Origin of the sequence: Corynebacterium antarcticum (assembly GCF_016595285.2) — a bacterium.
Classification (GTDB): Bacteria; Actinomycetota; Actinomycetes; order Mycobacteriales; family Mycobacteriaceae; genus Corynebacterium; species Corynebacterium antarcticum.
The window spans coordinates 575003-690345 of the sequence record NZ_JAENIP020000002.1 but is presented as its reverse complement, the minus strand read 5'-3'; the positions used below and the strand labels follow the sequence as shown (position 1 = coordinate 690345).

Annotated in this window: 101 protein-coding genes, 1 tRNA gene and 2 pseudogenes (2 of these 104 running past the window's edge); 46 read left to right on the top strand and 58 right to left on the bottom strand. The window is 68.3% G+C overall.

What is annotated here, in order from left to right; genetic code table 11:
* The 3 genes from JIM95_RS11385 to JIM95_RS07240 all read left to right on the top strand — a co-directional run.
* Positions 1–110: the 3' portion of a hypothetical protein gene (locus JIM95_RS11385; protein WP_267169455.1), read on the top strand. Its footprint begins 22 nt before the window's first position; only the last 110 of its 132 coding nucleotides appear in the window; its start codon lies beyond the left edge, outside the window; its stop codon occupies positions 108–110.
* Between the two features lie 120 nt (positions 111–230).
* Complete coding sequence (locus JIM95_RS07245) at positions 231–371, top strand: hypothetical protein (RefSeq protein WP_200256037.1); 141 nt, start codon at positions 231–233, stop codon at positions 369–371.
* Between the two features lie 455 nt (positions 372–826).
* Positions 827–1600, top strand: a complete 774-nt coding sequence (locus tag JIM95_RS07240) for a 2-phosphosulfolactate phosphatase (protein WP_200256036.1) — start codon at positions 827–829, stop codon at positions 1598–1600.
* Here the strand turns inward: JIM95_RS07240 and JIM95_RS07235 are convergent.
* From JIM95_RS07235 to JIM95_RS07220, 4 genes and pseudogenes are all read right to left on the bottom strand, one after another.
* Positions 1578–2858, bottom strand: coding sequence for an MFS transporter (locus JIM95_RS07235; RefSeq protein ID WP_200256035.1), 1281 nt, complete (start codon positions 2856–2858; stop codon positions 1578–1580). The two genes, JIM95_RS07240 and JIM95_RS07235, sit on opposite strands and share 23 nt — an antisense overlap.
* A gap of 11 nt (positions 2859–2869) precedes the next feature.
* Positions 2870–6505: an ABC transporter ATP-binding protein gene (locus JIM95_RS07230; protein WP_200256034.1), complete on the bottom strand. Its 3636-nt coding sequence runs from the start codon at positions 6503–6505 to the stop codon at positions 2870–2872.
* Positions 6506–7063: 558 nt separating this feature from the next.
* Positions 7064–7140, bottom strand: a tRNA-Met gene (locus JIM95_RS07225).
* Between the two features lie 242 nt (positions 7141–7382).
* Positions 7383–10388, bottom strand: a pseudogene (locus JIM95_RS07220) (UPF0182 family protein); the annotation flags it as partial.
* A gap of 91 nt (positions 10389–10479) precedes the next feature.
* On the opposite strand from JIM95_RS07220, the gene JIM95_RS07215 reads away from it, so the two are divergent.
* A complete protein-coding gene (locus JIM95_RS07215; RefSeq protein ID WP_200256026.1) occupies positions 10480–11052 on the top strand; it encodes a PPA1309 family protein in 573 nt (190 codons plus the stop codon).
* Between the two features lie 67 nt (positions 11053–11119).
* A complete protein-coding gene (locus tag JIM95_RS07210; protein WP_200256024.1) occupies positions 11120–11863 on the top strand; it encodes a hypothetical protein in 744 nt (247 codons plus the stop codon).
* On the opposite strand, the gene JIM95_RS07205 is transcribed toward JIM95_RS07210, so the two are convergent.
* Positions 11860–12927 (bottom strand): PDZ domain-containing protein, encoded by a 1068-nt coding sequence (locus JIM95_RS07205; RefSeq protein ID WP_200256022.1) that lies wholly within the window; start codon positions 12925–12927, stop codon positions 11860–11862. The genes JIM95_RS07210 and JIM95_RS07205 overlap by 4 nt on opposite strands.
* A gap of 149 nt (positions 12928–13076) precedes the next feature.
* Between JIM95_RS07205 and JIM95_RS07200 the strand changes: the two genes are divergently transcribed.
* Complete coding sequence (locus tag JIM95_RS07200) at positions 13077–14528, top strand: zinc-dependent metalloprotease (protein WP_200256021.1); 1452 nt, start codon at positions 13077–13079, stop codon at positions 14526–14528.
* A 42-nt stretch (positions 14529–14570) separates the two neighbouring features.
* Here JIM95_RS07200 and JIM95_RS07195 read toward each other — a convergent pair whose 3' ends face one another.
* Entirely contained in the window at positions 14571–15089 is a 519-nt protein-coding gene (locus tag JIM95_RS07195) for a M48 metallopeptidase family protein (protein WP_200256020.1), read from the bottom strand.
* An 83-nt stretch (positions 15090–15172) separates the two neighbouring features.
* Between JIM95_RS07195 and JIM95_RS07190 the strand changes: the two genes are divergently transcribed.
* Positions 15173–16102 carry a TOMM precursor leader peptide-binding protein gene (locus tag JIM95_RS07190; RefSeq protein WP_200256018.1) on the top strand — a complete coding sequence of 310 codons (930 nt, stop codon included), beginning with the start codon at positions 15173–15175 and terminating at the stop codon, positions 16100–16102.
* Here JIM95_RS07190 and JIM95_RS07185 read toward each other — a convergent pair.
* The 9 genes from JIM95_RS07185 to JIM95_RS07145 all read right to left on the bottom strand — a co-directional run bounded on the left by JIM95_RS07185 (position 16083) and on the right by JIM95_RS07145 (position 30152).
* Positions 16083–18149 carry an ATP-dependent DNA helicase UvrD2 gene (locus tag JIM95_RS07185; RefSeq protein ID WP_200256017.1) on the bottom strand — a complete coding sequence of 689 codons (2067 nt, stop codon included), beginning with the start codon at positions 18147–18149 and terminating at the stop codon, positions 16083–16085. The two genes, JIM95_RS07190 and JIM95_RS07185, sit on opposite strands and share 20 nt — an antisense overlap.
* A gap of 16 nt (positions 18150–18165) precedes the next feature.
* Positions 18166–19038, bottom strand: a complete 873-nt coding sequence (locus JIM95_RS07180) for an NUDIX domain-containing protein (protein WP_200256016.1) — start codon at positions 19036–19038, stop codon at positions 18166–18168.
* Entirely contained in the window at positions 19035–20111 is a 1077-nt protein-coding gene (locus JIM95_RS07175) for a potassium channel family protein (RefSeq protein ID WP_200256015.1), read from the bottom strand. The genes JIM95_RS07180 and JIM95_RS07175 overlap by 4 nt, the downstream gene beginning before the upstream one ends.
* A 78-nt stretch (positions 20112–20189) precedes the next feature.
* Positions 20190–23603: a UvrD-helicase domain-containing protein gene (locus tag JIM95_RS07170; RefSeq protein WP_200256014.1), complete on the bottom strand. Its 3414-nt coding sequence runs from the start codon at positions 23601–23603 to the stop codon at positions 20190–20192.
* Positions 23593–26865, bottom strand: a complete 3273-nt coding sequence (locus tag JIM95_RS07165; protein ID WP_200256013.1) for an ATP-dependent DNA helicase — start codon at positions 26863–26865, stop codon at positions 23593–23595. Before JIM95_RS07165 ends, JIM95_RS07170 begins: the two co-directional genes overlap by 11 nt.
* A 3-nt stretch (positions 26866–26868) precedes the next feature.
* Positions 26869–27744: a TIGR02569 family protein gene (locus JIM95_RS07160; protein ID WP_200256012.1), complete on the bottom strand. Its 876-nt coding sequence runs from the start codon at positions 27742–27744 to the stop codon at positions 26869–26871.
* Positions 27745–27806: 62 nt separating this feature from the next.
* Complete coding sequence (locus tag JIM95_RS07155) at positions 27807–28946, bottom strand: ThiF family adenylyltransferase (protein ID WP_200256010.1); 1140 nt, start codon at positions 28944–28946, stop codon at positions 27807–27809.
* Positions 28939–29847 (bottom strand): DUF3152 domain-containing protein, encoded by a 909-nt coding sequence (locus tag JIM95_RS07150; protein ID WP_200256008.1) that lies wholly within the window; start codon positions 29845–29847, stop codon positions 28939–28941. The genes JIM95_RS07155 and JIM95_RS07150 overlap by 8 nt, the downstream gene beginning before the upstream one ends.
* 80 nt (positions 29848–29927) lie before the next feature.
* A complete protein-coding gene (locus JIM95_RS07145) occupies positions 29928–30152 on the bottom strand; it encodes a DUF3107 domain-containing protein (protein WP_200256006.1) in 225 nt (74 codons plus the stop codon).
* 242 nt (positions 30153–30394) lie between these two features.
* Here JIM95_RS07145 and JIM95_RS07140 point away from each other — a divergent pair, with 242 nt between their 5' ends.
* Both JIM95_RS07140 and JIM95_RS07135 read left to right on the top strand, forming a co-directional pair.
* A complete protein-coding gene (locus JIM95_RS07140; protein ID WP_200256004.1) occupies positions 30395–31771 on the top strand; it encodes a DEAD/DEAH box helicase in 1377 nt (458 codons plus the stop codon).
* Entirely contained in the window at positions 31768–33054 is a 1287-nt protein-coding gene (locus JIM95_RS07135) for an Rv3212 family protein (RefSeq protein WP_200256002.1), read from the top strand. The genes JIM95_RS07140 and JIM95_RS07135 overlap by 4 nt, the downstream gene beginning before the upstream one ends.
* On the opposite strand, the gene JIM95_RS07130 is transcribed toward JIM95_RS07135, so the two are convergent.
* Positions 33047–33529 (bottom strand): hypothetical protein, encoded by a 483-nt coding sequence (locus JIM95_RS07130; protein ID WP_200256000.1) that lies wholly within the window; start codon positions 33527–33529, stop codon positions 33047–33049. The genes JIM95_RS07135 and JIM95_RS07130 overlap by 8 nt on opposite strands.
* Positions 33530–33588: 59 nt before the next feature.
* Here JIM95_RS07130 and JIM95_RS07125 point away from each other — a divergent pair, with 59 nt between their 5' ends.
* From JIM95_RS07125 to JIM95_RS11575, 3 genes are all read left to right on the top strand, one after another.
* Complete coding sequence (locus tag JIM95_RS07125) at positions 33589–34569, top strand: diacylglycerol/lipid kinase family protein (RefSeq protein ID WP_200255998.1); 981 nt, start codon at positions 33589–33591, stop codon at positions 34567–34569.
* Between the two features lie 293 nt (positions 34570–34862).
* Positions 34863–35126 (top strand): WhiB family transcriptional regulator, encoded by a 264-nt coding sequence (locus JIM95_RS07120; RefSeq protein ID WP_200255996.1) that lies wholly within the window; start codon positions 34863–34865, stop codon positions 35124–35126.
* Between the two features lie 234 nt (positions 35127–35360).
* A complete protein-coding gene (locus tag JIM95_RS11575) occupies positions 35361–35435 on the top strand; it encodes a 50S ribosomal protein bL37 (RefSeq protein ID WP_014300525.1) in 75 nt (24 codons plus the stop codon).
* 100 nt (positions 35436–35535) lie between these two features.
* Here the strand turns inward: JIM95_RS11575 and rsrA are convergent, their stop codons facing one another.
* Complete coding sequence (rsrA, locus tag JIM95_RS07115; RefSeq protein WP_234034357.1) at positions 35536–35802, bottom strand: mycothiol system anti-sigma-R factor; 267 nt, start codon at positions 35800–35802, stop codon at positions 35536–35538.
* Complete coding sequence (locus JIM95_RS07110) at positions 35799–36446, bottom strand: sigma-70 family RNA polymerase sigma factor (protein ID WP_200255994.1); 648 nt, start codon at positions 36444–36446, stop codon at positions 35799–35801. The genes rsrA and JIM95_RS07110 overlap by 4 nt, the downstream gene beginning before the upstream one ends.
* A 148-nt stretch (positions 36447–36594) precedes the next feature.
* Here JIM95_RS07110 and JIM95_RS07105 point away from each other — a divergent pair, with 148 nt between their 5' ends.
* Together JIM95_RS07105 and JIM95_RS07100 are read left to right on the top strand one after the other, a co-directional pair.
* Positions 36595–37128 (top strand): aminoacyl-tRNA deacylase, encoded by a 534-nt coding sequence (locus tag JIM95_RS07105; protein ID WP_200255992.1) that lies wholly within the window; start codon positions 36595–36597, stop codon positions 37126–37128.
* A gap of 63 nt (positions 37129–37191) precedes the next feature.
* Positions 37192–38280: a hypothetical protein gene (locus JIM95_RS07100; RefSeq protein WP_200255990.1), complete on the top strand. Its 1089-nt coding sequence runs from the start codon at positions 37192–37194 to the stop codon at positions 38278–38280.
* A gap of 8 nt (positions 38281–38288) precedes the next feature.
* On the opposite strand, the gene JIM95_RS07095 is transcribed toward JIM95_RS07100, so the two are convergent.
* Positions 38289–38876 (bottom strand): helix-turn-helix domain-containing protein, encoded by a 588-nt coding sequence (locus JIM95_RS07095; RefSeq protein WP_200255988.1) that lies wholly within the window; start codon positions 38874–38876, stop codon positions 38289–38291.
* A gap of 77 nt (positions 38877–38953) precedes the next feature.
* Here JIM95_RS07095 and JIM95_RS07090 point away from each other — a divergent pair.
* Positions 38954–40168: pseudogene (locus JIM95_RS07090) on the top strand (MFS transporter); the annotation flags it as partial.
* Between the two features lie 176 nt (positions 40169–40344).
* Here the strand turns inward: JIM95_RS07090 and JIM95_RS07085 are convergent.
* Positions 40345–41043, bottom strand: coding sequence for an SOS response-associated peptidase (locus JIM95_RS07085; protein WP_200255986.1), 699 nt, complete (start codon positions 41041–41043; stop codon positions 40345–40347).
* Positions 41044–41061: 18 nt separating this feature from the next.
* On the opposite strand from JIM95_RS07085, the gene aroA reads away from it, so the two are divergent.
* The 3 genes from aroA (at position 41062) to JIM95_RS07070 (ending at position 44851) form a co-directional block, all read left to right on the top strand.
* Positions 41062–42405: a 3-phosphoshikimate 1-carboxyvinyltransferase gene (gene aroA / locus JIM95_RS07080; protein ID WP_200255984.1), complete on the top strand. Its 1344-nt coding sequence runs from the start codon at positions 41062–41064 to the stop codon at positions 42403–42405.
* Positions 42398–43414: a ribosome small subunit-dependent GTPase A gene (gene rsgA / locus JIM95_RS07075; protein WP_200255982.1), complete on the top strand. Its 1017-nt coding sequence runs from the start codon at positions 42398–42400 to the stop codon at positions 43412–43414. The genes aroA and rsgA overlap by 8 nt, the downstream gene beginning before the upstream one ends.
* 153 nt (positions 43415–43567) lie before the next feature.
* Positions 43568–44851: a chloride channel protein gene (locus JIM95_RS07070; RefSeq protein ID WP_200256130.1), complete on the top strand. Its 1284-nt coding sequence runs from the start codon at positions 43568–43570 to the stop codon at positions 44849–44851.
* Positions 44852–44932: 81 nt separating this feature from the next.
* Here JIM95_RS07070 and JIM95_RS07065 read toward each other — a convergent pair whose 3' ends face one another.
* The 4 genes from JIM95_RS07065 to JIM95_RS07050 form a co-directional block, all read right to left on the bottom strand.
* The gene (locus JIM95_RS07065; protein WP_200255980.1) at positions 44933–46237 is read right to left on the bottom strand and encodes a fatty acid desaturase family protein; all 1305 of its coding nucleotides are present in this window, start codon (positions 46235–46237) and stop codon (positions 44933–44935) included.
* Between the two features lie 62 nt (positions 46238–46299).
* Complete coding sequence (locus JIM95_RS07060) at positions 46300–47403, bottom strand: ferredoxin reductase (protein ID WP_200255978.1); 1104 nt, start codon at positions 47401–47403, stop codon at positions 46300–46302.
* Between the two features lie 167 nt (positions 47404–47570).
* Positions 47571–48077: a DUF6912 family protein gene (locus JIM95_RS07055; protein ID WP_200255976.1), complete on the bottom strand. Its 507-nt coding sequence runs from the start codon at positions 48075–48077 to the stop codon at positions 47571–47573.
* Positions 48078–48080: 3 nt separating this feature from the next.
* A complete protein-coding gene (locus JIM95_RS07050; RefSeq protein ID WP_200255974.1) occupies positions 48081–48491 on the bottom strand; it encodes an HAD family hydrolase in 411 nt (136 codons plus the stop codon).
* A 293-nt stretch (positions 48492–48784) separates the two neighbouring features.
* Here JIM95_RS07050 and JIM95_RS07045 point away from each other — a divergent pair, with 293 nt between their 5' ends.
* Positions 48785–49267 (top strand): Rv3235 family protein, encoded by a 483-nt coding sequence (locus tag JIM95_RS07045; protein ID WP_200255972.1) that lies wholly within the window; start codon positions 48785–48787, stop codon positions 49265–49267.
* A gap of 120 nt (positions 49268–49387) precedes the next feature.
* Here JIM95_RS07045 and secA read toward each other — a convergent pair whose 3' ends face one another.
* From secA to JIM95_RS06980, 13 genes are all read right to left on the bottom strand, one after another.
* Positions 49388–52030: a preprotein translocase subunit SecA gene (gene secA / locus JIM95_RS07040; protein ID WP_200255970.1), complete on the bottom strand. Its 2643-nt coding sequence runs from the start codon at positions 52028–52030 to the stop codon at positions 49388–49390.
* Between the two features lie 198 nt (positions 52031–52228).
* Positions 52229–52900 (bottom strand): ribosome hibernation-promoting factor, HPF/YfiA family, encoded by a 672-nt coding sequence (gene hpf / locus JIM95_RS07035; protein WP_200255966.1) that lies wholly within the window; start codon positions 52898–52900, stop codon positions 52229–52231.
* 132 nt (positions 52901–53032) lie between these two features.
* The gene (locus JIM95_RS07030; RefSeq protein WP_234034356.1) at positions 53033–53479 is read right to left on the bottom strand and encodes a ComF family protein; all 447 of its coding nucleotides are present in this window, start codon (positions 53477–53479) and stop codon (positions 53033–53035) included.
* 207 nt (positions 53480–53686) lie between these two features.
* Complete coding sequence (gene lpqB / locus JIM95_RS07025) at positions 53687–55462, bottom strand: MtrAB system accessory lipoprotein LpqB (protein ID WP_200255963.1); 1776 nt, start codon at positions 55460–55462, stop codon at positions 53687–53689.
* A complete protein-coding gene (gene mtrB / locus JIM95_RS07020) occupies positions 55462–57105 on the bottom strand; it encodes an MtrAB system histidine kinase MtrB (RefSeq protein ID WP_200255962.1) in 1644 nt (547 codons plus the stop codon). The genes lpqB and mtrB overlap by 1 nt, the downstream gene beginning before the upstream one ends.
* Positions 57106–57173: 68 nt before the next feature.
* Positions 57174–57854 carry an MtrAB system response regulator MtrA gene (gene mtrA / locus JIM95_RS07015; RefSeq protein WP_200255961.1) on the bottom strand — a complete coding sequence of 227 codons (681 nt, stop codon included), beginning with the start codon at positions 57852–57854 and terminating at the stop codon, positions 57174–57176.
* A gap of 131 nt (positions 57855–57985) precedes the next feature.
* Entirely contained in the window at positions 57986–58630 is a 645-nt protein-coding gene (locus JIM95_RS07010) for a dTMP kinase (RefSeq protein ID WP_200255960.1), read from the bottom strand.
* A 36-nt stretch (positions 58631–58666) separates the two neighbouring features.
* Positions 58667–59029, bottom strand: coding sequence for a hypothetical protein (locus JIM95_RS07005; protein ID WP_200255959.1), 363 nt, complete (start codon positions 59027–59029; stop codon positions 58667–58669).
* 81 nt (positions 59030–59110) lie between these two features.
* Positions 59111–59902: a hypothetical protein gene (locus JIM95_RS07000; RefSeq protein ID WP_200255958.1), complete on the bottom strand. Its 792-nt coding sequence runs from the start codon at positions 59900–59902 to the stop codon at positions 59111–59113.
* 167 nt (positions 59903–60069) lie between these two features.
* Positions 60070–61275 (bottom strand): mannose-6-phosphate isomerase, class I, encoded by a 1206-nt coding sequence (manA, locus tag JIM95_RS06995; protein WP_200255957.1) that lies wholly within the window; start codon positions 61273–61275, stop codon positions 60070–60072.
* Positions 61276–61293: 18 nt separating this feature from the next.
* On the bottom strand, positions 61294–62289 hold the full coding sequence (locus JIM95_RS06990) for a hypothetical protein (RefSeq protein WP_200255956.1): 996 nt from the start codon (positions 62287–62289) through the stop codon (positions 61294–61296).
* Positions 62290–62447: 158 nt separating this feature from the next.
* Positions 62448–63824, bottom strand: coding sequence for a phosphomannomutase/phosphoglucomutase (locus JIM95_RS06985; protein ID WP_200255955.1), 1377 nt, complete (start codon positions 63822–63824; stop codon positions 62448–62450).
* Positions 63825–64064: 240 nt separating this feature from the next.
* Positions 64065–64511: a DUF3499 domain-containing protein gene (locus JIM95_RS06980; RefSeq protein ID WP_200255954.1), complete on the bottom strand. Its 447-nt coding sequence runs from the start codon at positions 64509–64511 to the stop codon at positions 64065–64067.
* A gap of 95 nt (positions 64512–64606) precedes the next feature.
* On the opposite strand from JIM95_RS06980, the gene JIM95_RS06975 reads away from it, so the two are divergent.
* Positions 64607–65062, top strand: coding sequence for a metallopeptidase family protein (locus tag JIM95_RS06975; RefSeq protein ID WP_200255953.1), 456 nt, complete (start codon positions 64607–64609; stop codon positions 65060–65062).
* A gap of 58 nt (positions 65063–65120) precedes the next feature.
* Here the strand turns inward: JIM95_RS06975 and JIM95_RS06970 are convergent, their stop codons facing one another.
* The 4 genes from JIM95_RS06970 to rfbD form a co-directional block, all read right to left on the bottom strand.
* Positions 65121–65468, bottom strand: a complete 348-nt coding sequence (locus tag JIM95_RS06970; protein WP_234034355.1) for a WhiB family transcriptional regulator — start codon at positions 65466–65468, stop codon at positions 65121–65123.
* Positions 65469–65849: 381 nt separating this feature from the next.
* Positions 65850–66941 carry a mannose-1-phosphate guanylyltransferase gene (gene manB / locus JIM95_RS06965; protein WP_200255952.1) on the bottom strand — a complete coding sequence of 364 codons (1092 nt, stop codon included), beginning with the start codon at positions 66939–66941 and terminating at the stop codon, positions 65850–65852.
* Between the two features lie 63 nt (positions 66942–67004).
* Positions 67005–67901, bottom strand: a complete 897-nt coding sequence (locus JIM95_RS06960) for a glycosyltransferase family 2 protein (RefSeq protein ID WP_200255950.1) — start codon at positions 67899–67901, stop codon at positions 67005–67007.
* Positions 67902–67905: 4 nt separating this feature from the next.
* Positions 67906–68790, bottom strand: a complete 885-nt coding sequence (gene rfbD, locus JIM95_RS06955) for a dTDP-4-dehydrorhamnose reductase (protein ID WP_200255948.1) — start codon at positions 68788–68790, stop codon at positions 67906–67908.
* 121 nt (positions 68791–68911) lie between these two features.
* On the opposite strand from rfbD, the gene JIM95_RS06950 reads away from it, so the two are divergent.
* The 7 genes from JIM95_RS06950 (at position 68912) to JIM95_RS06920 (ending at position 76248) form a co-directional block, all read left to right on the top strand.
* Positions 68912–70498, top strand: coding sequence for an LCP family protein (locus JIM95_RS06950; protein ID WP_200255946.1), 1587 nt, complete (start codon positions 68912–68914; stop codon positions 70496–70498).
* A gap of 34 nt (positions 70499–70532) precedes the next feature.
* Positions 70533–71189, top strand: a complete 657-nt coding sequence (locus tag JIM95_RS06945) for a TIGR03089 family protein (RefSeq protein WP_200255944.1) — start codon at positions 70533–70535, stop codon at positions 71187–71189.
* 29 nt (positions 71190–71218) lie between these two features.
* The gene (locus JIM95_RS06940; RefSeq protein ID WP_200255942.1) at positions 71219–72250 is read left to right on the top strand and encodes an ABC transporter ATP-binding protein; all 1032 of its coding nucleotides are present in this window, start codon (positions 71219–71221) and stop codon (positions 72248–72250) included.
* A 273-nt stretch (positions 72251–72523) separates the two neighbouring features.
* Positions 72524–73843, top strand: coding sequence for an ABC transporter substrate-binding protein (locus JIM95_RS06935; protein WP_200255933.1), 1320 nt, complete (start codon positions 72524–72526; stop codon positions 73841–73843).
* A gap of 260 nt (positions 73844–74103) precedes the next feature.
* Positions 74104–75174 carry a carbohydrate ABC transporter permease gene (locus JIM95_RS06930; RefSeq protein WP_200255932.1) on the top strand — a complete coding sequence of 357 codons (1071 nt, stop codon included), beginning with the start codon at positions 74104–74106 and terminating at the stop codon, positions 75172–75174.
* A complete protein-coding gene (locus tag JIM95_RS06925; protein ID WP_200256123.1) occupies positions 75174–75995 on the top strand; it encodes a carbohydrate ABC transporter permease in 822 nt (273 codons plus the stop codon). Before JIM95_RS06930 ends, JIM95_RS06925 begins: the two co-directional genes overlap by 1 nt.
* A 34-nt stretch (positions 75996–76029) precedes the next feature.
* Positions 76030–76248, top strand: a complete 219-nt coding sequence (locus JIM95_RS06920) for a hypothetical protein (RefSeq protein WP_200255930.1) — start codon at positions 76030–76032, stop codon at positions 76246–76248.
* Between the two features lie 20 nt (positions 76249–76268).
* Here the strand turns inward: JIM95_RS06920 and JIM95_RS06915 are convergent, their stop codons facing one another.
* Genes JIM95_RS06915 through JIM95_RS06895 form a run of 5 tightly spaced genes read right to left on the bottom strand, consistent with a single transcriptional unit; the run spans position 76269 to position 79946 of the window.
* Positions 76269–76748, bottom strand: a complete 480-nt coding sequence (locus JIM95_RS06915) for a YdcF family protein (protein ID WP_200255928.1) — start codon at positions 76746–76748, stop codon at positions 76269–76271.
* Positions 76745–77281: a 5-(carboxyamino)imidazole ribonucleotide mutase gene (gene purE / locus JIM95_RS06910; protein WP_200255926.1), complete on the bottom strand. Its 537-nt coding sequence runs from the start codon at positions 77279–77281 to the stop codon at positions 76745–76747. The genes JIM95_RS06915 and purE overlap by 4 nt, the downstream gene beginning before the upstream one ends.
* Before the next feature lie 45 nt (positions 77282–77326).
* Positions 77327–78589, bottom strand: coding sequence for a 5-(carboxyamino)imidazole ribonucleotide synthase (locus tag JIM95_RS06905; protein ID WP_418904042.1), 1263 nt, complete (start codon positions 78587–78589; stop codon positions 77327–77329).
* Between the two features lie 32 nt (positions 78590–78621).
* Complete coding sequence (locus tag JIM95_RS06900) at positions 78622–79101, bottom strand: hypothetical protein (protein ID WP_200255924.1); 480 nt, start codon at positions 79099–79101, stop codon at positions 78622–78624.
* A complete protein-coding gene (locus tag JIM95_RS06895) occupies positions 79098–79946 on the bottom strand; it encodes a biotin--[acetyl-CoA-carboxylase] ligase (protein WP_410170761.1) in 849 nt (282 codons plus the stop codon). Before JIM95_RS06895 ends, JIM95_RS06900 begins: the two co-directional genes overlap by 4 nt.
* Before the next feature lie 160 nt (positions 79947–80106).
* Here JIM95_RS06895 and JIM95_RS06890 point away from each other — a divergent pair, with 160 nt between their 5' ends.
* From JIM95_RS06890 to JIM95_RS06880, 3 genes are all read left to right on the top strand, one after another.
* Positions 80107–81738 carry an acyl-CoA carboxylase subunit beta gene (locus JIM95_RS06890; protein WP_200255920.1) on the top strand — a complete coding sequence of 544 codons (1632 nt, stop codon included), beginning with the start codon at positions 80107–80109 and terminating at the stop codon, positions 81736–81738.
* A 306-nt stretch (positions 81739–82044) separates the two neighbouring features.
* Positions 82045–83658 carry an acyl-CoA carboxylase subunit beta gene (locus JIM95_RS06885; protein WP_200255918.1) on the top strand — a complete coding sequence of 538 codons (1614 nt, stop codon included), beginning with the start codon at positions 82045–82047 and terminating at the stop codon, positions 83656–83658.
* A gap of 51 nt (positions 83659–83709) precedes the next feature.
* On the top strand, positions 83710–83979 hold the full coding sequence (locus tag JIM95_RS06880) for an acyl-CoA carboxylase subunit epsilon (protein WP_200255916.1): 270 nt from the start codon (positions 83710–83712) through the stop codon (positions 83977–83979).
* A 68-nt stretch (positions 83980–84047) separates the two neighbouring features.
* Here the strand turns inward: JIM95_RS06880 and JIM95_RS06875 are convergent, their stop codons facing one another.
* The gene (locus JIM95_RS06875; protein ID WP_200255915.1) at positions 84048–84677 is read right to left on the bottom strand and encodes a TetR/AcrR family transcriptional regulator; all 630 of its coding nucleotides are present in this window, start codon (positions 84675–84677) and stop codon (positions 84048–84050) included.
* A gap of 168 nt (positions 84678–84845) precedes the next feature.
* Between JIM95_RS06875 and JIM95_RS06870 the strand changes: the two genes are divergently transcribed.
* Both JIM95_RS06870 and JIM95_RS06865 read left to right on the top strand, forming a co-directional pair.
* The gene (locus JIM95_RS06870; RefSeq protein WP_200255914.1) at positions 84846–85625 is read left to right on the top strand and encodes an NAD-dependent epimerase/dehydratase family protein; all 780 of its coding nucleotides are present in this window, start codon (positions 84846–84848) and stop codon (positions 85623–85625) included.
* A complete protein-coding gene (locus JIM95_RS06865) occupies positions 85606–85761 on the top strand; it encodes a hypothetical protein (protein ID WP_200255913.1) in 156 nt (51 codons plus the stop codon). Before JIM95_RS06870 ends, JIM95_RS06865 begins: the two co-directional genes overlap by 20 nt.
* A gap of 8 nt (positions 85762–85769) precedes the next feature.
* Here JIM95_RS06865 and cls read toward each other — a convergent pair whose 3' ends face one another.
* On the bottom strand, positions 85770–87203 hold the full coding sequence (cls, locus tag JIM95_RS06860; protein ID WP_200255912.1) for a cardiolipin synthase: 1434 nt from the start codon (positions 87201–87203) through the stop codon (positions 85770–85772).
* Positions 87204–87302: 99 nt separating this feature from the next.
* Positions 87303–87593, bottom strand: a complete 291-nt coding sequence (locus JIM95_RS06855; RefSeq protein WP_234034353.1) for a YrhK family protein — start codon at positions 87591–87593, stop codon at positions 87303–87305.
* A 93-nt stretch (positions 87594–87686) separates the two neighbouring features.
* On the opposite strand from JIM95_RS06855, the gene JIM95_RS06850 reads away from it, so the two are divergent.
* The 4 genes from JIM95_RS06850 to JIM95_RS06835 all read left to right on the top strand — a co-directional run bounded on the left by JIM95_RS06850 (position 87687) and on the right by JIM95_RS06835 (position 90200).
* Entirely contained in the window at positions 87687–88304 is a 618-nt protein-coding gene (locus JIM95_RS06850; RefSeq protein WP_200255911.1) for a Maf family protein, read from the top strand.
* A gap of 50 nt (positions 88305–88354) precedes the next feature.
* Positions 88355–89020: a peptidylprolyl isomerase gene (locus JIM95_RS06845; RefSeq protein WP_200255910.1), complete on the top strand. Its 666-nt coding sequence runs from the start codon at positions 88355–88357 to the stop codon at positions 89018–89020.
* 73 nt (positions 89021–89093) lie between these two features.
* Entirely contained in the window at positions 89094–89693 is a 600-nt protein-coding gene (locus JIM95_RS06840; RefSeq protein ID WP_200255909.1) for a hypothetical protein, read from the top strand.
* Positions 89694–89750: 57 nt separating this feature from the next.
* On the top strand, positions 89751–90200 hold the full coding sequence (locus tag JIM95_RS06835; RefSeq protein ID WP_200255907.1) for a DUF3151 domain-containing protein: 450 nt from the start codon (positions 89751–89753) through the stop codon (positions 90198–90200).
* 72 nt (positions 90201–90272) lie between these two features.
* Here JIM95_RS06835 and JIM95_RS06830 read toward each other — a convergent pair whose 3' ends face one another.
* Positions 90273–91337, bottom strand: a complete 1065-nt coding sequence (locus tag JIM95_RS06830) for a Cj0069 family protein (RefSeq protein ID WP_200255906.1) — start codon at positions 91335–91337, stop codon at positions 90273–90275.
* A 305-nt stretch (positions 91338–91642) separates the two neighbouring features.
* Here JIM95_RS06830 and JIM95_RS06825 point away from each other — a divergent pair, with 305 nt between their 5' ends.
* The 5 genes from JIM95_RS06825 (at position 91643) to glpK (ending at position 97223) form a co-directional block, all read left to right on the top strand.
* Entirely contained in the window at positions 91643–92584 is a 942-nt protein-coding gene (locus JIM95_RS06825) for a sulfurtransferase (protein ID WP_200255904.1), read from the top strand.
* Positions 92585–92845: 261 nt separating this feature from the next.
* The gene (locus JIM95_RS06820; RefSeq protein WP_200255902.1) at positions 92846–94618 is read left to right on the top strand and encodes an acetyl/propionyl/methylcrotonyl-CoA carboxylase subunit alpha; all 1773 of its coding nucleotides are present in this window, start codon (positions 92846–92848) and stop codon (positions 94616–94618) included.
* 90 nt (positions 94619–94708) lie between these two features.
* Positions 94709–95206 carry a DUF1707 SHOCT-like domain-containing protein gene (locus tag JIM95_RS06815; RefSeq protein ID WP_200255900.1) on the top strand — a complete coding sequence of 166 codons (498 nt, stop codon included), beginning with the start codon at positions 94709–94711 and terminating at the stop codon, positions 95204–95206.
* Positions 95207–95265: 59 nt separating this feature from the next.
* Positions 95266–95655, top strand: a complete 390-nt coding sequence (locus JIM95_RS06810) for a hypothetical protein (RefSeq protein ID WP_200255898.1) — start codon at positions 95266–95268, stop codon at positions 95653–95655.
* Positions 95656–95690: 35 nt separating this feature from the next.
* Positions 95691–97223 (top strand): glycerol kinase GlpK, encoded by a 1533-nt coding sequence (glpK, locus tag JIM95_RS06805; protein WP_200256117.1) that lies wholly within the window; start codon positions 95691–95693, stop codon positions 97221–97223.
* A 203-nt stretch (positions 97224–97426) separates the two neighbouring features.
* On the opposite strand, the gene JIM95_RS06800 is transcribed toward glpK, so the two are convergent.
* The 5 genes from JIM95_RS06800 to prpD all read right to left on the bottom strand — a co-directional run bounded on the left by JIM95_RS06800 (position 97427) and on the right by prpD (position 106025).
* The gene (locus JIM95_RS06800; protein ID WP_200255896.1) at positions 97427–98032 is read right to left on the bottom strand and encodes a Fic family protein; all 606 of its coding nucleotides are present in this window, start codon (positions 98030–98032) and stop codon (positions 97427–97429) included.
* Between the two features lie 603 nt (positions 98033–98635).
* A complete protein-coding gene (locus tag JIM95_RS06795) occupies positions 98636–102034 on the bottom strand; it encodes a pyruvate carboxylase (RefSeq protein WP_200255894.1) in 3399 nt (1132 codons plus the stop codon).
* A gap of 256 nt (positions 102035–102290) precedes the next feature.
* A complete protein-coding gene (locus JIM95_RS06790; RefSeq protein WP_200255892.1) occupies positions 102291–103442 on the bottom strand; it encodes a bifunctional 2-methylcitrate synthase/citrate synthase in 1152 nt (383 codons plus the stop codon).
* Between the two features lie 162 nt (positions 103443–103604).
* Positions 103605–104519 carry a methylisocitrate lyase gene (gene prpB / locus JIM95_RS06785; protein ID WP_200255890.1) on the bottom strand — a complete coding sequence of 305 codons (915 nt, stop codon included), beginning with the start codon at positions 104517–104519 and terminating at the stop codon, positions 103605–103607.
* Positions 104520–106025: a 2-methylcitrate dehydratase PrpD gene (gene prpD, locus JIM95_RS06780; protein ID WP_200255889.1), complete on the bottom strand. Its 1506-nt coding sequence runs from the start codon at positions 106023–106025 to the stop codon at positions 104520–104522.
* 228 nt (positions 106026–106253) lie between these two features.
* Between prpD and JIM95_RS06775 the strand changes: the two genes are divergently transcribed.
* Positions 106254–107693, top strand: a complete 1440-nt coding sequence (locus tag JIM95_RS06775; protein ID WP_200255888.1) for a short-chain fatty acyl-CoA regulator family protein — start codon at positions 106254–106256, stop codon at positions 107691–107693.
* Between the two features lie 47 nt (positions 107694–107740).
* Here the strand turns inward: JIM95_RS06775 and JIM95_RS06770 are convergent, their stop codons facing one another.
* Together JIM95_RS06770 and JIM95_RS06765 are read right to left on the bottom strand one after the other, a co-directional pair.
* Positions 107741–109153, bottom strand: coding sequence for an NAD(P)H-quinone dehydrogenase (locus tag JIM95_RS06770; RefSeq protein WP_200255887.1), 1413 nt, complete (start codon positions 109151–109153; stop codon positions 107741–107743).
* A 155-nt stretch (positions 109154–109308) separates the two neighbouring features.
* On the bottom strand, positions 109309–110526 hold the full coding sequence (locus JIM95_RS06765; protein WP_200255886.1) for an amidohydrolase: 1218 nt from the start codon (positions 110524–110526) through the stop codon (positions 109309–109311).
* A gap of 240 nt (positions 110527–110766) precedes the next feature.
* Between JIM95_RS06765 and JIM95_RS06760 the strand changes: the two genes are divergently transcribed.
* A complete protein-coding gene (locus JIM95_RS06760; protein ID WP_234034351.1) occupies positions 110767–112380 on the top strand; it encodes a phospho-sugar mutase in 1614 nt (537 codons plus the stop codon).
* 5 nt (positions 112381–112385) lie between these two features.
* On the opposite strand, the gene upp is transcribed toward JIM95_RS06760, so the two are convergent.
* Positions 112386–113021 carry a uracil phosphoribosyltransferase gene (upp, locus tag JIM95_RS06755; RefSeq protein ID WP_200255884.1) on the bottom strand — a complete coding sequence of 212 codons (636 nt, stop codon included), beginning with the start codon at positions 113019–113021 and terminating at the stop codon, positions 112386–112388.
* 69 nt (positions 113022–113090) lie between these two features.
* On the opposite strand from upp, the gene JIM95_RS06750 reads away from it, so the two are divergent.
* The 3 genes in view from JIM95_RS06750 to JIM95_RS06740 are tightly spaced (at most 57 nt apart) and all read left to right on the top strand, a layout consistent with a single transcriptional unit that may run on beyond the window.
* Positions 113091–113375, top strand: coding sequence for a hypothetical protein (locus tag JIM95_RS06750; RefSeq protein ID WP_200255882.1), 285 nt, complete (start codon positions 113091–113093; stop codon positions 113373–113375).
* On the top strand, positions 113372–114280 hold the full coding sequence (locus tag JIM95_RS06745; protein ID WP_234034350.1) for a C40 family peptidase: 909 nt from the start codon (positions 113372–113374) through the stop codon (positions 114278–114280). The genes JIM95_RS06750 and JIM95_RS06745 overlap by 4 nt, the downstream gene beginning before the upstream one ends.
* Positions 114281–114337: 57 nt before the next feature.
* A protein-coding gene (locus JIM95_RS06740) for a hypothetical protein (RefSeq protein ID WP_200255880.1) crosses the window boundary here: on the top strand, positions 114338–115343 show its 5' portion. Its footprint extends 218 nt past the window's final position; only the first 1006 of its 1224 coding nucleotides appear in the window; it begins with the start codon at positions 114338–114340; the stop codon falls past the right edge of the window.

The window sequence follows — 115343 nt, the reverse complement described above, 5'->3', positions numbered from 1 at the left end:
TCGACGCTCTCGTCACGAAACTTGAGTCAACGGAGCACCAGATCCACGAGGAACTGATGTGGACGGACGACGAACGCTCCGATCGTTCGAGGTTCGTGGAGCTGGTGTAGAGACAGCGGGAACGCTTCCGGCCATCCGACTGGATCGGCCAGTGGTACAAGGATCCTGACCCGGTCCCGTTCCCGCCGCCACCGTTCCTGACGGATCAGCCTGATCACCAGTACCTCCCGGTGACCGGGAAAAGACTCTTCGAACTCGGGGAGAACATCGGCGACGCCACCGAGACGGACGAGGCGAACTTCTATGCCGCCGACTACGCCCGGGGGCGGCGCAGTACGACCTGCAGGAGTACCGGGGAGTTCAACCGCTGAGGGACCCGCGGACACCCGGGCGGCTCCTCGCGGGGCTGCAGGCCGGCAGGGAATCGGCCGAGGCCGGTTACCGGGCATTCAATACCTGAGGCGCGGCGAAGATCCACAAACTCGGCCCGGCATTCTTCACCACGCTCCTCCACTTCGCCGCGGTCGTCCCGACCCGTCCCCGACGCGTGTCGCCCGCTCATTCTCGGCGGCAGGGTCGCGGGCGCTCCCGGCCGGAAGACCTCGGACGGCGGGATCGCCGCCCGGTATTCCCGGTATCCGGACACCGTGCGGGCTGTCCGGGAACACCGGGGACGGGAAGACCTGCCCACGGATGTCACCGGGTACCTGTCGTTCCGGACGGATCGCTCCCCGTACGCGCCGAGCATCTGATCGCATCGGGGCCGCCTCCTCCGGCGGACGGGCACCGCGGCAATCGGTCGACCGGTGCCGTTACGCTTGACCCCATGAGTGACTACTTCGGGCAGGCCGACTACGCGATCCGCATGGACTGGGGTCCGGAGGGCGCGCGGCGGTGTGCCGCGGACGTGAACATCATCGTGGACGTACTGAGTTTCTCGACGTCCGTGACGGTAGCCGCGGAGCGGGGAATGACCGTGTACCCCTGCCGGTGGAAGGATGCCCGGGCGGCGGAGTTCGCCGCGGAACATGATGCGACGCTCGCGGTCGGTCGACTCGAGGCGGGTACCGCACCGGGAGCCCACGGGGTCTCGCTCTCACCGGCCGGGCTGCTCACCGACACCCGGGTCCCGCGGATCGTGCTCCCCTCCCCCAACGGCTCGACGATCTCGGCGGTCCTCGCGGAGCACGGCGCGGGAGTCGTCGCCGGCTGTCTGCGAAACGCCACGGCCGTCGGTAGGTGGGCGGTGCAGCAGGTGGATGTGGGACGGAGTGTCTCGGTCATCGCCGCCGGGGAACGCTGGTGTGGGGACGGGTCCCTGCGCCCCGCGCTGGAGGATCATCTCGGTGCCGGGGCGATCCTCAGTGCGCTCGTCACGCCACGCCACATCGGGGTGTGCAGCCCGGAGGCTCTCGCGGCGGCCGGACTGTTCTCCGGAGCGCAGGAGTATCTCGCGTCGCTTCTGGCCGACTGCGTCGGCGGGCGCGAGCTCACCGCGATGGGCTTCGAGGAGGATGTCACCGTCGCCGCGGATCTCGATGCCTCCGCTGTCGTCCCCATCCTCACCGACGGGGCATTCAGTTCGCTCCGGGTTGTCTGACGGCAGCCGCCTCCAGCACCGGCCCGCACCCGCGGATGACCACACCGACCCCGATGAAGGCCAGAACCACGGCGACCACGGAGACGGGCAGGAAGCCGATCAGACCGGACAGTGCCATGCCGCCTCCGGCCGACAGGACCATCACGAGCGCCGCGAGGGTGCTGAATACGGTGAAGTCGGTCCCGGCCGATTCGTAGCGGGTGAGGTCCATCGCCACCGTGTACACCACGGTCATCGTGGCGGCCACGCCTCCGTAGAGGATCCCGATGATGAGGGTCGCGGCCCACGTGCCGGTCATGCCGAGCGCGAGCAGGACCACCCCGACGGTCGTCATCGCCTGGATCAGCCCCAGGGTCCGTATCGCGTGGTGGCGGGACCATTTCCGGGTCAGGATTCCGGCGCCTATCCCGGCGACGATCCCGAACAGGCTTCCGCAGATCACAAAGAGGATCCCGATGCGGGTGGCCGACCAGTCGGCGGCGACGAGGATGGGGCGCACCTGGTTGTACGCCACGGCGACCCCGGCGAAGTAGAGCGGCATGTGGACCAGTGCCCACTGCCGCCGGGCGCGGTCCGCGAAGAAGGAGCGGATCACGTTCCCGTTCACACCGGGCTCGGGGAGCCGGGCGGTGCTCTGCCGTTCGCGCCACAGGAGGACGAACGGAAGCGGGACCGCACTCCAGAAGGCGAGGCTGAGTGCGGCGGCCTGCCATCCGGCGGTGTCGTAGATGACGAGGACGAGCCCGCCACCGACGACCTGGGAGAATGCGCTTCCCGCCGACTGGAAGCCGTTGCCCAGTCCGCGATCGCCGGCGGACAGGAGCCGGGTCGCCGTCGCATCGGCCGCGATGTCCTGGGTGCCCGCAACGATGAACAGGAACCCGAACACGACGAGTGCAACGGAGAACTGTCCGACGGGATCGATGAAGCTCAACAGCGCGCAACCGGCGACCAGGGTGATCTGCATGGCCATGAGCCAGCTCCGGTAGTGCCCGAACCTGTCGGACCCGAACCTGTCCACGACCGGTGCCCACAGGAACTTCAGGACGAGGAGGGTCGCCAGCCCGCTGGCCCCACCGATCCTGGTGAGAGGTACCCCGCCGGCCTGGGCGATGGTCAGGAACGCGTAGGCGAACATGGCGAGGCTGAGATTCTGGGTGCTGTACAGCGAGGCTATCAGCGCCATGTGGAACGTCCGGCCGCGCACCGGGGGACGCGTGTCCTCGGGCGGAGCGGTTTCACTGCCGGTCACGGTCATTCTGTGGCTCCTCACGTGGTCGTCGGTTGGTCCGGGAGACCGAGCAGTTCCCGGTAGACGGGACTCGTCCCGATGATCTCGTCGTGCGTTCCGGCGCCGTCGACCCGGCCGTCGGCGAGGACGACGATCTGGTCCACGTTGCGGATCGTGTTCAGCCGGTGGGCTATGACGAGCACGGTCCTGCCGTGGATCAGCCTGTTCACCGCCGCCTGGATACGCCGTTCGGTACCCGGGTCGACGGCGGCGACCGCCTCGTCGAGGAGCAGCACCGGGGCGTCCTTGAGCAGGGCGCGCGCGATCGACAACCGTTGACGCTGCCCTCCGGACAGGTTCGTGCCGCCGTCGGTCAGGACCGTGTCCAGTCCGTCCGGCAGAGCGGCGACGAAGTCGCTCGCCTCCGCCTGCGCGAGTGTCGCCCACACCTTCTCATCGGTGATACCGGGGGAACCGATGGTGAGGTTGTCCCGGATGGAGACCGGGAAGAGGTAGACATCCTGGTAGACGGTGGAGATGGTCTCCCGGCGCGTCGCGGCGTCCATGTCCCGCAGATCGACATCGCCGATCCGGATCGCCCCACTGCCGGGGTCGAAGAACCTCGCGACGAGGTTGACCACGGTGGATTTGCCCGCGCCGGACGGCCCGATGACGGCGGTGACCGTCCCGGACCCGGCGGTGAACGACACGTCGTGGAGGATGTCCCGGTCGCTGTACCCGAAGGTGACGCCGTCGACCTCGACGGTGGAGTCGGCGGGTGCGCGGGGGACTTCCGGTTCCGGCAGTTCCCCGGTGTCCCAGACCTCGGCGAGGCTCCGGGCGATGCGCTCCTGCTGGTGCCGGTACGCGGACAGTTCCAGCAGCTCCTGGAAGGGCCGGTACATGTTGAGTGCCAGGATGAGGAACAGCAGCAGAGTGGTCGCGCTGACCGATCCGCCGGTGAACAGGCCGGATCCGAGCCACAGCATCGCGACGAACCCGGCCTCCAGGACGATGGTGCCGAGCGTGGTCATGGGGCTCGTGCGCACCGCCATGCGGACGCTGGCACGGCGCAGGGCCTCCACCCGGGCGCGGTAGACCTGCGCCTGCGGGGCGTCGGGGAAGGCGCGGAAGACCGCGGTGCCGCGGCAGAACTCGAGGAGCGCGGAATTGGCCTCCCGCCTGGCGGCGGTGACATCGGTGAAGGTGGCCTCGTGCGCCCGATCGGTCATCTTCAGGGTGAGCAGGAAGAACGGGACACCGATCAGTGCCGCGGCCGCGAGCCGCCAGTCCAGGGAGAACAGCACGACGGTGATGAGGACGGGCTGGACCACCGCGATGATGAGCTTCGCGGGGAGGTTGATGAAGTCGACGAGGGCGAGCTCGGAGACGAGGAGTGTCGTCGTCCGGCCCGCGTCCATCCGGTCGAACACCCCGAGCGGTGCCCGGGTCAGCCGGCGGAGCACCGAGCGGCGGAGATCCGAGATCGCCCGGAACGCGACCGGCCACCAGTGCTTCGCCACGCCGATTCCGACGGTCAACCGGGCGATGAAGATGAGCAGGAGCGCGCCGGACAACAGGTGGACGTCCCGGGTGGTCAGTGTGTCGTCGAGAACAGCCAGGAGGCTGAAGAAGACCACGACCATCGGTGCCGAGGTGAAGAATCCCTCGAGCAGCAGGCGCCAGAGTCCCACCCGCCACAGTTGCTCCCGGTGGGATCCCAGCATCGCGAACCACTGGCCGACGGGGCCGAGACCGGTCAGGTTCCGGACCGGTGGAGTGTGTTCGGCGAATCCGCCGTCGGACGCGGGTTCCGCGGCGGACGTCACCCTTGCCGGCGACAGGGCTGCGGTCGGGCACCCGTCGCCGGCTTCCATCCCCCACTTGTCCACGGCGACGAAATCCCGCCAGAGACGGCGGTACGTCCCGGAGGTCGCGGACAGCTCCTCGTGGTCGCCCTCGGCGACGATCCGGCCGTCGTCCATGACGAGGATGCGGTCGTAGCCGGTCAGGGACCCGAGTCGGTGGGCGACGGTGATGACGGTGCGACCCTGCTGCAGTTCCGCCAGCGCCGCCACCACCGACCGCTCGTTGGTGGCGTCGAGTGATGCGGTGACCTCATCGAGCATCACCACCGGGGAATCGGCCAGCAGCGCACGGGCGATGGAGATCCGCTGCCGCTGCCCACCCGACAGATTCGCCCCCGCAGCACCGAGCACGGTGTCCCATCCCCGGTCCAGTTCGTCGATGAACTCGGTGACCCGTGCCCGCCGGCCGGCCGACCGGATCTCCTCGTCCGTGGCGTCCGGCCGGGCGAGGCGGATGTTCTCCAGCACCGAGTCGTTGAAGATGTAGTCGTCCTGCTGAACGAAGGCGATCGCCCCGGAGAGTTCCGCCGGGTCCAGCTCGCGGACGTCGGTTCCACCGAACGTGACCTTTCCGGCGCTGACGTCGATGAACCGGGCGATGACACGGAGCAGGGTTGATTTCCCCGCCCCGGACCCGCCGATCACCGCGACCCGTTCGCCGGGTTCGATGACGAGGTCGATGTCCTTGACGACGTCCGTGTCCCCGTAGGTGACGCACGCGCCACGGAGCTCGATGCGCGAGCCGTCCCGGGTGGCGGGGGTCGGTGGCACCGGTAGGTCTGGTTCCGCCAGGAACCCGGAGATGTTCTTCAGCCCCGCCTCGATCTGGTACTGGAGAACAGCCGCGGAGAGCGTCAGTGTCATCAACGGCTGGGCGAAACCGACGCCGACGAGGATGAAGAACACGAAGTCCTGTGGCTCCAGCGAACCCGAGCGGTAGAGCCACAGGCCCAGCGGCAGGATGGCGATGATGCTGATCGCGACGAGTGTGGCCGCACCCGCTGCGCCCACCCGGCCGCGCTCGGTCTTGTCCAGCTCGATGTCCTCGCTGGCGACGATCGCGTCCCGGATACCGTCGAAGAGGAACGTCGAACCGACGAAGCCGCGGATCACCCGGATACCCCGGACGAAGGAGACCGCCTCGACGTTGAGCTGCTTCTTCACGTCGGATTCCCGCTCCATCAGGTCCTTCGACGCGGTGACCGCGGCGGCGACGCATCCGACGATGCCGAGGACGACGACGAGGGCGGCGAGGGCCATGCGCCAGTCGATGATGAACATGATGATCAGCGTGGTGACCGGGACGGTCACCGATGCCGCGATGTCGGGGATCGCGTGGGAGAGCCCGAGTTCCAGCTGCTCGACGTCGTCCTGGAACACCTTCTTCACCTCGCCGCTGCTGCGCGCCTGGGCCCGGGCCAGTGGCATCCGGGCGAGGCGCTCCGCCAGCGCGAGACGGATGTCGGCGAGCGCCCGGTAGGCGGCGATGTGTGCGACGTTGTTCGCCGCCATACGCAGCAGGGCCTTGCCCGCCACCCCGGCCGCCGCGACGGCCACGAGGAAGGGAATGCGACCCGTCTGCTGCTCGCCGACGAGAAGATCCCGGGCGAGGAAGTAGATGACGACGTAGGGCACGAGTCCGGCGAACGCCCCGAGCACGGAGAGCACCCCGCTGGCGATCAACCGGGGTTTCTGCCTACCGATCAGTGCGCCGACGGAAGTGCCGGGCAGTGGGTCGCACAGCGTTCCGGGCGGGCCTGCGGTGTCAGCGGTGGCCTCGGCATCGGGGTCGCACGTCTGCCTCATGAGGAAAGGTTAGCCTCAGCTGTTTTTCAGGGCAACCAACTTTCCGTTTCTTTCCCGACACAGACAGCACCACCACCGGACCAACCCGGCTCGGGCACACCACGACCGCGCTGGATCTCCCCCGAAGCAGCGCAACCGAATGGGCGCACGCGGCAACCAGTGGTGGCCAACCACTGCCGTTCCGGGCCGAGTGAAAAAACATCCACGCCCCCGAAAACGCCACGGGTCCACGGACTTCACGATCCTGGACCGCCCACCCGGTGACCCCAGCCTCGTTGTCGATCGCTGTCCGTTCGGCATCGGTCCGCGCGGCGGCCGAGCCTGCGGGATCGGTGGTGACGTCGGGTTGCGCGGTCAGGGTCGGGGTCAGAGTTGAGCCCAGCCCGTGGACCGGGACAACCGCGGGCAGCGGTCCGGGTACCGGGGACCGCGCCGCCCCCGTCGATGTCTGTAAATTCCACCTGTCACCAACCAGAATGTCAGAGATGGCACATGTTTAGCTTCCTGGAAGCGAACACGAGAAAACCCCTCTCCAGAAGGAGAGGGGTTTTCTGTACGTGGTAGCGGGGGCAGGATTTGAACCTACGACCTCTGGGTTATGAGCCCAGCGAGCTACCGAGCTGCTCCACCCCGCGTCGGGTGCTACGTACTGACACCGTGCCGGGAAACGTTCTCTCGTCTGCTCCCTGGCAACGTTGAGTTACTTTACATAGCTTCCCCGAGAACGTCCAATCGGGGCGGTGAACTGCGAAAATGAGAGAAGCGGCGAACCCTGCCGTCCGGATCCGCCGCCTCCTCACATCTGTCACACGTTGGCTTCCTCCGGGTCAGCCGGGTTCGGGACAGCGGGGTCACTGTCCGCCCCGTCTGAGGTGGCCTGGTTCTGGAGCCGCTGGTACTCGGCGACCGCACGATCCAGACGATCGAGGGCCCGACCATACTCCTCATGGGAGGCGTTCTTGGCGTCGTTCAGGCCCTTGAGTGCCTCGGAGACGCGGTCCATGGCCTCGTTGAGGTCGGCGGCCGGGACACCGCCGATGGTGGTGGAGGGCTCGGTCGCCTCCCCTCCGCCACCGGAGTCGCCGCCGGCAGGCGTCCTGCCCACGCTGTCCGGCAGATCCGTCGCCTCCTCGACATCCGCCGCGGAGCGTGGGTCGATGCCGACCTGGCTCAGCGCCTCGGCGATGGTCGGGGCGTAGCCGACCTGACCGTTGTAGTTCACGAGCACACGCAGCAGCTTCGGGAAGGCGGAGTCCTGGTCCTTGCGCTGGGTGTAGATCGGTTCGACGTAGAGGATCTCTCCCCCGCCGACGGGCAGGGTCAGGAGATTACCGTTCTTGATGTCGTTCGTGCCCTCCCACAGCGACCGGTCGCGGGCGACCTGGTCGGAGGACATCATCGTGTCCTGCGCCTGCGCCGGGCCGAGCGTCTGGGTCTGGGTGGGCAGGACCCGGACCGTGATCTTGCCGAAGTTGTCCGGGTCGGAGGACACGGACATGTGCGCGGCGAGGAACTGGCGCTCCAGACCACGGAACGGGGTGATCAGCTGGAAGCCTGCGTCCCGGGATTCGGGGTCGGCGGCGACGACGTAGTACGGGGGCTGGTTGACGCCCTCGACGCCCTTCGAGGCGTTCGGGTCGCTGGGCACGGACCAGAAGTCGTCGGAGGTGAAGAACACACGCGCGTCATCGACGTGGTACTTGGCGATGATCTCCCGCTGGACCTTGAACAGGTCCTCCGGGTAGCGGAGATGCTCGCGCAGGTCGTCGGAGATCTCCTCCTTCGGCTTCACCGTTCCGGGGAACACGCCCTCCCACGCCTTGAGCACCGGGTCGGAGTCGTCGAACTCGTAGAGCTCCACGGATCCGTCGTAGGCGTCGACGACGGCCTTGACCGAGTTGCGGATGTAGCCCACCTGGTCGGTGAGCAGGCGCTGGTTCGTGCCGTTGGCGTTCAGCGAGTCACGGGTGACCTCGCTCAGCGTGGTGCGCTGGGCGTAGGGCAGGTTGCTGAGCGTGGTGTAGCCGTCGACGATCCACTTGATCTTCCCGTCGATGACGGTGGGGTACGTCGCGGAGTCCGTGGTCAGCCAGGGCGCGACCTTCTCCACCCGGGAGCGGGGGTCGCGTTCGAAGATGATCTTGGAGTTGCCGTCGATCCGGTCACTCAGGAGCATGTTGATCTCCTGGTAGCGCAGGGCGAAGGCGGTGCGGTTGACGATGTTGCCGATGGAGACTCCACCGGAACCGGTGTAGGTGTAGCTCGATCCGTCGGTGTCGTACTCGAGGGCCTTGCCGTCGAGGGTGCCGCCGACGATGGCGTAGTCACTGTTGGTCGGGCCGGAGGCGATGACGGGACCGAAGTACACGCGGGGCTCATCGACCTCGATACCGAGTTTCTCCGCCTCCTCGTTCTCCGCGCGGCGCTGCAGGGTCTGCAGGTCACTCACGGTGTAGACGGGGTAGCCGCCACGGGTGGATCCGACGTCGCGGGCGACCTCGTCGACCTGGTTCGCGGGCGCGGCCACGAGGCCGTTGCCGTGGGTGTAGACGGTGTGCCGGTTGATCCAGTCCCGCTGGTTGTCACGCAGGGCGTTGGGGTCGATCTCACGCGCGGCGACGACGTAGTCGCGCAGCTCGCCGTCGACGGTGTAGCGGTCGATGTTGAGCTTGTCCGGAAAACCGTAGAAGTTCTTGAGCTGCTGCTGCTGGGTGAACGTGTCGGAGAGGATCTGCGGATCGAGCAGGCGGATGTTCGACAGTGTCGCCACGTCATCGGCGACGGACTCCTCCGACGCGCCTTCCGCACCCCAGTTGGAGATGTAGGTGACCTCGTCGTCCGTCACGCCGTAGGCGTATCGGGTCGCCTCGATGTTGCGGGCGATGTACTTAGACTCCTTCTCCGCGCGGTTCGGGGCGACGGAGAACTGTTCGATGGCCAGCGGCCAGGCGGTCCCGATCACCACGGCCGACAGGACCATGAGCCCGGTCGCCAGGGCGGGGATGCGGAGATCACGGAGAACCACCGCGGAGAAGAACGCCGCGGCGACGACGACGGCGATGACCATGAGGAGGATCTTGGCGGGCAGGACCGCGTTGATGTCGGTGTAGGAACCGCCGTAGAAGGAACTGCCCTGTCCACCTCCGTGCTGTGCACTCAGCAGGTCGTAGCGGTCGAGCCAGTAGCTGACGACGCGCAGCAGCATCCAGAGCCCTGCGGTGACCGCGAGCTGGATGCGCGCGGGGTTGGACATGGCACCCTTCTCCGCGAAACCGTTGGCCCCCACCCGGATTCCGCCGAGCAGGTAGTGCCCCACGAGTGCCACGAGGAAGGCCACGATCAGCAGCGACGAGAGGGATCCCACGACGAGCCGGATCAACGGGAGGGTGAAGGCGTAGAAACCGTAGTCACGGTGGAACTGCGGGTCGGAGACCCCGAAGTCGGATCCGTTGAGGAACAGGGAGACGGTGGTCCAGTTCGCCTGTCCGACGATGCCCGCGAGGATTCCGATGAAGATCGGGACGCCGAGCATGACGCGCTTGAGGGACTGTTCGATCGCGGCGCGGTACGCGCGGATCGGATTGTCCGGTTCGAAACCGAAGACGTCGTCCATGTCGTCCGGGCGGTACCTGAACGCCAGGTACCCGGCGAGCCACACGATGGCGGCCGCGATCACCCCGAACACCAGGAACAGGACGATCCGGGTGACCAGGACGCGGGTGAACACGCCGCGGAAGTCCACCTCGGAGAACCACAGCCAGTCGGTGTAGTAGCCGATGAGGATCGGCCCCACGAAGATGACGAGGGCGACGAGGAAGATGATCCCGCTGACCAACCTCGGCGGTCGTTTGAACGGCTTCTGGGGGCTAAGGCCGCTAGACAAGCCAACTCCTTTAATTAACGTGCACGTGACGGATAGAATTCAACAGTACTTTCTTTTTTACGTATCCGAGACAACCGGGAGCACCCATCCCATGCCAGCAACGCCGGAGTCCCCCCTCACCCAGCAGGCCCTCAACCGGGCCATGATGGAGGCCGTCGAACACGTCCACGCCGGAGGCTGGGACTCCTCCCCCGCTCTCTTCGCCCTCGTCGAGACCTCGATGCTCGCCGATGCGACGGGAGCTGCGGACCTGATCGAGGACGATTCCCCGCTGACGCTCGTGCAGCAGGACGACCTGCCTCCGCACATCGAGGGGGGCTCCGATGAGCTGGGTGATTTCGTCTCCCGCCTGGCGTGGCCGGAGCAGGTGTGCGGGGTCATCCTGGCCCAGGAGATCCTCTTCCGGGACACGGCGGGAACCGATCCCGACGATGCGGGGGACGGCCCGACCGGCGGGATCGAGGCGAAACCGGCACGCCTGTTCTCCGGTGTGCTGCGCAGCGGGGAGGAACTGACACTGCTGCAGCTCCGTCCCACCGAGGAGGAGCTCGCGGCGGCGGGCCCCTTCGCGGATGACGAGATCAGCCTCCGGGGCGGACCCGGTGTCGCTCCCGGTGTCATCGCCGCACTTCATTACACTCTTGAGCAGCCGGCCGTCGACTGACGCCCGGCGAGAGAGAAGACCATCCGGCGGTTCCCACCCGCCATCACCGAGGAGCTGACTGATACCAGTGCCCGACACCCCGTACCGCAGCTCCTCGCGCCGTCTCCGGTTCGCCGCAGCCCTGACCGCGACCGTCCTCCTCGCCGGGTGCGGTGGAGGCGACGGTCCGGAACCCGGACAGGACGCCGACCCGGCGGACACGACGGAAGGCATGTCGACCGCATCGGCGACCTCCACCACGGATTCGGGCGGTTCCGGGAGCCCCACCTCGACGACGTCCGGGGCCTCCGCCGGCGCCACGGACAGGAGTCCGCGGCTCCCACGGAGCGTCCAGGACGCCTACGAGCGTTTCGGGACCCTCGCGCCGCGGTCGCTGTTCGAGAAGTTCGACTCCTGCATGCCGAACGGGGTGGCTGATTCCTCCGCGTGCTCGGGAGAGGAGGTCGGGCAGTTCCAGTTCTTCGCCAACGAGGCGAAGGCGGCGTCCACCACCCAGTTGCTGACCGAACTGCGCAGCGCCCGGATCGTGCAGGACGACGGGGACGTGATCGTGGGTTGGTCGAACGTGGGCACCGTCGCGATCATCACCGTGGTCGACAACGCGAACGGCGTCGTCCTGCAGCAGATGATCTCCACCGATGAACAGGACCCACGCGAGCGGATCATGGAGCTCGGCCTCGCCCGACGGACGGCGACGACTCCGCCACGCACCGCCACGTCGACCAGACCGACGGGACAGACCACCGGAACGGGGCGCCCGACCACTCCCACCGGGACGTCGACGACACCGACGGATCGGGCGAAGAACTAGTTGGAGAGATAGTCCTCGCAGGTCAGCGCGCTCCCCGGGCGGGCGTCGTAGGCCGCCATCTGGTCGATCGCCTCAGCGAGCGTATCCACCTTCAGCACGGCCATATCCCCGTGGTCCCGGCTCACCGCCTCAGCGCAGTTCGCGCTCGGGGCGAGGAACACCTCCGCGCCGGCGTCACGCGCGGCGCGGACCTTGTGGACTATCCCGCCGATGGAACCGACGTCACCGGTCACCGAGATGGTTCCCGTTCCCGCCACGAAGCGACCGCCATTCAGCGGGCCCTCGCTGAGCTTGTCCACGACGGCGAGGCTGAACATCATGCCCGCACTCGGACCGCCGATGTCCTCCAGGTTGTAGTTGACGGTGATCCCGTCGGCGGGGGTGGCATCCATCATTACCCCGAGCAGCGGCACGTCGGGCTGTTCCGGGTGGCTTCCGAGCGTGACGTCGACGGCCCGGTCGCCGCCTTCACGGTCCACCTCCAACCGGATCCGGTCGCCGGGCTTCTTGCCCCGTACGGTCTCCTGCACCTCGATCGGGAGGGTCACCGCGGTGCCGTCGACGGAGCGGATGATGTCGCCGTCCCGGAGTTCTCCCTCGGCCGCGGAGTCCTCCGCGACACCGACGACCCTGACCTGGAGCGGTTTGTCGAGGTAGGTCATGGCGGCGATCGTGGCGGCGGACTCCGAGGAGCTGAACAGCACCTCATTGCGTTGGGAGACCTCCTCGAGGGTCTCGCCCGGGCGGATGAAGTGGTCGATGGGCACGAGGGTGTCCTCGGACAGCCACCTGCGGACCGCCTCCGCGAGGGTCATTCCCGTACGGATCTCCACGGTGGTCATGTCGAGGCTCCCCTCGGTCTCGTCGAGCTCCGCGCCACTGATGTCCACTACCCTCTCACCCCGGTACTCCCCGAGGGTGTCGAAGGTCGGACCCGGCCCCTCTGCGGCGTAGGGCACCGTCAGATCGATACCCGTCCCGGGGATGTGGTCGGCCATGGCGAGGTAGGTCAACGCGACCACGGGCAGCGCTCCGGCCAGCACAGTGCTTGTTCGACGATTCACGCCTACCAACGATACAGTCCCGGCCCGCCGATCCCCGTCCCCGGCGGAGCACCCGCCACCGGTACTGACCCCGGCCCGCCCCGACGTGTTCGCTGAGAGCGTTGTTCCCGCGATGGCGAAGCTCTCGCAGCCGCCGGTAGGTTGGAGCCATGAACAACCATGGTTTTGGCTTCCGACCCGGTGACGATGACGATGACGACCGCAACGACGGTCAGAACAACTTCGGTTTCTTCAGCTTCGGGCCGGGCATGGGCGGAGGCAACATGGGCGGCGGCCTGGGCGACATGCTCAACCAGTTCGGCCAGATGCTCTCGGGCATGGGATCGTCCATGAACTCCCCCGACGGCCAGGGCGCGGTGAACTACGCCCTCGCCGAGCGGATCGCCCGTCAGCAGATCGGTCGCGTCCAACCGGTGCCCTCGAATCAGATCACCGCCGTCACCGACGCGGTACGCCTGGCGGAGCTCTGGCTCGATGACGCCACCGAACTGCCCACCGCCTCGGGACGGGTCGAGGCGTGGAACGCGGAAACCTGGCTGGAACAGACACTCCCGGTGTGGAAGCGGATGGTCACCCCGGTCGCGGAGCGGATGAATGAGGCCCAGCTGGAGTCGCTGCCGGAGGAGGCGCGGCAGATGATCGGCCCCATGCTGCAGATGATGAACCAGATGTCGGGCATGAACTTCGGCATGCAGCTCGGAAACGCCCTCGGTGATCTCGCCCGACAGGCGCTGACCGGTTCGGACTTCGGTCTCCCGGTCGCCCCGGCGGGGGTCACCGCGGTCCTTCCGGTCCATCTGCGGGAGATGTCGAAGGGACTCGACGTCCCGGAGCAGGAGGCCCTGGTCTACCTGTGTGTCCGGGAGGTGGCCCGCCAGCGCCTGTTCAAGCACGTCCCGTGGCTGGTCGAGCGTCTCGTCTCCTCCGTCGAGGAGTACGCCGCGGGCCTCGTGATCGACACCTCCCACATCGAGGAGGCCGCCCGCGAGCTCAACCTGGAGAGCGGTGACCCGGCGCAGATCCAGGACGCGATGCAGCGCCTGCAGGGCATGGACCTCTCGCCCAGGATCTCCTCCCGGAACGCGGCTGCCGCGGCCCGGCTGGAGACGATGCTCGCGCTCGTCGAGGGCTGGGTGGAACTCGTGGTCACCGAGGCCATCGGCGACCGGATCCCCTCCACCGCGGCGATGAACGAGGCATGGCGTCGGCGTCGCGCCACCGGTGGTTCCGCGGAGCAGGCCTTCTCCAGGGTCGTCGGCATCGAGTTCGCCGCCCCCAAGGTCGCCGAGGCCATGGAGCTGTGGCGCCGGGTGGAGGTCGCCGTTGGCGTCAAGCGCCGCGACGCCGTCTGGGACCACCCCGATTTCCTGCCCGTGGCCTCCGACCTGGAGAACTCGGCCGAGTTCATCGACGGCCTGCTCGATGAGGGCGACGCCGGGGACTTCGATCCCATCGCGGAGATCGACGCCCTGGAGAAGATGCTCGCCGAGGAGGCCGACCGGAAGAGCTCGGCGGAAGACACGGACCCCGACGGTTCCGGCGATGACCCCTCCGACCCGGTGGAACCGGGTGACGACGGGGACGACAGGCGGAACTCCTGACGTCTTTCCTCCAGTGATCCCGCGGTGCCCGGCGCTGCGGGATCACTTTCCGTTACCCCCGAAACGCTGGTAGGCCTCGAGATAGCCCTTCGCCCGCTCGGCCTGCGGTGCGCGGTCCGCCCATTCCCGGAAGGACGCGTCGTGCCCCGAGTGGATGAAGGTGTGCGTGAGCTCGTGCACGAGGACCGCGTCGAGCACGTATCCGGGAACCTCGCGCAGCCGGTCGGTGATGCGGATCTCCCCGGTGTCCGGGCTGCAGGACCCCCAGCGACGCGTCTGGTTGCCCACCCACCGCACCGAGCTGAACGTCGCGCGCCCCTCCAGCAGCCGGTTGTTGAGTTCCCGGGCGCGGGCCTCGAGCTCCGCGTCCCCGGTGTGCACCGATGTGGACCGCCGCCGGACCCTCGCGACGATGTCCGCGACCGCTTCCGCCTCCTGTGCCGCGGTGAGCCGCGCGGGGATCCGGACGACGATCTTCCCGTCGACGATCCGGCCGGAGACCGTCCTGGTCCGGCGGGTGGATCGGATCACCTGGATCTCGGGGTCTGTGGACTGCGCCATGACAGTTGAGTCTATCTGTGGTGAAATGGCCGCACCGTCACTGCTGCTGGGGCCTGTGGACAACCGAGACACGAGGTATCCCCATGCCCGAAACCGGACAACCGGTCCGTCTGGCCCCCACGGTCAGCATGCATCTCCGCCGCGGCCGCAACCTACAGTTCGGCCTCGACCCGACCTGGGCCGGAATCATAGACACACTTCCCCCGGACACGACGACGCGGATCCGGGACGTCCTGGCCGGCACCCGGACGCCGGTCACCGTCGACGAACTCACCGACGCACTCGTCTCAGCCGGTGGGACACCGGCCGAGACCGCCACCCTGATCGACGAACTCATCGACTACGGGGCGCTCCTCCGCGTGCCTGTCGGGGTACCGCGCGTCGGGGTGCTCGGTGAGGACCGTGCCGCGGACGGAATCCGTGATCTGGTCGCGCAGTACGGAGCCGAGGTGTCGGGACGACTCCCCGGTGAGCGGCCCGGCGGTTTTCTGCGGACCTTCAGCCCCGGAGCGCCGGTCGTGCTCACCGGCGCACCCGATGAACTGCACGATCTGTCCACACCGATCATCCAGCGCGGCGGCGACGTCATCCCGGTCACCGTCATCGACGGCCGCGTGGTCCTGGGGCCGCTCCGTCTACGCGGTGCGGGGCCGTGCCCGTTGTGCGCGCGTCTGCACCGTTTCGACGCGGATCCGGACGCCCCCAGGGAGGCCCCACGGTTCGGGGACGGGAGCTGGCTGCCGCCGGATCCGGTCGTGCTCCGCACCGTGGTCACGACCGCGGCCGCACTTGTTCTCCGGTTCGCGGGTGTGACCGCCCCGCCGCCGGGGCCGGAGCGCGACCTTCCGTCCGCGGGGACGGTGATCACCGTCGATCCGCACCGGCTCACCTCCACCGCCACCCGGTTCGGGGTCCACCCGCACTGCCCGGACTGCTGGGCGGCCGCCCGGGGATGCGCCGATCCCGGCGCACCGTCACCGGGGGTGCCGGAGGTCAGTCGAGGGTTCCGTTGACGATGGCCAGCACCTGACCGCCGTACTTGTCCACCTTCACCGGGCCGACGCCGCTGACCCCGAGGAGTTCCCGTTCATCGGCGGGCATCGCCTCGGCGATGGCCATGAGCGTCGCGTCGGAGAACACGATGTACGCGGGAACCTGATCCTCCCGTGCGGTCTCCGCCCGCCAGGCGCGCAGCTGCTCGAAGATCCCGTCGTCAGCGCCGCCGGGGCAGTCGATGCAGCGCCGCAGGACCTTCTCCTGCGGGCTCTCCAGCGGGGAGCCGCACACCCGGCACCGCTTCGGGCGATTGCGGGAGGATCCCCGTTCCACCGGCTCCGGGTCGGTGACGATCCCGTCGAGGAACCGGGTCCGCTTCCGCGACTTCCTGCCGCCCTCCTGGCGGGCCAGCGCCCAGGAGCAGAAGAGATGGGTCCGGGCACGGGTGACTCCGACGTAGAACAGTCGGCGTTCCTCCTCGACCTGGTGCTCCCCGGCCTTGATCGCGTGGCTGATGGGCAGGGTGTTCTCGACGAGGCCGACGAGGAAGACGGCGTTCCACTCCAGCCCCTTCGCGGCGTGCAGCGACGCGAGGGTCACCCCCTGCACCGTCGGCGGGTGTTTGGCCTCGGCCCGGTTCTTCAGCTGCACGAGCAGTCCGTTCATGTCCAGGTCCGGGGTCGCGAGGCCGAGCTCGTGGACGAGCTCGACGAGGGCGTTGAGGGACTGCCACCGCTCCCTGGCCTGGGCGCCCTCCGGTTCCTCCGGGGTGAGCCCCAGGGGCGCGAGGACTGCGCGCGCGACGACGCGGAGTCCGGGGCCGACGGCCTCATCGGGTAGATCGTCGCGCTGCGCCGCACGCACGAGCTCGGAGATGGCCTTGCGGACCTCGGTCCGGTTGAAGAAGCCCTCTCCCCCGCGGACCTGGTAGACGATCCCGGCGTCGGAGAGAGCCTGTTCGAACACGGCGGACTGGGCGTTGATGCGGTAGAGCACGGCGATCTCGGACGGCGGCATCCCGGAGTCGATGAGCTCCGCGATCCTCTTCGCCACGGCGGCGGCCTCCGCGGGCTCGTCGTCGTGCACGGAGAACTCCGGCTCCGGCCCCGGATCCCGCATGCCGGTGAGTTCGAGCCGGGTGCCCGCCACGCGGCCCTTCGCCCGGCCGATCACCGCGTTCGCCAGCCGGGTGACCTGCGGGGTGGAGCGGTAGTCCCGCTCGAGTCGGGTCAGGGTGGCGTCGGGGTACTTCCGGGTGAAGTTGAGCAGGAAGTCCGGGGTGGCGCCGGTGAACGAGTAGATGGTCTGGTTCGCGTCGCCGACGACGGTGAGATCGTCGCGGTCCCCGAGCCACGCGTCGAGGACCCGCTGCTGCAACGGGGTGACGTCCTGGTACTCGTCGACGACGAAGCTGCGGTACTGCTCGTGGAACTCCTCCGCGACGGCGGGGGCGTTCTCCAGTGCGGCGGCGGTGTGCAGGAGGAGGTCGTCGAAGTCGAGGAGCACCCCCTCCTCCGAGGTCTTCGCCTGCTCGTAGCGGCGGTAGACCTCCGCGACCTTCTCCGCGTCCACGGGCGGGGTGCGCTGTGTTCCCACGATGGCCTGCGCGTAGGCGTCCGGGGTGATCAGCGAGGCCTTGGCCCACTCGATCTCGCCCAGGATGTCCCGCACGGTCTCTGTGCTCGAGTCCACCCCGACGCTGCGGGTCGCCCGCCCGACGAGCGGGAACTTGTTGTCCAGCAGACGCCACGGCAGGTCCCCGGCGACCTGCGGCCAGAAGTACCGCAGCTGACGCCGCGCCGCGGCGTGGAAGGTGCGTGCCTGGACACCACCGATGCCCATGCGGGCGAGCCGGTGCCGCATCTCACCCGCGGCCCGGGCGGTGAAGGTGACCGCGAGCACCCGGTTCGGGCCGACGAAGCCCTGGTCGATGAGGTGCGCGATGCGGTAGGTGATGGTGCGGGTCTTGCCGGTCCCGGCGCCGGCGAGGATGCAGACCGGGCCGCGGGGTGCGGTCGCCGCCACGCGCTGGTCCGGGTCGAGTTCGTCCAGGTTGATCGCCAAGGGGTGCCTCCGGGTATCAGTGTTCGGTGTTCGTCGTGGCGGAGGTCGCCCGCGCCCGGGCCCACCCGAGGATCAGACGGTGCGCGATGGAACCTGGCGGGGCGATGGGAACCACTCCGTCGAGGATGTCGGCGGGTCCGGCCCAGATGATCTCGGCCAGCTCCCCGTCGGTGCCCCACCGGGCATCGGCGTCGTCGGTGACGGCGGTGAATCCGATCATCACCGAGTCCGATATCGGCCACGGCTGGCTTCCTGCGTAGCGGATGTCCCGGCAGGTGCGCCCGGTCTCCTCCGCGACCTCGCGGGCGAAGGCGTGCTCCAGACTCTCCCCCGGCTCCACGTATCCGGCCACCAGCGAGAAGAAGTCCCGCCGGGCGTCGCGGGCGAGGAGCACCCGGTCGGTTCCGGCGAGCTCGATCAGCCCGATGACGGCCGGATCCACGCGCGGGAAGTAGTCCGCACCGGCACCGTTGACGGCCCTGCTTCCGGTTTCGTTCCAGGTCAGCACCGATCCGTCGCGGGGGTCGAAGCGTGTTCTCTCGGTGGTGCGCAGGACCGCGACGGCCCGGTCCACGGTCCGGGACCAGGCCCGGCGTTCGAGATCCCGGGGGGCGACCGCGCGGGTGGCCGACGTCCGCGACATGATGGTCGCTGCCGCTTCGTCGTCGACGCGCAGGGCGTAGTCACGGTCGACGGTTCCCCGGGTGGTGCCCACCTCGAGCAGCACCCGCCCGTCGGTGGGTACGCCGAGGGCTGTGAGCTGTGCGGTCGTGAGGTAGACGGCGGTGAGGTCCTCGGCCATCAGGGCCCTGTCGCGCGTGGTGACGCAGAGATGGTTCTCGTGGACGACGGGAACCGTGTTCACCGTGTCCGGTTCGTGGGGTGTCACTGAGAGGACACGTCCTCCCGGAACACGCGGCGCACGAACAGCAGCCGGTCCCCCGGTTCCACGGTCTCGGCCTCGGGTGAGTCGATGCGGTAGAGCTCACCGGAGCGCACGACACCGAGAACGATGTCCGCGAGGTGCCGTGGGTTCGCCCCGACCTCGTCCTCCCCGACGAGCCGTTCGGCGATGGAGAAGCCCTCGTCCGGGGACAGCAGATCCTCCATCATCTCCACGACGGACGGGGTGACGGTCGCCAGACCGAGCATGCGGCCGGCGGTCTCGGAGGAGATCACCACGGAGTCCGCGCCGGACTGCTTCAGCAGGTGGAGGTTCTCGGACTCACGCACACTGGCCACGATCGTCGCGGCCGGGGCGATCTCCCGGACGCTCAGGGTTACCAGGACCGCGGTGTCGTCCATGTTGGGGGCCACGACGACGGCCCGGGCCCGGGTCACACCCGCGAGTTTGAGGACGTCGGCCTTCGTCGCGGAGCCGTGCACGGTGACCAGTCCCTGGCTCGACGCCATGTCGAGGGAGTGCCGGTCGGTGTCTACGACGACGATCTGGCTGGGTGGCGTGCCGTCGGCCATGAGTGCGGCGACGGCGGAGCGTCCCTTGGTGCCGTAGCCGACGACGACGGTGTGGTTGCGCATGCGCTTCCTCCAACGCTGGATCTGCAGTGCCCGGCGGGTTTCCTCCGTGAGCACGGACAGAGTGGTACCGACCAGGAGGATCAGGAATGCGATCCGGATCGGGGTGATGATGATGATGTTGATCAGGCGGGCGTTCTGGGTCACCGGGGTGATGTCGCCGTAGCCGGTCGTGGACAGTGAGACCGCCGAGTAGTAGACCGCGTCGATGAAGGTGAGGTCCTCGGAGTAGCCGTCCTTGTCCGCGTAGACCATCAACGCGACGAGAGCGAGCAGGATCAGTGCGTACACCACCCGGCGCGCGATCAGCGTCCACGGGGAGAAGTAGCGCTGCCCCGGGATGCGGATGATGTTCAGCAGCGCGTGATCCGGCAGATCATCGAGTTCGGTGTCGCTGCGGAACCGGTCGCGGAAGCTCTTGCGCATCTCGTCTCCGTGTTCTGGTCGTCTCGCGGTGCCGGTGGAGCCCGGTTGTGCGGCGTGCCCACCCGACGGTGGGGAACCCTACAGCAACCGCGCCAGTTCCCCGGCGTCTGGTAGCTTACCCGGCTCGAGGGTGTGGTCGGGGCCGATGTAGTGGAAAGCGGCCCTGATCTCCGCGGGGTCTATGCTGCGCCCCAGTCGCCTGGACAGCAGCTGCGCCCACGCCAGACGGTAGACGGCCAGCTGGACCACCGCCGAATCGAGGTCGCGGCCGGTCGGCGGTCGCCCGGTCTTCCAGTCCACGACCATCCATCCCCGCGCGGGGTCGTCCCCCTCGTGGAACACCGCGTCCATCCGGCCGCGGACGACGTGTCCGCCGATGGTGATCTCGAAGGGCTGCTCCACGTGGGCGGGTGTCCGCTGCGCCCAGGCGCTGGCGAGGAAGGCCTCCTTGAGCCGTGCCAGTTCGGGCCCGCGGATGTCCTCCTCCCCGAGCCCGGGAAGCTCGTCCTCGTCCAGTAGTCCGGTGGACCCGTAGCGGTCCTCGATCCACTGGTGGAGGGCGGTTCCCCGTTTCGCGTAGGTGTTGGGTTTGAAGGGCACCGGCCTGCGGAGCCTGCGGGCGAAGGCGGTGGCGTCGCGGGACACGGCCACCAGGTCGGAGGCGGTGAGCTCGCGTCCGATCTCCACGTCGACGACGGGGGTGTCCAGGCGTCGCTGCTCCTCGATCAGCGCGGTGACCTCCTGCTCCCAGAGCTGCTCGATGTCGCCGTCGCAGCCCGGCGCGGGCGGGTCGACGGAGGCGGCCCGGACGAGCTCGGCGCCGCGGCGTACGGCGGCGGCACGCGCGCCGAGGTACTCGGGCGGGAACACGGCGTCCGGGGCACCCGCCGCCTCCCCGTCGTCCGTCGCCGGTCCGCTACCGGTGGAGGTTCCGGCATCCTGCGCCTCCGGTTCGTGCCAGTGCGCGACGGTGTCGGGCTGGTCGCGGCGGATGGCGTCGAGGTGGACGTAGGGGGCCGCGGTCGTGCCGGTGTCGCTCATCCCGGAACCGGTGACGTAGAGCAGTCGCTCGGAGCGGGTCAGGGCGACGTAGAACAGGCGGGTGTTCTCCTCCTCGAGCGCGGTGCGGAACTGCGCACGGTGCTCCTCCATCGCGGTCTCCAGGTCCTTCCGGTTCTCCACGTCGACTGTGTCCAGGACGGGGCTGCCGACGCTGTCGGCGCCGTCCTCGCGGGCGTCACCCCGCAGGGTCGCCGGGACCTTCGTGATGTCGGTGAGCCAGGTCTCGACGGTGACGCGGGGCGAGGAGGCGTCGGTGTAGGTGCGGTTGTCGGCGTGGAGGACGGCGACGGTGTCCCACTCGAGTCCCTTGGCCTTGTGCACGGTGAGGATCTGCACGCGGTCGGCGTTGACCCGCACTTCGCCGGGTTCGAGTCCCTCCTCCTGTTCGCGGGCGAGGGCGAGGTGGTCCAGGAGGCTGCGCAGAGTCGCCCCGGGGATCTGGGCGAAGGAGGCGACGTGCTCGTGGAAGCGGTCGAGGTGCACGGTTCCGGCGGCGCCGTCGGCGTACGGGTCGGTTCGGGCGAGGACCTCGGTGCGGATCCCGGTGATCCGTTCGATGTCGCCGAAGATCTCGGGCAGGTCGTGTCCCAGGGAGCGGGTGCGCAGGTGACGGAGGTGGGAGGCCAGCCGACGGAGCCGGGCCAGGCCCTCCGGGCTGTAGCGCTCGGGTTCTCCCAGATCGGCGACGGCGTCGGTGAGACCGGCGGTGGCGGTGTCGTCCCCGGCGGGCAGGGCTTCGGCGATGATGTCACGGAGCCGGGCGAGTGCCGGGTCGTCGGGGGTGTCGTCCCCCGCATCCGGGATGCGGCTCCGGTCGTCGCCACGCCCGCTGTCGGAGCCGCCGGTCGCGCGGCCGGTGAGATTGGCCGCACGGCCCGCGAGGGCGAGGACGTCGGCGGCCCCCAGACCGACGTGGGGGCCGGTGAGGATGCGGAGTGCCGCCCGGTTGTCCCCGGGGCGGACCAGCATCGTCGCGAAGGCCACGAGATCGGCGACCTCGGGGATGTCGAGGAGCCCGCCGAGCCCGACGATCTCGACGGGGACACCGCGTTCCCCGAGTTCGGCGGCGATGGCGGCGGAGTGTTTCCGCTTGCGCACGAGGACGGCACCGGTGAACGTCTCTCCCCCGGCGCGACGGTCCGCGTAGTCGGCGGCGAGCCGGTCCGCGAGCCAGGCGATCTCGGAGGCGGCGTCGGCGAACCAGCCCAGCCGGAGGGTTCCCGCGGGTGAGCCGGGGCGGGGCCGGAGCGGCTGGACGGCCCGGTCGGGGCCGTTCGCCGGGCCGAGGACGCTGCGCGAGACGGCATTGGCCGCGGTGAGGATCTCGGGTGGGTTGCGCCAGCTGGTGATGAGCTCCATCTTCGGTGCCGGCTGCGGCGGGGCGGTGGGGTCGTGCCGGTCGATGCGGGGGAAGTCGGTGACGAAGCGCGTGAGATTGGCCGCGGTCGCACCCCGCCAGCCGTAGATCGACTGCATGGGATCCCCGACGGCGGTGACCGTCAGGGAGGGGTCGGTGCCGCCGAAGAGGCTGGACAGCAGCACCCGCTGGGAGTGCGAGGTGTCCTGGTACTCGTCGAGCATGACGACGCGGAAGCGGCGGCGCTGGCTGTAGCCGACCTCGGGGTGTGTGGAGGCGAGCCGGGCGGCGAGGGACATCTGCTCGCCGAAGGTGATGACGTTGCGGCGGGTGAGTTCGGCACGCAGTTGTCCGACGAGCGGGAGGAGCGCGAGCCGCAGCAGCTGCCGCTCCCTGATCTTCGCGGTCTTCTGCGCGAGCTTCTCCTTCTGCCGTGGCCCCGGCGGCAGTTCGTCGAAGAGGCTGACGAAGGGGTCGGTCTCCTCCGTGATGCCGGCGGCGTCGACCATGTGGTTGTCCATGTCGGCGGAGAGCGCCAGCAGGGTGTCGACGATGTGGGCGCGCCCGGTCTCCATGGGCAGCTCACCGCGGTAGGAGCCGACGAGGTCCCAGGCGATCTGGAAGAGCTCGGTGCGGGTGATCAGCCGGGCGGAGGGTTCCACGGGGAGCAGCAGGCCGTATTCGCCGATGAGCCGGCCGGCGTAGGAGTCGTAGGTGGACACGGTCGGGGTGATGGCCCGGAGATTGTGCTCGAGGGTGCCGGTGGGGTCGAGGTCGCGGAGGCGCGGGATCCCGGCGAGGGTCGCCAGCCTGGCGCGGATGCGCTGGGAGAGCTGCTGGGCGGCTTTCCGGGTGAACGTGAGGCCGAGAACCTGGTCGGGGGCGGCGAGGCCGGAGGCGACGAGCCACACCACCCGGGCGGCCATCGTCTCGGTCTTGCCCGCACCGGCGCCGGCGACGACGAGGAGGGGGCCGGGATCAGCGCTGATGATGGCGGCCTGCTGGTCGGTGGGGGCGTGTTCCTGGCCGAGCCACCGGGACAGGAGTACCGGGGAGAGTTTCTCAGCGGGCATCGGTGAGCACCCGTCCTTCCTCCTGTGCGGGGCACATTCGGCGCAGGGAGCACCGTTCGCAGGATTCGTTGATCCGGGCGGCGAGCCGGGGGCCGGTCACCGAGGCGGCGAGCCGGGGCAGGGTGGCGGCGAGCTCGGCGAGTTCCTCCGGGGTCTTGGCGGCCTGGTCGCGGGTGGTGATCTTCGCGGTCGTGGTGCCCGGGTATACGAGGACGCCGCCGCCGACGGATTCGGCGGAGCCTGAGGTGTCGGCGTCAGTCACGCGGACCCGACCGGGTCCGCCACCGGCGGTGGTGTCGGGGACGACCTTCCCCCGCGACAGGGCGAGCTGGTAGGCGGCGAGCTGCGCGTGCTCCCCCATCGACTTCTGGGTGGGTGGGTGGGCGCCGGTCTTCAGGTCGACGACGACGAGGGCTCCGTCCGCGGTGCGTTCCAGGCGGTCCATCCGTCCGTTGATGACCAGGTCCCGACCGTCCCCGGTGGTGCCCACCGTCACGGACACGGGGACCTCCACCCCGACGGCGGTGAACACCGAGCGGGAGATCGTGAGCCAGTCTGCGGTGCGTCCGATGAGCCGGTCCCAGGCGGCGAGGTCGATCGGGGTCCGCCAGTCCGGGGTGCCGTTGAGTTCGAGGACACGGGTGTAGGCGTCACGCACCAGCCGTTCGGCCGCTTCCCGTTCCGCACCAGACCCCACAGCCTCGGCGAAACCGTGGGCGAGGATTCCGGCGATCAGGTGCAGCGGAATCTCCTCGTCGGCGTCCACCCGCCCGAGGACGGCCCGCAGCGGACACGCCGCGATCTGTTCGATCTGCGACGGGGACAGGGTCACGGTGTCCCGGCGCGGGCGGACCGGCCGGTCGGTGGACGGCCCGGCGAGCCCCCACCACTGATCGGGGCCGGCACCGGGCACCCCGGCCTCCGCGAGGCGGGCCAGCTGACGGGCGGCCTGGCGCCGGCGGCTGTCGGGTGCACCGGAGTCGCAGACGGCACGGCGGAGTTCGCCGACCATGGCCGGGACCGACAGCAGTCGGGTACCGAAGGGAATTCCGTCGATCTCGGCTGTGTCGCCGGGGTCCGCTCCCCCGGCGCCCCGGGGTCCGCCGCCCATCCGGTGGATCTCCACGCCGAGTTCCTCGAGGAAACGGGACGGCTCGAGGACCTCGTTGCCCTCCGGGGTGTCGAGGGCCGTTACCAGCAGGGTGTCGGTGGCACGGGTGCACGCCAGATGGAACAGGCGCCGTTCCTCGGCGAGGCGTTCCACGGCGCGGGAGATGTGGACGTCGGGGTCGATGCCGTCGTCGAGGAGGTCCACGAGTTCCTCCTGGCCGAACAGGGTCCCCGTCTCCGAGGTGGTGGGCCAGGTGCCCTCCTGGACTCCGGCGACGACGACGGTGTGCCATTCCCTGCCGCCTGCGGCGTGCGCGGTGAGCAGGTGGACTGCGTCGGGTTCGACCCCGCGCCGGTCGCGGGCGCCGGTCGGGAGCTGCTGGTCACCGATGTGCCGGACGAAGGCGGCGGTGCCCGCGGTGGGGCGCCGTTCGACGAAGTCTCCGGCGGCGTCGAACAGGGCCATCATCGCGTCGAGATCGCGGTCGGCCTGGGACCCGGCGGTGCCTCCGCGCAGAGATGCGGCGGCGAGCCGGTCCGCCAGCCCGGTGGCGTTCCACAGTTCCCACAGGACGAGCTCCACCGACCCTCCCCCACGCTGCGCCTCCGTGCCGGCGGTGAGGACGGAGCGGACCCGGTCGAGTATGTCGGTCTCCCGTTCGGTGAGGAAATCGGTGGCGCTGACCCCGCCGTCCGCGGGAGCGGGATCCGGATTCGCCACGGCGGAGCCGTGCGGGAGGACCAGCTCGGCGAGCACGTCGACGGCCCGGCGTCGCCCGCCACGCCGAAGTTCGGCCTGGCGCAGTCCGCGCAGCAGACGGCGGAGCGTGACGGGATCGGCGCCGCCGACGGGGCCGAGGACGAGCTCCTCGACCTCGGTGCGTTCCAGCGGGCCGTCGAGGGCGCGGGCGGCCAGCAGGATCGCGGAGACGAGCCGCTGCTCGGCCAGGACGGTGTCGGTGGGATCGAGCTGCACGGGTACCCCGGCGGCGAGCAGCGCCCGCCGGATCGCGCTCAGGGCCCCGGTGGAGCGGACGATCACCGCCATCCGGGGCCACGGGACCCCGTCCATGAGGTGGGCGCGGCGGAGGGTGTCGGCCACGGCCCCGTCCTGGGCGGCGGCACTGTCGCAGATCACCGCGCCGCGGTGGGCCGGCGCCCGGTGCGGGGTGTCCAGGACGAGTTCGTCCGTGCAGGGGTGCTGCGTGAGGAAGTCGGGGTCGGCGCCGCGGAAGCGGAACACCGCCTGCCCCGGATCGCCGGCGATGACGGTCAGCCGGGTGGAGGGGATGAACAGGTCCAGCAGCTCGGCGGTGCGCGGGTCGAGGTTCTGTGCGTCGTCGATGAGGAGGGTGTGCAGCGCGGCGCGCTGTCGTTCCAGCAGGCCGTCGTCGAGGGCGAGGGACTCGATGGCGACGGTGACCAGTTCGGAGGCGTTGTAGCGGCGCACTCCCCCGAGGGCCATCGTCTGCTCGTACTCGCGGAGGAAGTCGCCCGCCGCCCGCCACGCGGGACGCCCGTGCTCCATCCCGAGGCGCACGAGATCCTCCGGCCCCAGGCCACGCTCGACGGCACGGAGCAGGAAGTCGCGGAGCTGGCGGGCGAAGCCGACCAGGGTCAGGGCGGGCCGGAGTCCCGCGGGCCAGCTGCCGAGCCCGTCCTCGGCGTGACCGGCGAGGAGCTCCCGGATCACGGCGTCCTGTTCCGCACCGGTGATGAGCCGGGGTGCCTGATCGCCGGCGCGGACGGCCGCCGCCCTGAGCAGCGCGAAGGCGAACGACGGTGCGGAGCGGACGAGGGGCGCGGAACCCGCGAAGCCGGGAATCTCGCGCAGCCGGTCGGCGAGCTGTCTGCGGAGCCGGCCCGCGGCCTCCTTCGACGGGGTGACGATCATCAGGCCGTCCGGGTCAACCCCCTCACGCAACCGGGCCAGGGCGGTGTCGATCAACAGTGCGCTGACCCCGTGACCGGCGGCGCCGGTGACCCGCCACGTTCCCTCCCCGCAGTCGATCAGGCGCCGTGCGTCCGGGCCCCAGGTCCGTACCGGAGGCTGTGGTTGCGCCGTGGAACGACGCAGTCTGACGGTCGGGTTCGGTGGCGGCGCGAGGTGGTTCCACGCACCGCCACCGGCGGTGGATCGGGTTTCAGACATGGGTCACAGTGTGTCGGTGTCGCCGGACAGGAGGAGTTCGACGACCCGGGCGAGTTTCGCACTCACGTTCGGATCGGCGTCCTCCAGCAGGGCGTGGAGATAGAGCCGGTAGAGCAGCGCTCGCCGCATCAGCTGCCCGATGTCGGGCAGGTGGGAGTAGCGGGCGATGATGCCGTCATCGACCTCACCGGCGACCAGGGCGTCGACGATGACCTGCGCGGCGGTGTAGCCGTGCGGGTGCGCGACACCGACGATGTCGGTCACCACCGGCGGCAGATCCCCGGAGAACAACGTCGTCGCGTACATGTCCGCGTGACCGACCTGGCGGGCTCCGCCGACCGGTTCGATGGTCCTGGTGACCAGTGCGGCCATGGTCATCCCGGCGCGCTGGGTCTCACTGGCGGTGGCGTCGAGCCCGAGTGCCGGGGCGAGGACGGATGCCGGGTCGGAGGACCAGGCGGCGCGGTCCGCGACCGCGAACAGGTCGGTGACGCCGTCCGGGGTTCCCACGGGTGCGGTGAGGTGCTCGGGGACGGGCAGCGGCGCGAGCGCGTCCGCCAGCCGCAGTGCCGCGGCGACCGTCTCGTCGACCCTGGCGACCGGTTCACCCTCGATGAAGGTGGAGGCACGCCAGCCGGACACGACGTAGCGGCCATCGGTCGACCGTACGGGTCGGACCGGTCGGACGCCCTCCGGGTGCAGCTGTTCCCGGACCTTGGCCGACCAGCTAGCGGCGACCGGGTCGAGAACCCGGCTGATCACCGTCTGGTCCACCAGCCAACCGTTGTCCCAGGCGGGACCGAGGGGCTGCGGTGTCCGGTCGGAGGCGCGGAAGATGCCGCAGACGTAGTCAGGCAGTTCCGGAGGGGTGTTGTCCATGCCAGTCACGTTACCGCCCGGGCCCGGGGCCGCGGGAAGGGACGTGGCGGTTCACCGGCCGCTCACCGTCGGAGCCACCAGGCGTTGATGCCGCCGGACAGGGACACGACATCCGTGAATCCCGCGCGGTCGAGCAGGAGGGCCGCCGCCCGGGAACGGATCCCGGCGGCGCAGTAGACGGCCAGCGGCGTGTCCCGGGGCAGGTCGTCCAGGGAGCCGAGGGTGCCGGTCTTCAGGGTGCTCAGCGGCAACCGGAGCGGGTCACCGAGGACACCACCGGCCCATTCGTGGGGTTCCCGCACGTCGACGAGCCGGACACCGCTCCCGGTGAGCTCGGGCCACCGGGCCACCGGGGTCTCGCGGATCCCGTCCGGGGTGACGACGGGTGCGGGTGTGCAGACCTGCTCCCGCTCCGGCGGGGTCGTGTGCCGCAGCGCCACGGATCCCCGCTGGGGCTCGAAACAGACGGTGCGCATGGTCGCCTCCGCCCCGTCCCAGAGCGCGAGCCGGCCGATCAGCGGTGTCCCCGTTCCTGTGACGAGTTTGATCACCTCGGTGGCCATGATCGTGCCGATGACCCCGGGCAGCACCCCGAACACGCCACCCTCGGCGCAGGTCGGCACGGTGCCCGGTTCGGGCGGTTCGGGGTAGAGATCGCGGAGGGTGTGGCCGTCGTCGAAGACGGACACCTGACCGGAGAACCGGCTGATCGAGCCCCAGACCAGTGGGATGGCCCGGTCGGCGCACGTGTCGGCCACGAGGTACCGGGTGGCGAAGTTGTCGGAACCGTCGACGACGATGTGCGGGTCCAGTCCGTCGAGGATCTCCCCGATCGTGTCCCGGGTGAGCCTGGTGTCGAAGGTCCGTACGGTGACCAGCGGGTTGAGGTCCGCGATGAACTGCGCCGCAGAACGTACCTTGGGTGCGCCGACCGCGGAGGCGGGGTGGATGATCTGGCGCTGCAGGTTGCTCAGGTCGACGACATCGTCGTCGACGACCCCGAGTGTCCCGACGCCGGCGGCGGCGAGGTACTGGAGGATCGGGGACCCCAGGCCACCGGCACCGACGCACAGGACCCTGGCGCCGACGAGTCGCTGCTGCCCCACCAGTCCGATCCCGGGAAGGCTCAGGTGCCTCGCGTACCGCTCGGCGGCACCTTCGGGCAGTTCGACCGGCTGTACGGGAAGTGCGGTGTCAGGCATGAGGGTAGGGCCAGGGGTTGTAGCGGCACACCGCCCCATCGTCCGGGTAGACCTCGGTCGGGCTGATGCCGGTGAGGACGGAGTTGGACAGCGACAGGGTCTGCTGCATCATCACCGGGGCCAGTTCACCGTCGCCGCCGCAGGGTTCGTGCGCGGCGAAGCCGATGCCGTGCCCGACCTCGTGGTTGATGAGGTACTGGCGGTAGGAACCGAGGTCCCCGCCGAAGGGCAGGGCGCCGCGGATCCAGCGGGACTCGTTGAGCAGGACCCGGTTGCCGTCGGAGTAGAAGCAGCTGGTCTCCATCTCCAACGACTGGCCGCACAGTTCGTGGGTGGTGCCGACGGACGTCAGCTGGATCCGGAGATCCGGGGTGCGAGGGTCACTGCCGTCGATGTGCTGGAACGCGAAGCGGGGGTCGGCACTCCATCCCCGGGGGTCCGCGAGGGTCGCGTCGACCATCGCCGCTACGGCGTCGTCGCCCCCGTAGACGGATCCGTCCACGCCCTCCTCGATCTCCACGACGTACGTGAAGGTCTTCTCCCCACTGCCGAGCGGCGGACCGGCGTAGCCGACGGTGCGGAACTCCCCGGTGCCCTTCTCCGTGTAGGGGGCACCGGGCGGAAGTTCCCCGTTGGGCAGTTCGGGCCGCCGGGCATCGGCGGGATTCGGTCCACCGCCGAGCCCGGTGTCGACGACGCCGGAATCATCCGTCGGCGCCGCGGAGGTCATCCGGACACGTGCGTCCCCGGTCGTGGAGCCTGCACGCGGATCGGCCTGTGGCGCGGCCGCCTCCCGCGCATCGGTGGTGAAGATGCTGACCAGTACCCAGACGGTGATCACGATGAGCACCGGGATAGCGTAGGCGCGCCATCCGTATTCACGGGCGAAGCGTACAAGCATCGGTTCCACGTCTCTTCAGGTCTCTCCAGTTGCGGTGGGTGGCCGTTCCCGGTGGTGTCGACAGGCCCGGCGTCAGTCGGTCAGTGCAGGAATCCGACGGGGCGTGACGTCGCCGTCCCGACCTCGACGTAGGCGATGCGGCTGTTGCGCGCCAGGACGACGCGTCCCTTGTCGTCGGTGAGCCGGAGGACGCCCCCGTCATCGGCCAGGGCCTCGGTGACCTGCTCGATGATGGCGTCCTGTTCCTCATCGGTGCTGACCACTACTTCGCGGGCGGTGTCGGAAAAACCGATCTTGATGTCCACGTCGTGTCTCCTCGGGTTCGTTCAGATTTCATCGTGCCCACGGACCCGGCCGGATCGACCCGACGGGGGTCCGGCGGGAGTGCACGAAGGTGAAAGGGTGTCCATCGGGAGCCTACGCGCCCGCGGATTCGGGCGCACACGCGGGCCCGGACCGGCCGCTCGGGCCGTCCGGGCGAAGGTGGGCCCGGGGCGCGGTGGGCACCGGGGTGTATACCGGGCATCGACGTGGATACTATGAAGGGGTGTCTGAACAGAAGCAGAAGCCAACGTTCGCCGAACTCGGCGTCGCCAAGGAGATCACCGATGCCCTGGCTGACGCCGGCATGGTCCGGACCTTCGCCATCCAGGAGCTGACTCTCCCGCTCGCGCTCGCCGGGAAGGACCTCATCGGGCAGGCGCGCACGGGCATGGGCAAGACGATGGGTTTCGGTGTCCCGCTCCTCGACAGGGTCTTCGATGACGCCGACGTCGAGGAACTGGACGGGACCCCGCGTGCCCTCGTGGTCACCCCCACGCGTGAACTCGCGGTGCAGGTTGGTGAGGATCTCCGGAGCGCCGCGACGAATCTGCCCGTGCGCATCCTGACGATCTACGGTGGCCGGCCCTACGACGAGCAGATCGAGGCGCTCGACGCCGGCATCGACGTGGTGGTCGGCACGCCCGGTCGTCTGATCGACCTGTACAACCGCGGCTGCCTGAAACTCGACCACGTCGCCGTCCTCGTGCTCGATGAGGCCGACGAGATGCTTGATCTCGGATTCCTCCCCGACATCGAGAAACTGCTGAAGGCACTGACCCACAAGCACCAGACGATGTTGTTCTCGGCGACCATGCCCGGGCCCATCATCGCCCTGGCCAGGACCTTCATGGATCGCCCGGTGCACATCCGGGCGGAGGAGGTCGGGGCGGCCGCGACCCACGCCAGTACGCGCCAGGTCGTCTTCCAGGCACACCGGATGGACAAGACGGCTGTTCTGGCCCGGGTGCTCCAGAGCCGGGGCCGGGGCCGTACGATCATCTTCGCCCGGACCAAGCGCAACTGCGCCACGATCGCCGAGGATCTCGCCGCGAAGGGATTCGCGGTGGGTGCCGTCCACGGCGACATGGGTCAGCCGGCGCGGGAGAAGTCGCTCAACGCGTTCCGTGAGGGTGCCGTGGAGATCCTCGTCGCCACGGACGTCGCGGCGCGCGGAATCGACATCGACGACGTGACCCACGTGATCAACTACCAGACCCCGGACGACGAGATGACCTACGTCCACCGGATCGGCCGGACCGGCCGTGCGGGGCACACCGGGACCGCGATCACGCTCGTCGGATACGACGAGCTCGTGAAGTGGGACCTGATCAACAAGGAACTCGATCTCGGGCAGCCGGAGCCTCCGGCCTGGTTCTCCACCTCGCCGGAGCTCTACGAGGCGCTCGACATCCCCGAGGGCGCCGGAGAGAGCGTCGGGCCCGCGCGCAAGGTCTTCGGAGGCCCCTCCGTCACCCGGCCCGCGGGCGCCCGGTCGGCCGGCCGTCGGCCGCACCGTGACCGCCCCTCCGGTGGCGGCGGCGGAGGTCCCCGCCACGGCCGGGACACCGGCTCCCGCGGCGGACGGGGAGGACGGCGATGAGCGACTTCTCCACCGGAGCCCCGGAGAAAGGCACCGTCATCCTGCAGCGCAGCCGGCGGGATCTCATCGCGACCGGGGTGATCACAGCGGTGGCGCTCCTCAGTGTCGGTACCGTGTGGTTGACCTCGGAGAACCGGGCGGCGGACCTGCAGACCGCCACCGAGCCCCACGTGGCGGCGGCAGCCCCCGCCGCAGCACCCGCGCAGGTGCACGAGGCATGGCGCGCCACGGACTCCGCCGTCCCGGCACAGCCGCAGGTCCAGGCCGCGGCCGGGCTCGTCTTCACCGCGGAGGGCGGCACCCTGACCGCCACCGCCCCGGCGACCGGTGACACCGTCTGGTCCTACCACCGCGACAACCACGAGATCTGCTCCGTGAGCACAGCCTTCGACCGGGTCTACGTCACGTACCGGACGGGTGTCGGGTGCGGGGACGTCATCGGGCTCGACGCCGCCAGCGGCGAGTACCGGGCGGCACGGTCCGCCGTCACCTCGGACGAGACCGTTCCGGTCCGCTCGAACGACGCGGTGGGCATCGTTTCCCGCGACCGGGTGGAGCTCTGGCGCAACGATCTCGTGCGCACCGTCGAGTACGGCGACGTGGAGGCCAAGCAGGAACCGAACATGCAGCCGAACGAGGACTGCACCATCAGTTCGGCGCTGACCCGCAAGGATCTCCTCTCCGTGGTCGAGTACTGTCCCCCGAGCGAGGGCCAGGGGGCGGGGTACTGGCTCAGAATGCAGGATCGGGTCCCGGATGACTCCCGGAAGCCGGAGATCAAGACCCAGGTCTTCCTGGGCGGAACCCGGGCCGAGGTCGTCGCGGCGGGCGAGGCCGGCGCCGTGGTCTACCGAGATTCAGCGGGCGGGGAACAGCCGCGGATGACGGGCTTCAACCTCGACGGCAACGAGACCGGTGTCGCCGTGGTGCCCCCGTCGCCCCTGGTCGATTCATCCGGGGAGCTGTTCTCCCCCGTCGTCGCTGACCTGCCGCACCATCTGACGTGGTTCGACGGAGTTCGCCTCTACCTCTTCAAGCCCGAGGCACTGATCCTCGACCACTACTTCCAGGATGCCCTGGGCACGGGTGTCGCCGTCGGCGACCGGTTGCTCTATCCCACGGCGGAGGGGATCGCGGTGGCCAACTGGGACACGGAGGAGATCGAACGGGTCATCCCGGTGGACCGTGGCGGCTACAGCGGGCAGGTGACCCTGTCCCTCGTCGGAGACGTGCTCGTGGAGAAGCGGGGCGACGGCGGGGAGGTCGTGGCGCTCGTCAGCTGAAGACGCCGGCCGCCCAGCTGAGCGATCTCCCGTTGAAGGTGAGATAGAGACCGGTCAGCGCGCACGCCGCGACGATGACCGCGGGGACGATCAGGCCCGCGGAGGCGATGTACCAGGAGACAGGCAGCAGCAGCATCTGGAGGATGACCACCGGGCCCCGCCCCCACCGGCGTCCCCGCCGGAGAGCGAAGCCCGCGGCGGCCACGGTCCCGAACACCGCGACGAAGAACGCGGCGGTCCCGTAACCGACGAAGACGTTCTCGCTGCCGTCCGAGGTGACCGTGCCGTAGTCATGCTGCCCGGTGATCTCGCGGAAGACGAGGAACACCGCGTAGGCGAGCCCGACCAAGGACTCACAGATACCGAGTACCCCGGCCCGCCGGATGTCCGCCGGCGGCTTGCGGGATTCTGCCGTGTCGCCGGTTTCCGGGGACACGGACGGGGAAGTGGGCACGTCGCGGTGGGAATCAGTCACTCCCCAAGCGTACCGCGTGGGTGCACCCCTTCCGTGTGCGCGGGGTTACACTCGACGCCATGCGTGCCTTGATGCTCTCCAACCCCAACTCGACGGCCCTGACGTCCCAGGTAACCCGACAGGTGGTGACCCCCCTCCTGGAGGCGACGGAGCTGACCTCGGTGTTCACCCAGTACTCGGGGCACGCGGAGGACATCTGCGGGGGCCTGACGCGTGAGGACGTCGACGTCGTGGTCGTCGTCGGCGGGGACGGGACGGTCAACGAGGTGATCAACGGGCTCCTGGGACACGATCCGGAGAGTCGCCCCGGCCCCGGTGAGCTGCCGAAGATCGCGGTGGTGCCGACGGGATCCGCCAACGTGTTCGCCCGCGCACTGGGCCTGCCCAACGAACCCGCCGCGGCCGCGGCTCAGGTGCGCGACCTCATTGTCTCCGACACGTACCGGCGTCTTCCGCTCGGACGGGTCGAGGACCGCTGGTTCTGCGTGAACGCGGGATTTGGTCTGGACGCGAACGTCATCGCCCTCATGGAGGATCTGCGGGACGCCGGGAAGTCGGCGACACCGTGGCGGTACGCGATGGTGACGGCGACCGCCTGGCAGCGGCTCCGGCGCCGTCCTCCCGCCATCACCTACGCGGCGAACTCCGCCGAGGGTCTCCGCACGGGCAGCAAGGTCCCCTTCCTCATCGTGTCCAACACGAATCCCTGGACGTACGCGGGCCCGATGGCGGTGGTGACCAATCCGGAGCAGAAGCTCGACGCGGGGCTGTCCCTCTATGCGCTCCGGGACATCGAGGGGCCCGGTGGGCTGGTGGCGCTGCTGCACGGCGCAGGCATCGGGAACAGGGTCTGGCGGCCACTACGGGTGGACCTCCGGGAGATTCGGGTTGACGATATTAGTGAGCTCACACTCACCTCCCCGAGACCATTGAAGTGGCAGGTAGACGGTGAATCTGCGGGCAAAACAAAGAAGTTGCGGCTCAGTTCCCACGCCGATGTCATCGATGTTGTGTCACCTGTAGACAACGACAAGGTGTGATCTTCGCCACTTTTAGAGGCGGAACCCTAGCGGGCGCCTATGTGTACGTGTCATTATCTTGCGGTAGCACAGACACCCGGCGTTAAACCCGGGTTCATTTTCTGGCATGACGCCGGGACCATGACCGGAGTGAACCAACCACTCGCGGCCGGCCCGGTGAACCAGCACGGGGACCATCCCCGGACGGCCCACCGCCCGGCTTCCCGACACACCGAGACACCGACCGTCGGAAAGTGTCCCGCCATGCCGAATGTCTGACACAGGACACATATTCTTCTGAAGGAGATTCACCCATGGATTGGCGTCACAAGGCAGTCTGCCGCGACGAAGACCCCGAGCTTTTCTTCCCCGTCGGCAACTCCGGGCCCGCACTGGCCCAGATCGCAACCGCGAAGGTCGTCTGCAACCGGTGCCCCGTCACCTCCGAGTGCCTCACCTGGGCCCTCGAATCCGGCCAGGACGCCGGCGTCTGGGGCGGCATGAGCGAGGACGAGCGCCGTGCACTCAAGCGTCGCCGCACCCGCGGCCGCACCCGCACCCGCGCAGCCGTCAAGTAACACCCCGGCAGCACCTGAGACATCCGGTACCCGCCCCGCACAGGGCATCAGCGGTACCGGATATTTCGTGTCACCGGCCCGACTGCGTATAATCAACGACATTTGTCACTCCGGACCGCGGCCGACCGGTCGGCCGCGGTCCGGTGACGATCATGATAACCACACGGCAGGATCCCCTGACCGTCATGCTGCGGCCCCGCCGTGGCATACCCCGATACCTTCTGGAGGAACACCATGAGCAAGCGTGGACGCAAGCGTAAGGACCGTCGCAAGAACAAGGCCAACCACGGCAAGCGGCCCAACTCCTGATCCGGAGCCTGCCGATAGCTGAAGCCCCCGCACGATGTGCGGGGGCTTCAGCTATCGGCAGGTGACCGTCACCGGTTCCGCAACGGCTGCGACGGACCACTCAACCGCGGTACCGTTCGACCCGGAGCCGGAGGATGATCTTCTCCCGCAGCGTCACGGGCGCGTGCGCGCAACAGCAGCGACGCATCAGCTCCCGGATCTCCTCCTCTATACCGAGTTGCGTGAAACACCCGGGGCACGCCTCGATGTGCGCGCGCAGGACCGCACGCCGCTCGGGTGTGGCCTCACCGTCGAGAAGCTCGAACAGGGACTCGTAGACGTCTCCGCAGTCAGCCATGTGGTCGCCGGTCTCGTTCTGCTGCGTCATCTGTCCGCTCCCTTCCGTGCCTTCTTCACTTCCGCGTCTCCCCGATCACCCGCGAGATCCGGATGGTTCAGGCCGATGCCCTGTTCGCGCGCCACATCCTTCAACAACCCGCGGAGCTGTTTTCTTCCACGGTGCAGGCGGCTCATCACGGTACCGATCGGGGTGTCCATGATCCCGGCGATCTCCTTGTAGGCGAGCCCCTCCACGTCGGCGTAGAACACCACCATGCGGTAGTCCTCGGGAAGCTGGTTCAACGCATCGGTGATCTGCTCATCGGGCAGCTTCTTCAGCGCCTCGACCTCCGCCGACGCCAGGCCCGCCGAGGTGTGCGAGGACGTCTCGACCAGCTGGTGGTCGGTGATCTCCTCGGTGGGCAGCTGCGAGGGTTGCCGCTGCGCCTTGCGGTAGGAGTTGATGTAGGTGTTGGTCATGATGCGGTAGAGCCAGGCCTTGAGGTTCGTTCCCGGGGTGAAGGAACCGAATTTCTGGAAGGCCTTCATGTAGGTCTCCTGGACCAGGTCCTCAGCGTCCGCGGGGTTGCGGGTCATCCGCAGGGCACCGCCGTAGAGCTGATCGAGCAGGGGCAGTGCCTCCTTCTCGAATCTGGCCGCCTGCTCGGCGGCACCGGTCATCGTGTCCGGCATTGGCGTCGCGCCCCTTCCCTCTGCTTGTCGACGCCCTCCCACCCGCGGGTGCGGGGCGGGGTTCGGCGTCCGGCAAGCGCGCCGCACAGCGACGCGCACATCTCCTCCATTGTAGAAAAACACTGCTCCCGCGCGTAATACTGACTGTATGTCGAAGCGTAGGTCGAAATCATCCGGCGCAGGAACGGCCGCCCTCGTGGTGCTGAACGAGGCGGGTGTGAACCACACGGTGCACACCTTCGAGTCCGGCCACGACCATTTCGGCGCGCAGGCCGCGGCCGAGCTGTGCGGTCCCCTCGGGATAGACGAGGGGCAGCTGTTCAAGACCCTGGTGGTGGACCTGACCGCCGGATCAGGGCCGAAACGAAGGCTCGGGGTGGTGTGCGTCCCGGTGACCGGCCACGTCAATCTCAAAGCCGCCGCGCGCGCGTTCGATGTGCCGAAGGTCTGCATGGCCGAGCCGCGCGACGCCGAGCGGTCCTCCGGCTACGTCACCGGCGGGATCTCCCCCATCGGCCAGAAGAATGCCCTGCCAACCGTCATCGATTCCTCCGCGCTGGAGTTCGGCGAGATCCTGGTCTCCGGTGGGCGCCGGGGCCTGGACGTCCAGCTCACCCCCGGTGATCTCGCGGCGGTGACCGGCGCACGGTTCGCCGCGGTCGCGGCACCGGGAACACACTGACCCTCCCGACTCCACCGGGTCCCGGGCCCGGGAACCCCGGTCAGGGGCTGAAAGGACACCACCATGAATCCCGCCGAACAGTTCGTCTCCGGCCCTCGGGGCCGGGACCTGCTGCTGAATCTGGAGGACGACACGAGCCCGTCAGGCCCTTTTAACCTGTTTCACAGGGCGGCGAGCACTCTCGACGCCGAATCCGGGGTGGGGACCATCTACTTCCCCTCTTCCTCCCCGTCGCCGGGAAAACCGGTTTCCCACGACTGCACTGCCGGTGGCCGCCTCCCTGACGTCGTTGATGTCGGGGACATCGCCGCCGCATTCCGGGATGTGGAACCCGCGGAGATCACGTGGTCCGTGCTGCGCGACGCACTGGCCTGCTCCGTCGACAACGCCGCCTACTGGCAGGAACCGTACGGCGCCCAGATCCTCGCGGCAGCCCCGGAGATGCGCGGACCACTGCTCCGGATCGCCGGGGAACTCGCCGACTCCCCACTGATGGACGTCCTCACGGCCCCGTTCGATCCGGAGCGGCAGTGGACGCTGTCGGTGCGGGGCTCCACAGCTCTGACATCGGGGGTCGGGAAACGCCTCACCGCGGAACGTGCCGGACTGATCGCCCGGGAGGCCGCTGCGGCGGAGACATTCGATCCGGAGAAAGAGGTGTCGGGGATCTGGTGGTCTTCTCCGATGGGGGCACCGGCCACCACGGCCCCGCTCCCGGACGGTGCTCCCTCCGCTCTCTGGTTCGAGGAGGACTCCTTCGACCTCGGGCCCCGGGAGACGCGCCGGATCGTCGTCCCGGGAGACGCCAGGATCCTCGAGATCACCGGTGCCGACTCGTGGGCGGATCTCTGCCGGCGGTTCCCTGTCGAGGTCACCCGGCAGCGCTACCACGACTGGCACCGCACCACGGGGCGGCGGGGACGGTGGGTGATCCCGGACTGGGCCGCCGTCGCGGAGCACCACGACGCCGTGCACCTGACCCATCTCGGATATCTGGAGGCCGCCGGTAGAGCCATCGACGTGGACGCCGGGACAGCGTCCGTGATCGCCGGCTGGAACCCCGGCGAGACCTACTGGCTGACCGATGTGGCGGTCGGTGATCCGGTGCGCTGGTCGTGGGACGAGGACGGGAGGATCTGGGCCCGGGGCTGAGACCGCCCTCAGTCCGGCGCTCCGCCGTACCGGAGGTGCGGAGCGGATCCGAGGGGACCGAAGACGATGATGATCTCCGCACCCGAGGCCCCGTCGCCACCGAACCAGTGCGGGGTCGTCGTGTCGAAATCGGCACATTCGCCCCGTTCGAGAACGACGTCATCCTCGCCGACGATCAGGCGCAGCCGCCCGGAGAGCACGTACATCCATGCGCGGCCCGGATGTGTGCGTAGCTCAGGTACGGATTCGTCGGGCCGGACGATGATCTTCCGGGTGTGGGCACCCGCCGTCCGTCCGGTCAGCGGGACGACCACCCGGCTCCGGATCACTCTGGGGCGCATCCGGATGCGGTGCTCCCCGATCCCCGGCACACCGACGAGGGTGTCCGGGTCGACCCGGTGGACGATGGCCGGCGGCAGGAGCAGGTCGAGGCTCGGGCGGCGGCGCCCGTTCTCCAGCCGGGAGAGGGTGCTCGGCGATACTCCCGTTTTCCGGGCGACAGCGTCCAGCGTCAGGCCGCGCTGTTCCCGGGCACTCCGCAACCGCGGGCCGAGTTCCTCCAGGATGCGTGCGGTTCCGGCTGCGGTCGGCGTCATTCACCCAGCACAGCAGGATTTCCCGGTTTCGGCGACACCCGTTGTCCGGTACATCTCCGGACAACCAGGGTGGAGGCATGTTCACGGATTTCCGCACCATCCGATCGCTGCGGCTCATGGCCCTGGCATGGTGCGCGACCACCGCCCAGATCGGTGTGAGCGCGGTACCCGTCGTCCTGCCCGCCGTCGCCGCGTGGTCCGGTGGCGATCCGGGGCCCGCACAGTGGATCGTCACCGCTTTCCTACTGGGAAGGACGGCCATGGGACCGGTGGTCGGGTATCTCGGTGATCTTCTCGGGCGGGATCACGTGCTGCTCGGTGAGGCGATCCTGTTCACCGTCACAGCGGCACTGTGTGCCCCGGCCCCCTCGCCCGGCGTTCTCATCGCCCTGAGAGCGATCCAGGGCGCCGCGGGCGCGGCGCTCGCGGTGCTCCCGGTCGCCGCCGTCCGGGATCTGCTCACGGCACGACGATCCGGTTCCGGGCTGGGACCGCACGGTTCGGCGACCGCCGTGGGAACCGCCGCCGATCCGGTCCTGGCCGGTGTCCTCGTGGATGCGATCGGTTGGCGGGCCGTCTTCCGGATGCTGGTGTGTCTGTCACTGTCCACCGCCCTGCTGCTCCGCGCGACGCGTGGCGGTACCGGTGAGACGCATCCGGTCAAGCGACATCGCCGCCGGCCGGATGTCGCGGGAGCGGCGTTGCTCATGGTCGCGGTTCTCGCGTACGCCACGGCGTGCAGCGGGGCCGGAGGATCCCCGGCCCGAACGGTCGGCCTGCTCGCGGTGACGACGGCTGCTCCGGTCGTGCTCCACCGGATCGAGGGCCGGGCCCCGCGGCCCCTTCCACCGGGGTGGCCGCTCGGATCCGCGACCGTACGGCGTGCCGTGACCCTCATGGTCGTCGTGGGCGCGGTGATGATGAGCACTCTGGTCATCGGACCGTTCCATCTCTCCGCCGCACACGACCTCACGCCACCGGACATCGGTCTCATCATGGCGCTCGGCCCCCTGACATCGGTGTTCGCGGGCATGATCACCGGGAGATCCGTCACCGGAGACACAGCCCCGGGGTTGACGGTGCCCGGGCTGGCGTGGATGGGGGGTGCCGTGGCGGTTCTCGCGATCGGCGAACCGTGGCCCGGGGTGCCCGGTTACGTCGCGGGCACGATTCTCCTCGCTCCGGGCCACCAGCTGTTCATGGCGGCGAACAACATGACCGTTCTGGAATCCGTGCCCGGGAACCGTAGGGGCACCGCCGCCGGGATCCTCGGGTTGGCGCGAAACATCGGCCTCGTCACGGGCTCGGCCGCCCTCGGTTCCGTCTTCCTCCGGATCGCCGGGGCCACGGATTCCGGGACAGCGTTCACGGTGACCTACGGGGCGGTGGATGCGGTGCTGCTGGTCACCGTACGCGCCTGCGCGACGGCCCTTCACTCTTCACTGGACGCGGTGCGCGACGACGTCCCTCAACCGGTGATCGGTCCGGTGTCGTCGATCAACCACGGCCCGTCGTTGCGTGCGTTGCCCACCGCGCGGTCGACCTCCCGAAGCACGAGCCCCGACACGAGCGTTTCCCGGGCGGGACGCAGCAGTTCACGGGCCTGATCGGTGTCCCCGGAGATCCACGTCACCACCTCGTCGGGAGCGAGGATCCTCGGCATGCGGTCGTGCAGCCGGGTCAACTGTTCCCCGACCGGGGTGGTCGTGATGATCGTGGCCGAGACGGTGTCCAGGCCGGTGTCCCGGAGTCCGGCGACCCACATCACCGGCTCCCCGTCCGCCGGGTGCACGTAGTACGGCCGCTTCTCCCGCCACTCGTACCACCCGTTGAGCGGGATCGTGCACCGCCCGTGGACGAACGCGTCGCGGAACGAGGGCTTGTCCGGTGCGGTCTCGGCGCGGGCGTTGAACAGCACCGGCCCTCCCTCATCCTTTTTCCAGGACGGCAGCAGACCCCAGCGCGCGGGTGAGATCTCCAGGTCCGGATCGGCACCCTCAGGGAAGCGCCCGGCCGGACGGAGCACCGGGATGATCTGCGTGGGGGCGGTGTTGTACCGCGGCGGGGGTGTTCCCAGGGGCGCGGTGACCGAACGGACCCCGGGGAGCGCGGTCGCTGCAGCGGTGAGAGCTTCGGATGTGGTGAACAGGACGAAACGGCCGCACATATTCCCTATCATGGAGGAGTGAATTCACTGAAGCACTCTGATCCACCCCTGTGGTCCGCCCCCGTCGCATCCGCCCCCGTCGACTGCGAGGTCACGGTCCCCGGTTCGAAGTCCATCACGAACCGCGCGCTGGTGCTCGCGGCGCTGGCCGACGGCCCCTCCACGATCCGCGGGGCGCTGCGCTCCCGGGACACGGAGCTGATGATCAACGCGCTGCGCGGCATGGGCGTCACCGTCACGCCATCCGACGCCGACGGCACGACGCTGTCGGTCGATCCCGGTCGTCTCGGCGGCGGCGAGGTCGACTGCGGTCTGGCCGGCACGGTCATGCGTTTCGTCCCCCCGGTCGCCGCACTCGCCGGCGCCCCGGTTCACTTCGACGGTGACCCGCAGGCCCGCAAACGCCCCATGTCCACCATCCTCGACGCGCTCCGCGATCTCGGTGTGGAGGTCACCGGCGACCGGTTGCCCTTCACCGTCACCTCTTCCACCACCCCGCGGGGCGGAACCGTGGACATCGACGCGTCGGCCTCCAGCCAGTTCGTCTCGGGACTGCTGCTGGCGGGCGCCCGGTTCGACGACGGGATCACCGTCCGGCACACGGGCGACCGGCTCCCGAGTCAACCCCACATCGAGATGACCGTCGCGATGCTCCGCGAGGCCGGGGTCAGCGTCGACTGCTCAGCCTCAAACCAGTGGACCGTCCGCCCGGGCCCCGTCGGCGCCCGGGCCTGGCTCGTCGAGCCTGATCTGTCCAACGCCACCCCGTTCCTCGCCGCCGCCGCGGTGACCGGCGGCCGGGTCCGCATCCACGACTGGCCCGTCCACACCACCCAGGCCGGTGACGCCATCCGCGGGATCCTCGCCGAGATGGGCTGCACGGTGGAGATCTCCGCCGACCCGCAGACGGGCCACTCCTCGCTGACCGTCACCGGCCCGTCCGACGGCGTCCTGCGCGGCATCTCCCGTGATCTCGGGGACATCGGAGAGCTCACCCCGACGGTCGCGGCACTGGCCGCCCTGGCGGACTCCCCCTCCGAACTCACCGGCATCGCGCACCTGCGCGGCCACGAGACGGACCGGTTGAAGGCCCTGTCCGACGGACTCAACTCCCTCGGCGGCGACTGCACCGAACTGGAGGACGGACTGCGCATTCAACCGGTCGGAAGGTCCGCGCTGCACGGCGGGGTGTGGGAGTCGCACCACGACCACCGCATGGCCACGGCGGGCGCGATCCTGGGGCTCGCGATTTCCGGCGTCGAGGTCGTCGACATCGCGACCACCGGCAAGACGCTCCCGGGTTTCGAGCGGATGTGGGCGGAGATGCTCGCACCGGACGAGGAGGCGTCCGAGCGTGGGTAGGGGACGCCGCGACTGGGACGAATCCGACGTCCGGGTCCGCCCGCCCCGCCGGGGGACCCGCCCCCGGACGAAGGAGCGCCCCACCCACGACGACGCCGAGTTCGGGATGGTCGTCAGCAAGGACCGCGGCCGGTGGGGGGTCATCCTCGACGGCACGGATCCGCACTCCGATCCCCTGGTGTGCATGCGGGCCCGGGAGCTGGGCCGGACCGCCATCGTGGTCGGTGACCGCGTCGGGGTCGTCGGGGACACTTCCGGAGACCCGGGGACACTCGCCCGGATAGTGCGCCTCGAGGACCGCACCAGCGTGCTGCGCCGGACCGCCGACGACACCGACCCGTACGAACGCATCGTGGTGGGCAACGCCCGGCAGCTGCTCATCGTCTCCGCCGTCGCCGATCCCCCGCCGCGTTCCGGGTTCGTTGAACGCGCTCTCGTCGCGGCGTTCGTCGGCGGACTGAAGCCCATCCTGTGCCTCACCAAGTCGGATCTGGCGGATCCGACCGAGTTCGCCGCGGAGTTCCGTGACCTGGACGTCCCCGTCGTGGTCTGCGGCATCGACGACCCCCTGGATCCGGTCCGGGAGATCGTCGATCATTCGGTGACCGCCCTGATCGGGCATTCGGGGGTCGGCAAATCGACGCTGGTGAACCGACTCGTGCCTGATGCCGACCGGGCGACCGGGGTGGTGTCCGGGGTGGGCAAGGGACGGCACACCTCCACCCAGTCCGTCGCGCTTCCCCTGCCCCACGGGGGCTGGATCATCGACACACCCGGTATCCGGTCCTTCGGCCTCGCACACGTCGACGCCGATCGGATCGTCGGCGTCTTCGAGGATCTCGCGGCAGCCGTCGCCGACTGCCCGCGGGGTTGCACGCACGCGGGGCCGCCCGCTGATCCGGAATGCGCACTCGATACCCTCGAGGGGGCGAGTGCGCGCCGCGTGACCGCGGTCCGCAGCCTTCTCGAGGCACTCCGCAGCAACGACGACTGGGACCGGCAGGGGTAGGACATGGGCTGGTGGGTAGGTAGCGGGCACTCCCGCGAACAGGACAAGCAGGGTAGCCCGTTGACCGAGCGGCAACTCACCGACGCCCACCACGACCGGGACTCCCACCACAACGAGCCGACCGGTGGAGCGAGCCCCGTGGCCCGGCCACCGATGACCGTGACGCCACTGAACCGTCTGGCGGTCCTGGCGATCGTCGCCGGTGCACTCACCGGGTTGCTCGTCGCGATGGGCAACCGCCTCATCGTGGCCACCGAGCAGTGGATCTACGGCGCCAACCACCTCATCGTCCTGGACCCGGGCAGCAACGTCTCCCCCGAGCGGCTCGCCGTGACGCTGATCTGCGTCGGAGTCGTCACCTCCTGGATCTGGTACCTGCTCGAACGCTTCGGCCGACCCGCGGTCTCGGTGCCCGGCGCGATGCACGGCACCCCGATGCCGCTGTTCGAGACCGCCCTCTCCGCCTTCACACAGGTCGTCTCGGTCGCCGCCGGCGCCCCCGTCGGTCGGGAGAACGCCCCGCGCCTGATGGGTGGCATGGTCGCATCCCGGCTCGCGACGGCGCTGTCCATCGACGCCGGAGCCCGCCGGATCCTCGTGGCGTCGGCCGCCGGTGCGGGCCTGGCCGCCAGCTTCCATCTCCCTCTCGCAGGGGCGTTGTTCGCCCTGGAGCTCCTTCTCGTCGAGATGTCGACCCGCACGGTGGTTTCCACGATGCTCGCCTCCGCGACCGCCGTCGCCACCACCGGGATCTTCGTCGAGCCGCACCCGATCTACCATCCGGTGCCGCTCAACGAGCACCCCGACATGCTGCTCGCCGCGATACTCGTCGGCATCGTCTCCGGGATCTCCGGACACTGGTTCGGCATCCTCGCCCGCAAGGCGGCCGCCTCCCGGCCCCGGGACGCGAACATCCTCTGGGAGATGCCCTTCGTGTTCACCCTGTGCGCCATAGCCGCCTACTTCCTGCCCGGTGTGTCGGCGAACGGGCGCTGGGCCGCGGAAACCATGTTCACCACCGGCCTGCCCATCGGCGTCCTGATTCTCCTCGGCATCGCCCGTGGCGTGATGATCCTCGCGTGTTTCCGTGCCGGGACCGTCGGCGGTACCCTCACCCCGGCCTTCGCTCTCGGGGCGCTGACCGGTGGTGTCATCGGGATCCTCTGCCAGCCGTTCTTCCCCGGTGTTCCCGTCGCGGCGTTCGCCCTCCTCGGGGCCGGGGCGTTCCTGTCTACGACGATGGCGGCACCGATGTTCGGCATGATCGCCGCGGTCGAGTTCACCGACCTCGCCGCCCAGGGGTACCTGGCGATGTTCATCGCCGTCATCACGGCGGCCCTCGCCGTGCGCGTGTGGGGCGTCATCGTCGACAAGGACCAGCGCCAGCTCCCCTTCACCTACACCGCGTGGACCGCCGAGGCCGACATCAGGCCCTGATCCGGGTGGCACGCGGACGCACGCCCCTCCCCGGGTGCGGCACGGGGAGGGGCGGGCGTGGTGGCGACCCTGACGGGCCGGTCAGCTGCGGGTCTTCTCCACGGGGGTGTGGTAGGGGCTGCGGCCGGTGAGTCCCCGGATGCCCTCGACCACGGTGGGACGGAGCTTCTCCAGCATCCTCAGACCGGTGCGCAGGCCCTTGCGGACACCGTCCGCAGCGGCGCCGACGTGCAGCTTCTCCTCCACCTCGGGGTACTTGGTGAACGCCGCGTTCGAGCGCACCTCCGGAGCGTTGTCCGGATCCGCCGCGAGGTACTTGTTCGGCAGCGTCAGCTTCAGCAGCGTCTTCTGCACCTTGATCAGCTGCATCGGGAAGGAGTCGGTGTTGTACGGCAGTTCGAACTCCCGCGCGATGTCCTCCACCCGCTTGCCGACGTCGGCGAGCCGGTTCGACGGCATGTCCGGGAACAGGTGGTGCTCGATCTGGTAGTTCAGGTTGCCGGAGAGGATCGTGAGCAGTTTCCCGCCCTTGAAGTTCGCCGAGCCGAGCATCTGCCGCAGGTACCACTCGTTGTGGTCCTCCGTGGCGTACTGCTCCTTGGTGAACGTCTCCGTCTCGTCGGGGAAGTGCCCGCAGAAGATCACCAGGTACGCCCACACGCTGCGGATCCAGTTGGCGAACGCGTTGGCGGTGACCGTGTGCACGTAGTTGGGTCCGGACAGCGCCGGGAACAGGACGTAGTCCTTGATCACCTGGCGCTTGGACTTGTGCACCGCCTCCCAGAACCGGACCTTCGTCTCGTCCCAGCCCTGCTTGCCCGCGAAGTAGCGGCCGAGTTCCACGTCGTAGAAGGCGATGGCCCACTGGAACAGAGACGCCAGCACGACGTTGGTGAGCGGCTGGAACGCGTGCTGCGGGGTCCACTTGCGGTCACGGGTAACCCGCAGGATGCCGTATCCCACGTCGTTGTCCATGCCGATGATGTTGGTGTACTTGTGGTGGACGTAGTTGTGGGAGTGCATCCACTGGGAGGACGGGCAGGTCATGTCCCATTCCCAGGTGGTGGAGTGGATCTCGGGGTCGTTCATCCAGTCCCACTGTCCGTGGATGACGTTGTGCCCGATCTCCATGTTCTCGAGGATCTTGGAGACCGCGAGCATTCCGCTGCCGGCCCACCAGAGGGGCTTCTTGTGGCTGAACAGCAGCGTCGCCCGGCCGGCGATCTCGAGTGAGCGTTGGAACCGGATCAGTCCCTTGATGTACCGGACGTCATCCTCGCCCAGGTCCGCCTCGATCTCGGCCTTGATGGCGTCGAGACGACGGCCGATCTCGGCGATGTCCTCGTCGGTCAGGTGGGAGTAGGCCCGGATGTTGTCGATGGCCATGTCGGTGTCCTTAGGGGTTCTTCGTTCGGTGGGTGTTCTGGGCGGGGATGCGACCCCACGGGTCAGACGTCGACGGAGACGTCCCCGGCTGCCACGCACACGCAGGTGCGGATCCGTTCGCCCGGTCCGTGGATGTCACCGGTCCGCAGATCGTGGACGTATCCGTCGGTCAGGGGCCGTACGCAGGTCTGGCAGATCCCCATCCGGCATCCGAAGGTGAGCTGGATGCCGGCGCCCTCCGCCGCCTCGAGCAGTGTCGTCGCGCCGTCGGCGTGGCAGCTGCCCCGGTGGCCGAAGGTGATCTCGCCACCGGTCGCCTCACTGCTGCGGTCGAGGGTGAAACGTTCGGTGCGCAGCTCTTCGTCGGTGTCGAGATCCGACCACCAGGCCTCCAGGGCGTCGAGCATCTCGTTCGGTCCGCAGGCGTAGGCGGTGCGCTCGGTGACGTCCGGGACGATCTCCGCAATGGCGTCCGGGGTCAGGCGCCCCTCCTCGCCGGTGATGCGCACGATCGCGGTGAAGCCGGAGTGTTCCCGGCGGAGCTTCCCGATGACGTCCGCGAACAGCAGGTCGTCCTCGGTTCTCACCGAGTGGATCAGGGTCACGTCGCCGAACTGGTTCCGGTCGGCGAGGGTACGCAGCATGCTGATCACCGGGGTGATGCCTGTTCCGGCGGTGATGAACAGCAGCTTCTCCGGGATCGGGTCCGTCAGGTGGAAGTCACCCGCCGGGGCGCCGATCCGCACCGTCATACCGGGATGGGCGCTGCCGACCAGGTGGTTGGACAGCTTGCCCCGTTCGACCGCGCGGACGGTGATGGACAGGAGATCCCCGGCGGGGCGGGGGCTGCAGGTCAGTGAGTAGGAGCGCCAGACGTAGCGTCCGTCGATCTGGACGCCGATCCCGATGTACTGGCCGGCCGCGAAATCGACGGGTACCCCCCAACCGGGGCGGATGACGAGGTTGACGGTGTCTCCCGTGTCCCGGGAGACGCTGACGATCCGCCCCCTGAGTTCCCGCACCGACCACAGCGGATTGACCAGTTGCGTGTAGTCGTCGGGCAGGAGGGGGGTGGTGAAACGTCGTAGTACATGGCGCAGGGCGCCGAGCCCGTCCCGCGCTCTGGCGGCTTTGGTGACCACAGTTGATTCACTGTCCTTCTGCATTCCCGGATACTCGTACGAGCCCGTAGCTTACGGCATCGTAGGTTGGGTGTCCACGCAGGACACGACACCGGGTTACGTTCACGCAGAGAATGCGCGGCCCGCACGGACGAGTCGGGGCACACTGCCGTAGGGCTCACCCCGCCCCGCGACCCGCCCGACGGGACCGCTCAGAGAAGCTGCACCAGCGCGTCGAGTTCCTGGACCTCGTACCAGGCCATGAAGTTGTCCAGGGCGTCACCGACGGTCAGCTCGGCGTCCTCGTCACCCAGATCCGCGGCATCCACGACCTCCACGGCGGCCGCCGTGGCCGCCTCGCTGCCTGCGATGTCGACGTGGAAGCAGACGATGTCGGCCAGATCGATCCGCGGAGGGTCGAGCCGCACCACCGACTCACCCGATTCCGGGGACACCTCGACGGAGCCGTCGTCGATGTCCGCCGAAACCACCACCCGACGGTGCGGGAAACGCTCCGGGCTCCCCGTGGCCAGCAGGCGGAGCGAGGCGCGCGCCGCATCCTGGAACGCGAGATGTGCGATCTCCTCCTCGTCCCCCGACGTGTAGAACTCCAGCAGAGCCGGGGTCACCGCGAAACCCCATCCCCCTCGCGCGGTGAGGGAACGTTCCTCCGCGAGTGCGGACAGCATGTCGAAGGTGGCCGGAATGTAGACCCGCACCGCTCAGAACTCCCCTTCGATGCCGAACAGACCCGTGATCTCGACGATCGCACGGTCGAACTGCTGGTAGTAGACGCCGACCAGTCCCGCGCGCACGGCCGCGTGCACGTTGAGGATGGAATCATCGACCATGACGCAGTCCCGGCGTTCCAGTTCGATCGCGTCGGCGGCGGCCTGGAAGGCCCCTTCCTCAGGTTTCTCGACGCCGATCTCGCCCGAGAGCACGACCGCATCCACGATGCCGCGGTACTCCAGTTCCCGGATGGGCTCCGCTCCGGGGCCGCCGGGATCGTTGGACAGCACGGCCGTGGCCACACCGTTCTTCTTGGCGGCGACCAGCAGGTTCCGCCACCGGCGCTGGTCCTCCTCGGTCCCGTCCAGGACACCGCAGTAATCGACGATCAGTCCACGCACTTTTGTTCTCTCCGCTCCTCGGACACGTTGTCATGCGCGCGGCCTTCCGGTCGACGCGCACCGACGGGTGCGGCGTCAGTGGACGCCCGCAACCCCGGCACCACCAAGGTAGTCGGTCAGCGGCCCCGCTGTCGCGCCGGGTATCACACGCCCGACGGATCAGGCCCTGTCACCGGCGCAGATCCGCCCACCCCCCGCGGATCAGCTCTCCCGGATCCGGAACCGAATACGGGGCGGCGGGGTCCATAGGAACAGAAAGACACCCCCGCCCCCTCCCCATCCAGGAGCACACGATGCTGAGCACCCTCCCCGGGCACGTCCACATGAAGTCCGTCGACGCCCACGGGTACCGTACCGCGGGGCAATCCCCGCGGGGCCGACCGCGGGGAACATCCAGCCCGTCGACCCCGGCCTCCCCGGAGTCCCGGAGGGCGAGCCACCGTCTGGTCGTCGTCTGTCTCGAGGCCGCCTTCGCCGTGCGTCCGCCCACGCAACTGCGCATGTCCGAGTACTCGGCACAGGTGCGGCAACTCGTGCAGATCCGCCACCGACGGATACTCCGCGAGCGATCCGCGGGAGCCGGGCGGGTGACCCTGACCTCCCTGCACATCCGGAGGGAGGACACCGTCCCCGATGACACGGGAGCCCCCACGAAAACGATCCTGGAGGTCTGCGGATCCACCCATGCTGCGGGCCGGTGCTGGGCGTTCGCGGCCAGGATCGAGCGGGACAGCGGTACCCGCCCCTGGCGGATGACGGCCCTGCGCCTGTTCTGAGCGCCTCAACCCCGGACATCCGGACACGGAAAGGCGGGTGCGCCCACCACCGTCAACGGTTGGCGTGCACACCCGCATCCGTCACCACGCCCCGCCGGGGCCGCGGTGTGGATCAGTCGATCAGGGTTCCTGCGGGCCGGAGGTCGGCAGGGACTCCGGCGAGGGACGCCGGGAGCCGGTGTCCCCGAAGTCCCGGCTGTCGAGCTTCCCGTCGTGGTTGAGGTCGGTCGACCCCTCCTCCTCGATCTTGGGCAGGATCTGCTTGCGAAGGATGAACAGCTGCCGGATGGTCTCCTCCTTGATCCCGTCCTTCATGGCGTTGAACATGTCCCCGCCCTCCTTCTGGTACTCGACCAGGGGATCACGCTGCGCCATCGCGCGGAGACCGATGCCCTCCTTGAGGTAGTCCATCTCGTAGAGGTGCTCGCGCCACTTCTGGTCCACCACGTTCAGGATCACGCTGCGCTCGACAGACCGCATCTGTTCCTCGGAGCCCTGCCGGATGATCGTGTCCTCCATCTCGCTGTACTGGGTGTGCACGTCCTTGAGGACCGCATCCAGGAGCTGTTCGGAGGTCAGTTCGCCGGGCTGGCCGTACTCGGAGCCCTTGACGAGCGTCTCCCAGTCCACCGACGGGCCGTAGAGGCTCTCCAGGGCGTTCCAGAGCCGGTCGAGATCCCAGTCCTCGACGTATCCGTTGGCCGTCTCACCGGCGACATAGGCGGCGATGGTGTCGTCGATCATCGACTGCACCTGGGGGCCGACGTCCCGGCCCTCGAGGATCTGGCGGCGCTCACGGTAGATGACCTTGCGCTGCTCGTTCATCACCTCGTCGTACTTGAGGACGTTCTTGCGCATCTCGAAGTTCTGGTTCTCGACCTGGGACTGCGCACCCTTGATCGAGTTGGACACCATCTTCGCGTCGATGGGCATGTCGTCCGGCACGTTGAGCCGGTTCATCATGTTCTCCATCGTCGCGCCGACGAAACGGACCATGAGGTCGTCTCGCATGGAAAGGTAGAAGCGGGTCAGACCCGGATCCCCCTGGCGTCCGGAACGGCCACGGAGCTGGTTGTCGATGCGGCGGGACTCGTGCCGCTCGGTACCGAGGACATAGAGACCACCGGCCTCGCGGACCTCCTCCGCGAACTTCTCGGACTTCGCCTTCATCCGGGCGATCTCCTCGTCCCACGCCTCCTCGTAGGCCCCCGGATCCTCGACGGGGTCGAGGCCACGTTCGCGCAGGTTGATGTCGGCCAGGATGTCGGGGTTGCCGCCGAGCACGATGTCGGTACCACGGCCAGCCATGTTGGTGGCGACGGTGACGGCTCCGGGCAGCCCGGCGCGTGCGACGATCTCCGCCTCCTGCTCGTGGTGCTTGGCATTCAGCACGTGGTGCCGGATGCCGCGCTTCTGCAGCAGGCCGGACAGGTACTCACTGCGCTCGACCGACGTGGTGCCGACGAGGACCGGCTGCCCCTTCTCGACACGCTCCGCGATGTCATCGACGACGGCGGCGAACTTCGCCTCCTGGGTCTTGTAGACGAGGTCGGTCAGATCCTCGCGCTGATTCGGCCGGTTGGTCGGGATCGACACCACGTTGAGCTTGTAGATCTGGTGCAGCTCAGCGGCCTCGGTCTCGGCGGTACCCGTCATACCGGCGAGCTTGTCGTACAGACGGAAGTAGTTCTGCAGGGTGATCGTGGCGAGGGTCTGGTTCTCGCTCTTGATCTCGACCCCCTCCTTCGCCTCGATCGCCTGGTGCATGCCCTCGTTGTAGCGGCGACCGGGCAGAACGCGGCCGGTGAACTCGTCGACGATCATCACCTCGCCGTTGCGCACGATGTAGTCCTTGTCGCGCGTGAACAGCTCCTGGGCCTTGATGGCGTTATTCAGGTAGCTCACCAGCTGGGAGTGCTCCGGGGCGTAGAGGTTGTCGATGCCGAGCTGATCCTCGACGAACTCGACGCCCTCCTCGCGGACACCGATCGTCTTCTTCCGGTGGTCGACCTCGTAGTGGACGTCGAGGCGCATCTTCGGGACGATCGTGGAGAACGCCGAGTACCACTCGCTGGAACCGTCCGCGGGACCCGAGATGATCAGCGGTGTCCGGGCCTCGTCGATGAGGATCGAGTCGACCTCGTCGACGATGGCGTAGTGGTGCGGTCGCTGCACCAGCGCATCGACGCTCTGGGCCATGTTGTCCCGGAGATAGTCGAAGCCCAGCTCATTGTTGGTGCCGTAGGTGATGTCCGCGTTGTAGGCACGACGTCGCTCGTCGGGACGCATGCTCGAGAGGATGACGTCCGTCTCCAGCCCGAGGAAACGGTGCACACGACCCATCCACTCCGAGTCGCGCTTGGCCAGGTAGTCGTTCACCGTGACCACGTGGACGCCCTTGCCCTCCAGGGCGTTGAGGTAGGCGGGCAGCACACAGGTCAGGGTCTTGCCCTCACCGGTGCGCATCTCCGCGACGTTGCCGAAGTGCAGGGCCGCACCGCCCATGATCTGCACCGGGTAGTGCTTCTGCCCCAGCACCCGCCACGACGCCTCCCGGGCGACGGCGAACGCGTCCAGCAGGATGTCGTCGAGGCTCTCCTTGTCGGCCAGGCGCTCCCGGAACGTGTCCGTCATCGCCTTGAGCTCATCATCACTCATTTCGGCGTACTTCGGTTCGAGGGCGATGACCTCGTCGGAGATCTTCTTCAGGCGCTTCACGGCGCGCCCCTCACCGACTCGGAGGATCCGGGACAGTCCAAACACGGGCAGTCGTCCTTTGTCTTTTGTGGGTTCAAGCGGATGGATTCCCGATCATTCTACGCGCCCACCCGGACATGGGAAGCACCCGCCACCTCACATCCGGTGTGGGTGACGGGCGCTCAGGTTCCGGCTCCCGTGGAGCCGGCGCGGTGCCGGCGACTCCCACGTAAGCGAAAGTGCTGCACACGCACCTCTATGCGATCATTCGCCGGGCTCCGTCAGGGTGATCAGACCGTAGTCGAACGCGCGGCGACGGTAGACGACAGAGGGGCTGCCGTTCTCCTCGTTGACGAAGAGGTAGAAGTCGTGTCCGACCAGCTCCATCTCCGACAGGGCATCATCGACGCTCATCGGGACGGCCGGGTGTTCCTTGGTACGGACGATCTGGCCGGGAACGATGTCCTGCACGCTGTCCGCGTAGGGATCGACGTCGAACTCCCCCTTCTTCTCCTGCTGCGGGGCGTTAGCCTCGGCGGTGAGTTCAGCGGCGATCTCCCCGGTCGACAGCGGCGCACGGTGTCCCGAGCGGCTGATCTTGCGGCGCGCCTTCACCTTGCGCAGTGACCGTTCCATCCTGCTGAGGGCGGTTTCCAGGGCAGTGTAGAAGCTGTCCTCCTTCGCCTCGGCGCGGGCGATGTGGCCCTTGCCGGTCGCGGTGATCTGGATCTTGTCGCTCTGATCACTGCGCCGCGGATTCGGCTCGTGCTGGAGCTCGACGTGGAAGAAGGTCAACGTCGGGTCCAGGCGCTCGATCTTGGCGAGCTTCGAGTTCACGCGTTCCGCGAAGTGCTCCGGAACCTCCACGTTACGGCCCGTGATGCTCACCTGAGTCTCAGGACGCAGGCCGTCTTTGTTGTCAGCAGGCGTGGTCATTGCTCTTACCTCCCGGTATCGGCCACCGCACAGAAGTGGGTGGGATTACCCACGACGTCCACGGTGACGGGAACTACTGCAACCTCAAGTTTACCTGCCGGTCATAACCATCGGGCGGGATACCCCCGATAGCTAAGCAGCGGTAAGTGCGACCACCCCCGTGACCTGTATTCCGGCGACTGACAGACGCTCCACTGTGGCAGCTGCGGTTGCCCCCGTCGTCACCACGTCATCGACGACCACCACCCTCTCCGGCCACCCGCCCACGCGCCGAACCAGCCTGACCGCGCCCAACAGATTCGTCCGGCGGGAGGCGGCGTCGAGGTCCGCCGAATCGCGGACCGAGGGGGCGAGCTGGACCAGGGGCACCACACCGAATCCGGTCGCCCGACAGATCGCGGCGACGGTGTCCCCGCCCCGTAGCCGGGCCGCCCTGCGACGGGTAGGTGCAGGTGAGAGGACCGGACGGGGAGTCGCGGGCAGGTCCCCCCGGGCCGTGAGATATCCGATCGCGGCGCCGAGTACGGCCCCGATCTCGGGGATGGCGTCTCTCCTGCCGCGCTCCTTGATCCCGATCACCGTCGACCGGTGCACCCCACCCCACGGCCCCAGTGCGAACACCGGTACCCGGGGATCGACCCGGGGGTCGACCCGGAACGGCGGCCGCCTCCACTCGATCCTGCAGGGTTCACACAACGTCACCCCTGCGGCGCCACAGCCCGCACAGCGTCTCGGCAGCAGAAGCTCCAGCACCCGGACTCCCCGCTCTCCGACCCGGCCCGCGCCCTAGTCCGCGACCACGGGGACCGCACGCGTCCCCTGGAGCGCCGGGACCTCCCGCCAGAACGCCGCGGAATTCGTCGACGCGGGCAGCTGGAGCATCGCGCGGGCGTCGGTCACGTAGAGGGTGTTGGGGGATGAGGCGACGGCGACGATCGGTGCCGTGAGGTTTCCGGTCGGCAACGACGTCACAGCGGACCCGTCCACCTCGACCCGCCAGACCGGAGTGTCCGGTGACGACGTACCCACCAGCAGCGAACCGTCCTGCTGCCAGGAGAGCGCGAGCGCGGTGTCCCCGATCGCCGGTGCGATCTCGACCGGCCGGACGATCTTCCGCTCCCCCGGTGCGGGTCGCGCCACGGTCCCGACCCACACCCGGCCGCTGCGGATCATCGCGACCCGCACACCGTCCGGCGAGAGCCGGAGCACCGAGATCAGCTGCTCATCGCCCCCGTTGTCCGGCTCATCGAGAGCACTGGCGTCGACCTCCACCTGGGACAGCTCCCCCGTCGACGTCGAACGCGCCACGCGGGCGACGGTCCGACCGTCGAGGACGGTCCACAGTGCGGTGGCCTCGTACTCGAAGCTGGGGCGGGTCAACGTTCCCGCGGTGAGCACCTCGGCGGTCTGCCCGCCGACCGGTCCGAGCAGGAGCCGCGAGGATGCCCGGCCACCGGCCGCGGTGACGGACGTCGGCTGACCCGGAGCGCCCGCTCCGCCCAGGTTCTCCACCACGGCGACCACGCCGCCGGATGAGGAGATCTCCGCGGATCCGATGTTCCCCGCCACCCCGAGGGGCCCCGCCACGGGCCGCGCGTCGGTGCCGTCCACGAGCATCAGTGACCCCTCGTTCAGCGCGTAGAGCGGACTGATCGCACCGGCGAACGCATTCGGGTTGAATTCCGCGACGTCCTCCACGGTCAACGCGTCGTGGGCCGGGTCTATCGGGGCCCCGTCGAGTTCGACCCGGTAGGGACCGCGGGTACCTGAATGCGCGAGGGTCCACACCACCTGTGCCGCGAAGCGGTGCCGCTGATCGATGTCCAGGTCACCGAAACCGGTGAAGTGGTAGACCCCGTCCTCGGCGCCCGTGAACACGGCGTCCGGCGGTATCTCGTCGACCACTCCCGGAGCGAGATCCGCCTGGGGCCCCTCCATCAGCAGGGAGAGCAGAGCCGTGTCCAGTGAGGGTTGACCGTTGTAGACCCAGCGGCGGTCTCGGACCAGGAACTTCCCGGTCGGGGCGAAGAAGAACAGTTCATGCGGGCTGAACTTGTTCCGGAGCTCCGTGCGTTCGAGAATGATCCCCGAGGGCAACGCCGAGATCCGCCATTCACCGTTCACCCGGTTCAACTGCATCGTCGCCTCGTACTCGCCGTTCTCCGGGGTGTACACGCCCCCGGTGGCGAGCGTGCCCACCACGGTTCCGCGGACCTTGTACGAGATCGAGTCCTCGGTGGCCCCGGGTTCCGCGTTGAGGTCGATCCGGTCGAGGACCAGGGTGGACGCGGTGTCGTCCCATTTCGCCGCGGTCGAGTCCGTGAGGAACCCTCGTGCCGCCTGATGCTTCTGCGCCGGGTTGCCCGCGGCCGTGAAGAATCCGCGCAACAGCAGATCGGGTTCCTGCCCCGGTACCGGGGCCAGCTCGTCCTCCGTCGGGTGCGTCCGCTCGAAGGGACGGATGGCCTGTGGCGCGGAATCCCCGGGAAGGCTCGTGCATCCCGCGACCAACGCGGTGACCAGTGTCAGGGCGATGAGCGGGCGGAGACGTCGATGCTCCATCAACTGGGCTCACCTTCCTCCCCGGTGGTGACGGGGGACGGGGACACTCCGGTGTCCGGGTGTCCGGCGGGCACCGGTGTCCCGGTCCGGTCCGGTTCCGGACCGTCCTGGTCGACCGCCAGCGGCAGTGGAGGCTGACCGCTCCACGTCGTCCCCGGGGTGGCGGGGAGCATGAGCCGGAAACAGGAGCCGACGCCGACCTCGCCGGTGGCCTCCAGGGAACCCCCGTGCAGGACCGCGTCCTCGTGGGAGATCGCCAGTCCGAGCCCGGTGCCCCCGGAATGCCGGACCCGCGAGGGGTCGGCCCGCCAGAACCGGTTGAACACCAGCTCCTCCTGGCCCGGTTTCAGGCCGATACCATGATCTGTGACGGTGACGGCGACGACGTTGTCGCCTGTCGCGACGCGGACCATCACCGGTTCCCCCTCCGAGTGGTCGACGGCGTTGGCCAGGAGGTTCCGGAGGATCCTCTCTATCCGGCGGGAATCGCCCACGACGGTCACCGGAGTGGCGGGCTGGTCGAAGTCGACCTCGACCCCGAGCTCCTCCGCGAGGTGTTTCACCTGCTGCCACGCCGCCGCGACGCAGGTGCGCAGATCTATCCTCTCCTCGGACAGGTCCGCGACGCCGGCGTCGTGCCGGGAGATCTCCAGCAGGTCCGCGAGCAGGGACTCGAATCTGTCGAGTTCCCGGACCATCAGTTCCGCGGCACGCCGCGTGTACGGGTCAAGCTCATCCGCGCGGTCCGCGATCATGTCGGCGGCCATCCGGACGGTGGTCAACGGGGTGCGCAGTTCGTGGGACACGTCCGAGGTGAATTGGCGCTGCAGATTACCGTACTCCTCGAGCTGGTGGATCTGTTTCGACAGCGATTCCGCCATGGCGTTGAAGCTCATGGCCAACCGCGCCATCTCGTCTTCGCCGTCGACCCGCATCCGCTCCCGCAGGTGGCCCGCGGCGAAACGCTGGGCGATCCTCGAGGCGGACCGGACGGGAGCGGTGACCTGCTGGGTCAGCAACCAGGCGATTCCGACGAGGAGAACGATGAGGACCACGCCGCCGAACGACAGCAGGCCGCGCATCAGAGCGAGTGTCGCCTCCTCATTCTCCAGCGGAAGGACGAGATACAGCTGGAGACCGGGAATGTCGGATTCCGTCGGTGTCCCGATGATCAGGGCCTTGTAGATCGATCCGTCGACCCGGTCGATGGTGGAGTACTGGTAGGAGATCTGCCCCTGGGAGACGAAGCTCCGGAGCCGGTCCGGGATCCGGTACGCCTCCGGAGACGTGGCGACGACATTCCCGCCGTCGGCGACCACCAGGACGGGTTCGAACACCGCCACCGACTCGGCGGTTCCGCCGGTGCCCCTGTTGGTCAGGGCCGCTCGGGCGGAATTGATGCGCACCTGGGTCGAGTTCGAGGTGTCCGTCGCCGCGACCTGCTGTTCGACGATCGCCCGGGCCCGGTCGATCTCAGAGGTGGCGATGGACAGTTTCGCGTCGATCAGTCGCTGGGCGACGATACTCACCATGGCGAGTCCGAGGATCAGGACCACCGCCGCTGACGCGGCGAGGATCGATCCGATGACCCGAACCTGGAGTGACGTACGCCATGACTCCGTCAGGCGTTGCCGTACGCCCATCAGTTGACTGTTTAAAACTGTCCCTCTCCCTCATCCCGCTGATCCGGTGGCCCCGAGGACCGGTGTCGTCATTCCCCGGCGCCGGTCTTGTACCCGACGCCCCGGACGGTCAGGACGATCTGGGGATTCTCCGGGTCCTTCTCGATCTTGGCCCGCAGCCGCTGCACGTGGACGTTCACGAGCCGGGTGTCCGAGGCGTGCCGGTACCCCCAGACCTTCTCGAGAAGCTCCTCGCGGGTGAACACCTGCCGTGGGCGGCGCGCCATCTGGAGCAGGAGGTCGAACTCGAGGGGGGTGAGCTGGATCTCCTCGTCTCCCCGCTTGACCATGTGCCCCGGAACGTCGATGGTGAGGTCGCCGACCTCGAGCACCTCACTCGGCTCGTCATCGGTCCTGCGCAGGCGGGCTCGGATGCGGGCGACCAGTTCCTTCGGTTTGAAGGGCTTGTTGACGTAGTCGTCCGCCCCGGATTCGAGGCCGAGTACGACGTCCACGGTGTCGGTCTTGGCCGTGAGCATGACGATCGGCACCGTGGACTTCTGCCGGATGACGCGGCAGATGTCGATCCCGTTCATGCCGGGGAGCATGAGGTCGAGCAGGATCAGATCCGGCTGTTCGCGCTCGGCGACCGCCACCGCCTGCGCGCCGTCCATCACGGCGACGGTGTCGAATCCCTCGGCCTGAAGAACGATGGTGAGCATCTCGGAGATGGCGGGGTCATCATCGACCACCAGAATCTTGGCGTTCATCTGTCCTACTTCGCGTGTTGTCCGGGATTGTCCGGTGGCGTACCCGGTGTCCGGGTCAGCTGCCGCCGATACGGGCGCCGCACGGCTCCTTCCCCCGATACTACCCAGGGTTGGCGGTCAGGTCCGGTATCTCAGACCTGCCGGGCGTGGCCGTGGATCCGCACCGCCCTGAGTCGGGACTCGACCTCCGCAGCGGCCTCACCGGCGTCTCCCGGTTCCACGGAGAGCCACGGTCCCTGCCACGACTGTTCCGCGAGCCGACGGTAGACGGCCGATGTCCGCTCCTGGAGACCACGGTCGCGCTCGTAGCGGTCCCGGGTGCGGGAACGGTCAGCCGTCTCCCTGGATTCAGCTCTCGATGCGGCGAGATCCACTGGTGTGTCCAGGAGTACCTGGAGATCCGGCACGGGCAGGCCCAGCTCCCCGAACTCCAGATCGGCGACCCAGTCGCACAACGAGGGATCCTGGGCCCGTGCCGCGGAGTACGCGGCGTTGCTCGCCACGTAGCGGTCGAGGATGATGACGTCGGTGCTGTCCCGGAACCGGTCGAGGACCTCCCGTGCGCCGTACCTGTCGAGGGCGAACAGGGTGGCCATTCCGTGAACGCTATCCGTGAGGTCACCCATGTCCCCGTGCAGTGCCCTCGCGGCCAGCCGGGCGGGCGGGGACGTGTCGTAGCGGGGGAAACACAGAACGTCCGCTCCGGTCCGGTTCCTGAGTTCGGTGACGAGAGTGTTCTTTCCGGCTCCGTCGATGCCTTCGATGCTGACGATCATGGGTCTTTTCCTGGGGTGGGGTCGGGTGAACGGCGCTCAGGCGACGACGCCGAGGGCCTCGATGTAGGGCTCCGTGTCGTACTCCTCATCGACCTCCTCCAGGACCGATGTCGCGTCATCGTACAGCGATTCATCGCCGCTGCCGATGAGCTCGCGGATGAAGGGGTATTCCTCGACGACGTCCCCGGCGGAGTACGGGGCCCCGGCCCAGATCGCGGCGATCGTCGCCGCACACTGTCCGTTCACCCGGTCGTCGTCGGTCACGTGCGGGTCCCCCAGCAGCAGCTTGCACGCGTCCGCGACGGCCTCGACGATCTCGTCGTCGTCGAGGGTGGCCAGCTCATCCAGGAAATCCGTGTTGACCGGATCGTTGAGGATCTTGTTGTCCCATGCGCCCATCTGGACTTCTCCTGCTCTCTCGAGGGTAACAACGTCCCTGACCGGGATTCCCCGATCCGGGCACCGTGATAGTGTCTACTGTCACAGAGCCGCCACCTGCGGTTTCCGCCCCGATCCGACCGACGGCTCATCACGGGTGGACCGGTGACGGATCATGCGGCACCGAAGAACCAGCGAGTACCACGAGGCACCACAGGCCCCTGCCGAGGTGTTCTGAGGAGAGAAGATGAAGCGGGAAACGGGTGGAATCATCGTTTTCATCGTCACCGGGTGTCTCCTCGCGATCGCGATAGGCGTCGGTGTCTGGCGGTCAACGGCTCCGGCCCCCACCTTAGCCATATCGGCACGGGAGTCGGCAACACCGGCCCCAACGGGCACGACCGGAGCCACGTCACCGACCGATCCCACCGACGCGACGCAACCGTTGTCCACGACCTCCACCGCCACGGACCCGAGGGAGGGGCCCGTCGAGGCCCGTCCGCCGGCGACGGGACGGGTCACGGTCGACAGGTCGGATCCGCTGCTCCCGCCGAATGCGCACATCCCCGCCCCGGTTCCCCGGGGCACCAGATCCGTCAGCCCGACAACGTCGTTCCGGCCCCCGGCAGAGCCGGGACCGGTCGCGGTGGAACCGGTCCCCGACCGTGACGAGACGGCCCCGGGGCCGTCGACGGGTGCGGCACCCGGTCCGGCGACACCGGAAACCGAGACGCCGACGCCGTCACCGACACCGACCACCGAGGTCACGGCGCCCTCCACGACGCCGAGCGCTCCGTCCACCGCGACGACCACCCCCACCGCCGGGCCGGATCCCACGGGAACCACGGAGCCGGGTCCGGTGGATCCGGAGGAGGAGCTTCCGCCCCCGGTCATCGAGCCACCTGAGCCACCGTTGGTCCCGACCGACGACGCACCAGTGGAGGATGCTCCGGCATCTCCCGCAGCGGATGTCCCGGACACCCGGTCCGGCGGCACCGGGAAGCCGGCGGAGCGGACACCCGCACCCCCCGCCCCGGCGGATGATCCGGTATAGGCGGCCCTCAGGCCTTCGCCACGAACAGCTCCGCCCCGTCGGGCGCTGAGACGGTGACGGCGCTGTCCGAGGCCGGTATCCAGAGCGCGGAACCCGGCTTCAGTACGAGGGGTTCATCCTCGACCCCGTGACCCGCCGTGGCCTGGCCCGCGGTGCACAAGGCGATGACGGGGCCGTCATGTTCCACGACCGTGGAGGAGCCCGGCGCCAGGTTGTGCCGGGTGAGATCGAACTCCGAGGTCGGGACCGGGTAGTGCGTGGCCTCACCGGCGACCTCACCGTGGACGACGGGGTCCCCGAGGGCACGGAAGGTGAGAACCCGGACGAGTTCCGGGACGTCGACGTGCTTGGAGGTGAGCCCACCACGCAGGACGTTGTCCGAGTTGGCCATGATCTCCACGCCCATGCCGGAGACGTAGGCGTGCAGCTGACCGGCGTCGAGGAACACGGCCTCTCCCGGATTCAGGTTGATCTTGTTGAGCAGCAGAGCGCCGAGCACCCCGACGTCCCCGGGGTAACGCTCGTCCAGTGCCAGGATATTCCGGAGGACGTCCAGGATCCAGGGTTCGGCGTCGTTCTGCCGGATGGTCCGCCTGATGCACTCCGTGACCTTCTCTATCAGGGAAATCCGGGTCGCGGGTGGGATGGTGATCCATGTGGTGAACAGTGCACGGAGGTTCGTCTCCTCATGCTCCGGGTCGCTGTCCAGCATCGTCAGATAGCGCGCCAGCTCGGGGCACGAGATCGCGTCGAACAACCGGAGGGTCTCGGCGAGTGGCCGGAATCCGGCCAACGCCTCGAAGTCGGTGAGCGCGACGATCAGCTCGGGTTTGTGGTTGTCGTCGCGGTAGTTGCGGTTGTTCGCGTTCCGGGGGATTCCGGCGGCGTCCTCCCTCGCGCACCCTTCGCGCGCCTGCTCGAGGGACGGGTGCGCCTGGAGGGACAACGGCTCAGCCGCGGCGAGGACCTTCAGCAGGAAGGGCAACCGACCTTCGTACTGCGAGCAGACCCGGCCGCCGAGGGCCGCCTCCGGATCGGATGCGATGATGTCGATCAACGGGGTGTCCCCGACCGTCGATGAGCCTCCCGGATGGGATCCGAACCACAGTTCAGCCTCAGGCCGGGGGGACGGTGTCGGAAGGCCCCGGAGTTCCGCGATGGCTGTCCGTGAGCCCCACGGATACGTTCGGACCGTACCTGTCAGCAGATGCATGGTTCTGAAGTCACGTCCTCATTCGGTGGCGCGGTAGATGGAAGCGGCCCAGCCGCGGGTGGTCAGGCGCAGCGCGCCGGCGAGTTCGCCCGGTGCCGGTTCTCCACAGCCCTGGGCGGTAGCATCGGGCAGTTGGGTGTCATCAACGGCCCAGACGACGATCCTCAAGGATAGCATCGCAGGCTGGTCGTCAAGATAGGGGTCGTGGAAAACGTCCGCGGTCCGCGGACGGAGAGCAGGCAGTGCGACCGCGAGTTCGGGTTGCGGGATGACGGCCCCCGGCAGACCCGCGGAGTCCCAGATCGCGGAGACCACATCGGCGACCGCTGCACCGACAGGCCCCTCGGCCGAGTGGATGATGGTGCGCCCCGCGACGCTGTCCCGGAGTCTACGGGCCGGATTCACCACCTCATCGCGCTCGGGCCGCAACGCCACAAGCTCGGCGTCGATCTCGTCGGCGACCCGCTTGAGGGACTCGATGACGAGCGCGCGATCCTGTTCCAGCAGGTCCAGAACCGCATCGACGGTGGCGGTGACCCGTGCGGGCGAGTTCGCCCGCACGGTGGGGGGTTCCGGGACCACGGTCACGCGGGAGGGAGCGTCGGTCGTAAGCGGACCCCGCGACGGGGCGATGAGTACGGTCGGGCACCCACGTCCCACCGCAGCGGACAGCGCCCGCGCCCGCTCAGGGTCATCGACGTGTCCCGATGCGACGATGACGACATCCAGGGGGCCGGCGTAGGAGGGGAGCACCCCGGTCACGACCATCGGCTGCCGCAGGGGCGAACGGAGCGCGACCGCGAGCTGAGCCGCCCGCTTCGAGAGCAGATCCCCGACGACGATGATCACGCTCCTGGGACGGGTACCGGCGATATCGTCGAGTGCGCCGTCCGCGATCAGTCCGGCGACGCACCTCACCTGGGCTCCCTCGTGGGCGACATCGAAGAACCTGACCGCGTCGCTGTCGTACCGTGATCCGTCCGACCAGTCGTATTCGTACGTGGCATTCTCCATGACCGGGATCCTCTCTGCACGCTAGTCGCCGACACCGGAGTCCGGGAGGAGGGAGGAGCCGCCCGTCCCGTACATCGGCGCTCCACCGGTGCGGTTCGCCCCCCCAGGGTAGCGTGGAACCGCCTCCGGACGCCGGTACCCGAAGCCCCGGTGACGGGCTACGCCCGGATGATCCCCAGGATCTCGGTCACGAGCGCGTCGACCTCCCCGTCGCCGGGCGCCTCGACATTCAGGCGCAGCAACGGCTCGGTGTTCGACGCCCGCAGGTTGAACCACGCTGGTGTACCCGCGAGTCGCACGGTCACCCCGTCGAGGCGGTCGACGGATTCGGTGCGGTCGGCGAACGCCTCGAGGACTGCCTCGGTCCGCTCGGTCTGCGCGGCCGAGTTCTCGAGGCGTGAGTTGATCTCCCCGGAGGCCGCGTAGCGGTCGTACCGGGCCATCATCTCGCTCATCGGGGAGTCCTGGTGTCCGAGCGCCGCCAGAACGTGCATGGCCGCGAGCAGACCGGAGTCGGCGTTGAAGAACTCGGTGAAGTAGTAGTGCGCGGAGTGCTCACCGCCGAAAACGGCCTTCTCCTCCGCCATGGTGGCCTTGATGAAGGAGTGCCCGACCCGGGTGCGGACGGCGCGTCCACCGTTCTCCGCGATGATCTCCGGGACCGCCCTGGAGGTGATCAGATTGTGGATGATCGCCGCCCCCGGACGGTCGGCCAGGTAGCGCTCCGCGATGATCGCGCACACCGCGGAGGGACTGACTGGGTTCCCCTTCTCGTCGATGACGAAGCACCGGTCCGCATCGCCGTCGAGCGCGAGTCCGATGTCCGCTCCGGTGTCGAGGACGAACTGCTGGAGATCCCGGAGGTTCGCGGGCTCCAGGGGGTTGGCCTCATGGTTGGGGAAGGTGCCGTCGAGTTCGAAGTACAGCGGACGGACGTCGACCGGCAGCCCCTCGAAGACCGCCGGTACGGTGAGTCCCCCCATGCCGTTGCCGGCGTCGACCGCGACGGTGAGCGGACGGATGTAGGTGAGGTCCACCAGGGACCGGAGGAAGGCCCCGTAGTCGGCGAGGGCGTCGGTCTCCGTGATCTCCCCCGTGGTCCCGTCGAACTCCGGTACTCCGGCGACGAGATCATCGGCGATGGTCGCCAGGCCCGATGCCTGACCGACGGGACGTGCCCCCGCACGACAGAGCTTGATGCCGTTGTACTTCGCCGGGTTGTGGCTCGCGGTGAACATCGCACCGGGGCAGCTCCTCGATCCGGAGACGTAGTAGAGCTCGTCGGTGGATGTCAGTCCGAGCATCTCGACGTCGAGGCCCTGCTCCGCGACGCCTGCGGCGAAGGCGGACGCGAGTTCGGGTGAGGAGTCGCGCATGTCGTGTCCGACCGCGATGGACGTCGCCCCCTCAGCGCGCATGAGCCGGGCGAAGGCGGCCCCGGTGTCGTGGACGAAGTCGGCGTCGATACCGTCCCCGACCACGCCACGTATGTCGTAGGCCTTGATGACGGCGTCAACGGAATCACGGGTACGCATGCTTGTTCTCCTTCGAGAGTGGGCGCAGAAGCTGCGGGGACACCGGGGTGGTTGGTCGAACACTCACGTGTCGGCCACCCCGGATCCATTTTTGTTTCCGCCCGATCATACCCGGGGGTTTCCGGCACGCCGGCAGCGGACAGCCGCGGACGGGATTTCATCCCCGGATCAACCGCCTGTGATCCCCTGTATGCCCCGACCCGCACGGAGGATCACCACCCTCCGGGAATCGGCGCCGCGTCAGCCTTCCTGATCCCCGGGTGTGTCGGAGACGGACTCCTGGGGATCCGGGACGACGTGCAGGTGGGAGCGGCGGCGCTGGCGGGCCGCCTGAATGCGCGGCATGCGTCGGGCGGGATGCCGGGAATCGTCGTCCGGGGACGCGGATCCAGAGCCGTCCGGAACCAGCCCGGATGTGGATCGCCCGGCCTCGCGGACGGCTTCCGCCAGGGCGGTGAGGTCATCGTCGTCACCGAACTCCGGGTGTATGTGGTTGAAACGCAGGAGCTCCCAACCGAGAGGCGCGGTGATGGAGCCGGCATGGTGGTCGCACAGGTCCCAGCTGTGCGGCTCACTGTTCGGGGCGAGCGGACCGATCACCGCCGTCGACTCGGCGTAGGCGTACGTCAGGGTGGCCACGGCGGGTTTACCGCAGCCCGGGCGGGAACAGCGTCGGAATTGGCTCACGGGGACAAAGTCTAGACCGTAGGTTGAGGTTTAGGTAGTGCCCTCCCCCGGCGCGCCCCCTCAACGGGGACGGTGGGCACCGCTACGATGGGCCCATGCCCGTCCAGTCATCCCGCAACCGTCGGGACAGGGGACCCCGGGGCCCGCTGCTCCCCCCGGGAACACCACGGTACCGGACCACGAGCCAGCTCTTCGATGCCGCGGTCGTCGACGCCTACACACCGTTGCTGGACTCCTACCCCGAGCAACTCCGGAACCTGGACATCGCGGTCGACACCGTCCCCCGCATGCGCCTCCGCCCGGACATGACCGTGTTCCCCGAGGAGATCGCCGCCGACGGACCGGTCCCCCTGGGACGGGTCATCCCGGCCGGCGTGGATTCGCTCGGCCGGCCGACGCGGGCGCGGATCGTCATCTTCAGGAAACCGGTCGAGCAACGCTGCTCCGGAACCGGGGAACGGACGGAACTGCTCCGACGGATCCTGACCCAGCTGGTCGCCGCCCACCTCAACGTCGATCCCGCAGACATCGACCCACGATTCCACGACTGACCGGGAACACCGGCACGGGGAACGTCAGTGGGCGGATCGGGCACACGGTCGGTGCCAGCTACCCGAGGTGCTTCTTCAGCCGGCGACGCTCACGCTCGGAGAGGCCGCCCCAGATACCGAAGCGCTCGTCATGCTCCAGTGCGTACTCGAGACACTCGTCGCGGACACCGCACGCCTGGCAGATACGCTTCGCCTCGCGGGTTGATCCACCCTTGTCCGGGAAGAACGCCTCCGGGTCGGTTTCGGCGCACAGCGCCTGCTCCTGCCACTCCTGCTCGACGGCACCGAACAGCGCGTCCAGGGGCAGGGTGACTCCACGGAGCACGGGTCCGTCGGCCGGCACCCCACCGTCGCGGCCACTCACGGGCACGCTACGCAGAGACGCATCGGACGCGTAATCCTCCATGGACGCTCCCTTCCCCTGATTGGCGTTGAACAGTTCCGGATCACGGCCCGGGGGCCGCGATGCTGGCACGGAGATCCGGATGAAGAGGATCGACCCGGCAGCCAGTTACATAAGTGTGATTACACACGCGCCCCTAGATATCGTCAACCCGGGAGAGGGCTATTTTTCACCTCTGTCACGTTTTCCCAGGAAGTAAACAACATCAGTAACAGCAGCCACTGGCGGGAGGAGATGGGGGTGGACCAAAGGGGCGCCACATGTAGTGGCACCCCTCCCTTCAGATCGCAATGGGCTGAATGGTCGGCGTGTCGCAGCCGGAAACCGGGACCGAAGGATGTTAGAACCCCGGGACGCCCGTGTCCCGGTGCGACGTGCCGCCGCTCAGGCGTCCGACGAGAATCTGACGCCACCGTCGGGGATGACGACCCCCGGCCAGACGCGCATCCCGTTGCGCAGTTCACAGCGTGCGCCGATCTGCGCCCCCTCACCGATCACGGCGTCGAAGATCCGGGCGTTCGGCCCGATGTGCACACCCGAGGCGATGATCGAGTTCTGGATGATCGCCCCCGGCTCGATGGTCACGCCGTCGAACACGACCGTGTCATCCAGCCGGCACCCGGCGCCGATCTCCGTGCCACGGCCCACGGACGTTCCGCCGAGCAGCAGCACCCCGTCCTTGACACCGGCCGACTCGTGGACGAGTGACTCGCCCGTCCTGCCCTCGAGCAGAGGAGACGGGGCGATGCCCCGGACCAGGTCACTGGAACCGCGGACGAAGTCGTGGGGGGTCCCCATGTCCCGCCAGTAGGCGTTGTCCACGTGACCGTACACCCGGCAGCCCTCCTCGAGAAGACGCGGGAACGTCTCCCGTTCGACGGAGATGTTCCGCCCCTCCGGGATACCCTCGATGAGCTCGCGGCGGAAGACGTAGCATCCCGCGTTGATCTGGTCGGTCGGCGGATCCTCGGTCTTCTCCAGGAAGTTCCGGACCCGTCCCTCCCCGTCGGTGGTCACGCACCCGTAGGCCCGGGGATCGGCGACGCGGACGAGGTGCATCGTCAGATCGGCGTTCTTCTCCGCGTGGGTCCGCAGGATACCTCCGAGATCGGCGCCACCGAGCACGTCGCCGTTGAACACCATCACCGTGTCGTTGCGGAGACGGTCGTAGACGTTCCGGATCGCGCCACCGGTACCCCGGGCAGTCTCCTCGACGACGTACTCGATCTCCAGCCCCATGTCGGAACCGTCACCGAAGTACTCCTCGAACACCTCGGCCCGGAAAGAGGTGCCCATGACGACGTGGGTGATCCCAGCGGCACGGATCCGGCCGAGCAGGTGCGTGAGGAACGGCACGTTGGCCGTGGGCAGCATGGGTTTCGGTGTTGAAACGGTGAGCGGTCGTAGCCGGGTTCCCTTGCCCCCCACGAGAATGACGGCGTCGGTGTCCTTGGCTACCTCGTGTAGATCAGTCATCTGGTCTCTTTCTTGCGATCGGTTCTTCGGGTGACAGTACCGCACCTGTGGGGTGTCGGGCTGCTACGGTAAGCGGCGCAGCGGTCGGACGCGGGATGCCGCCAGGGCCACCGCGGCCCGGGCCTTCAGCCCCAGCCAGAGCACGATCCGCAGCGGCGCCATCCACGGCGCCGGGTGCCGGTCGGCCAGGAAACGGTAGGCGCTGTCGTGGTGCGCCGGAAGCATCAGATCGAGGTGGGCGCCGGCCGAATGCCCCTGATCGTGTCCGATCAGGGCGGCGGGGCAGTAGACGTTCTCCCAGCCCGCACGGCCGAGCCGGTCCCCCAGATCGACGTCCTCGAGATACATGAAGTAGCGCTCGTCGAAACCCCCGACGGCGTCGAAGGCCGACCACCGGAGCAGCAGACAGGATCCGGACAGCCATCCGGCGGTGTGTTCGGTGTCCATGTCCGTGTCCGCACGGTACGCCGCTGTCCAGGGATTGGACGGCCAGATCCCCGAGAACAGAGCGTGCCCGACCCCGTTCCGCAGGGTGGGGACAGCACGCGCCGAAGGATAGGTGCCACCGTCCGGTTGACGTATCCGGGGACCGACGGACCCCGCCCGCGGATGCCTGCGGGCACACGCGATGAGCTCGTCGATGCTTCCGGCGTCGAAGGTGACGTCCGGATTGACGACGATGAGGAATTCGGGATCCAGTTCGCCCCGGTCACGCCGCGCCCGCAGCTTCCGGGCGGCGGCGTTGATGGCACTGCCGTATCCGAGATTGCCCCCGGTACGCAGCAGCTCGACGTTCTCCCGCTCGGCTGCGGCCCGTTCCGGGACCCCGTCGGTCGATCCGTTGTCCGCCAGGATAACGTGCAGTTCCCGCCCACCGGCGTCGGGCAGTGAGCGGAGCAAACTGTCGAGATGCCGTCCCGGCGAATAGGTCACGGTCACAACGGGCAGAGGGAGGTTCACGGGGTCAGAGTCTAGCGCCAACCGCACGGGCGACGCCGGACCGCCACTCCGGGAGTTCGCCGTATCGCTCAGACCATGCGCCGGTGTCGAGAACCGACCACCCGGGTCTGGGCGCCGGCCGCGGATACTCCGCGCTACCGCAGGGCACGACCCGTTCCGGATCCGCACCGGCCTCGGCGAACACCTGTCTCGCGACGCCGAACCAACTCGTGTAGCCCGTTCCGGCGGCGTGCAGGATTCCGGCGGGCGCCGATCCGTCCGCCGCGAGCCGCCACAGTCCCCGGGCGAGATCCACGGCGTAGGTGGGGTTGCCGAACTGGTCGTCGACCACCCGGACCGGACCATCCTCCGCGGCGAGCCGCAGCATCGTGCCGACGAAGTCACGGTGTCCCGGAAGGAGCGCGCCCGAGAAGACCCAGGCTGTCCGCACCACCGTCGCCCGGACGCTCCGTCGGCCCGCGACCTCACCGACGGCACGTTCCCCGGCGAGCTTTGTGATTCCGTAGACGCTGTCGGGATCGGTCGGTGCGTCCACTGGCAGCGACCCGGCCTCCGTGCTTCCTGCGGAACCGAAGACGTAGTCGGTGCTGAGGTGTATGAACCGGGCGCCGATCTCCGCGCACCGCCCGGCCAGCAGACCGGGTGCCCGGGCGTTCAACGCCTCCACCTCCGCGCGGCGCCCCGGATCCTCCGCCCCGTCGACGTCGGTGAAGGCGGCGGTGTTGATCACGACGTCGACACCGTGGAGTGCCGCGGACGTCCCGACGGCCTCCACCGATGTGACGTCGAGGGCCCGCCTGTCGAGCCATCTGACCCTGATCCCCCCGGGAGCCGTGAGCCTCAGGGCCGAGGCGACCTGTCCGTTGCTTCCGGTCACTGCGACGTCCATGGCATAGACTCCTTCTCTGACAGTGGCGTGCGGCCCACGCCCGTGAGCGGGTGCCCGGTTCCCCGGAAGTGCCCCACCGCCACCTTAGAGCCCTTTTCGTCGACGCAGTTGGAGCTTGCCCGTGACCGATCACCACCGCCCGGTACGCGACATCCAGCCACCGCCGTCACCGGTGCCGGAGCTCACCCAGGCCGGCCCCAGGGCGCTGAGGATCCTCCTCTCACTGATGTCGGTAGCGGTCCTCGTCGTTTCCGGCATGGGCTACTTCACGGTCGGTCGTCTCGGCGACACCGTCGCCGGTGCGAGCAACCTGAATCTCGGCGGCGGGACCAGGGTGAAGAAGGGCGAACAGCTCGACGGCGCAACCGACATCCTCCTCGTGGGATCGGATTCCCGCTCGGACGCCCAGGGAAATCCCCTCACCCCGGATGAGGTCGCCATGCTCCGGGCCGGCGACGAGGCGAACGACAACACCGACACGATCATGGTCATCCGGGTTCCCAACGACGGTTCATCGGCGACGGCCATCTCCATCCCCCGGGACACCTACATCCACGATGACGAGCTGGGCAACACGAAGATCAACGGCGTCTACGGTGCGTACAAGGCCCAGCGCAAGGAGGAGCTCGTCGAGGACGGGGTCACCGACGAGAACAAGCTCGAGGAGCAGTCCAAGGACGCGGGGCGCAAGGCGCTCATCAATTCGGTGGCGAATCTCACCGGAATCACCGTCGACCACTACGCGGAGGTCGGACTCCTCGGCTTCGTGCTGCTCACCGATGCGGTCGGTGGCGTCGAGGTCTGTCTCAACGACGCGGTCTACGACGAGTTCTCGGGCGCGGACTTCCCCGCCGGGCGGCAGAAGCTCTCCGGGCCGGATGCGCTGTCCTTCGTCCGCCAGCGGCACGGTCTGCCCCGGGGCGACCTGGACCGGATCGTCCGTCAGCAGGCCTACATGGCCTCGCTCGTCAACCACGTCCTGAGCAGCAGCACCCTGTCCAACCCGAAGACCCTCAACCAGTTGGGCGAAGCCGTGAGCCGGTCGGTGATCATCGACGAGGACTGGGACGTCATGAGTTTCGCCAACCAGCTGCAGAATCTCGCCGGTGGTCGGGTGCAGTTCACCACGATCCCGGTGACCTCCATCGACGGCGTCGGTGACTACGGCGAGTCGGTGGTGACGGTCGACGTCGACACCGTCCACGACTTCTTCGACACCCTCCTCGGAGATGAGGACGGTGGCCGGGGAAGCTCCTCCGGTTCCACCACCGTCCCGGCTGAGGACAGGAAACCGGTGCCGGAGCTCGACGTCCACGTCCTGAACGCGACCACCGTCTCCGGGAAGGCGGGCCGGGTCGCCGGCGCCGTGAAGGACCTCGGATACCGGATCGGCGAGGTCACCAATGCCCCCGACGGCCTCTACCCGGAGAGCGTCATCGTCGCGGCGGACGCCTCCGATCCGGCGGTGAGACTGCTCTCGGATCAGTTGGGTGGGCTCGAGATCACCGAGTCCCCGACGCTGGTCGACGGTGAGGCGGTCGTCGCTGTCGCCACGGACTGGTCCGGCCCCGTCGGGACGGAACCGGTCGGCGGTTCCGCCGCACCGACGGGAACGGCCGAGGCCACCGTCGGACAGCCCGGCCCGGATCCCGCCCCCTCGGCACCGGTCATCGACGCCGGTGGGAACGGTCCGAGGTGCGTCAACTAGGACCGTCCCCGCGGGTTTCACCTACCCTCGGGGTATGGACCTGCTCCGCGATCTGTTGGCCGCCGACCCCGGTGTGCCCCGTCTGACCGTCTACAACGAGACCACCGGCGCACGCCTCGACTTCTCCGCGCAGACCCTCGACAACTGGGCGTCGAAGGTGGGGAACATGCTCTACGAGGAGTTCGATCTCCAGGCCGGTTCCCGGATCGCCGTGGACCTCCCCGCGGGATGGCAGTCGGTCGCCGTGGTCCTCGGCGCCCTGGCCGCCGGAATCGACTACACGATAGGTTCCGACCCCGCCGCGGAGGTTCTGTTCACGTCACCTGACCGGGTCGATTCCACGTTCACCGGCGACACCGCGGTGGTCACCGAAGATCCCTTCGGCCGCGGAGTCGAGGAATGCGGGGGCACCGTGCCGGACGGAGTCGTCGACTTCGGTCCGGTGGTGCGCTTCTACGGCGATCAGTTCCCGTACCCGACGCAGACGCTGCGCGAGGTCGTCGGTGATTCCGCGGCTCTTCCCCCCACGGGAGCCCGCACCCTGATCACCGGGTGGACCGACAACGCGGGATTCCGCACCGGGGTCCTCGCTCCACTGGCGGCGGGAGGCTCGGTGGTGGTGGTGAACGGTCCGGTCGACTCGACCCGGCTGGAGGCGATCGCCACCACCGAACGGGTGACCCACAGGTGAGCCGCCGCCACCGCTGCTAGATTCTCCTCATGGCTACCGTTCGCTTCGACAACGTCACAGTCCGCTACCCCGGCGCAGAGCGTCCTTCGGTCGACACCTTCGATCTGGAGATCGGGGACGGCGAGTTCCTGGTGCTCGTGGGCCCCTCCGGCTGCGGAAAGTCCACGACACTCCGGGCACTGGCGGGCCTGGAGGACGTCGAGAGCGGGAGCATTCTGATCGATGGCCACGACGTGACGCGGGCGGAACCCGCCGACCGGGACATCGCGATGGTCTTCCAGAACTACGCCCTCTACCCCCACATGAGCGTCGCCGAGAACATGGGTTTCTCCCTGAAACTGGCGAAGCTGCCGAAGAAGGACATCGAGTCCAAGGTCCGTGATGCCGCGGAGCTGCTCGGGCTCACCCAGTTCCTCGACCGGAAGCCGAAGGACCTCTCGGGAGGTCAGCGGCAGCGCGTCGCGATGGGCCGGGCCATCGTCCGGAACCCGGCGGTGTTCCTGATGGATGAGCCCCTGTCGAACCTGGACGCCAAACTGCGAGTGCAGACCCGGACCGAGCTGGCTGCGCTGCAGCGCCGGCTCGGCACCACGACGGTGTACGTCACCCATGATCAGGTCGAGGCGATGACCATGGGAGACCGCGTCGCGGTGCTCAGGGACGGCATCCTCCAGCAGGTCGCACCACCCAGGGAACTGTACGAACGCCCCGTCAACGCGTTCGTCGCCGGATTCATCGGATCCCCCTCGATGAACCTGATCGCCGCGGACGATCCCGAGCGGGGCCGGGTCACCCTCGGCATCCGCCCGGAGCACGTCCGCCCACTGGGCGACGGAGAACCGCAGCCCAACGGCACGGTCATCGACGCCGAGGTCGATCTCGTGGAGGAACTGGGATCGGAATCGTACCTGTACTCCCACCGGGTCGACGCACCGGATGTCACCGTCGTCGCCCGGCTGCGGGACATCCCGGCACCCGCCCGCGGTGATCGCGTCCGGCTGGCGCTGGACATGGATCGGGCACACTGGTTCGACGCGGAGACCGGTGACAGACTGGAGTGAGTGCCCCCGGAACGGTCGGCCGAACGGCGTTCCCGTGTGCACCGGCCGGGAGCCGGTACCCGACGCTTCACCTGCGCAATCAGGTTGACCGCCCCCACGGATGTGACGTGACTCCCCCCACATACGACATCTCTCCACCTGATCCCGTCCGTTTTGAACGGTATCGAAGGTATAGTCGATCACAACCGCCCCGATGTGTGTCCCACTTCATCGCCCGCACTCCGGGCCCCGCGGGACCACACCGGGGAAAACCGAACGAGAGGTAGTCACCTTATGACGATCAGATTCAACCGCAGAGCCGTCACCGCCGTCGCGGCCACCGCTTTCCTCGCGACCGGCGCCCTGACCGCCTGTTCCTCCGACTCCGACGAGCCCACGGAGAAAGCCACGTCGGGCAGCTCCGCCGTCTCGTCCGCGGCGAAGGACGCCACCTCCTCGGACGATGAGGCCCGCGGACCGATCACCTTCGCGATGGGCAAGAATGACACCGACAAGCTCAAGCCCGTCATCGAGAAGTGGAACGCCGAGCACCCGGACGAGGAAGTCACCCTCAAGGAGCTCGCCGGCGAAGCCGACGAGCAGGCCGACACCCTGAAGCAGGCACTGCAGGCCAAGAGCACCGACTACGACGTCATGGCACTCGACGTCATCTGGACCGCCGAGTTCGCCGCGAACCAGTGGCTCGAGCCCCTCGAGGGCGACATGGCGGTGGACACCTCCGGACTCCTGCAGTCGACCGTCGACTCCGCGACCTACGTAAACAAGCTGTACGCGGTGCCACAGAACACCAACGGCCAGCTCCTCTTCCGGAACACGGCCCTCGTCCCCGAGGCCCCGGAGAACTTCGGGGAACTCGCCGAGGACTGCAAGAAGGTCTCGGAGCAGGACAAGGACTGCCTGACCCTGCAGCTGAAGAAGTACGAGGGCCTGACCGTGAACACGGTCGGCTTCATCGAGGGCTGGGGCGGCCACGTCATCGACTCCGATGAGAAGCCCGTCGTCGACTCCGACGACTCCAAGGCCGGGCTTAAGGCTCTCGTCGAGGCCTACGACGACGGGGTCATCGCCGGAGACTCGATCTCCGCGACCGAGGAGGAGACGAACCTGGCCTTCACCGAGGGACGGACCGCCTTCGCCATCAACTGGCCCTACATGTACGGCAACGCGGAGAAGGACAACTCCGCGGTCAAGGGCGAGTTCGAGGTGCAGCCGCTGGTGGCCAAGGACGGCGTCGGTGTCTCCACCCTGGGCGGATACAACAACGCCATCTCGGTCTACTCCGAGCACAAGGCCACCGCGCGTGACTTCATCGAGTTCATCATCTCCGAGGACAACCAGATGAGCTTCGCCGAGGCCTCCTTCCCGCCGGTGCTCGCGTCGATCTACGACGATGAGGATCTCATCAAGGAGTTCCCCTACATGCCCGCGCTGAAGATCTCCCTCGAGAACGCGGTCCCGCGTCCGGTGAGCCCCTTCTACCCCGCGATCTCCAAGGCGATCCAGGACAACTCCTACGCCGCGTTGACCGGTGAAAAGAGCGTCGACGACGCAGCGTCCGACATGCAGTCTGCCATGGAGCAGGCCAGCCGCTAGTCGGCCCCGGGTGAGCGGTGGGACACCGCGCACCCGGATCCTCCACCCCGCGGGTCCGCCCCGGTGGTCGACACGTCGTCGGACACCGGGGCGGACCTCTGCGTACCGACCGCGTCCCACCGCACTCCGCCCCCGCACCACCCCCGACTCCCGGGGAGGATGTCCACCCCCGGTGCCCGACGGGTAGATGTAGTAGTGGGATGACCCACCGGGCCCACCGCGTTCCCCCCGGGCCCACCACCACCGGACCGAGGAGTTCCATGTCCAGGTTGAAACAGACCCGCTCTGCGGTAGCGCTCATCGCACCAACGATGATCGTGCTGGCCATCGTCATCGGGTATCCCATCATCCGCGCCATCTGGTTGTCGTTCCAGGCGGACAAGGGACTCGACCCGACGACAGGATTCTTCGTGGAGGGGGGATTCGCGGGGCTCCGGCACTACCTGTACTGGCTCACACAGAGCTGCCCCGCGGGGGGCGGAGAATACAGCACCTGTCCCCCGGGCGTGTTGTCCACCGATTTCTGGCCCGCACTCCGGATCACCCTCTTCTTCGCGGTGGTCACCGTGAGTCTGGAGACCGTCCTCGGCATGTGGATGGCGACCGTCATGAACCGCGAGTTCCTCGGCCGGGGGCTGCTCCGCGCCGCGGTCCTGATCCCCTGGGCGATCCCGACCGCGGTCACGGCGAAACTGTGGCAGTTCATCTTCGCCGATCAGGGCGTGGTCAACGCCGTCCTCGGGCTGGACGTCCGGTGGACGACCGACCCGTGGGCCGCAAGGACGGCGGTCATCCTCGCCGACGTGTGGAAGACGACGCCGTTCATGGCGCTGCTCATCCTCGCCGGCCTGCAGATGATCCCGAAGGACGTCTACGAGGCCGCACGCGTCGACGGCGCCTCCCGGTGGCAGATCTTCACCAGGATCACGCTCCCGCTGGTGCGCCCGGCACTGATGGTGGCGGTCCTGTTCCGCACCCTCGACGCACTGCGCATGTACGACCTCCCGGTCATCATGATCTCGGGTGCGTCCAGTTCACCGACCGCCACGATCTCACAGCTCGTGGTCGAGGACATGCGGCAGAACCACTTCAATTCAGCCTCCGCACTGTCCACCCTGATCTTCCTGCTCATCTTCGCGGTCGCGTTCGTGATGATCCGGTTCCTCGGCGCGGACATCCGCGGCAGTTCACAGACCGCGAAGGGTACCGCTCCCGCCCCCGCCGATGAGGCACCTGCGGCACACAATCCACTCGTTCTGGCCGCGTCCGGTGTCCTCCCCGGAACCACCTCCGCACCCGGCCCGACCCGTACCGAAGGAGAGGAACGGTGATGAAGAGCATCCGCAACTACATCGGTGTCCTGGCGATCCTCGTCTGGGGGCTCGCGCCCTTCTACTGGATGCTGGTCACCGCACTCCGGGACTCGGACTGGACCTTCGACACGACCCCCTGGCCGACGCACGTCACCCTCGACAACTTCCGCGACGCCCTGGCGACGGACGCGGGCAACAACTTCCTCGCGGCGATCGGTAACTCACTGATCATCGGTCTGATCACCACCGCGGCCAGCGTCCTCGTCGGGGTCTTCGCCGCGTATGCGCTGGCCCGGCTGGACTTCCGGGGCAAGGGCGTCGTCACCGGCATCGTCCTGGCCGCCAGCATGTTCCCGGGAATCGCCCTGGTCACCCCTCTTTTCCAGCTCTTCGGCGATCTGGGGTGGATCGGGACCTACCGGGCCCTGATCATCCCGAACATCTCCTTCGCGCTGCCGCTGACTATCTACACGCTGGTGAGCTTCTTCCAGCAGCTCCCGTGGGAGCTCGAGGAGGCCGCGCGAGTGGACGGCGCATCCCGGGGTCAGGCGTTCCGGCTCGTTCTGCTCCCGCTGGCGGCGCCCGCACTGTTCACGACCGCGATCCTGGCGTTCATTGCGGCATGGAACGAGTTCATGCTCGCCAAGCAGCTCTCCACGACCGCGACGGAACCGGTGACGGTCGCGATCGCGCGCTTCTCCGGTCCCTCCGCGTTCGAGTACCCGTACACCTCGATCATGGCCGCGGGTGCGCTAGTGACGGTCCCCCTCGTCATCATGGTGCTCGTGTTCCAGCGTCGCATCGTCGCCGGCCTGACCGCCGGTGGCGTGAAGGCCTGATCGACCCGCACCCGAATCCGCAGGAGGATCACCCTTGGCCACGCCTCGACCCGACCGTGACCCGTCCGAGGCCCGCCGCCGGAAACTGCAGCGGGACACCCTCACCGGATTCGTGTCCTTCTTCGCCGCGGTGGCTCTCCTCCAGGCGGTGATCAACGTGACCCGCCCCGAACCGGAGGTGTGGCCCGCGGTGCTCGCGCTCGTCCTCGTTCTCGCCGCCGTCTGGTTGTGGCGTTCCGGCAGGAGACGCTGACCGGCCCACGGAACGGTCGTTCAGGAGCGGATGCGCCGCCAGACGATGCGGAGCGCCGAGTGGAGCAGCGCGAAGACCTCACGGGTCCACAGGTGGGGGATCCTGACGAGCGGGGTCCTCGCGGCAACCATCCGCACGCGGTACCCGTGGTGCCAGGCCCAGAGCTTCACCCGGGGAGTGTGGAACTCGTTGGTGACCACGATCCACTCCGGCCATTCGGCGAGCAGTTCACGGGTGTTCTCGAGGTTCTCGTTGGTGGAGGTCGCGCGATCCTCGGTGAGGATCCGCGCCGCGTCGATCCCGTTGTGGACGAGCCAGTCACGCATCGCCGGGGCCTCCCCGTACCCGGTCACGACGACGGGTGAGCCCGGTTGCCGGCGGACGGCGGGAAGGGCCGCGACGAGACGCTGCTCGAGGGCGCGCCCGGGGCGGCCGTCGCGGAGGCGGCAGCCGAGGATGACGACCGGAAGACCGGCGGCGTCGTCGACGGGTGGGGTCACTGTCCCAGCAGCCGCTCACGCAGTGCCGCATCCTTGGCGAGCACCGCGTCCCGCATCCCGTCCTGGTATGCGACCATCCGCTCGACGAGTGCGGGATCTCCGACGCCGAGGATCCGGGCGGCGAGGAGCCCGGCATTCTTCGCTCCACCGATGCTCACGGTGGCCACGGGCACACCGGCGGGCATCTGGACGATCGACAGCAGGGAGTCCATCCCGTCGAGGGTGTCGAGGGCCCGGGGGATGCCGATGACCGGCAGCGGGGTCGCCGCGGCGACCATCCCGGGAAGGTGTGCCGCACCGCCCGCACACGCGATGATGCAGGACAGACCGCGGGTGTTCGCCGAGCGGGCGTAGTCGAGCATGCGCTCGGGGGTCCGGTGCGCGGACACGACACCGACCTCGAAGGGGATGCCGAACTCCGCGAGAACCTCTGCGGCGGGTTCCACGGTGGGCCAGTCGGAGTCGGATCCCATGATCAGGCCGACGAGCGGACCTGCGGGTCGTTCGGGGGCGCTGCTTTCGGTGGTGTCCATGACCGTCCTTCCGGTGGGCTGGTGGGGTGCGGGACGAGGCGTGGGTCAGTCGGAGATCCAGCCGTCCGCCCAGGTCGCGTGGACGAGGTAGTGGGCCGCGAGACGCGCCCGCCTGCGCAGTTCGGGAACGTCACCGTCGTGACCGGGGCCGGCGACCAGGTTGATGTGTCCGATCTTACGTCCGGGGCGCCAGTCCTTGCCGTACATGTGGATCTTCGCGTCGGGGAACCGGTTCCACACCTCGATCATCCGGTCGTGCATGCGCTGCCCGGGATCCTCGTCGGCGCCCAGGACGTTGGCCATGACTGTCGTGCCGCCGATGGTTTCGGGGGAGCCGAGCGGGAGATCGAGGACCGCACGGATGTGCTGCTCGAACTGGCTGGTGCGGGACCCGTCCTGCGTCCAGTGGCCGGTGTTGTGCGGCCGCATGGCCAGCTCGTTGACCAGTATCCGGGCCTCATCATCCCCGTCCGCGTGGGTGAGGAAGAGCTCGACGGCGAGGACACCGGTGACACCGAGGTCGTCGGCGATCTCCACCGCGAGCTTCTCGGCCTGCTCCGCGAGCGCCGGGGGAAGATCGGGTGCGGGCGCGACGGCTTCGGTGCAGACACCGGAGGTCTGGACCGACTCGACGACCGGCCACGTGGCGCAGCGTCCGGAGGGGGTCCGGGCGACCATCGCCGACAGCTCCCGGTCGAGTCGGACCTTCTCCTCGGCCATGAGCGGGATTCCACGGCCGAGCAACTCGGTGACCAGTCGGGACAGTTCCTCCCGGGTTCCGGGGAACCAGACCCCCTTGCCGTCGTACCCTCCGCGGCGTGCCTTCAGGCAGACCCGTGCGTCGACCTCGTCGAAGAAGGCGGTGGCGTCATCGACCGACCCGATGGCGGTGAATGGGGGCACCGGGGCGCCGAGATCGCGCAGGCGTTCCCGCATGACGAGCTTGTCCTGCGCGTGGACGAGTGCGTCGGGGCCGGGTTGGACGTTGACCCCGGCCTCGATCAGGGCACGGAGGTGCTCGGCGGGGACGTGCTCATGGTCGAAGGTGACGACGCTCGATCCCTGGGCGGCGGCTTCGAGCGCCTCGAGGTCGGTGTAGTCCCCGATGACGACATCGGCGGCGACCTGGGCCGCGGACGCCCCGTGGGATCCGGCGAGAAGCCTCACGGACTGACCCATCTCGATCGCCGCGGTCTGCATCATCCGGGCGAGTTGACCGTCACCGATGACGGTGACGACGGGCATTCCGGCGGCGTGCGCCTCGGGGTTTCCACCGGCGGGCAGGGGGTCACGGGGATGGTTGCTCACACCGCACAACTATAGCGGTGCGGTGGACCGGTTCAGGCGAGGGGATCGTTGATCATCCGGGCGATCTTCCGGATCTTCGGCAGACCGCCGTAGTAGACGGGTAGATCACTGTCCCGCAGGTAGACGGCGAGTCCACCCCGTTCCTTCTCCGCCCACGTCACCGCGGACATCGCCAACGACCGGGGACGTGACCGGAAGCCGTCGGCGCGGAAGATGATGCGCCGGTCCGTGACGATCATCCGGCGGCGCCGCTTCCGCAGGAGCGGGACCACGAAACGCCAGACGACCAGCACCACCCAGAGGAGGACGAATCCGTTCCGCCACTCGGGCGGCAGGTGCAGCGGCCCCACCCCGTACCTGCCGGCATCCGTGGCATCGAACCATCCGATGATGATCCAGAGCACGCCGGTGGCCGCGATCATCTCGAGGAACGGGAAGACCATCTCCCGCAGCGGTGCCCGCACGTCGACCAGGACGTGTTCACCGGGGACCGGGACCATCCCCCCACTCATACGGACCTCAGGTGGGTGACGTCCCCGGCCGCCAGCTCGTGGTCTGTCCCGTCCTCGTCGCAGAACAGGAGCCGACCATCGTCGGCGACCCCGGTGACGGTGCCGTAGATGGTCCGTTCCCCGTCCGCGGCCGGTACGACGACCTTGGCGCGGGCGCCGATCGAGGAGCAGACCCGGCGGTAGTCGGCCAGGAGACAGGGTTCTCCGGCCGCCCACTGGGTCAGTCGTCCGTGCAGGGCGAGAAGGACGTCCCCAGTCAGGAGGGTCCGGTCGAAGGTGTGCGCGGGATCGGCGAGGTCCAGGGAGATCGCGTGCGGTACGGGCAGTTCCTCCTCCGTGAGGGACACGTTGACGCCGAGACCGACCACCACCGCGGGAGCGTCGGAGAGATTGGCGGCCTCGGCGAGGATGCCGCAGAGCTTCCGCCCGCCGAGCAGCACGTCATTCGGCCATTTCAGCACCGGGTCCAGGGAACACGGGCGACCGGATTCCGCGGTGGCCCGCTTCCCGGCGCCCCTGACGGCGTCGACGACCGCCAGTCCGGCCGCCAGCGGCAGGGTACCGAGACGCCCGAGACTCGACCGAGGCGGGCGGATGAGGACGCTGACGATGACCTGGCTGCCCTCGGGGGCCGTCCAGACCCGCCCGTGCCGTCCCCTGCCCGCCGACTGGTCCTCCGTGACGGCCGCGGTCCACTCCGGCGCTCCCCGACCGGACGCGGCGACCAGATCGGCGTTCGTGGAACCGGTCCGCGCGGTGTGGTCGATGCGGTTGTAGGGTCCGCCGTCCACACAGCGGCGACGCAGGGCGTCGGTGTCGACCGGGTTACGTGGGGTCCGCGAGATCATGCCTGTCACGATAGCGCGTACGCGGTCGGCCGGGCGACACGCCCGAAACCACCTCAGCCCCAGAAAATGCCCTTCAACCAGCACTTTCTCTAATTGTGATACAGATCACCACGTTTTTACTTTGAAAACTAAAACTGCTCCCCTAGACTCCCCAAACATGACGATTTCCTCACCTTTGATCGACGTTTCCTCGATGTCCGGCCCGATGACCACCGCCGACAAGATCGCGGACCTCAAGGCACGCCGCGCCGAGGCCACCTTCCCCATGGGCCTCGCACCGGTGGAGAAAGTTCATGCCGCCGGTCGCCTCACCGCCCGGGAACGACTGGATTTCCTCCTCGACGAGGGCTCCTTCATCGAGACGGACCAGCTGGCCCGCCACCGCACCACCGCCTTCGGGATGGGCGGACGCCGACCGGCCACCGACGGCATCGTCACCGGCTGGGGCACCATCGACGGCCGCGAGGTCTGCATCTTCTCCCAGGACGGCACCGTGTTCGGCGGCGCCCTCGGCGAGGTGTACGGCGAGAAGATGATCAAGATCATGGAACTGGCGATCGAGACCGGCCGCCCCCTCATCGGCCTGTACGAAGGGGCCGGCGCACGTATCCAGGACGGCGCCGTGTCCCTGGACCTCATCGCGCAGACCTTCTACCAGAACATCAACGCCTCGGGTGTCGTCCCCCAGATCTCCGTGATCATGGGCGCCTGCGCCGGTGGCAACGCCTACTCCCCCGCCCTCACCGACTTCGTCGTCATGGTCGACCAGACCTCGAAGATGTTCGTCACCGGACCCGACGTCATCAAGACCGTCACGGGCGAGCAGATCACCCAGGAGGAACTGGGCGGCGCGAGCACCCACATGGAGACCGCCGGCAACAGCCACTACACCGCCGCCTCCGACGAGGACGCCCTCGAATGGGTGCAGGAACTCGTCGGCTACCTCCCCTCGAACAACCGGAGCTACGCACCGCTCGAGGAGCACGATCGTGACGAGGGCTCCATCAGCGACAACATCACCGCGGACGACCTCAAGCTGGACGGGATCATCCCCGACTCCCCGACGACGCCCTACGACGTCCGCGAGGTCATCGAGTGCCTGACCGACGACGGCGACTACCTGGAGATCCAGGAGGACCGTGCGGCGAACGTGGTGATCGCGTTCGGCCGCATCGAGGGACAGTCGGTCGGGTTCGTCGCGAACCAACCCACCCAGTTCGCCGGCTGCCTGGACATCGACGCCAGTGAGAAGGCCGCCCGGTTCATCCGCACCTGCGACGCCTTCAACATCCCCATCGTCATGCTCGTCGACGTCCCTGGCTTCCTCCCCGGAGCGGGACAGGAGTACGAGGGCATCCTCCGCAGGGGCGCGAAGCTGCTCTACGCCTACGGCGAGGCCACCGTCCCGAAGATCACCGTGACCATGCGCAAGGCCTACGGTGGCGCGTACTGCGTCATGGGTTCCAAGGGACTCGGCGCGGACCTCAACCTGGCCTGGCCCACCGCCCAGATCGCCGTCATGGGCGCCAAGGGTGCCGTCGGCTTCATCTACCGCAAGCAGCTGAAGGACGCGGCCGACCGGGGTCTCGACGTCGCGGAGTTCGCGGCCTCGTTCGAGCGTGAGTACGAGGACTACATGCTGACCCCGTACCTCGCCGCGGAACGCGGCCTGATCGACGCCGTCATCCTGCCCAGCGAGACCCGTGGTCAGATCGCCCGCAACCTGCGCCTCTTCGCCGGAAAGAACGTCCAGCGGCCCGCACGGAAGCACGGGAACATCCCCCTGTAAACCCGGAAAACCGGGCCCATCATCCGGCGGGAGGCCACACCATGGCCCCCTGCCCGGGGGTGACGGGCAGGAAAACCCGGGCGCCTCCCCGGTTCCGTCGCGGAACCGGGGAGGCGCCTTCCGTTCCCGATGTTCCAGGGGCAAAAGTGCTGTACAACTCGCACCCACGGGCCTCGGCGGGGTGCGGTGCCCCCTGCTAGAGTGTCCCCGTCCACGGGGCTTTCCCACCGGCAACGCATCCCGACAAGAGAATGCCGACCGATTTTCACTCCTCCGGTGGGCCCCACCCCTATAAACTTGGAAAACATGACGACCGAAAACTCCACACCCGACCTGACCACCACGGCCGGTAAACTCGCCGACCTCCGCGCGCGCCTGACAGAGACCGTCGCCCCCATGGGAGAGGCCTCCGTCGAGCGTGTCCACGAGGCCGGCAAGAAGACCGCCCGCGAACGCATCGAGTATCTGCTCGACGACGGCTCCTTCGTTGAGGTGGATGCTCTCGCACGCCACCGGTCGAAGAACTTCGGTCTCGACGCGAAGCGTCCCGTCACCGACGGTGTCGTGACCGGTTACGGCACCATCGACGGGCGGAAGGTCTGCGTGTTCTCGCAGGACGGCGCCGTGTTCGGTGGCGCCCTCGGTGAGGTCTACGGCGAGAAGATCGTCAAGATCATGGACCTGGCCATCAAGACCGGGGTCCCGCTCATCGGCATCAACGAAGGCGCCGGCGCCCGGATCCAGGAGGGCGTGGTCTCCCTCGGCCTCTACTCCCAGATCTTCTACCGCAACACCATGGCCTCCGGCGTGATCCCGCAGATCTCCATGATCATGGGCGCCTGCGCCGGCGGCCACGTCTACTCCCCCGCACTGACGGACTTCATCGTCATGGTGGACAAGACCTCCAAGATGTTCATCACCGGCCCCGACGTCATCAAGACCGTCACCGGCGAGGAGGTCACCCAGGAGGAACTGGGTGGTGCCGACACCCACATGTCGATGTCGGGTACCTCGCACTACACCGGGTCCGATGACGCCGACGCCCTCGACTGGGTCCGCGAGCTCATCACCTACCTGCCGCAGAACAACCGTGCGGAGGCGCCGCGCCAGGAAGCCGAGATCATGGAGGGCTCCATCGCGGACAACATCACCGACGCCGACCGCGAACTCGACACGATCATCCCGGACTCCCCGAACCAGCCGTACGACATGAAGGACGTCATCACCCGCGTCGTCGACGACGGCGAGTTCCTCGAGATCCAGGAGGGCTACGCGGAGAACATCCTCATCGGGTTCGGCCGTATCGAGGGCCGGAGCGTCGGATTCGTCGCCAACCAGCCGATGCAGTTCGCCGGCTGCCTGGACATCAAGGCCAGCGAGAAGGCCGCGCGGTTCATCCGCACCTGCGACGCCTTCAACGTCCCCATCGTCGAGTTCGTCGACGTCCCCGGCTTCCTTCCCGGCACCAACCAGGAGTACGACGGCATCATCCGCCGCGGCGCGAAGCTGCTCTTCGCCTACGCCGAGGCGACCGTCGGCAAGATCACCGTCATCACCCGGAAGGCCTACGGCGGAGCGTACTGCGTCATGGGTTCCAAGGACATGGGCGCGGACATCTGCCTCGCGTGGCCGACCGCCCAGATCGCCGTCATGGGCGCCTCGGGCGCCGTCGGCTTCATCTTCCGCAAGGAGCTGAAGGCCGCCGCGGCGGAGGGCAAGGACGTCGCCGCCGTGATGAAGGAGTACGAGAAGGAGTACGAGGAGACCCTGTGCACCCCGTACATGGCGGCCGAGCGCGGCTACGTGGACGCCGTCATCCCGCCGTCCGAGACCCGTGGCCAGCTGATCGAGGGCCTGCGCCTGCTCGACCGCAAGGTCGTCAACGTCCCGGCCAAGAAGCACGGCAACATCCCGCTGTAGGGGACACACCCTTCCCACTGCACCGTCACTGAAGAAAATACCGGAGGATCCATGTCCGACACCACCACCGCCCCGGCCGACGCCGCGGAGACCACCGACGCAGAGAAGCCCGCGAAGCCGGTCCTGCAGATCGTCAACGGCAATCCAGACGACACCGAGACCGCGGCACTCACGGTGATCTTCGCCGGCCTCACGGCGCAGGCCGCTGCGGAGGCGGAGAACGCGGAGCGCACCCGGAACCTGTGGGGGAACCTCGAGGAGCGGCTGCGCCGCCCGGTCACCCACAACCCGACCGCGTTCCAGAACGTCAGCTTCTACTGATCCCCGCGTAAGACGCGCGAAGACCCCCGCCCGGACATCGGTGATGGTCAGGGCGGGGTCTTTGCGCGTCAGTCACCGGGAGCACCGGCACGACCGTAGCCGGCGAGTACGCGGACCACCCCCTCACGGACCAACCGAAGAAACAGGGCTTCAGGATCGACACCGGTTCCGACGAAGTGACCGAACAGCTCGAAGCTGACCATTCCGTAGCTCTGCGCCCAGAACCCGACGGTCTCCTCAGTCAGATCAGCCAGCTCCAGGCGGGGTCCTTCCGGACGTACGGCACGACTGAGACTGTCGATGATGAGTTCACCGACCCCACTGGCCGGGGCGACGGTGTCCGCAGGTGCGGTGTATCCGGGGACCGGGGAACCGTAGATCAGTGCGTAGCGGTGGGGGTTCGCCACAGCCCACCGGCGTGCCGCAACCAGCATGGTGACCACCTCCTCGACCGCACGTTCGGTCGCGGATGCACCCACCGGCACCGAGACCTCCTCCAGTCCGCGCCGTACTTCGGCGGTCTGGTCCCGGTAAGCCCTGATGATGAGCGCGGTGAGTAGGGCGTCGATACCGTCGAAGTAGCGGTAGACCGCGGACGGCGCAATTCCGATGTCCCGGGCGATTGAGCGAAGACCGAGGCCGGTGGCTCCGTCCTGCGCCAGCCGGTGCTCTGCCGTGACGAGAATCGTTTCTTCCATCTCCGCACGATGTTCAGCCCGGTTCCTCCGTGGCGGCGACTGTCTCGAACCCATGCTCAGGAGTATCCCACCCCCACAAACAGGAGGAAAGCGTGAACAGTGTTCTTTCATTTTTCCACGACCCCCGCCACACTTCGAGAACACCGTTCCCACTTAAGGTGAGGACACATGAACAGGTACCTCATACTCGGCGCCGGTCCGATCGGCCGAGCAGCCGCCACCGCGCTGCTGTCTTCGGGAGAACAGGTGACGGTCGGAACGCGGTCCGGGAGCCACGTCCCCGACTGCGCCACCACGACCCTCGACGCCACCGACCCCGAAGGGATGATCCGCGCCGCCGGGAACCACGCCGGAATCATCGTCTGCACGAATCCCCCCTACCACCGTTGGCCGACCGACTGGCCGCCGCTCATCGAGTCGGTCATCGCCGCCGCCGCACGCACCGGCTGCCGCGTGGTGCTCATGGGCAATCTCTACCCCTACGGGGATCCCGGCGGAGTACGCATGCGCCCCGACTCCCCTGAACTCACCACCGAGGCCAAGGGCAGGACACGCGCGGAGATCTCCCGCCGTCTGCTCGCCGCGGGGTCCGAACACGGATTCGTCGCCACCGAGCTCCGGGCGAGCGACTACTTCGGAGCCGACGCACATTCCGGCGCGATCCTCGGGGAGAGCTTCTTCCGGCGCCTACTCGCCGGCCGCACCTGTTGGATCCCCGGCGACGCCGATGCCGTCCACAGTTGGTCCTATCTCCCCGATATCGGCACCACTCTGGTCGCCCTGGCCACAACCGAACAGGACGTGTCCGGCCGGATCTGGACGGGACCGAGCTCCGGCGATGCGAGCATCCGGGAGATAGCGGAGATGTGCCGGAGCACCAGCAGAATCCAGAGGGTCCCGGCACCGGCGATCCGGGCGGGCGGGATCCGTGAACCCACTGGCACGTGAGGTGCACGCGGTACTCCACCAGCACACTTCGCGGTATGTGCTGGATGACTCGGAACTCCGCACGGAGACGGGCGTCGCACCGACGCCCCTCGAGGTGGCGCTGCGCGAGACGGTCGACGCCCTGACCACCGGATGAGAGGACTGCTACAGCACCGGACCGATGGTTGCGAGGACGTTGTGCCGGGCGCGCCGGTACCAGCTCCAGCCGAGCACCTCGGCTTCGCTCACCTCCCTGGATGAGACGAGGTACTCGGACTGGCGGGCCCGCACCGCCTCGGTGGTCCCCCGGTCCTGCAGGAGAATGTTGTTCTCGTAGTTCAGGTCGAAGCTGCGCAGGTCGACGTTTGTCGATCCGATCAGGGTGATCGTGTCGTCGATCGTGAGCGTCTTCGCGTGCAGGAGCCCACCCCGGAACTCGTGGATGCGGACCCCCGCCGCGAGGAGCTGACGATAGTAGCTGCGGCTGGCACCGGCGACGATCCAGCTGTCGTTGTTCTCCGGGAAGATCATCGTGACCTCGACACCCCGGAACGCGGCGGCCATGAGCGCCTGAACCACGGTCTCATCGGGCACGAAGTACGGGGTGGACATGGTCAGCCTGTGGTGCGCCGAGGCGATCAGGGTGGCGAACAACTGCGGCGTGGCCCCCTGACGCTCGGTCGGTCCGTCCCCCATGACCTGTGCGGGGAAGCCGGCCGGGTCCGCGGGTTGCGGCGGAACCGGGATGACGTCGAGGTTCTCCCCCGTCGTCTGTGCCCAGTCGCTGGCGAACAGCAGCTGGTTCTGGGAGACCACCGGTCCGGTGAATCGGAGCATGATGTCCACCCACGGCGCGTACTTCGGCTTGACCCGGAACTCGGGGTCCGCGGAGTTCCGGGAGCCGCAGTAGGTAACGGAGCCGTCGATGACGGTGATCTTCCGGTGGTTGCGCAGATCGATTCTCGACGTGATCATCGTCCGGAGTGGATTTCGTAGCGGAAGTGCGACCCCCAGCTGCACCCCCGCGTCAGCCATCTCCCGCCAGAGGCCCGACCGGATGAGTGCCCGGGAGCCGAGTCCGTCGGCGAGTGCCCGACAGGTCACACCGCGCTCCGCTGCGCGGATCAGCGCTCTCGCCACGTCGGTGCCGGTGGTGTCCGTCAACCAGATGTAGTACAGGACGTGGACGTGGTCGGTGGCACCGTCGATGTCTGCGATGAGCCGGCGGTTGGTCTCCGCAGCATCAGTCATGAGCTCCGCACGGTTGCCGGGGACCGCGTGGAAGCCGTTGATCGAGGCGGAGTAGCGGAAGGCGGGCCGGTACCGGGCATCGACCAGATCATCGGTGACGGCGGGGTCGCCCAGGAAATTCGCGCCCCACCGTCGCATCCGGGCCCAGACCTCATCATGCCGCCGGTTGGCGGATCGCCCGAGGTCGACCTCACCGAAGAGGAAGTAGATGATGGCGCCGATGAATGGCAGCACGAGGAGGATGATCAGCCAGGCGAGCCGTACCGGTGGCTCGAGATCGTCCCTGATGAGGATCCGGAGCCCGAAACCGATCAGGATCAGGATGTGGAGGATGACGACGATTGTCACGGAGTACCGCCTTTGCGTTATCGGTCCCGGAGAGCCCGGTGTGGCGAACCGGATTCTACCCCGGCCCCCGGCCCGCCGTTTCCCACCGGAGTGTGGGGATCATGCCTCCGCGGCGAGGTCGCCGTAGTCCCTGATCCTCAGGAGATGCCATTCACGGACGAGGCTGATGCAGGGCCGGACTCCGAACAGGACTGAACCGATGAGGAACATCCAGGTGGCGATGGTCGTGGTCGATTCCCGGAAGAAAAGGATCGAACCGATGACGAACAGTACGGCGGCGGCCACATCGACGACGGTGTAGGCGATGGCGTACCACGCGTAGATCCGCTTGCTGGCCGGGGAACAGGTCGCGTTTCCCGGATCGAACATCTTGCTGCTCAGTGCACTCATCTCCTCGTCGTCCGAAGGGTCGGGGCACTCATGCTAGCACCATCGCTTCACCCACCGTTGCCGCTCCCGGGAACCGGGCAATAGAGTCGGGGCATGAACATCGTCCTCGCATCCGCGTCCTCCTCCCGCCGGTCCATCCTCAATTCGGCGGGGGTGGAGCCGGTCATCCATCCCGCCGACATCGACGAGGACGCGCTGATCGCCGGGTTGCCGGAGGCCGAACCCGGCGATGTGGTCGCAGCCCTGGCGGAGGCGAAGGCACGGAAGGTCGCACCGGATCACCCGGACGACATCGTCATCGGGTGTGACTCGATGCTGCTCCTCGACGGTGAGCTGCAGGGCAAACCGCACACCGCGGCCGCCACGGCGGAACGCTGGCGGCGGCAACGGGGGCGGACCGCCGAGCTCATCACCGGCCACTGTGTCGTCGGCCCCGGGGGAGCCTGCAGGGTCACGGTCTCCCGCACATCGGTGGTGTTCGCGGACGTGTCCGATGCGGACATCGAGGCATACGCCGCGACGGGGGAACCGTGGCAGTGCGCCGGGGCCTTCACCCTCGAGGCTCTGGGCGGCTGGTTCATCGACCGGATCGAGGGGGATCCGTCCAATGTCATCGGCCTGAGTCTCCCCGTCGTCCGGCGCGCGATCTACGAGCTCGGCCACGACGTGAACCGGTTCTGGAACCTGCCGGCCCGATCATCCGTCCGATGACCCGGGCACGACGGTTCACCCGCCCGGACCCCGGCCGCTAAACTCCGGGTATGAACAACACCAGGACAGTCCTATCCGGCATTCTCGCCGCCACGGCATTCTGCGCCGCGGCCTGCGGTTCGACCGACAGCCCGGATCCCGCGACCACGGCAGCCGCGGGAACCTGCGCGTACACGGTCTCCCGGGCGGCGGCGAAGGACGTGGCCCTGCCCCCGTCTGAGCCGGAGGGCGGCACTGTCTCCATGACGCTGGAGACCAGTGCCGGTGAGATTCCGGTGAGCCTGGACGGTGACCGCGCACCGTGCACGGTCAACGCGATCTCCCATCTCGCCCGGGAGGGCTACTACGACGACACCATCTGTCACCGGATCACCACATCGGGTATCTACGTACTGCAGTGCGGGGATCCCACCGGGACGGGAACCGGCGGACCGGGATTCACCTACGCCGACGAGTACCCGGTCGGCTCGGGCGAGTCGCCCACGTACGCGGCCGGGGTGCTGGCGATGGCGAATGCGGGCCCGGGAACCAACGGATCCCAGTTCTTCATGAATTACGCCGACTCCCCGCTGCCACCGAGCTACACGATGTTCGGCACCGTGGAGCCGGACGGGATGAAGGTTCTCGCGGAGATCGCCGGGAAGGGGGCGGCCGGCGGCGCCGCGGACGGTGCGCCCGCCGAGGAGGTCCGCATCAACCACGTCCGGATGAACTGACGGAGAAGCCCCGAAGGGGTGCCCGGCGGCATGTTCGGTGCAGCGTACCGCCGGGATTGTTAGGCTCGGGCCCATGCAGCAGTTCCTGGCTCTCCTCGGTGCGCTCGGTGCGGTACTGACGCTCATCGCCCAGCTCCTCGCAGGATCCCCCGACACCGGGCTCGGATCATCGACGGGCTCCTCGTTCCTGGAAGCCCCCGCCGTCATCGTCACGGATGACCTTGAGGGTGTACGGGTCAACGGCATCACCGTCGGGCAGTCCCTGGTCCGGGTCCGGGCGCTGAACGACGACTTCCCCGCGACGGGCACCCCGGTGTACCTCGAGAACGGGGATGCGCGGATCCGCCACGACTTCGGGGGAGCTGAGTACTACGTCGATGACGGGTCGGTGATCACCCGCATCGGGATGCCACACACCCCCGAGGGCATCGGCAGGGGATCGAGCCTGGCGGAGGCGACCGCCACCTACGGGAGTCCGGTCCACGGATACGGTTCCTCCAACGGTGGACGGTACGCCGTCTACGTCGCGGATGAGCGGCTGAATCTGGCGTGGATCTTCGAGTACGGCGGAACAACCGTGCAGTCGGTCTATCTGGATGATTCCCTCGGGCGGATGCGCGGGGACGCCGAGGCCGCATCCGGTGCGATGCTCCCCCGGCAGGGATCCAGCTAGACGGGATCATCGCGGTGCACCGCATCGGGACGACGCGGACCACGTAGGGTTGGCGGCATGAACCAGTTCAAGGACATGCTCGCCCCACCGCCCGTCACACTCCCCGAGGATCCGGCGGCCGCCGCGGTCGCCGACACCCCGGACGACATCTCGGTTCTCGCGGCGAAGGCGCGGCAACACCCTGATTCCCCCCTGGTCTGGGCCGTACTGGCGGAACATGCGCTGGCCACGACCGCCACCGATTCGGCGTCCGACGTGGACGCGATCACCGCCTACGCGCTGTCGCGTACCGGATACCACCGAGGGCTCGACAGGCTCCGCGGGAACGGGTGGAAGGGGTTCGGCCCGGTACCCTATGCACACGAACCGAACCGGGGTGTGCTGCGCGCCATCGCCGCTCTCGCCCGCGCGGCCCGCCTGATCGGCGAGGACAACGAGTACGACCGGTGCCGTGCCCTGCTCTCCGATTGCGATCCGGAGAGCGTGGCCACGCTTCTCGGCCCCTGACAGGTTCAGGAAAAGACCACCCGCCGACACTCTCGCGTCGGCGGGTGGTCTTTTCACGTCATCCGGGGTGTGTCAGGCGCGGTTCTTGTCCTCGACGCGCTTGATGGCCTCTTCGGCGACGAGTTCCTGGATCCCCATGTCCAGCTCGGAGGTGAACCCGACGCAGGAGCAGTTGATCTCGCCCAGGACGTAGTCGTCGCCGCCGTCGGCACCGTCGGCGAGCATGAAGTCGGCGGTCCAGATCAGCGGGATGTTGTCGCCGCCGAGCTTCTCGGCGATGACCGGGCGGGCCGCGGCGAACTGGTCGATGAGCTCCTGCCATGCTTCCGGCTTATCGTAGGTGTACTTCGCACCGGAGAACAGGGTCGCGGAGAAGTTGTCGCCGCCGGCGGCGGGCTTCTTGTGCACGACGAAGACGGGGTGGGGTCCGACCAGGAGGATGCGGATCTCGCCCTCGACGATGCGCGGCATGAAGCGCATGTCGACGAGCATGCCGTTGTCGCCGATGATGTACTGGTCGCAGAAGTCCATGAACTCGCCGAGCTCACGGACCTCGGTGTGGTTGTCCACGGCCTCGGTGCACTTGAGCTTGGTGTCGAGGGGCAGGGACGTTCCGGGTTCGACGGAGGCGGCGAGCTCCTTGTCGACGAGCTGCACACGCCAGATCCCGGATCCGGTGGAACCGCGGTTCTGCTTGAGCACGCGCTCACCGTAGGACAGGGAGGACGGGAACGTTGCGTGGAAGTTCTCGACGTCGTAGTACGCGTAGGTGTCCTCGGGGACGAGATCGGTGTCGGCGAGCTTCACGAGCGCGTCCTTGGCGCCGTAGGACATCATCTCGTCAGGGCGGGACATGCCCACGAGACCGGCCTCATCGGACAGCCGGGTCAGAAGATCGAAGTAGCCGCGCTCGCCACCGGGGATGTTCCCGGGGTTGACGCGCGAGATGTAGGCGTCGAAGTTGTTCGACACGTACTCGAAGAGGGCATCGGCCCACTCCGGGCGGTAGAAGACGACCTCCGCGTCCCATCCCTTCTCGCGGATGGCGCGGACGATGGGCATGGTGTCCTTGCGGTGGCCGTCGATGAACTTGTCGGAGCCGCCTTCTACCTCGAAAACGACGATGCTCTTGCGCACGTAATCTCTCCTTGTTTCTTCGGGTGTTTCAGTTGGTGCGGGATAATGTGCCCGTGGTTGCGCCGCTCCGTATTCCGGTGTCCCGGAACCCGACCCGACGCTCCCCCGGATTCCTCAAGGCTATGTCAGATCGGGGGGCTGCACCGGGGTTGCGGAAACAACGTAACTAAGCCCACACCACCTCCACCCGCGTGCCGTGAGCTGCACGACATAATATGCTTGGGCCAGACGTGCGCCACACAGCGCTCAACATCCGGCGACCTCCGCCGTTTGCCGCATCCGAGAGCCACGAAGAAGAGGAACCGATGTCCGCAGCATCCGATCAGAACCCGCCGACCGCCACCCCCGGGTCACAGGAGAAGCAGGGCTACGCCCACCCGGACCGCCTCGTCGAGGCCGCATGGCTGAGCGCCCGCCTGGGCGGCAAGGGCCTCAAGGTCGTCGAGTCCGACGAGGATCTGCTCCTCTACGACATCGGACACATCCCGGGGGCGATCCGGATCGACTGGCGCCGGGAACTGAACGATCCCGTCCAGCGCGATTTCATCAGCCCGGAGGCGTTCGCGGAGCTGATGCGGTCCAAGGGAATATCCAGGGACGACACGGTGGTCATCTACGGGGACCGCTCCAACTGGTGGGCGAGTTTCACCCTGTGGGTGTTCGAGCTCTACGGCCACCCCGACGTCCGCCTCCTGAACGGTGGACGGGACGCCTGGATGGCCGAGGAACGGGAGACCTCCTACGTCGTCCCCGAATACCCCCGCACCGACTACCCCGTTCCGGAACGCAGGGAATCGGAGTTCCGTGCCTTCGTCGACGACACCCTCGCGCAGATCGGAACCGGCCCCCTCGTCGATGTCCGCTCCCCCGCCGAGTACACCGGCGAGCCGGTCCCCGCGGACTCGGCCCCCTGGGAATTCGTCATGCGCGACGGCCACATCCCGACTGCGGTGAACATCCAGTGGACCCGGTCCGTCCACCCGAACAGCCGCTTCCGGTCCCGCGAGGAACTGGAGGAGATCTACTCGGGTCTCGACCCGAAGGAACCGACGATCGTGTACTGCAGGGTCGGAGACCGCAGCGCCCACACCTGGTTCGTCCTGAAGCACCTGCTCGGTTTCGAATCGGTGCGCAACTACGACGGCTCCTGGATCGAGTGGGGCAACATGGTTCGGATGCCGATTGCAGTGGGAGAGGAGCCGGGAGAAGCCCCGAACGCCACCCCCGGCGCCCCCACCCGTAAATGAACAGCGTTCAACTCCGCTGTTCACACGACGCCCACCATCACCCCCTCCCCCCGAAGTGACGGAAAAGCTACCCCAGATACAGTATTCCGGCCCAAAGCAGGCCCCATATTGTGCAAGAATGTGGGGTATCCCGAAATTCGACCGTGACGTGTCTGCTACGCGTCACAGCCGAACCCCACGGTAAAAATGTCAGGCCCGCCCACGTCCGCCCCGTCGGGGTGCGCTCGTCGGTGGCGCAGCAATCTATCAGGAGTGTTTTCAGTGACCGTCGAGACGAAGAAGATCACCAAGGTTCTGGTGGCCAACCGCGGTGAGATCGCCATCCGCGTTTTCCGGGCCGCCCGGGACGCAGGCATCGCCAGCGTCGCCGTCTACGCTGAGCCGGACGCGGACGCGCCGTTCGTGACCATGGCAGACGAGGCCTTTGCCCTCGGCGGACAGAACTCCGCCGAGTCCTACCTCGTCTTCGACAAGATCCTGGACGCCGCCAAGAAGTCCGGCGCGGACGCCATTCACCCAGGCTACGGCTTCCTCTCCGAGAACGGTGAGTTCGCGCAGGCCGTCATCGACGCCGGACTCATCTGGATCGGCCCCTCCCCGCAGTCCATCCGTGACCTCGGCGACAAGGTCACCGCACGTCACATCGCGCTGAAGGCCAACGCCCCCATGGCGCCGGGTACCAAGGAACCGGTCAAGAACGCCGAGGAGTGTGTCGCCTTCGCCGAGGAACACGGCCTGCCCATCGCGATCAAGGCCGCCTTCGGCGGCGGCGGCCGCGGCATGAAGGTCGCCTACGAGATGGAGGAGGTCGCCGATCTCTTCGACTCCGCGACCCGTGAGGCCACCGCCGCGTTCGGTCGCGGCGAGTGCTTCGTGGAGCGCTACCTGGACAAGGCCCGCCACGTGGAGTGCCAGGTCCTCGCCGACCAGCACGGCAACGTCATCGTCGCCGGCACCCGTGACTGCTCCCTCCAGCGCCGTTTCCAGAAGGTCATCGAGGAGGCCCCCGCCCCCTTCCTGACCGACGATCAGCGCAGCCGCCTGCACGAGTCCGCGAAGGCCATCTGCCGCGAGGCCGGCTACTACGGTGCCGGTACCGTCGAGTACCTCGTCGGCGCCGACGGCCTGATCTCCTTCCTCGAGGTCAACACCCGTCTCCAAGTCGAGCACCCCGTCACCGAGGCCACCACCGGCCTAGATCTCGTGCGCGAGCAGTTCCGCATCGCGGAGGGCGCTGAGCTGCACCTGAAGGAGGACCCGAAGCCGCGTGGCCACGCCTTCGAGTTCCGCATCAACGGCGAGGACGCCGGCAACAACTTCATGCCGGCCCCCGGCAAGGTCACGAAGTACGTCGAGCCCTCGGGCCCGGGAGTCCGGATGGACTCCGGCATCGTCGAGGGGTCGGTCATCGGCGGCCAGTTCGACTCCATGCTCGCCAAGCTCATCGTCTTCGGTGAGACCCGTACCGAGGCGCTCGAACGCTCGCGTCGTGCTCTTGCCGAGTACGTGATCGAGGGTCTTCCCACCGCGCTTCCCTTCCACCGTCACATGGTCGAGAACCCCGCCTTCGTCGGCGACGAAGAGGGCTTCGACGTCTACACCAAGTGGATCGAGGAGGAGTGGGAGAACACCATCGAGCCGTTCGTCGATCCCGCCGACGCGGAGGATGAGGACGAGTCGATCCCCGCCAAGAAGGTCGTCGTCGAGATCAACGGCCGTCGCGTCGAGGTCGCTCTGCCGGGAGATCTCGCGCTCGGTGGTGGCGCCGCCAAGAAGAAGGCCAAGAAGCGCCGCGCCGGCGGTGCGAAGAAGGCCGTCTCCGGCGATGCGGTCGCGGCCCCCATGCAGGGCACCGTCATCAAGGTGAACGTCGAGGAGGGCCAGGAGGTCAACGAGGGTGACACCGTCGTGGTCCTCGAGGCCATGAAGATGGAGAACCCCGTCAAGGCCCACAAGTCCGGTACGGTCACCGGTCTCGACTGTGAAGCCGGCGCCGGCGTCAACAAGGGCGCCGTCCTGATGGAGATCAAGTAGCACTTCCCCGCTCCAGCACAAACGCCTCTCCCGGGATCCCGGGAGAGGCGTTCCCCATTCACATCCACCACTCAGCGTTACACTGGACCCATGGATCACGATGTTCCCAGACAGTCACCCGCTCCCAGTCTCGTTCCCCCGTCACGGGAGACCCGAATAGGTGACGAGGACCGCGCCAGGGCCCTGGATCTGCTCGCCGGATACCTCGAGACGGGCCACCTCACGATCTCCGATTTCGAGGAACGGTCCGCCGCTGTACCCGGCTGTCGGACGGCCAGCGATCTGGAGATCATCCTCGCCGATCTACCCGCCCGCGGCGACGCCCAACGTTCCACGGAGCGCGTCACCGCACGTCCGGCATCCGGCCGCGTGTCCGGGCTCCGCTTCCGGATCGGCATCTTCCTCGCCATCGGTGTGGTCTGTATTACCGCCACCGTCGCGACGGAGAGCCCGGCGCCACTGGTGGTGTGGGCACTCAGCGCCATCGCGCTGTTCATCCTCAACGTCGGTCCCGACAGCTGGTACACACCCTCACTACGGCAGCTCGAGCGCCGCAACCGTCGCCCCGGCGGAGACCGCGGGGACTAGGGCCTCCACTTCCCGGAAACCTCGTTCTCCCGGGTGGGTCGTTCCGTAGACTGGGACGCATGGAACCGATGGAGATCAACGGCGGCAGGTTCTACGCCCGCCCCCTGCACGACGACGACCGTATCGACGACCGCCCGGCGCTCGGTGAGGTGTTCGGGAGACCCGTGGAACCGGATTTCGTCGACCGGGCACGCGCGGACTGGACGGCCGACCGGGCCTACACGTGGGCGATCTGCGAGCAGACCTCGGTGTTCATGCTCGCCCTCGCCACCCTCACCCTCCACGGGGACGGCGAGGCGAGCCTGGAGGTGCTGCCCGCCGGCGACCCGGACAGAATGCTGCCCAACGACCCGACCCTCCCCCCGAAGTCCGTGGGCGACGGCGTCATCGAGGGGACCGGAACCGTCGAACGCTGGGCCCGGGGCTTCCGCGGACTGACTCTCCGATGAGTTCCGGCCGTGGCGCGATGAGCGAGGTCGGCGAGATGGTCAGCCGGGTCACCGGCCGGAGCCGACGCAAGCGGAACCGCGACCGGAGGGACGCGGCGATCATCGCGGCGCTCGACCACGGCACCACATCGACACGCTGCATCCTCTTCGACGCCCGGGGCAACGCGCTCGCGACGTCGCAGCTCGAGCACCGGCAGATCTTCCCCCGGGCGGGCTGGGTCGAACACGACGCGACCGAGATCTGGGCGAACACCAGACGTGTCCTCGCCGACGCGGTGGCCCGCTCGGACGCGCACCCCGGAGACATCACGACACTCGGCATCACCAACCAACGGGAGACCGTCGTCGTCTGGGACGCGGCGACGGGCACCCCGGTCCACAACGCGATCGTCTGGCAGGACACCCGTACCAAGCAGATCTGCGCGGGACTCGACCCAGACCTGTTCACCCGCACCGGCCTTCCGGTGTCCACCTACTTCTCCGGGCCGAAGATCGCCTGGATCCTGGACAACATTCCGGGTGCACGGTCCCGCGCGGAAGCCGGCGAGCTGCTCGTCGGCACGATGGACACGTGGCTGGTGTGGAACCTGACACGGGGCGAGCGGCACATCACCGACGTCACCAACGCCTCCCGCACCATGCTGATGGATCTGGAGACGCAGACGTGGGACCCGGAGCTGTGCGTGGCGCTCGGGTTACCGGAGTCGATGCTGCCGGAGATCGTGCCGTCCTCCGGCGACCTGGGGACGGTGACCCGCACGGGTGACTTCTCCGGGGTTCCGATCGGCGGGATCCTGGGCGACCAGCAGGCGGCCACCTTCGGACAGGCGTGCCTCGAACCGGGCGAGGCGAAGAACACCTACGGCACGGGGAACTTCCTGCTGCTCAACACCGGTACGGAGGTCAAGCGCTCGGAGCACGGACTGATCTCGACAGTCTGCTACCGGATCGGCGACGAGCCCACCGTGTTCGCCCTGGAGGGCTCGATCGCGGTCACGGGTTCACTGGTGCAGTGGCTGCGCGACAACCTGGGGATCATCCGCACCGCACCGGAGGTCGAGCGGCTGGCCCGAACGGTCGACGACAACGGCGGCTGCTACATCGTCCCGGCGTTCTCCGGACTGCTGGCCCCGCACTGGCGCGACGACGCCCGGGGCGTGATCGCCGGCCTGACCCGCTTCAACAACAAGGGGCACATCGCCCGCGCGGCACTCGAGGCCGTGGCCTACCAGACCCGGGAGGTCGTTGAGGCGATGAACGCCGACTCCGGGGTTCCGCTGACCGCACTGCGGGTGGACGGCGGAATGGTGGCCAATGAACTGCTCATGCAGTTCCAGGCCGACCAGCTGGGCGTCCCGGTGACGGTGCCCGCGGTGCACGAGACCACAGCTCTGGGTGCGGCGTACGCCGCCGGGCTCGCCGCGGGGATCTACTCCTCCACCGACGAGATCCGCACGCTGTGGCGGGAGGAGCAGACCTATCAGCCGACGATGCCGGAAACCGAGCGGGAGAGCCTGTACGCGGGGTGGCACAAAGCGGTGGAACGGACGCTGAACTGGGTGGACTAGCCGGCCTGCCGGCGTCCGATCCCCTCCGCGACGTCGTCCATCAGTTCCAGGACGGCGGGCGCCGACACGCCCGGTGCCGCTTCCCGATCTGCTACGGCACGACTGTCCCCGCCTCCTCCGGAGACGACGGTGCCCGCCGTGCGGTGATCCCGGCGCAGCCGAGGTTGTCCGCACCGTGATGACGTCGACCACCGATTGCGAGGTCAGGAGATCGCAGATCTTCCGGTCAGCTGCGTCCGCCCGTGAGGTGAGCCGTGGTTACCCCCTTCCATGTCACGTATGCAACGGAGTTCAGCGGCGGTGTCCGCACCGAGTTCAGCAGCCTGGTGTGCACACGTTGTGGACAACCGGACGACGGGTTCGGGATCGCCTGCACGATAGGCCGTCAGGGCGACGGAGTAGTCCACGACCCGCGTGAGCGGTCGCGCGGAGAGCGGTAGCGCCGCGGTCGCCGTCAGACCGGCATTGCGCAGCAGCACATGGACGAGCGCCCGCCCTGTCCTGCCGTTGCCGTCGGCGAACGGGTGGATCGTCTCGAACTGCGCGTGCGCCACCGCGATCTTCGCCAGCGCCGGAAGATCCGTCCGCCGCATGAACGCACAGAGATCGTCGATGAGGTCGGGGACCGTGGCACTATCGGGGGCGACGAATTCCGCACCTGCGGGGCTGAGATCCGACCCACCGATCCACACGGGTTCACCACGGAACAGGCCCGCGATCTCCGGGTTGGTGCGCTCCATCAGTATGCGGTGCATCTCGAGGATGGTCCCGGGATTCAGTGGATCGACCGTCCGGGACGCCAGCTCCATGGCTCCGGTGTCGGCGACGACCTCAGGTGCGTCGCCCCGCGAGCCGGGTTGACCGGTGCCGAAAAAACTCTTCCTCGACCAGTTTCCGCGACGAGACGGTCAGGCGTTCCATCCGCTTCGCTACGGAGCAGCAGGGCGGTGAACGGCAACGGTGAGGTGTGCCGGGCGGCATCGAAGCGGACAATCTCCGGGGTCGTCACCTCCATCCCGGTGAACAGATCCGTCGGGGGGGAGAGCGTCGCACCTGAGATCTCCGGACCACCGATTCCCGGTGGGTGGCGGGGAGCCGTGTGCGCTGGCGGGTGGACGACAGATCGGTGTTGCGGGGTTTCCAGGGGTGTTCACGGGTGTGGACACGGGCCATCCCCGTGGCCATGTCCACACCTCCTCCGGTCTCCTCCACTCCAGCAATGAACGAACAGTTGTCCGGTCACGTGTCACGGGACTACCACCGGTGAACACTTGGGGCTCAACTGTTCACCGTCCTCCCTTCCGGGGACAGATCCGCCGGTTGACGACCACGATCCCGCGCAGACGGGCGCCCCCGTCCCCGACGATGGCGGTCAGGGACAGGGGCGTGCCGGGTTGGTCTCTGTGGCGGGTCTACTCCGCCGGATCGATGACCACGAGCAGGTCGCCCCCCTCCACCTTGACCGCGGCACCGAGGACGACGCGACTGATCGTGCCTGCGACCGGCGCGGTGATGGTGGCCTCCATCTTCATGGCCTCGATGACGGCGACCGGATCACCGGCGGCGACGGCCGCGCCCTCCTCCACGTTCACGGTGACGACTCCGGCGAACGGCGCCGCGACGTGACCCGGGTTCGAGGTGTCGGCCTTCTCCGCCTCGGGAGTCTCGGACTTCACGGCACGGTTGCGGACGCGGACCGGGCGGATCTGGCCGTTGACCGTGCAGACGACGGTGCACATGCCCTTGGAGTCCGCCTCGGACACTGCGTCGAGACGCACGGTGATCTCCTGACCCGTACGAAGCCGGACGGTGATCTCCTCCCCGTGCTCCAGTCCGTAGAAGAACTGGTTGTCGCAGAGCACGGTGGTGTCACCGTGCAGGCGGCGGTGCTCGGCGAGTTCCTTCGCCGGAGCCGGGAACAACAGCCGGTCGAGCGTGGCGCGCCGTACCATCGGATCCTCGTCCGAGAGCAGTGCCGCGTCATCGTCGGAGACCGGGGTGAGGGTGGAGGGCTTCTCCGCACGGCCCTCGAGGGCACGGGTGCGCAGCGGCTCGGGCCAGCCGCCGGGCGGGGTGCCGAGCTCGCCGCGCAGGAACGCGATCACCGAGTCGGGGATGTCGTACTTCTGCGGATCCGCGACGAAATCGGCCGGGTCGACGCCCGCACCGACGAGATGCAGCGCCAGGTCACCGACGACCTTGGAGCTCGGGGTCACCTTCGTCGGGCGGCCGAGCATCTCGTTCACCGCGGCGTAGTTGTCCTCGATGAGCTCGAAACGGTCGGCCAATCCGAGTGCCGTGGCCTGGGCGCGGAGGTTCGACAACTGACCCCCGGGGATCTCGTGGTGGTAGACACGCCCGGTGGGTCCGGGGGTTCCGGACTCGAAGGGTGCGTAGACGCGGCGGACGGCCTCCCAGTAGGGCTCGAGGTCACAGACCGCACGCATGTCGAGCCCGGTGTCGTGCTGGGTGTTCTCGAACGCTGCGACGATCGCGGACAGGGACGGCTGGGACGTGGTTCCGGACAGCGGAGCCGAGGCGCCGTCGATCGCGTCGGCGCCCGCGGTCACCGCGGCGATGTAGGTGGCCAACTGGCCACCGGCGGTGTCGTGGGTGTGCACGTGCACCGGCAGGTCGAACTCACTGCGCAGCGCGGAGACGAGGTTCGCCGCCGCGATCGGGCGCAGCAGACCCGCCATGTCCTTGATCGCGAGGACGTGGGCCCCGGACTCCACGATCTGTTCCGCGAGCTTCAGGTAGTAGTCGAGGGTGTAGAGCTTCTCCCTCGGACTGCTCATGTCACCGGAGTAGGCCATGGCGACCTCCGCGACGGCGGTGCCGGTGGACAGGACCGCGTCGATCGCGGGACGCATCTGGGAGACGTCGTTGAGTGCGTCGAAGATGCGGAAGATGTCGACGCCGCTCCGCGCGGCCTCGTCGACGAAGGCGTCGCAGACGGTGTCCGGGTAGGGCGTGTAGCCGACGGTGTTGCGGCCGCGCAGAAGCATCTGGATATTCACGTTGGGCATCGCCCGGCGCAGTTCATCGAGCCGCTCCCACGGATCCTCGAAGAGGAAACGCATCGCGACGTCGTAGGTCGCTCCGCCCCACGCCTCGACGGACAGGAGATCGGGGGTGGAGTGGGCGACGTGGCGTGCGGCGTCGACCAGAGCACTGGAGCGGACCCGGGTCGCCAGCAGGGACTGGTGTGCATCGCGGAAGGTCGTCTCGGTGACCGCCACGGCGCGCTGGGCGCGCAGCTGCTCGGCGAAGGCCTTCGGCCCGAGCTTCAGCAGCCGGTCGCGGGAGCCCTCGGGCAGCGGTGCGTCGAGATCCAGGGTGGGCAGCTTGTCCGACGGCAGCGGTGCCTCGGGGCGGGGACCGTGGGGACGGTTGACGGTGGTGTCCGCCAGGAAGTTCAGCACCCGGCCGGCCTCGTTGTCCGCGGGCGGGGCGGCGAGCAGCCAGGGGTGTTCGTTGATGAAGGAGGTGTCGATCCGCTTCTTCTGGAAATCCGGTTCCCGCAGCAGTGCGCGGAGGAAACCGATGTTCGTCGCGACACCCGCGACGGTGAACTCGGCCAGCGCACGCTGGGCACGGGTGACCGCGGCGGCGAAATCGCCGCCACGACAGGTCATCTTCACCAGCATCGAGTCGAAGTGCGCGGTGATCTCGCCGCCGAGCTGCGCCGCGCCGTCGAGACGCACACCCGCGCCGCCCGGGGAGCGGTAGGCGGTGACGATACCGGTGTCGGGGCGGAACCCGTTGCCCGGGTCCTCGGTGGTGATCCGGCACTGCAGGGCGGCGCCGTTGAGTTCGATGCGGTCCTGGGTCAGACCGAGCTCCTTGAGCGTCGCACCTGCGGCGAGCTGCAGCTGGGCCCGGACGAGATCGACGAGGGTGACCTCCTCAGTGACGGTGTGCTCGACCTGGATCCGGGGATTCATCTCGATGAAGACGTGTCGGCCCTGCTCGTCGACGAGGAACTCCACGGTGCCGGCCCCGGTGTAGTTGATCGACCGGCAGAACTTCACGGCGTCGGCGCAGATGGCCTCGCGCTGTTCCTGGGTGATGTGCTGCGCGGGGGCGATCTCGACGACCTTCTGGTGGCGGCGCTGCACCGAGCAGTCGCGCTCGAAGAGGTGGACGACCTCGCCGGTGTGGTCGCCGAGGATCTGCACCTCGATGTGCTGCGGTTTGATCACCGCGCGCTCGAGGTACACCCGGGAATCACCGAAGGCGCTCATCGCCTCGCGGGACGCCTCGGCGGCGAGAGCGGCGAGCTTGTCGGGCGACTCGATGAAGCGCATGCCGCGCCCGCCGCCTCCGGCGACGGCCTTGACGAACAGCGGGTACTCCTGCCCCTCCGCCTGGCGGACGATCTCGTCGATGTCGTCGGTGGGCGGGGACTCGTTCAGGGTGGGCAGCCCGGCGCGGCGGGCCGCGGCGACGGCCTGCGACTTGTCGCCGGTGAGGTCGAGCACCTCGGGGGATGGTCCGATGAACGTGATGCCGTTCTCCGCACACTCGCGCGCCAGCTGGGCGTTCTCGGAGAGGAAACCGTAGCCCGGGTAGATCGCGTCAGCCCCGGAGAGCTTCGCCACCCGGATCATCTCGTCGATGTTGAGGTAGGCCTTGACCGGAGAATCGTCCTTGCCGATCAGGTAGGCCTCGGTGGCGTGGCTCCGGTGGAAGGAGTTGCGGTCCTCCTGCGGGTAGACCGCGACGGTGGCGGCACCGACCTCGTAGGCGGCGCGGAACGCCCGGACCGCGATCTCACCGCGGTTGGCTACCAGTATCTTCTTCAGCATCTCGTCTGCTTCCTTGGAACTAGAACTGTGGATCACGGAACGGGTCGGATCCCGCCTGTGTCGGTCGGGGCCGGAACCGGGCTGCGGGACACCGGGGCATCACCCCGGTGAGAATGACGGTGCGCCACCGCCGGGAGCGACAGTGGCGCAGGACACTTTCAATCTAGCAAGTGGCGGGCGTCTCCCGCAGTGGTTTGGGGCGCCCCCACCATCCCGGACGACCGAGAACGGGATGGTGGGGACGGGTCTTGTGGGATCAGGCGGCTCCGGAAACCGGGACGTCCCGCTGGGAGTGACCGTGGTAGGCCGACAGGGGGCGGATCAGCCGGTTGTCCTCGCTCTGCTCGATGATGTGCGCGATCCACCCGGTGATCCGCGCCATGACGAACAGCGGGGTGAAGAACTCGACCTCGAAGCCGAGCAGGTAGTAGGTCGGGCCGGAGGGGAAGTCGAGGTTCGGCTTCATTCCCTTCGCCTCGTCGACGGTGGCGGCCATCCGGTCGTACATCTCGACCCACTTCCCGCCGTCGTGGTTCGCGGCCAGCGCCTTGAACGCGGCCTCCATCGTCGGCACGCGGGAGTCGCCCTTCTTGTAAACGCGGTGCCCGAAGCCCATGATGAGCTGCTTCTTCGCCAGTGCGTCGGTGACCCACTGTTCAGCCTTGGCGGGATCCCCGATCTCGAGCATCGTGTGCATGACGGCCTCGTTCGCGCCACCGTGCAGCGGCCCCTTGAGGGCACCGATCGCCGCGGTGATCGCGGAGTAGCTGTCCGACATGGTGGATGTCGTGACGCGGGCGGTGAAGGTGGAGGCGTTGAAGGAGTGCTCCGCGTAGAGGATCATCGACACATCGAATGCGTGGATGTCCTCGGGATTCAGCGCGGGCGACCCCTCTCCCCTGCCGAACGCCATGGAGAGGAAGTTCTCCGAGAAGCCCAGCTCAGGGTCCGGCGCGATGAACTCCTGACCACGGCGGCGGCGCATGTCCAGGGCGACGATGGTCGGCAGCTTGGCCAGCAGGTGCATACCGCTGTCGCGGATGTGCTCGGAATCGCGGCTGTAGGCGTCCGGGTCCTGGGTGCCGATCCAGCTCACCGCGGTGCGGAGCACGTCCATGGGGTGGCAGGTGGTCGGGAGTCCGCGGACCAGATCAACCAGACCAGGCTCGAGTTCGCGGAGTGAGCGCTCGCGGTTGGAGAACTCCCTGAGCTGCTCCGGCGTGGGCAGTTCGCCGTGCCACAGGAGGTAGGCCACCTCCTCGAAGGTGCAGTTCGCGGCGAGATCCTGCACGGGATAGCCGCAGTAGGTGAGCGAGTTGGTTTCGGGGACGACCTTGGACACCGCGGTGGAGTCGACGACGACGCCACCGAGGCCTTTGTGGATGGTCGGCTGGGTGTTTTCGGACATGACTGATACTCCTCGGAGGTGAGCTGGTGCAGTGCGGGGGTTGCTGATCGACGTCCGCCTGGGTCGCGGCGTCGCTTCCGGGTCGCTGGTGTCGGCGTTGTCCGGGAAAGTCTGTGGGTGGGCCGGCCCCGAAATGTCAGGAACGGGGCCGGCCCCGTCCACCTAGTCGCCCGGAGGTCGGCGGTAGGTGAACAGCTTCTGGTCGAAGACGTTGTACTCGGCGTAGCGCAGGAGCTCGTAGAGCCGGGAGCGGTGCTGCATCCGGTCGAGCCACCCGGTCTGGGTACCCGTCGCGGCGATGTCGGCGAGGGCGTCCTCGACCTGCCCCATCGCGATGCGGAGGGTGGTGACCGGGTAGATCACCGCGTTGTAGCCGATGTCCTCGAGCAGTTCGGCGCCGATCAACTCGGTCTTGCCGAACTCGGTCATGTTGGCCAGCAGTGGGATGTCCACGGCGGCCCGGAACTTCTCGAAGTCCGCCGGGGTGCGGAGCGCCTCGGTGAAGATCATGTCCGCACCGGCGTCGGCGTAGGCCTTCGCCCGTTCGATGGCGGCGCCGATCCCCTCGGTACCCGCGGCGTCGGTCCGGGCGCAGATGACGAAGCTGTCGTCACGCCGGGCGGAGACCGCCGCACCGAGCCGACGCACCATCACGTCCGTCGGGACGACCTCCTTGCCGTCGAGGTGGCCGCAGCGCTTGGGGTTGACCTGGTCCTCCAGGTGGCAGCCCGCGATCCCGGCGTCCTCGAGTTCGCTGACGGTGCGGGCCGCGGACATGGGCTCACCGAAGCCGGTGTCGGCGTCGACGAGGACGGGCAGTTCCGTGGCGCGGGCTATCTGCCGTGCACGTCCGGCGACCTCGGTGAGGGTGGTCAGTCCGATGTCGGGAAGGGCCAGGTCAGCGGCGACGACGGCGCCGGAGACGTAGACGCCCTCGAAACCGGCGTCGGCGATGGCGCGGGCCACCAGCGGGGAGAACGCCCCGGGCAGCCGCTGGATGCGGTCACCCGCGAGTCCCGCGCGGAAAGCCCTGCGCCGTTCGGTGGGGGTGGTTGCGGCGGAGAACAGGTTGGTCATCTAGAACAGCCCCTCCGGGGTCTCGGGTGCGCGGGCCAGCACATCATCGGTCAGTTCGATGTTGAGCTGGTCGAGCTCGCCGGCGCCGAGGTCGTCGAGCCGCTGGACGACGTCGAGGAAGCGGTCCTGCTCCTCGGCGGGGACCACGCCCTCGGCGAGGGTCCGGAACTTGTTGATGTACTGCTCGCGGGCGAAGGGGCGGGCGCCCAGCGGGTGAGCGTCGGCGATGGCGAGCTCGTCCGTGATGACGGTGCCGTCCTTCAGCGTGACCTCGGCACGGCAACCGAAGGCCTTCTCGTTGGGGTCCTCGGCGTGGTAGCGACGGGTCCACTCCGGGTCCTCCACGGTCGAGATCTTCCGCCACAGCTCGATGGTCTCCGGGCGGTGCGCACGCTCGGGTGCGTAGGAGCGCTCGTGGTGCCAGTCGCCGTCCTCGAGGGCCACGGCGAAGATGTACATGATCGAGTGGTCGAGGGTCTCACGGGAGGCGTCCGGGTCGAACTTCTGCGGATCGTTGGAGCCGGTGCCGATGACGTAGTGGGTGTGGTGTGAGGTGTGCAGCTCGATCTTCTCCACCCGGGTGAGGTCGCCGATCCGCTCCCGCATGCGGCGGGCCAGGTCGATGGGCGCCTGGGACTGGTACTCGGCGGAGTGCTCCTTGGTGAAGGTGTCGAGGATGGCGCGCTTCTCCTCGCCCGCGGTGGGCAGCGGGATGGTGTAGCTGGCCTCGGGGCCGCCGAGCATCCAGGCGATGACGCCGTCCTCACCCTCCCAGATCGGGGCGGGTGCGCCCTCCCCGCGCATGGCGCGGTCGACGGACTCGATCGCCATCTTTCCGGCGAACGCCGGAGCGAAGGCCTTCCAAGAGGAGATCAGGCCCTTGCGGGACTGGCGGGTCGCGGTGGTGGTGTGGAGCGCCTGGCCGATGGCCTGGTACACGGTCTCGTCATCGAGGTGCAGCAGGGTTCCGAGGCCCGCGGCGACGGAGGGGCCGAGATGAGCGACGTGGTCGATCTTGTGCTCGTGGAGGCACATGCCGCGGACGAGGTCGACCTGGATCTCGTAGCCGGTGGCGATGCCGCGGATCAGGTCATGGCCGGTGGAGCCACGGTGCTGGGCGACGGCGACGATCGGCGGGATGTTGTCGCCGGGGTGGGAGTACTCGGCGGCGAGGAAGGTGTCGTGGAAGTCGAGTTCGCGGACGGCGGTGCCGTTGGCCAGGGCGGCCCACTCGGCGGAGTAGGTGCCCGGCACACCGAAGACCCTGGCGCCCCCCTTGTTCGTGGGATGAGCGGTGGCCTGCCTGCGGGCGACACTGACGGGGCGGCGGAGGACGGAGGCGGCGGACACCGCGGCGTTGTCGATGATCCGGTTGATGATCATCTCCCGGGTGTCGTCCGGAACCTCCACCGGGTCGGTCGCCACTTCGGCGATCCGCTGTGCGAGGTGTTCACCGCGGGGGAACTCCTCCGCGGAACGGCGGGTGCGGACTTCGATGTTCTCCATGTTCTGTCCTAACGGGGTCGGGGCCGGCGCGCTGCGGCGTCTCGGATGGTCAGTCACCGCCACACCCCCGTTAGGAGGTATGAAACGGATATCTTGTTGCCCGACTATACAGTGGTCCACAACCCCTCCAAGCTGCGGAAACAGCATAATCCTGCGGTACGTAAACGGCCTTTCCGCAAAGTTTGCGGAAACGTCAGGCCACAGCCGCCTTACCAGGAAGTGACACCCATGGAGAAGATGTACGCGGGGGCACGGATCCGGACCCTGCGCCGGGCGGAAGGCCTCACCCAGACCGAGATGGCCAAACACATCGGCCTGTCCACCAGCTATCTCAACCAGCTGGAGAATGACGCGCGACCACTGACCATCACCGCCCTGATGGCCTTCGTCCGTGCCTTCAACGTCGACGCCTCCTACTTCGCCCCGGACTCCAACTCGCGCATGGTCGCCGACCTGAAGGACATCCTGACGCTCACCGGGACATCCGGGGTGGACGATGCCGAGCTCGTCGAATTCGCCGAACGACACCCGGAGATCGCGCGGGGAATGCTGCGGCTCACACACCGCGGCACCGCCACCGGAACGGCCGACCCAACCAACCCCTCCCCCACCCCCGAATCGGTTCTGAAGGTACAGTCCCCCTCCCTTTCCGGAGGAAGCACGTCCGCTTACGAGCACGTCCGCGACTTCTTCTACGCGCACCGCAACCACATCCCGGAGCTCGATGACCGTGCGGAGGAGTTCGCCGCCACACTGGGCCGCCCGGGGCTCCGACTCACGCGCCTGACCGCGCTGCTCGACGGGACACACGGAGTGACGGTTCGGTTCAACGCTCACGACCGCGGTGCGCGGCGCATCTTCGACGACAGTGCCCGGACCGTCCGGCTCCGGGCGGATCTCACGGAGGCCCAGCAGACCTTCGAGCTGGCCCTCCAACTCGCGTTCCTGGTGCACGGGGACCTCCTGACGCGGCTCGCGGATTCGCCTGAACTGCCCACCGCCGAATCCCGGGAACTGGGCCGTTTCGGCCTCGCCCAGTACTTCGCCGCGGCCGTCGTCATGCCGTACACGGAGTTCCTGGAGACCGCGCGCACCAGCGACCACGACATCGACCGTATCGCCGCCCACTTCGGGACCGGATTCGAGACGACCGCCCACCGGCTGTCCACCCTCCAGCGTCCGGGCAGGGAGGGTGTCCCCTTCTTCTTCGTCCGGACCGACCGGGCCGGGAACATCTCGAAGCGACAGTCAGCGACCGGTTTCCACTTCTCCCGCACGGGCGGTTCCTGCCCGTTGTGGGTGGTGCACCGGGCGTTCGAGAATCCGGGGCACATCGTCCGCCAGATCGCCTCCATGCCCGACGGCCGCACCTACCTGTGGATCGCGCGCACCGTCCGCAGCCGGACGCGGGAGTACGGCGAGGTGCCGCGGGAATTCGCGATCGGGTTGGGCTGTGACCTGGATCAGGCCCACAAACTGGTCTATTCCCGGGGGCTGGAACTCAACCCGGACGCCGCGACCCCCATCGGTTCGGGGTGTCGGACCTGTCCGCGCGGGCACTGCCGGCAGCGGGCGTTCCCGGCGACGGGGCTCACCCTCGACATCGACGAGCGCTACTCCCCCGACGAGCCCTACCGCGCCTTCAGCCCCTCGTGCGAGAAACGCTGAAGGGGGCGCCACCCGGTCACGGGCGCGCCCCCTTCCCGGGGTTCCGGTCAGCTCAGGTCGTCGTGGGCGACGAGCTGGCGGGCGGCCTCGGTGACGGAGCCCGACAGGGTCGGGTAGACGGAGAACGTGTTCGCCAGATCGTCCACGGTCAGGCGGTTGGTGACGGCGACCGCGATCGGCAGGATCAGCTCGGAGGCCGTCGGTGCAACAACGACACCGCCGATGACGAGGCTGGAGTTCCTCCGGCAGAACAGCTTCACGAAGCCGTGGCGGAGGGAACGCATCTTGGCCCGCGGGTTCGTGGTCAACGGTAGGACGATGGTCCGGGCGGTGACCTCACCGGACTCGATGTCGCTCTGGGTGTGTCCGACGGCGGCGATCTCCGGACGGGTGAACACGGCCGTGGCGACGGTCTTCAGCCTGATCGGGCTCACCCCCTCACCGAGGGCGTGGTACATCGCGACCCGACCCTGCATGGCCGCGACGGAAGCCAGCGGGAACAGGTCGGAGCAGTCGCCCGCGGCGTAGATTCCGGCGACCGACGTCCGGGAGACCCGGTCGACGATGATGTGTCCCGAAGGGGCCGTCTCCACGCCGACGGTCTCCAGGCCGAGGTCCTCCGTGTTGGGTACGGAACCGACGGTCATCAGGGCGTGGGAACCGAGGATCTCACGTCCGTCGGTCGTCCGGACGCAGACCCCGCCGTCGTCGGTCCGGGTCACGGACTCCACGCGGGCGTGCTTCTCGAGTGAGACCCCACGCTCGGCGAGCACGGTCTCGAGGACGTCGGCAGCGTCGGCGTCGTCGTGCGGGAGGATCCGGTCCCGAGAGGCGACCATGGTCACCTTCACGCCGAGCTCCGCGAACGCGGAGACGAACTCGGCACCGGTGACACCGGAACCGACGACGATCAGGTGTTCCGGCATCTCGTCGATGTTGTAGACCTGCCGCCAGGTGAGGATCCGCTCCCCGTCGGGCTGCGCACCGGGCAGGATGCGGGGTGAGGCTCCCGTGGCCAGGAGCACGAGATCGCATTCGATGACCTCGTCGTCACCGCCGTCATTCGGGGTGACCGCGATGTAATGGGTGCTCTGCTTGGGCTTGTAGTCGTCGAAGCGGGCCCGTCCGTCGATCAGCCGTACGCCCGCGGACTCCATCTGTGCGCGGACGTCCGCGGACTGCGCGGCCGCGAGTTTCCGCACGCGGTCATTGACCTCGTCGAGCTGGAGCAGAGTGGAGGTCTCGGTCCGTTCGAGCCCCATGTCGTCCGCGCGCCGGAGGTCGGTCTGGATGCCGGTGGCCGCGATGAAGGACTTGGAGGGGACACAGTCATGGATGACGGCCGAACCCCCGAGCCCCTGGTCCTCGATCAGGGTGATGTCGGCGCCGTACTTCGAGCCGGCTAGTGCGGCTTCGTAGCCGGCGGGGCCACCGCCGATGATCACGATTCGCTTGGACACAGATATCCTCCAGGTACGCGTCGGGTGCAGGTCAGTGCGTCAGTGTCGGGTCACACCGCGGGGGCGGCGCAGCCGCCTTCCACGGACAGTGTGGGCTGTCCCACGGTGCAGTCTAGTGCACCGTTCACACACGCGACCGCCGACCTGTCCCGGGGTCACCTGGTGGGCAGGAAACCGTCCGGTCCGACGGGCCGCTGCGCGTCCTTGTTCATCTCGCGGGAGTAGCCGTCGACGACGGCGCCGAACAGGCGCACACCGACGCCGAGGCACCGTTCATCGACCACGAAATCCCCCTGGTGCAGGTCGAACTGGCGGCCGGTCCCGGACCAGCAGCCGAGCCGCGCCATCGAACCGGGGACATGTTCCAGGTACCAGGAGAAGTCCTCACCCCCGGAGGACTGCGGCGCCGCGACGATCGAGTGGGCGTCGATTCCGCGTGCGGCGTTGGCCATCAGGGCGGTGGCGACATCGTCGTTGATCACCGGTGGAACGCCCTTGGTGTAGACCACCTCGTGGCTGCAACCTGTCGGCGCGATGACCTGACCGATGAGTTCGGTGATGAGCGGCTCGGCCGCACGCCACACCCCGATGTCCGCGGTCCGGAGGGTACCCGAGACCCGCCCGTTCTCGGGGATCGCGTTCGCCGCGTAGCCGGCGTTGATCGAACCGAAGACGAGGACCGTCCCGGTCCGCGGATCGATCCTGCGGCTGAGGAGCGCGGGAAGCTGTGTCACGACACTGGACAGGGCGTAGACGACGTCCGAGGTCATCTGCGGACGGGATGTGTGCCCACCGGGCCCGTTGACCTTGACCTCGAGGATGTCCGCGGCCGAGGTGATCGCACCGGTACGCAGTCCGATCTTCCCGGTGCGGAGTTTCGGCTCGACGTGGACGGCGAAGATCGAGGCGACGTCCTCGAGGCCGCCCCACGAGATGACGTCCGGGGCACCTCCGTCCATGACCTCCTCAGCGGGCTGGAAGATGATCCGCACGCCGTGGTTGAGGTCGGCCGCGTGCAGGGCGCAGGCCGCGCCCATCACGATCGCCGTGTGGACGTCGTGGCCGCACGCGTGCATGACCCCGGGGGTCCGCGAGGTGAAATCCACGACCGCCTTCTCCTCGATGGGGAGGGCGTCGATGTCCGCCCTCAACGCGATCCGGTGCCCGGTGTCCGGCCCGAGGTCGACCATCAGGCCAGTTCCCGGGAAGAGCTTCGGCTCCATGCCGTACCCCGACAGTGTGTCCGCGATCCAGGCGGTGGTGTCGTACTCCATGTGGCTCAGCTCGGGATGGGTGTGCAGGTGCCGTCGCCACCGGATCAGCTCATCGGTGTGCTCAGCCAGCCAACCGTCGACCTGTGCCCGGATGCTCATCTGATCCTCTCACGCTGTGGGTGTTGATTATGTGTCTGCACTGAACCGTGGGAACGCCCCACGCATCGGCGCCTCCGTTGCGGCGGAGACGAGCCATCGGATGCGGTCGGCCTGGCCAACGGTCCTGAGTTGATTCTATATTTGACGCATGATCCGGCCCGCACCGCCCCGTCCCCCTGCCCCTGAACACCGGACCGGGCCACGTCCGGGGGCGCCACTCCGATCCGACCGGAGCGTGTGATGCACACCCGTCACCTGTCCTTCGGAACAGCCGGCCTCCGTGCACCGGTGGGACCCGCACGCGGTCAGATGAATGTCACGCAGGTGACCCGGGCCACCGCCGGACTGGCCGCATGGCTCGCCCGGACCGCCTCCACGGCGTCGCCGGCGTCAAACCGTATTCCCGTCGAACAGATCTCCGATGAGGATCCGCGGGGCTTCGGTCTGTCCATCTACGGGGAGAACGGACCGCTCCGGGTCGCGGTGGGATATGACGCCCGCTACGGATCCCACACCTTCGCCACCACCGCCGCGGAGGTGTTCGCCGGGGCGGGCTTCGAGGTGACGCTGCTGCCCACCCCGACACCGACCCCGGTGCTCCCCTGGCTGGTCCGCTACCGGGGACTGGACGCGGGCGTCCAGATCACCGCCTCCCACAATCCCGCGGCCGACAACGGCTACAAGGTGTACGGGCCGGACGGCTCCGAGATCGACGTCTCCGCCGAGAAGGACGTCGAGGCCGCCATCAGGGCGGTCGAGGACCCTCTCTCGGTTCCCCGGGTCGCGGTACGCCCCGCGGGGAACCAGCTGCGCCGGTACCTCGACCAGGTCGTGGCCGAGATCAACCCCGATGAGAACGACAGGCTCCGGGTGAACAACGAACGGGCCGCGCTGACTGTCGTCTACACCGCTCTCCACGGGGTCGGGGGTCGCCCGCTGGCCCAGGCTCTCGGTGCGGCCGGTTTCGCACGCACGATCCCGGTCATCGCGCAGCAGCACCCGGATCCGACATTCCCGACCGTGAGCTTCCCGGATCCGGAGCAGCCGGACGCGGTCGCGCTTCTCCTCCGGCAGGCCTCGGAGACGGACGCCGACCTGCTGATCGCGCTCGATCCGGACGCCGACCGTTGCGCTGTGGGATTCCGACTCCCGGACGGGACCCATCGCATGCTCAGGGGCGATGAACTGGGCCCGCTCCTGGCGACCCGGCTGCTGGCTCCGCATGACGGTGACGGCCCGCCGCCGGTGGTCGCCACGTCACTCGTCTCCTCGACACTGCTGCCGGACATCGCCGGTGAGCTCGGGTGGGACTGCGTGATAACCCCGACCGGCTTCAAGAATCTCATGCGAGCCGGTGACCGTAGACCGGGTCCCCTCATGTTCGCCTACGAGGAGGCGCACGGGACCTGCCCGGTGCCGCATCTCGTCGCGGACAAGGACGGGTTGGCCACCGCGCTCCATGCGTGTGCGTGGGCGGCCGAGCTCAAGGCCCGGGGCAGGACCCTCGGCGACGAGCTGGCTCGGCTGCACCGGCGCTTCGGGGCCCGTGCGGGCACCCAGATACACGTGCGGACGTCCGACCCGGAAGGCCTCGTGGACCAGCTCCGCACCGATCCGCCGGCAACACTCGCCGGAATCGACGTCGACAGCACGGATCTCCCGGCTGAGCAGGGGGTCCTCATCAGCGGCCGGCACCGGGACGGAACATGTGTCCGGATGATCGGCCGGGTCTCCGGGACGGAGACCAAGACCAAGGTGTATCTGGAGGTGTCCCACTGCTCCGACCCCCGCGGGGCCGAGGATCTCCTGGACCGGCTCCGGGCGGAGGTCGAGGAGCTGCTGCACGGGATCTGAACGGTCTACAGGTGGATGTTGCGGGGACCGTAGAGGCGGTCGCCCGCATCCCCCAGGCCGGGAACGATGTAGGCGTCGGTGTTCAGCTCGGGATCGACGGTCGCGGTGACCAGCCGCACGGGGTATCCGGAGTCGGCCAGTGCATCGACGCCGGGCTGTGCGGACACCATGCAGACCGCTGTGATGTCCTTCGCCCCCCGGTCGCAGAGCAGTTTCAGCGAGTGGAGGAGGGATCCCCCGGTGGCGAGCATCGGATCGACGATGAACACCGTCTCATCGGACATGTCCTCCGGCAACGCCTCGAGGTACGGCACCGGCTCATGGGTCTCCTCGTCGCGGGCGATCCCGATGAAGCCGACCTGTGCGTCGGGGATCATCGACAGTGCGGGGTCGACCATCCCCAGCCCCGCCCGGATCACGGGCACGATGATGGGCGGCTTACGCAGCCGGGTTCCGGTGGCGGTGGCCACGGGGGTCTCGGTGTCGAAACGCTCCACATCCAGGTTGCGGGCCGCCTCGTAGATGAGCATCGCCCCCAGGTCCCGCAGCGCCGCACGGAACACGGAGTTGTCGCTGCGTCGGTCGCGCATGATCGTCAGGCGGGCTGCAGCCAGAGGGTGGTCGACGATTGTGATGTCCATGGCCCCAATCCTAAGGCACCCCGACCACGGGAAGGGAACCTCTCCGACCCCTCCCCGGTCTGACGGTGCATGAACACTCTCACTCTCGATCCAGACCACGCCCGGGCCCTGGCCCGGGACCTGGCGCACTGCGCCGATGCCACCCCGATCGAGGAAGCCCCGGTTCCGGCTCCGACCCCGGGCACCTTCGACCTCATCCCCGCGTTCGCCGATGCGGCACGGAACCTGAACCGACGGCGGATCACACTGGCGGACCACGTCCGGGACCTCGCAACGATCCACGGCGGTCCCGGCGGGCACATCGACACCGTCGTCGATGCGGACACCGCGCTGGCGAGGGGGTGCGGAGCATGAATGCCCTGGCCCGGGCAACGGCTCCGTTCGCCGGGTTGCTCGACGGTCTGAACACGATCTCGTCTCTCCTCCCGCCGGAGATCCATCCCCCGGACACCTGCGTCACCGACGTGTCCTCGGCTCCCGCTCTGGCCGGGATGTTCGGTACGGACGCCTCAGCACTCCTGGAAGCTGCGGAATCACTGAAGGAGGACTTCGGCTCATTCCTCCTGACCACCGGAAACGCGTTGGTGGTCCTCCGCTCCACCCGGGATGATCTCATTCTGATCGCTTCGACGGCCGTGAACGCCGCCCGACCGGTCCTGCCGCTCCTCTGCGCCCCGAACCCCGTCACCGTCACGGCCGCGGTCCTGCGGCTGGGCGCGATCGTGGCGGGGGCGGTGGCCGCCGCAACCGGGCGGATAGCGACGATGGAGATGGCCCTGCGACCACTCGCGGCCAGGTTCCGCGAGCTCGCTGTGACCGACACGCGCCTGCCCCGGATCGTCCCCGCGGACGCAGCTCCGCCGGCACCTGCACCGGTGCCCGGTCCGACGCTCTCCCCTCCCGAACCATCGGGTCTGGACGCGGGCCGGAAGGCCGCGGACGCCGCCCGCTCGATGGTCGGGACCCCGTACGTCTGGGGTGGTTCGGAGCCCGGCGGATTCGACTGCTCGGGACTGACCAAGTGGGCGTGGGCCCAGGCCGGGGTCGAGCTTCCGCGCCTCGCGGAGCAGCAGACCGTCGGCCGACGGGTCAGTGCCGAGGAGCTCATCGCGGGCGATCTGGTGGTGTGGAACGGACATGTCGCGATGTACGTAGGTGACGGCGAGATCATCGAGGCGGGGAGCCCGGTGGGGATCTCCCCGCTACGCACCACCAACAACGGCATGGACTTCTACGGGTTCTGGCGCCCCACGGGGTAGATCATTCACGGCACGGCAGGTGACGGCGCCGGAAACAGCACGCTAGAATCTGCACCCATGGCATTACAAGGCATCGTCCCCATCACCATCGCCCTGACAGAGGGCGACTTCCACACCCTGTGGGCCCCGAAGTGGAGGGAGCACGGGCAGGAGTGGCAGGCATTCCTCGGAAACGGGGATGATGTCTACCTCTTCCGGTCCACGGGCGAACTGCTCGCATTCATCGAATCCGATGCCCGTCACGACCTGCGTGACCACCCGAAGTGGCAGGCGTTCCAGCACGGGGATGCGGCCAGGGTCGTCCCCGGCAAGCGGGACTACTGCGATGTGATCGGCGCCCCGGAACTGCTCGCGGGCCGGCCGAGCCACGAGAACGTCACCGGTGCAGCGCGCGCACTCGCCGTCGCGCGTTCCCTCGGCGACGTCATCGACTCCACCACGATCGGATCCTTCTTCTCCTCCTACTCCGTGCTCGCCAACGTCGAGCGCGGCGCCGACCACTACGCGGTCGAGAACGGGGAGTCGGAGTGGTCCGCCGTCGGGCGGGCGGTGCTGTCCAACTGGGACCGGGTCGTCGACGAACTCGACGAGTGCTACGTCATTCCGGAACAGGACGCCGCGGCCGTCGAGGCCGCGCAGAAGAAGATCGACGCCGCCGTCGAGGCCCGTGAGCGGGCCCGCGTCGAGAAGGAGAAGGCCGCCGAGGAGGCGGCTTCGCAGATAGACCCCTACGACGTGTCCCTGTGGGGTACCGCCGGCATCGACCCGGTGAAGATCGCCATCGAGGGCCGCACCCTCTACACCCTGCGCACCTACGTGGACGGCCAGCCGGTTTTCCTCGGCCACTTCGGCCAGATCTACACCTTCAACAACCGACGGGCGATGCTCCGCTGGCTGGCGGAACACGATGAACATGATCTGGCTGCCACGGCCACCTGGTCGGAGATCATGGACGGCATCAACGGCGGGACGCTCGAGGTCATCGCCCACCCGGACAACACGTACGTATTCACCGGGCTGACCGAGGACATCACCAGGGGTCCGAAGGAAGTGGACACCGAGC

Excerpts from the sequence above, each read along its gene's own strand:
- JIM95_RS07240 (WP_200256036.1), top strand. The coding sequence starts at position 827 with ATGAGTGACTACTTCGGGCAGGCCGACTACGCGATCCGCATGGACTGG.
- JIM95_RS07235 (WP_200256035.1), bottom strand. The coding sequence starts at position 2,858 with ATGACCGTGACCGGCAGTGAAACCGCTCCGCCCGAGGACACGCGTCCC.
- JIM95_RS07230 (WP_200256034.1), bottom strand. The coding sequence starts at position 6,505 with ATGAGGCAGACGTGCGACCCCGATGCCGAGGCCACCGCTGACACCGCA.
- JIM95_RS07215 (WP_200256026.1), top strand. The coding sequence starts at position 10,480 with ATGCCAGCAACGCCGGAGTCCCCCCTCACCCAGCAGGCCCTCAACCGG.
- JIM95_RS07200 (WP_200256021.1), top strand. The coding sequence starts at position 13,077 with ATGAACAACCATGGTTTTGGCTTCCGACCCGGTGACGATGACGATGAC.
- JIM95_RS07195 (WP_200256020.1), bottom strand. The coding sequence starts at position 15,089 with ATGGCGCAGTCCACAGACCCCGAGATCCAGGTGATCCGATCCACCCGC.
- JIM95_RS07190 (WP_200256018.1), top strand. The coding sequence starts at position 15,173 with ATGCCCGAAACCGGACAACCGGTCCGTCTGGCCCCCACGGTCAGCATG.
- JIM95_RS07175 (WP_200256015.1), bottom strand. The coding sequence starts at position 20,111 with ATGCGCAAGAGCTTCCGCGACCGGTTCCGCAGCGACACCGAACTCGAT.
- JIM95_RS07170 (WP_200256014.1), bottom strand. The coding sequence starts at position 23,603 with ATGCCCGCTGAGAAACTCTCCCCGGTACTCCTGTCCCGGTGGCTCGGC.
- JIM95_RS07165 (WP_200256013.1), bottom strand. The coding sequence starts at position 26,865 with ATGTCTGAAACCCGATCCACCGCCGGTGGCGGTGCGTGGAACCACCTC.
- JIM95_RS07160 (WP_200256012.1), bottom strand. The coding sequence starts at position 27,744 with ATGGACAACACCCCTCCGGAACTGCCTGACTACGTCTGCGGCATCTTC.
- JIM95_RS07155 (WP_200256010.1), bottom strand. The coding sequence starts at position 28,946 with ATGCCTGACACCGCACTTCCCGTACAGCCGGTCGAACTGCCCGAAGGT.
- JIM95_RS07150 (WP_200256008.1), bottom strand. The coding sequence starts at position 29,847 with ATGCTTGTACGCTTCGCCCGTGAATACGGATGGCGCGCCTACGCTATC.
- JIM95_RS07135 (WP_200256002.1), top strand. The coding sequence starts at position 31,768 with ATGAGCGACTTCTCCACCGGAGCCCCGGAGAAAGGCACCGTCATCCTG.
- JIM95_RS07125 (WP_200255998.1), top strand. The coding sequence starts at position 33,589 with ATGCGTGCCTTGATGCTCTCCAACCCCAACTCGACGGCCCTGACGTCC.
- JIM95_RS07120 (WP_200255996.1), top strand. The coding sequence starts at position 34,863 with ATGGATTGGCGTCACAAGGCAGTCTGCCGCGACGAAGACCCCGAGCTT.
- rsrA (WP_234034357.1), bottom strand. The coding sequence starts at position 35,802 with ATGACGCAGCAGAACGAGACCGGCGACCACATGGCTGACTGCGGAGAC.
- JIM95_RS07110 (WP_200255994.1), bottom strand. The coding sequence starts at position 36,446 with ATGCCGGACACGATGACCGGTGCCGCCGAGCAGGCGGCCAGATTCGAG.
- JIM95_RS07105 (WP_200255992.1), top strand. The coding sequence starts at position 36,595 with ATGTCGAAGCGTAGGTCGAAATCATCCGGCGCAGGAACGGCCGCCCTC.
- JIM95_RS07100 (WP_200255990.1), top strand. The coding sequence starts at position 37,192 with ATGAATCCCGCCGAACAGTTCGTCTCCGGCCCTCGGGGCCGGGACCTG.
- JIM95_RS07095 (WP_200255988.1), bottom strand. The coding sequence starts at position 38,876 with ATGACGCCGACCGCAGCCGGAACCGCACGCATCCTGGAGGAACTCGGC.
- JIM95_RS07085 (WP_200255986.1), bottom strand. The coding sequence starts at position 41,043 with ATGTGCGGCCGTTTCGTCCTGTTCACCACATCCGAAGCTCTCACCGCT.
- JIM95_RS07070 (WP_200256130.1), top strand. The coding sequence starts at position 43,568 with ATGACCGTGACGCCACTGAACCGTCTGGCGGTCCTGGCGATCGTCGCC.
- JIM95_RS07065 (WP_200255980.1), bottom strand. The coding sequence starts at position 46,237 with ATGGCCATCGACAACATCCGGGCCTACTCCCACCTGACCGACGAGGAC.
- JIM95_RS07060 (WP_200255978.1), bottom strand. The coding sequence starts at position 47,403 with ATGCAGAAGGACAGTGAATCAACTGTGGTCACCAAAGCCGCCAGAGCG.
- JIM95_RS07045 (WP_200255972.1), top strand. The coding sequence starts at position 48,785 with ATGCTGAGCACCCTCCCCGGGCACGTCCACATGAAGTCCGTCGACGCC.
- hpf (WP_200255966.1), bottom strand. The coding sequence starts at position 52,900 with ATGACCACGCCTGCTGACAACAAAGACGGCCTGCGTCCTGAGACTCAG.
- lpqB (WP_200255963.1), bottom strand. The coding sequence starts at position 55,462 with ATGGAGCATCGACGTCTCCGCCCGCTCATCGCCCTGACACTGGTCACC.
- mtrB (WP_200255962.1), bottom strand. The coding sequence starts at position 57,105 with ATGGGCGTACGGCAACGCCTGACGGAGTCATGGCGTACGTCACTCCAG.
- mtrA (WP_200255961.1), bottom strand. The coding sequence starts at position 57,854 with ATGAACGCCAAGATTCTGGTGGTCGATGATGACCCCGCCATCTCCGAG.
- JIM95_RS07010 (WP_200255960.1), bottom strand. The coding sequence starts at position 58,630 with ATGATCGTCAGCATCGAAGGCATCGACGGAGCCGGAAAGAACACTCTC.
- JIM95_RS07005 (WP_200255959.1), bottom strand. The coding sequence starts at position 59,029 with ATGGGCGCATGGGACAACAAGATCCTCAACGATCCGGTCAACACGGAT.
- JIM95_RS07000 (WP_200255958.1), bottom strand. The coding sequence starts at position 59,902 with ATGACCGGGGGCGGAAGCTCCTCCTCCGGATCCACCGGACCCGGCTCC.
- manA (WP_200255957.1), bottom strand. The coding sequence starts at position 61,275 with ATGCATCTGCTGACAGGTACGGTCCGAACGTATCCGTGGGGCTCACGG.
- JIM95_RS06990 (WP_200255956.1), bottom strand. The coding sequence starts at position 62,289 with ATGGAGAATGCCACGTACGAATACGACTGGTCGGACGGATCACGGTAC.
- JIM95_RS06985 (WP_200255955.1), bottom strand. The coding sequence starts at position 63,824 with ATGCGTACCCGTGATTCCGTTGACGCCGTCATCAAGGCCTACGACATA.
- JIM95_RS06975 (WP_200255953.1), top strand. The coding sequence starts at position 64,607 with ATGCCCGTCCAGTCATCCCGCAACCGTCGGGACAGGGGACCCCGGGGC.
- JIM95_RS06970 (WP_234034355.1), bottom strand. The coding sequence starts at position 65,468 with ATGGAGGATTACGCGTCCGATGCGTCTCTGCGTAGCGTGCCCGTGAGT.
- manB (WP_200255952.1), bottom strand. The coding sequence starts at position 66,941 with ATGACTGATCTACACGAGGTAGCCAAGGACACCGACGCCGTCATTCTC.
- rfbD (WP_200255948.1), bottom strand. The coding sequence starts at position 68,790 with ATGGACGTCGCAGTGACCGGAAGCAACGGACAGGTCGCCTCGGCCCTG.
- JIM95_RS06945 (WP_200255944.1), top strand. The coding sequence starts at position 70,533 with ATGGACCTGCTCCGCGATCTGTTGGCCGCCGACCCCGGTGTGCCCCGT.
- JIM95_RS06940 (WP_200255942.1), top strand. The coding sequence starts at position 71,219 with ATGGCTACCGTTCGCTTCGACAACGTCACAGTCCGCTACCCCGGCGCA.
- JIM95_RS06935 (WP_200255933.1), top strand. The coding sequence starts at position 72,524 with ATGACGATCAGATTCAACCGCAGAGCCGTCACCGCCGTCGCGGCCACC.
- JIM95_RS06930 (WP_200255932.1), top strand. The coding sequence starts at position 74,104 with ATGTCCAGGTTGAAACAGACCCGCTCTGCGGTAGCGCTCATCGCACCA.
- JIM95_RS06925 (WP_200256123.1), top strand. The coding sequence starts at position 75,174 with ATGAAGAGCATCCGCAACTACATCGGTGTCCTGGCGATCCTCGTCTGG.
- purE (WP_200255926.1), bottom strand. The coding sequence starts at position 77,281 with ATGGACACCACCGAAAGCAGCGCCCCCGAACGACCCGCAGGTCCGCTC.
- JIM95_RS06900 (WP_200255924.1), bottom strand. The coding sequence starts at position 79,101 with ATGAGTGGGGGGATGGTCCCGGTCCCCGGTGAACACGTCCTGGTCGAC.
- JIM95_RS06890 (WP_200255920.1), top strand. The coding sequence starts at position 80,107 with ATGACGATTTCCTCACCTTTGATCGACGTTTCCTCGATGTCCGGCCCG.
- JIM95_RS06885 (WP_200255918.1), top strand. The coding sequence starts at position 82,045 with ATGACGACCGAAAACTCCACACCCGACCTGACCACCACGGCCGGTAAA.
- JIM95_RS06880 (WP_200255916.1), top strand. The coding sequence starts at position 83,710 with ATGTCCGACACCACCACCGCCCCGGCCGACGCCGCGGAGACCACCGAC.
- JIM95_RS06875 (WP_200255915.1), bottom strand. The coding sequence starts at position 84,677 with ATGGAAGAAACGATTCTCGTCACGGCAGAGCACCGGCTGGCGCAGGAC.
- JIM95_RS06870 (WP_200255914.1), top strand. The coding sequence starts at position 84,846 with ATGAACAGGTACCTCATACTCGGCGCCGGTCCGATCGGCCGAGCAGCC.
- JIM95_RS06855 (WP_234034353.1), bottom strand. The coding sequence starts at position 87,593 with ATGAGTGCACTGAGCAGCAAGATGTTCGATCCGGGAAACGCGACCTGT.
- JIM95_RS06850 (WP_200255911.1), top strand. The coding sequence starts at position 87,687 with ATGAACATCGTCCTCGCATCCGCGTCCTCCTCCCGCCGGTCCATCCTC.
- JIM95_RS06845 (WP_200255910.1), top strand. The coding sequence starts at position 88,355 with ATGAACAACACCAGGACAGTCCTATCCGGCATTCTCGCCGCCACGGCA.
- JIM95_RS06840 (WP_200255909.1), top strand. The coding sequence starts at position 89,094 with ATGCAGCAGTTCCTGGCTCTCCTCGGTGCGCTCGGTGCGGTACTGACG.
- JIM95_RS06835 (WP_200255907.1), top strand. The coding sequence starts at position 89,751 with ATGAACCAGTTCAAGGACATGCTCGCCCCACCGCCCGTCACACTCCCC.
- JIM95_RS06825 (WP_200255904.1), top strand. The coding sequence starts at position 91,643 with ATGTCCGCAGCATCCGATCAGAACCCGCCGACCGCCACCCCCGGGTCA.
- JIM95_RS06815 (WP_200255900.1), top strand. The coding sequence starts at position 94,709 with ATGGATCACGATGTTCCCAGACAGTCACCCGCTCCCAGTCTCGTTCCC.
- JIM95_RS06810 (WP_200255898.1), top strand. The coding sequence starts at position 95,266 with ATGGAACCGATGGAGATCAACGGCGGCAGGTTCTACGCCCGCCCCCTG.
- glpK (WP_200256117.1), top strand. The coding sequence starts at position 95,691 with ATGGTCAGCCGGGTCACCGGCCGGAGCCGACGCAAGCGGAACCGCGAC.
- JIM95_RS06800 (WP_200255896.1), bottom strand. The coding sequence starts at position 98,032 with ATGGAGCTGGCGTCCCGGACGGTCGATCCACTGAATCCCGGGACCATC.
- JIM95_RS06795 (WP_200255894.1), bottom strand. The coding sequence starts at position 102,034 with ATGCTGAAGAAGATACTGGTAGCCAACCGCGGTGAGATCGCGGTCCGG.
- JIM95_RS06790 (WP_200255892.1), bottom strand. The coding sequence starts at position 103,442 with ATGTCCGAAAACACCCAGCCGACCATCCACAAAGGCCTCGGTGGCGTC.
- prpB (WP_200255890.1), bottom strand. The coding sequence starts at position 104,519 with ATGACCAACCTGTTCTCCGCCGCAACCACCCCCACCGAACGGCGCAGG.
- prpD (WP_200255889.1), bottom strand. The coding sequence starts at position 106,025 with ATGGAGAACATCGAAGTCCGCACCCGCCGTTCCGCGGAGGAGTTCCCC.
- JIM95_RS06775 (WP_200255888.1), top strand. The coding sequence starts at position 106,254 with ATGGAGAAGATGTACGCGGGGGCACGGATCCGGACCCTGCGCCGGGCG.
- JIM95_RS06765 (WP_200255886.1), bottom strand. The coding sequence starts at position 110,526 with ATGAGCATCCGGGCACAGGTCGACGGTTGGCTGGCTGAGCACACCGAT.
- JIM95_RS06760 (WP_234034351.1), top strand. The coding sequence starts at position 110,767 with ATGCACACCCGTCACCTGTCCTTCGGAACAGCCGGCCTCCGTGCACCG.
- upp (WP_200255884.1), bottom strand. The coding sequence starts at position 113,021 with ATGGACATCACAATCGTCGACCACCCTCTGGCTGCAGCCCGCCTGACG.
- JIM95_RS06750 (WP_200255882.1), top strand. The coding sequence starts at position 113,091 with ATGAACACTCTCACTCTCGATCCAGACCACGCCCGGGCCCTGGCCCGG.
- JIM95_RS06745 (WP_234034350.1), top strand. The coding sequence starts at position 113,372 with ATGAATGCCCTGGCCCGGGCAACGGCTCCGTTCGCCGGGTTGCTCGAC.